General features: G+C 42.5%; 74 protein-coding genes, 1 tRNA gene and 4 pseudogenes. 22 read left to right on the forward strand and 57 right to left on the reverse strand.

All coding sequences use genetic code 11. From position 1 onward, the window contains the following. Window positions 1-67: 67 nt before the first annotated feature. Window positions 68-142 (reverse strand): annotated as a pseudogene (locus ACESZG_RS15700) (hypothetical protein); the annotation flags it as partial. A gap of 285 nt (window positions 143-427) precedes the next feature. Further along, a complete protein-coding gene (locus ACESZG_RS15705) occupies window positions 428-565 on the reverse strand; it encodes a hypothetical protein (protein ID WP_368211056.1) in 138 nt (45 codons plus the stop codon). A 240-nt stretch (window positions 566-805) separates the two neighbouring features. On the opposite strand from ACESZG_RS15705, the gene ACESZG_RS15710 reads away from it, so the two are divergent. Continuing rightward, the gene (locus tag ACESZG_RS15710) at window positions 806-1072 is read left to right on the forward strand and encodes a hypothetical protein (RefSeq protein WP_368211057.1); all 267 of its coding nucleotides are present in this window, start codon (window positions 806-808) and stop codon (window positions 1070-1072) included. 213 nt (window positions 1073-1285) lie between these two features. Here ACESZG_RS15710 and ACESZG_RS15715 read toward each other — a convergent pair whose 3' ends face one another. The 3 genes and pseudogenes from ACESZG_RS15715 to ACESZG_RS15725 all read right to left on the reverse strand — a co-directional run. Then, complete coding sequence (locus ACESZG_RS15715) at window positions 1286-2797, reverse strand: RNA-binding domain-containing protein (RefSeq protein ID WP_243097933.1); 1512 nt, start codon at window positions 2795-2797, stop codon at window positions 1286-1288. 93 nt (window positions 2798-2890) lie between these two features. Continuing rightward, window positions 2891-3541 (reverse strand): hypothetical protein, encoded by a 651-nt coding sequence (locus ACESZG_RS15720; RefSeq protein WP_368211058.1) that lies wholly within the window; start codon window positions 3539-3541, stop codon window positions 2891-2893. A gap of 54 nt (window positions 3542-3595) precedes the next feature. After that, window positions 3596-4075: pseudogene (locus tag ACESZG_RS15725) on the reverse strand (type I restriction enzyme endonuclease domain-containing protein); the annotation flags it as partial. Here ACESZG_RS15725 and ACESZG_RS15730 point away from each other — a divergent pair. Further along, window positions 4073-4486, forward strand: a pseudogene (locus tag ACESZG_RS15730) (tyrosine-type recombinase/integrase); the annotation flags it as partial. The pseudogenes ACESZG_RS15725 and ACESZG_RS15730 sit on opposite strands and share 3 nt — an antisense overlap. Window positions 4487-4636: 150 nt before the next feature. On the opposite strand, the gene guaA reads toward ACESZG_RS15730, so the two are convergent. From guaA to trmB, 5 genes are all read right to left on the reverse strand, one after another. Beyond that, complete coding sequence (gene guaA, locus ACESZG_RS15735; RefSeq protein ID WP_008705330.1) at window positions 4637-6214, reverse strand: glutamine-hydrolyzing GMP synthase; 1578 nt, start codon at window positions 6212-6214, stop codon at window positions 4637-4639. 915 nt (window positions 6215-7129) lie between these two features. After that, window positions 7130-9523: a glycoside hydrolase family 31 protein gene (locus tag ACESZG_RS15740; protein ID WP_195280100.1), complete on the reverse strand. Its 2394-nt coding sequence runs from the start codon at window positions 9521-9523 to the stop codon at window positions 7130-7132. Window positions 9524-9743: 220 nt separating this feature from the next. Next, a complete protein-coding gene (locus ACESZG_RS15745) occupies window positions 9744-11144 on the reverse strand; it encodes a phosphatidylserine/phosphatidylglycerophosphate/cardiolipin synthase family protein (protein WP_195280099.1) in 1401 nt (466 codons plus the stop codon). A 455-nt stretch (window positions 11145-11599) separates the two neighbouring features. Next, a tRNA-Lys gene (locus ACESZG_RS15750) sits at window positions 11600-11672 on the reverse strand. A 424-nt stretch (window positions 11673-12096) separates the two neighbouring features. Further along, complete coding sequence (trmB, locus tag ACESZG_RS15755; RefSeq protein ID WP_055054321.1) at window positions 12097-12762, reverse strand: tRNA (guanosine(46)-N7)-methyltransferase TrmB; 666 nt, start codon at window positions 12760-12762, stop codon at window positions 12097-12099. A gap of 306 nt (window positions 12763-13068) precedes the next feature. Between trmB and ACESZG_RS15760 the strand changes: the two genes are divergently transcribed. From ACESZG_RS15760 to ACESZG_RS15800, 9 genes are all read left to right on the forward strand, one after another. Then, entirely contained in the window at window positions 13069-13380 is a 312-nt protein-coding gene (locus tag ACESZG_RS15760) for a hypothetical protein (RefSeq protein ID WP_055057780.1), read from the forward strand. A gap of 48 nt (window positions 13381-13428) precedes the next feature. Continuing rightward, window positions 13429-14472, forward strand: a complete 1044-nt coding sequence (locus ACESZG_RS15765) for a V-type ATPase subunit (RefSeq protein WP_022380359.1) — start codon at window positions 13429-13431, stop codon at window positions 14470-14472. A 67-nt stretch (window positions 14473-14539) separates the two neighbouring features. Next, complete coding sequence (locus tag ACESZG_RS15770) at window positions 14540-16480, forward strand: V-type ATP synthase subunit I (RefSeq protein WP_173679201.1); 1941 nt, start codon at window positions 14540-14542, stop codon at window positions 16478-16480. A 144-nt stretch (window positions 16481-16624) separates the two neighbouring features. Then, the gene (locus ACESZG_RS15775; RefSeq protein ID WP_008705339.1) at window positions 16625-17056 is read left to right on the forward strand and encodes an ATP synthase subunit C; all 432 of its coding nucleotides are present in this window, start codon (window positions 16625-16627) and stop codon (window positions 17054-17056) included. 1 nt (window position 17057) lies between these two features. Beyond that, complete coding sequence (locus ACESZG_RS15780) at window positions 17058-17366, forward strand: V-type ATP synthase subunit F (RefSeq protein WP_008705340.1); 309 nt, start codon at window positions 17058-17060, stop codon at window positions 17364-17366. A gap of 162 nt (window positions 17367-17528) precedes the next feature. Further along, entirely contained in the window at window positions 17529-18116 is a 588-nt protein-coding gene (locus tag ACESZG_RS15785; RefSeq protein WP_025578303.1) for a V-type ATP synthase subunit E, read from the forward strand. Continuing rightward, on the forward strand, window positions 18109-19881 hold the full coding sequence (locus ACESZG_RS15790) for a V-type ATP synthase subunit A (RefSeq protein ID WP_008705342.1): 1773 nt from the start codon (window positions 18109-18111) through the stop codon (window positions 19879-19881). The genes ACESZG_RS15785 and ACESZG_RS15790 overlap by 8 nt, the downstream gene beginning before the upstream one ends. A 62-nt stretch (window positions 19882-19943) precedes the next feature. After that, window positions 19944-21326 carry a V-type ATP synthase subunit B gene (locus ACESZG_RS15795; protein ID WP_008705343.1) on the forward strand — a complete coding sequence of 461 codons (1383 nt, stop codon included), beginning with the start codon at window positions 19944-19946 and terminating at the stop codon, window positions 21324-21326. An 18-nt stretch (window positions 21327-21344) separates the two neighbouring features. Further along, a complete protein-coding gene (locus ACESZG_RS15800) occupies window positions 21345-21962 on the forward strand; it encodes a V-type ATP synthase subunit D (protein WP_008705345.1) in 618 nt (205 codons plus the stop codon). Between the two features lie 688 nt (window positions 21963-22650). On the opposite strand, the gene ACESZG_RS15805 is transcribed toward ACESZG_RS15800, so the two are convergent. Beyond that, entirely contained in the window at window positions 22651-23364 is a 714-nt protein-coding gene (locus tag ACESZG_RS15805) for a C40 family peptidase (RefSeq protein WP_022380527.1), read from the reverse strand. Window positions 23365-23644: 280 nt separating this feature from the next. Here ACESZG_RS15805 and ACESZG_RS15810 point away from each other — a divergent pair, with 280 nt between their 5' ends. Beyond that, window positions 23645-25405 (forward strand): DUF885 domain-containing protein, encoded by a 1761-nt coding sequence (locus ACESZG_RS15810; RefSeq protein WP_373218715.1) that lies wholly within the window; start codon window positions 23645-23647, stop codon window positions 25403-25405. Window positions 25406-25414: 9 nt separating this feature from the next. Then, window positions 25415-25540 (forward strand): annotated as a pseudogene (locus ACESZG_RS15815) (AIM24 family protein); the annotation flags it as partial. Between the two features lie 53 nt (window positions 25541-25593). Here the strand turns inward: ACESZG_RS15815 and ACESZG_RS15820 are convergent. The 7 genes from ACESZG_RS15820 to ACESZG_RS15850 all read right to left on the reverse strand — a co-directional run bounded on the left by ACESZG_RS15820 (window position 25594) and on the right by ACESZG_RS15850 (window position 34558). Then, entirely contained in the window at window positions 25594-26379 is a 786-nt protein-coding gene (locus ACESZG_RS15820) for an HAD hydrolase family protein (RefSeq protein ID WP_118593211.1), read from the reverse strand. A gap of 77 nt (window positions 26380-26456) precedes the next feature. Next, on the reverse strand, window positions 26457-29093 hold the full coding sequence (locus tag ACESZG_RS15825; protein ID WP_055200185.1) for a cation-transporting P-type ATPase: 2637 nt from the start codon (window positions 29091-29093) through the stop codon (window positions 26457-26459). A gap of 104 nt (window positions 29094-29197) precedes the next feature. Next, window positions 29198-29806, reverse strand: a complete 609-nt coding sequence (locus ACESZG_RS15830) for a TerD family protein (protein WP_008705352.1) — start codon at window positions 29804-29806, stop codon at window positions 29198-29200. Between the two features lie 27 nt (window positions 29807-29833). Continuing rightward, the gene (locus ACESZG_RS15835; protein ID WP_008705353.1) at window positions 29834-30415 is read right to left on the reverse strand and encodes a TerD family protein; all 582 of its coding nucleotides are present in this window, start codon (window positions 30413-30415) and stop codon (window positions 29834-29836) included. Window positions 30416-30512: 97 nt separating this feature from the next. Beyond that, a complete protein-coding gene (locus ACESZG_RS15840) occupies window positions 30513-31094 on the reverse strand; it encodes a TerD family protein (RefSeq protein WP_118521505.1) in 582 nt (193 codons plus the stop codon). Between the two features lie 29 nt (window positions 31095-31123). Beyond that, window positions 31124-32278: a toxic anion resistance protein gene (locus ACESZG_RS15845; protein WP_020993224.1), complete on the reverse strand. Its 1155-nt coding sequence runs from the start codon at window positions 32276-32278 to the stop codon at window positions 31124-31126. Between the two features lie 6 nt (window positions 32279-32284). Beyond that, the gene (locus tag ACESZG_RS15850) at window positions 32285-34558 is read right to left on the reverse strand and encodes a YceG family protein (protein ID WP_368210503.1); all 2274 of its coding nucleotides are present in this window, start codon (window positions 34556-34558) and stop codon (window positions 32285-32287) included. Window positions 34559-34879: 321 nt separating this feature from the next. On the opposite strand from ACESZG_RS15850, the gene ACESZG_RS15855 reads away from it, so the two are divergent. Then, on the forward strand, window positions 34880-35842 hold the full coding sequence (locus ACESZG_RS15855; RefSeq protein ID WP_368210500.1) for an HpcH/HpaI aldolase/citrate lyase family protein: 963 nt from the start codon (window positions 34880-34882) through the stop codon (window positions 35840-35842). A 12-nt stretch (window positions 35843-35854) separates the two neighbouring features. Here the strand turns inward: ACESZG_RS15855 and ACESZG_RS15860 are convergent, their stop codons facing one another. Genes ACESZG_RS15860 through ACESZG_RS15870 form a run of 3 tightly spaced genes read right to left on the reverse strand, consistent with a single transcriptional unit; the run spans window position 35855 to window position 38464 of the window. Then, window positions 35855-36907 (reverse strand): cysteine protease StiP family protein, encoded by a 1053-nt coding sequence (locus tag ACESZG_RS15860; protein ID WP_368210497.1) that lies wholly within the window; start codon window positions 36905-36907, stop codon window positions 35855-35857. Between the two features lies 1 nt (window position 36908). After that, window positions 36909-38015, reverse strand: coding sequence for a phosphoribosyltransferase domain-containing protein (locus ACESZG_RS15865; protein ID WP_173744753.1), 1107 nt, complete (start codon window positions 38013-38015; stop codon window positions 36909-36911). 11 nt (window positions 38016-38026) lie between these two features. Beyond that, the gene (locus ACESZG_RS15870) at window positions 38027-38464 is read right to left on the reverse strand and encodes a MarR family winged helix-turn-helix transcriptional regulator (RefSeq protein WP_173744754.1); all 438 of its coding nucleotides are present in this window, start codon (window positions 38462-38464) and stop codon (window positions 38027-38029) included. 343 nt (window positions 38465-38807) lie between these two features. Here ACESZG_RS15870 and ACESZG_RS15875 point away from each other — a divergent pair, with 343 nt between their 5' ends. Continuing rightward, entirely contained in the window at window positions 38808-40211 is a 1404-nt protein-coding gene (locus ACESZG_RS15875; RefSeq protein ID WP_368210493.1) for a CapA family protein, read from the forward strand. A 100-nt stretch (window positions 40212-40311) separates the two neighbouring features. Here the strand turns inward: ACESZG_RS15875 and ACESZG_RS15880 are convergent, their stop codons facing one another. From ACESZG_RS15880 to metG, 5 genes are all read right to left on the reverse strand, one after another. Beyond that, window positions 40312-41085 carry a TatD family hydrolase gene (locus ACESZG_RS15880; protein ID WP_173706434.1) on the reverse strand — a complete coding sequence of 258 codons (774 nt, stop codon included), beginning with the start codon at window positions 41083-41085 and terminating at the stop codon, window positions 40312-40314. 149 nt (window positions 41086-41234) lie between these two features. Further along, window positions 41235-41663 (reverse strand): MOSC domain-containing protein, encoded by a 429-nt coding sequence (locus ACESZG_RS15885; RefSeq protein WP_008705366.1) that lies wholly within the window; start codon window positions 41661-41663, stop codon window positions 41235-41237. A 166-nt stretch (window positions 41664-41829) separates the two neighbouring features. Beyond that, window positions 41830-42318, reverse strand: coding sequence for a molybdenum cofactor biosynthesis protein B (locus ACESZG_RS15890; protein ID WP_022379966.1), 489 nt, complete (start codon window positions 42316-42318; stop codon window positions 41830-41832). A gap of 125 nt (window positions 42319-42443) precedes the next feature. Beyond that, complete coding sequence (moaC, locus tag ACESZG_RS15895; RefSeq protein WP_020993229.1) at window positions 42444-42920, reverse strand: cyclic pyranopterin monophosphate synthase MoaC; 477 nt, start codon at window positions 42918-42920, stop codon at window positions 42444-42446. A 262-nt stretch (window positions 42921-43182) separates the two neighbouring features. Next, complete coding sequence (gene metG / locus ACESZG_RS15900; RefSeq protein ID WP_330597520.1) at window positions 43183-45249, reverse strand: methionine--tRNA ligase; 2067 nt, start codon at window positions 45247-45249, stop codon at window positions 43183-43185. A 903-nt stretch (window positions 45250-46152) separates the two neighbouring features. On the opposite strand from metG, the gene ACESZG_RS15905 reads away from it, so the two are divergent. Together ACESZG_RS15905 and ACESZG_RS15910 are read left to right on the forward strand one after the other, a co-directional pair. Further along, complete coding sequence (locus tag ACESZG_RS15905; protein ID WP_008705371.1) at window positions 46153-46566, forward strand: transcriptional repressor; 414 nt, start codon at window positions 46153-46155, stop codon at window positions 46564-46566. A gap of 260 nt (window positions 46567-46826) precedes the next feature. Further along, the gene (locus ACESZG_RS15910; protein ID WP_008705373.1) at window positions 46827-47372 is read left to right on the forward strand and encodes an NADH peroxidase; all 546 of its coding nucleotides are present in this window, start codon (window positions 46827-46829) and stop codon (window positions 47370-47372) included. A gap of 93 nt (window positions 47373-47465) precedes the next feature. Here the strand turns inward: ACESZG_RS15910 and ACESZG_RS15915 are convergent, their stop codons facing one another. The 17 genes from ACESZG_RS15915 to ACESZG_RS15995 all read right to left on the reverse strand — a co-directional run bounded on the left by ACESZG_RS15915 (window position 47466) and on the right by ACESZG_RS15995 (window position 65960). Continuing rightward, window positions 47466-47810, reverse strand: coding sequence for a hypothetical protein (locus tag ACESZG_RS15915; protein WP_227194455.1), 345 nt, complete (start codon window positions 47808-47810; stop codon window positions 47466-47468). A gap of 241 nt (window positions 47811-48051) precedes the next feature. Beyond that, window positions 48052-48117, reverse strand: coding sequence for a DUF6783 domain-containing protein (locus ACESZG_RS15920; RefSeq protein ID WP_349826297.1), 66 nt, complete (start codon window positions 48115-48117; stop codon window positions 48052-48054). Continuing rightward, window positions 48114-49109 (reverse strand): D-alanyl-D-alanine carboxypeptidase family protein, encoded by a 996-nt coding sequence (locus ACESZG_RS15925; RefSeq protein WP_373218723.1) that lies wholly within the window; start codon window positions 49107-49109, stop codon window positions 48114-48116. The genes ACESZG_RS15920 and ACESZG_RS15925 overlap by 4 nt, the downstream gene beginning before the upstream one ends. A 472-nt stretch (window positions 49110-49581) precedes the next feature. Further along, window positions 49582-50274 carry a 50S ribosomal protein L1 gene (rplA, locus tag ACESZG_RS15930; RefSeq protein ID WP_055200248.1) on the reverse strand — a complete coding sequence of 231 codons (693 nt, stop codon included), beginning with the start codon at window positions 50272-50274 and terminating at the stop codon, window positions 49582-49584. Window positions 50275-50335: 61 nt separating this feature from the next. Further along, window positions 50336-50761: a 50S ribosomal protein L11 gene (gene rplK / locus ACESZG_RS15935; RefSeq protein WP_008705378.1), complete on the reverse strand. Its 426-nt coding sequence runs from the start codon at window positions 50759-50761 to the stop codon at window positions 50336-50338. Between the two features lie 70 nt (window positions 50762-50831). Beyond that, the gene (nusG, locus tag ACESZG_RS15940; protein WP_008705379.1) at window positions 50832-51347 is read right to left on the reverse strand and encodes a transcription termination/antitermination protein NusG; all 516 of its coding nucleotides are present in this window, start codon (window positions 51345-51347) and stop codon (window positions 50832-50834) included. A 15-nt stretch (window positions 51348-51362) separates the two neighbouring features. Then, window positions 51363-51572, reverse strand: a complete 210-nt coding sequence (gene secE / locus ACESZG_RS15945; RefSeq protein WP_008705380.1) for a preprotein translocase subunit SecE — start codon at window positions 51570-51572, stop codon at window positions 51363-51365. Window positions 51573-51624: 52 nt separating this feature from the next. Further along, on the reverse strand, window positions 51625-51774 hold the full coding sequence (rpmG, locus tag ACESZG_RS15950) for a 50S ribosomal protein L33 (RefSeq protein WP_025578252.1): 150 nt from the start codon (window positions 51772-51774) through the stop codon (window positions 51625-51627). A 358-nt stretch (window positions 51775-52132) separates the two neighbouring features. Then, on the reverse strand, window positions 52133-54013 hold the full coding sequence (locus ACESZG_RS15955) for a diguanylate cyclase (protein ID WP_368210488.1): 1881 nt from the start codon (window positions 54011-54013) through the stop codon (window positions 52133-52135). Between the two features lie 301 nt (window positions 54014-54314). Then, window positions 54315-55052, reverse strand: a complete 738-nt coding sequence (locus ACESZG_RS15960; RefSeq protein ID WP_055200253.1) for an SDR family NAD(P)-dependent oxidoreductase — start codon at window positions 55050-55052, stop codon at window positions 54315-54317. A gap of 148 nt (window positions 55053-55200) precedes the next feature. Next, window positions 55201-56943, reverse strand: coding sequence for a thiamine pyrophosphate-binding protein (locus ACESZG_RS15965; protein WP_195980957.1), 1743 nt, complete (start codon window positions 56941-56943; stop codon window positions 55201-55203). Between the two features lie 11 nt (window positions 56944-56954). Then, window positions 56955-58115, reverse strand: a complete 1161-nt coding sequence (locus tag ACESZG_RS15970) for a LicD family protein (protein ID WP_008705386.1) — start codon at window positions 58113-58115, stop codon at window positions 56955-56957. A gap of 24 nt (window positions 58116-58139) precedes the next feature. Next, window positions 58140-60566: a LicD family protein gene (locus ACESZG_RS15975; protein WP_227219266.1), complete on the reverse strand. Its 2427-nt coding sequence runs from the start codon at window positions 60564-60566 to the stop codon at window positions 58140-58142. Next, a complete protein-coding gene (locus tag ACESZG_RS15980; RefSeq protein ID WP_008705390.1) occupies window positions 60563-61870 on the reverse strand; it encodes an adenylyltransferase/cytidyltransferase family protein in 1308 nt (435 codons plus the stop codon). The genes ACESZG_RS15975 and ACESZG_RS15980 overlap by 4 nt, the downstream gene beginning before the upstream one ends. Before the next feature lie 235 nt (window positions 61871-62105). Continuing rightward, on the reverse strand, window positions 62106-63464 hold the full coding sequence (locus ACESZG_RS15985) for an acyltransferase family protein (protein ID WP_055060165.1): 1359 nt from the start codon (window positions 63462-63464) through the stop codon (window positions 62106-62108). Between the two features lie 328 nt (window positions 63465-63792). Then, a complete protein-coding gene (locus ACESZG_RS15990; RefSeq protein ID WP_020993233.1) occupies window positions 63793-64557 on the reverse strand; it encodes a glycosyltransferase family 2 protein in 765 nt (254 codons plus the stop codon). Between the two features lie 2 nt (window positions 64558-64559). Further along, window positions 64560-65960, reverse strand: a complete 1401-nt coding sequence (locus tag ACESZG_RS15995) for an exopolysaccharide biosynthesis polyprenyl glycosylphosphotransferase (RefSeq protein WP_008705394.1) — start codon at window positions 65958-65960, stop codon at window positions 64560-64562. A 442-nt stretch (window positions 65961-66402) separates the two neighbouring features. On the opposite strand from ACESZG_RS15995, the gene ACESZG_RS16000 reads away from it, so the two are divergent. From ACESZG_RS16000 to ACESZG_RS16010, 3 genes are all read left to right on the forward strand, one after another. Further along, window positions 66403-67542: a glucose-1-phosphate adenylyltransferase gene (locus tag ACESZG_RS16000; protein ID WP_008705396.1), complete on the forward strand. Its 1140-nt coding sequence runs from the start codon at window positions 66403-66405 to the stop codon at window positions 67540-67542. A 1-nt stretch (window position 67543) separates the two neighbouring features. Next, entirely contained in the window at window positions 67544-68659 is a 1116-nt protein-coding gene (glgD, locus tag ACESZG_RS16005; protein WP_173704665.1) for a glucose-1-phosphate adenylyltransferase subunit GlgD, read from the forward strand. Between the two features lie 267 nt (window positions 68660-68926). Then, a complete protein-coding gene (locus ACESZG_RS16010; protein WP_008705400.1) occupies window positions 68927-69523 on the forward strand; it encodes a 50S ribosomal protein L25 in 597 nt (198 codons plus the stop codon). A gap of 120 nt (window positions 69524-69643) precedes the next feature. Here the strand turns inward: ACESZG_RS16010 and ACESZG_RS16015 are convergent, their stop codons facing one another. The 8 genes from ACESZG_RS16015 to ACESZG_RS16050 all read right to left on the reverse strand — a co-directional run bounded on the left by ACESZG_RS16015 (window position 69644) and on the right by ACESZG_RS16050 (window position 80742). Beyond that, the gene (locus tag ACESZG_RS16015; protein WP_022380245.1) at window positions 69644-71194 is read right to left on the reverse strand and encodes a CdaR family transcriptional regulator; all 1551 of its coding nucleotides are present in this window, start codon (window positions 71192-71194) and stop codon (window positions 69644-69646) included. A gap of 107 nt (window positions 71195-71301) precedes the next feature. Further along, window positions 71302-71937 carry a B12-binding domain-containing protein gene (locus ACESZG_RS16020; protein ID WP_008705404.1) on the reverse strand — a complete coding sequence of 212 codons (636 nt, stop codon included), beginning with the start codon at window positions 71935-71937 and terminating at the stop codon, window positions 71302-71304. A gap of 311 nt (window positions 71938-72248) precedes the next feature. Continuing rightward, complete coding sequence (locus ACESZG_RS16025) at window positions 72249-72785, reverse strand: DUF2284 domain-containing protein (protein ID WP_062808264.1); 537 nt, start codon at window positions 72783-72785, stop codon at window positions 72249-72251. A 56-nt stretch (window positions 72786-72841) separates the two neighbouring features. Further along, window positions 72842-74575, reverse strand: coding sequence for an ASKHA domain-containing protein (locus ACESZG_RS16030; RefSeq protein WP_373218731.1), 1734 nt, complete (start codon window positions 74573-74575; stop codon window positions 72842-72844). Between the two features lie 140 nt (window positions 74576-74715). After that, window positions 74716-75351 carry a corrinoid protein gene (locus ACESZG_RS16035; protein ID WP_173683214.1) on the reverse strand — a complete coding sequence of 212 codons (636 nt, stop codon included), beginning with the start codon at window positions 75349-75351 and terminating at the stop codon, window positions 74716-74718. Window positions 75352-75427: 76 nt separating this feature from the next. Beyond that, a complete protein-coding gene (locus ACESZG_RS16040; RefSeq protein ID WP_173683215.1) occupies window positions 75428-76246 on the reverse strand; it encodes a methyltetrahydrofolate cobalamin methyltransferase in 819 nt (272 codons plus the stop codon). A gap of 126 nt (window positions 76247-76372) precedes the next feature. After that, complete coding sequence (locus ACESZG_RS16045; protein WP_256280460.1) at window positions 76373-77407, reverse strand: uroporphyrinogen decarboxylase family protein; 1035 nt, start codon at window positions 77405-77407, stop codon at window positions 76373-76375. A 365-nt stretch (window positions 77408-77772) separates the two neighbouring features. Continuing rightward, window positions 77773-80742, reverse strand: a complete 2970-nt coding sequence (locus ACESZG_RS16050; RefSeq protein WP_256280461.1) for a hypothetical protein — start codon at window positions 80740-80742, stop codon at window positions 77773-77775. 258 nt (window positions 80743-81000) lie between these two features. Here ACESZG_RS16050 and ACESZG_RS16055 point away from each other — a divergent pair, with 258 nt between their 5' ends. Further along, entirely contained in the window at window positions 81001-81444 is a 444-nt protein-coding gene (locus ACESZG_RS16055) for a phosphate-starvation-inducible PsiE family protein (RefSeq protein WP_256280462.1), read from the forward strand. Window positions 81445-81732: 288 nt separating this feature from the next. Here ACESZG_RS16055 and ACESZG_RS16060 read toward each other — a convergent pair whose 3' ends face one another. Further along, window positions 81733-82863, reverse strand: a complete 1131-nt coding sequence (locus ACESZG_RS16060) for an Ldh family oxidoreductase (protein ID WP_173683218.1) — start codon at window positions 82861-82863, stop codon at window positions 81733-81735. A gap of 286 nt (window positions 82864-83149) precedes the next feature. Between ACESZG_RS16060 and nudC the strand changes: the two genes are divergently transcribed. Further along, complete coding sequence (gene nudC, locus ACESZG_RS16065; protein WP_256280463.1) at window positions 83150-83998, forward strand: NAD(+) diphosphatase; 849 nt, start codon at window positions 83150-83152, stop codon at window positions 83996-83998. Window positions 83999-84147: 149 nt separating this feature from the next. Here the strand turns inward: nudC and ACESZG_RS16070 are convergent, their stop codons facing one another. The 5 genes from ACESZG_RS16070 to ACESZG_RS16090 form a co-directional block, all read right to left on the reverse strand. After that, window positions 84148-85299: a DnaJ C-terminal domain-containing protein gene (locus ACESZG_RS16070; RefSeq protein WP_242859558.1), complete on the reverse strand. Its 1152-nt coding sequence runs from the start codon at window positions 85297-85299 to the stop codon at window positions 84148-84150. Window positions 85300-85424: 125 nt separating this feature from the next. Further along, on the reverse strand, window positions 85425-85892 hold the full coding sequence (locus ACESZG_RS16075; RefSeq protein WP_019160363.1) for an Hsp20/alpha crystallin family protein: 468 nt from the start codon (window positions 85890-85892) through the stop codon (window positions 85425-85427). Window positions 85893-86078: 186 nt separating this feature from the next. Then, window positions 86079-86546, reverse strand: coding sequence for an Hsp20/alpha crystallin family protein (locus tag ACESZG_RS16080; RefSeq protein ID WP_008705428.1), 468 nt, complete (start codon window positions 86544-86546; stop codon window positions 86079-86081). Between the two features lie 317 nt (window positions 86547-86863). Next, window positions 86864-88084, reverse strand: a complete 1221-nt coding sequence (locus ACESZG_RS16085) for a tyrosine-type recombinase/integrase (protein ID WP_055168668.1) — start codon at window positions 88082-88084, stop codon at window positions 86864-86866. Between the two features lie 104 nt (window positions 88085-88188). Next, window positions 88189-88383, reverse strand: a complete 195-nt coding sequence (locus ACESZG_RS16090) for a hypothetical protein (RefSeq protein ID WP_055168632.1) — start codon at window positions 88381-88383, stop codon at window positions 88189-88191. Window positions 88384-88802 lie beyond the last annotated feature (419 nt).

The raw sequence follows: 88802 nt of genomic DNA on the forward strand, positions 1-88802 counted from the left end.
AGGCCCTCCTAATGATATTTATTGTATCATAGAAGAACCTTATAAACATTATTTTACAGAAAAAGTTTCATACTCTCTGAAATCTCGGTTTCGGAAGTCCATACTCTTCTGCTGCATTAAGAATTCTTTTAATTCCGCTTCCCCATGCTTCTTATTGCAAATATCCAAGACAACCGCTTATAACCATTATTATACCGATTATCAGATTGATAAACCACCTTTTTTTCATCTTCTCGCTCCTTTATACCCCTGTATTATAATACAAGTGTATGACAGCACAGCTTATTTTTCAATACAGGAGAAACATCAAAAGAATAATCGCAAAATTAACGGTTTCCAGCTTTGCATTATTTTCGGTGAAATTTTCACCAAGAAGTTTTTTTAACAGTTTGCGAATCATTATATTAGCCTCCGTCTATAAACCGGTTCAACCATTTTCTTCAAGGGTTTTCAGCCGCTTTATAATATTTTGAAAATGAACATCGTCTTTTAACGGTTCAAAAGTCTTGCAGTTTATAATAGATTCTACCGCGCTTTTCTTAATCGTCATCTCATTTCTCGGCATATCGCTCCCCATTGTGAGCGTGTTTTCCAGCCAGCTATCTAAAAGGTCAAAGTATTCATCGCCATGTAAGCTCAACTATAAGTTTTAGAATCAGTGATGCTGAATGCTGTGAGCACCCAACTTTGAACACTCTTCCTACAAGCAATGAAATCAAAGAACTACTGACCGACTATAACAATATGCTTACAGCCATCATTAATCTGCTTGATGGTGCTAAGTATCTGTGGAAAGGAGAACACCATGAAACAAAATAACCCTTGTTACCTGTTTAGCATGTATGAACCTGATACTAATTCCATTATCATTAATGCTATCAATGATACATATACCGACACACCTATTATTATTAGTTGTGAGAAATGTAATTCAGCCGTCTTGCTCGATACACCTGATGATATTGTGTATCTGTACCGACTGGTACAGGAGAATCCTCTGCTGTATGCTGTAGTAGCTTGTAAACCTAATGGACTACAGAAATATGTGGATGCTATGAATGAATTTAATTAATATTAGTTATTTTATCATTATCACAAGCTGATCTAGTAATGTTTTGCTCGAACTAATAAAAACTTTTCGTCGCTTTTCGAATGAAAAAAGCGACGAATTATTTTAATCTATACAACTTGCCTTTTTCTTTTCCAAAACTTCTCTATTATCCCTGCCATAAAACAATGTCTATCATATACTCGTTATCATTAGTAATAATGAGACTGGATATATTTAATCCACAGGCTTAATATATCTTCTTCTTTTAGTTGTTCCAATACAAGCCAATAACTCCTTATTCACTAATTCATTTAATAATTGTCTTGTCCTTGGACCTTTTAAACCTATCTTTTCTGCCACCTGTTCCGTACTATATTCAATACCAGCCTCCATAATGGCTAAAATCTGCTGATGTCTTTCTGATAACGCCATTCCTTCCCTGTTTTTTAAATCTGCTGATTTTTCTGCTGATTTTTCTGCTGATTTATCATCAGATTCCTTTTCCATCTTCATCACAAGTGTCACCTGATCAAGATTTGTATCTTCTATCAATTGTGGTTTTATCCATCCTTCTGACTTCCACACATCAAGAATTGTCGGGAATCCAGAGCCAGCATTATCGCCAAATCCAACCAATCTAAGCATAGTCTGCATATGAGGATTTCTTGACTTTGAATTGCCTCCACGATAAATATCCTCTAACGGAAGTTTCAAAATTCCCGGATTTGTAAATTCGAACGAATCAGACCTCTTAATTACTTTCAATACTCCTGCATCCATTAAGTAATCCGCGTGAATAATCATATTTACAAAGCCTTCACGAACTGCTTTGTGAACCGGAGTATCATCTATACGCTGAACGCCACCTTCCAATTTAAATGGCTTTTTTAAATCCTCAGTTAATTTAGGTGTTACTTTTGTAAAGAAATTAAACAGGTTATTTTCCCATGTACCATCATAAGTAATTCTGTCATTCCAGCGGATATCTGCTGTCACTTGACTCTCATTACGATAATCCATAAAAACATTATCAAATCGTTCTCTGATAGCCTGTCCTGTACCAAACATCAAAAGTCCAGCTAATGTCAAGCCTTCTACTCCAGTTTTTCTATCTTTCCTATAGCCACCCAGCTTTTCAAGAAAAGATTTGTCATTCAAAGCATTCCATACATGTCCATCATTTCTGATTTCAAAAATCTGACGATATTTTCTTAATGTTTCTTTATCAATATCATCCATTGTATAATACTCAATTATCTGATTATCATTGCCCTCTGGATTTTGATCTCTTATCATTCCTCTAATCTCATGCTCTGTCGCATGATAATCGCCTTCATGATTTCTTTTATATGTTCCCTTATAGGGATTTTCTCCAACATATACCGGACGCATATTAAAATCAGCTCTAGGCACATGAATCACAATTAATCTTATACTGCCATCTTCAACAATCCCTACATCATCATCTGTTAATAAATTTATATTCACCTTATTTCCATTAATTGTATTCCAAAAATCTTCTTTCTGCTTAGGTGCATCCTCTATTCCTTGTATTATAAATCTATCCTTGGGATCAGTCTTTGTTTTATCTTCTCTTACTCCAAGTATGATATATCCACCTTTTGTATTGGCAAATGCAGAATATGACTCATACGCAGATTTTGGTACGTTTTTTTCTGCTTTTTTGCACTCTATATCAACTTTTTCGCCTTGGTAAATGAGTTCCTTTAACTCCTGCATATTCATGTGTCGCACCTGCTTTCTTTATTAAAATATATAGCTTTTTTACTATCTTCATTTTCACCATACCTATTATTACTGCCAATAACTATGTAATATCTAATATTTTAACAGCAATAAATCTTTTAAGTCTTTTATCATAAGTTCATATTTCCTTTTCAATGTATCAAAAAAAGTATATGAATAAATCCAAATTCCAGCTGTTGCAACAAAAACAAGCAAAAATGTAGCTACGTATAACCAATTAGTAAAATCTATGCCAATAACTCCCATATTTTCAAATGAAATGGTTAAAGCCCCTGCAAATACAGAAAAAATGGTCAAGATAATACTATTTCTCTTTTTTTCTTTGCTAGTTTCTTTATCTATATATTCTTGATAAATATTCATCAGTTCTTCTATTTTTTCTTTATTATTTATTTGAAATTTACTTTCTAATACTTCGTCTAAAACCTCAATTTTTTTCTTATGTGAATCTACATATTTGTCCATATGATTCCTTTGATCTTTATTATCTACACTTATAAGTATTACCATTGCAATTAATAAAATTATTATACCAATACAGTACCATAATTGTTTAGGAAGTAATAACATTGTAAAAATAATCTCAGCACACGATGTAAACATTGCAACAAGACATGCAATAACTATCTTTTTTATTTTAGGTTCAAATCTATCAAATCCTTGATCTACATCTGAACACCTATTTTTAGCTTCTTGATAACATTTTAAAATATAATATTCCATAATTTTTTTCCTGGATGATGCACAAAAAGTTAATTTTTATGCATATCCTTCCTTTTATTTCTTTGCTCCATATGTTGCTGTACTTTCAGCAACCATCATGGCTGCATAGTTTGATTCAGCATATGATATTGATTTGTCTCAAAAGTTAACAACCTTTTCCTCGCCCATATCATTATTATCTGTCCAAAGTTCGCACTGTGTCATAACAGTCTGAACTGCATCCTCCATACCTTCAGGTGGATACTTATGCTTTTTCAGCAGTTTCTTTATAAGCATACGCATTTTTGCTCTTGCTGATTCTCGTTTCTGCCAGTCAATTGTTTTGTTTCTTCGGAGAGTGTCTGCAAGTTCTTTTGTAATTGCTATCAGTTCTTCATTTTCATAGAAATCCTTTATTGCCTGTGGCTTCGTTAATGCATCATAGAAGGCTAGCTCATCAGCAGTAAGCCCAAGCTGGTCACCTTCCTTTTGGGCTACTACAATCTGTCTTGCAAGATTAAGCATTTCCTCAATAACTTCTTCATTTGTTAACATGAGATGATAAGAGGCTGTAAAAACACAGGTGTAAAGAAGATACGAATTCATGATATCAGGCATTCGCACGCCAGCTTACTTATCAATCAAGGCTGTGATGCATTAATGTTAGCAGACAGGCTTGGACACGAAAAGGTCTCCACAACACTTAACACATACTCCCATCTGTTTCCACATAAACAACAGGAGCTTGTGCATAGTCTGGAATCATTGCAGGCAACAGATTCGCCAACACCTGAGCCACCATCTGATAACCCTTTGCTTGAAGCCGCAGGTATCACCTGTGAAGTATCTCAGACTCAGGACAACGGCTCAGATGTAACCATCCGATCTCAGTTTGGACCTGCGTTAGTACCGCCAAATACCGCATCAGGGAAAATCATCCAGATGTCACAAAGAAAAATCATTTAAAAGAAATCCAGCAGTCATCAGGGTTTCTTGCTATTAAAGTTAATGACAACCAACTGAAAACGATAAAAAAGAGTAGTTGCTATTAGTAGCAGAGCAAAAAGAAAAAGTCTCGGAAGCCGCTTGTTTAGCGGATTCCAAGACTTGTGGCTCTTATTCAAACTCAATCGTACCCGGCGGCTTGCTGGTCAGGTCATAGAATACGCGGTTAACGCCCTTAACTTCGTTAATAATGCGGTTCATAACCTTATTCAGTACTGCATACGGAATCTCAGCAGATTCGGCTGTCATGAAGTCGATAGTCTTCACTGCGCGGAGCGCTACAGCGTAATCATAAGTTCTGAAGTCACCCATAACGCCTACACTTCGCATATTTGTCAGTGCTGCGAAGTACTGGTTCGGCATCCATGAAGGATCTTCACCGTGTTCTTTCTTATACTCAGCTGCAGCATTGTCTACCTCTTCACGATAAATGAAGTCTGCATCCTGTACAATACGAACCTTCTCTGCAGTAACTTCACCGATAATACGGATTCCAAGTCCCGGTCCCGGGAATGGCTGACGGAATACTAGTCTCTCCGGAATTCCAAGCTCCAGACCTGCTTTACGAACCTCATCCTTGAAAAGGTCGCGGAGCGGTTCGATGATTTCCTTGAAATCAACGAAATCCGGAAGTCCGCCTACATTGTGGTGAGATTTGATCACTGCGGACTCTCCGCCCAGACCACTCTCTACAACGTCTGGATAAATAGTTCCCTGTGCCAGGAAATCTACCGCACCAATCTTCTTGGCCTCTTCTTCAAAAATACGGATAAATTCTTCACCGATGATCTTACGTTTTGCTTCAGGCTCTGTAACACCTGCCAGCTTGTCATAGTATCTCTGCTGTGCATTAACGCGGATAAAGTTCAGGTCAAACTGACCGTTTGGTCCGAATACACCCTCAACCTCATCTCCCTCATCTTTACGAAGAAGACCATGGTCTACAAATACACAGGTAAGCTGCTTTCCGATTGCTCTGGAAAGAAGTCCTGCTGCAACGGAAGAGTCAACACCACCTGACAGGGCAAGAAGAACTTTTCCATCCCCGACCTTCTCGCGGATTTCTCTGATAGTGTGCTCAACAAAGGCATCCATTTTCCAGTCTCCGGCACATCCGCAGACACCAAGTACAAAGTTGGAAAGCATCTTCTTTCCTTCTACTGTATGAAGCACTTCCGGATGGAACTGGATCGCATATAGCTTCTTCTCCTCATTCTGTGCAGTTGCTACCGGACAGTCTGCTGTGTGAGCAGCAATCTCAAATCCTGGTGCAACCTGGGAAATGTAATCTGTGTGGCTCATCCAGCAGATTGTTTTGTCAGATACGTCTTTGAAGATTTTGGAATCTGTCTTATCTACCAGAACCTCTGTCTTTCCATATTCGCTCACATCTGCTTTCTCAACTTTTCCGCCCAGAACATGCATCATAAGCTGTGCGCCATAGCAAAGTCCCAAAACAGGAATACCAAGCTCAAATAATTCTTTATTGCATGTAGGTGAATCTGCCTCATAGCAGCTGTTCGGACCACCGGTAAGGATGATTCCCTTAGGATTCATTGCCTTGATTTTCTCAAGATCGGTCTTGTATGAATAGATTTCGCAGTATACGTTACATTCTCTCACACGTCTGGCAACCAGCTGATTGTACTGACCGCCGAAATCCAGTACGACGACTGTTTCTCTTTTCATGTTTTCCTCCTTGTTTCTCATTATTTGTAACTGTAAAGATATTGAACCGTTACCATTGAATTTTATTATAAATTACAGTTCGGATTTTTACAATGCTTATTTTCAGTTTTCCACCTTGTGTTTTCTTCCTACGTTATTGTTCACTCCGTTCACAGTAACGTAGCCAAAATTCATTCCAGATTGCCTGCGGCAATGGAATTTTGGCTTGTATGTCTCGGGATTTTGGCATATTCATGCCAAAACACCTCGCGGGATAGTGGTGTGTGAACAGTAATCTTACTTCCAATTTATAAGTTTTTTAGAATTTAATCACGTTTTTTTCAACAGTCCATCACATTTTGCTCACAAATTCCCTGTATATTAATAAGCAAATAAAGCAAATGCTTTACAGACAGGTTGCAAATGCTTTTTCACATAGATTTTTAACTTTTTTCTTTTTCATACTTATGCCGGACCGTAAGGTCCGGCCCTCCTTCTTTTTACAGACCTTTTCAGGTCTTTTTCTTTTTTTTATAAGTTTTTTAGAATTTAATCACAATTTCTTCAACAGTCCATCACATTTTGCACACATTTTCCCTGTATATTAATAAGCAAATAAAGCAAACGCTTTATTTATAATAAAACTTTTTCTTTTTCATACTTGCCGGATCGCAAGATCCGGCACTCCTTCTTTTAAAATGTGAAATCCCGCTCACAGTAAGACACAACTGTGAGCGGGATTTTTATGTTACCGCAGAGAACTAGTGTGCCGACAAGTTGATTCTTGAAACAATCTTGCAGGATAAATTTTCTTATTTCAAGGCGGAGGAAGGAGGCGTAGCGGTGGCTACGGCGACCGACGACAACGCGGAAATAAGAAATTTAGACGCAAGATTGTTCGAGAAATCAACTTGTTGGCACACTTACTTGATTCGGTTAAATTCCCATTGTAAGAATCTCCATCAGTACCCCAAGCAATGACGGATTCAAATTCATGGATACCAGAACTGGCACTGCCTCTGTGCCCAGCTCTTTCACTACTTTATAAACCTCTGTCTTCTGTGCATAGGTAATCTGTGCTTTTTCCAGAATCTCATAGACCTCTTCTGCATAATCTCTCTGATAAACAGCTGCATCTGCCGCAAAAGTAACCTTCACCTGTGCATCTGCCGGCACATCCTTGAGGATCACTATTGTTCCATGAAGCTTCTTATCCTCTGCGAACTCTGCATCCTTATATACCTGTCCGTTTACAGTAACCTCCTGCGGTTTGTCCTGAATGTTGCAGAAGCGGATCTTCCAGGAACGTTTCTGCGGGATCACTGCTGTATTTCCCTGTGCAGCTTCTACAATAAATACTGTTCCATTCTCATCTGCAGTCTTCGTCATTCTGGTGGATACCCAATTCTCATCCAGGTCTTCCGGTGTGTCCCCACCGTCTTCCCAAAGTACAAATTCTCCTGATTCTCCAGGATATACAAGTACTTCCAGTTTCTCAGGATTCTCAATGGAATTATCATATCCTTCCATGTCCTTCAGTGGAATGATGCTGCCTTCACGCACAAGTACCGGCATCTCATAAATATCTCTCCAGAGATCCACTTTTCTGCCGCCCTTATATGCTCTTCCGTTAAAGAAATCATACCAGATTCCCTGCGGAATCCATGTCTTTGCGCCTGCAAGTCCTGTTACCGGATCCAGCTTATCTGTGATTGGAGATACCATCATCTCTGTGCCGAAATAATAGTTGTTCGGTACTTCATAGGTTTCCTCACGCTCCGGCTCCAGATAATACATCGGCTGTACCAGCGGCAGTCCCGCTCTGCTTGCACGACGGTTCATGGTGTAAAGATACGGAACTAGCTTATGACGCAGTTTCAGGAAATTCTTCATTACTGTTTCTACAATCTGGTTGTATTTCCACGGTTCTTTTCCATTAAACGGGTTATCTGTGCTGTGCAGACGATTCATTGGTGAAAAGACTCCAAGCTGTACCCACCTTGCAGTGAGCTCGTCGTCTCTGTATCCAAACATATGTCCACCGATATCATGACTCCACCATCCAAAACCGATGTTGCTGGCATTTGCTGTGAAATATGGCTGGAATTTCAGACTCTCCCAGGTAATGAACGTATCACCGGAAAAACCAACCGGGTATCTGTGGCTTCCTGGACCTGCATATCTTGAGAAAGTCAGCGCACGTTTTCCTTTCCACTTGCTGTCCAGATAGTGATAGTGGTTCAGCATCCAGAGCGGATCCAGTCCCGGAACCTTGGTTACAGTTCCCTGCTGCCAGTCAAGCCACCAGAAGTCTACTCCCTCTTCTTCCATCGGATGATGCAGTTCCTCAAAATATGTCTCAATGAATTTCGGATCTGTCATATCAAAAAGTACCGGTTCCTTACTTGCAGGATCAATTCCCATCTTCTCTGCAACTCTCGGATAGGCTTCTTCATAAGCACGCACTCCATCTGCCGGATGTACGTTCAGTGTGATCTTATATCCATGTTTGTGCAGCCAGTCCATAAATTCAGGCGGATTTGGGAAAAACTTCTTATTCCAGGTATATCCTGTCCATCCGCTTCCATATACAGGAGGTACATCCTCTACCAGATGCCAGTCCATATCTACAACTGCAACAGAAAACGGCACTTCTTCTTTCTCAAAACGCTCTACCAGTTCTTTGTACTCTGTCTCTGTGTATTTGTGATATCTGCTCCACCAGTTTCCGAACGTATATCTTGGAAGCAGAGGTGTTTTTCCACATAATCTGTAAAAATCCTGCAGACATTCCACATATCTGTGACCATATCCAAAGAAATAAAAGTCTGCTCTGTTTCCCTGACGTGGCTCTACCATTCCATCTTCGCCCATAGCCATTGTGTGGGAATCATCCAGCACTGAAAAACCGTTTCTGGACATAATTCCATGACTCAGCGGAATCTCACCGTCTGCTTCATCCAGGGTTCTGGCTGTTCCCAGCAGATCTTTTGGTTCATCACCATAATGCCACACGCGCTCGCTGGCTTTTCCACCCGCTACACGTATCATCAGACCGCTTGGAGAAAATTTCTGCCTGTCATAGTGGATTTCCAGGTCTTTGGTGTAAATATGTAATTCCTCACCGCCATCGCTCACCCTGAATTCCGGCACCGGGAAATCACGATTGCATACCATCTGTGTTGCTCTGTCCTCAAATCCTCCGTCTTCGCTGTACTCAAAACGAATCAGGGCAGTTGTCAACATTGTAATCCTGAAATGATCGCCCACGATCACAGCTTCCTTTCTGCATACAGGATTACCTTCCAGCATAAATTTCTTTAAGTCCATAAAAGCTTTTCCTCCTTTACATCAACAACAGTTGTAACAGCTGCTTTTATGTCTATTTTAATCTTCTGTAGTCTGATTGACAACGCTTTTTTTCAGCTACTGAACATTTATATGACATATACTTGTGATATTATTTTCTAGAACGTGTCTGAAAAATGCTTTACGCAAGATGTGCGTCACAATTTGCAGGAGATTTTGGGAATGATTTTCCAAACACACTCTAAAGCAGCTGCCGAAGAGGACGAATGATAATCCTGAGCACGCCGTAGTATAACTTCTTTTTCCGATTCAACACTTTCCCCTGGTACTTTGCGCCTTCGGTTTCCTGACCGTTTGCAAGTACCTCTTTGCTTTTTTCCATATAATCTGATTCTGTTTCGTGAATCTGCTGACTCAGTTTTTCGCTGTCAATTACCAGCATCAGTTCCGTATCCAGATAAGTACTTCGCATATCCAGATTATAGGAACCTACTACTGACAGACGGTCATTTATCAGCACAGCTTTTGTATGAACCGGATAATCATTCATCAGTTCATACACATCTGCCCCTGTTTCCAGAATTTTCTTTTTCTGATTAAGATAATCTGTACAGCCCCATGGATTAGAGCCTTTTTCCACTGCATTCAGCACAATCTGAAGCTTTGCATGATCTGAAATCCCCTGCAATACATCATACATGTAACCATTACAGATCACATAAGGAGTCTGTATTATTACATGATCTGCATTTTCAGTAAGATACTGAATTGTCTGGAGAACCTGCGGTGTTTTTCGTCCCGCCTCAATTCCATTATTGATCAGAGTGATCTTGTTTGCTTCTATCGTATCCTTTTCCCATGCACTGTAGGTTTCTATATCATTGTACCTTTTCAGCAGAGATATGTAAATTTCTTCCATGTTCCGGTATGCATCCGTATATCTGGAAGATTGTTTGCCTTTTTTAATGCTCACACAGCTTTCCTTCCATATTTTATGGAAATAATCCTCAAGCTGGTTCAGAGACTCTCCCTGTCCTTCTGATGTATCATACACCAGGATATCTCTGTCTTCATTAATGCCTTTTGTCTGATCCCCCAGAAAGATATCATTGCTGTTGCGTCCGCCCAGCAGATACATTTTCTCATCCACGATCAGATATTTATCATGCATGCGATAATTCACCTTAAACAGATTGACCGGTGTCACCGGATTGTAAACTCCCACTTCCACATTCTCATATGATGCCAGAGCCTGGAAATCGCTGCTTCCAGCCAGAAACAGTTGCTGATAAATTCCATCGATCAATAACTGAATCTTCACACCTCTTGCCGCAGCGCAATTCAATGTGGCAAGAATTTTAGTGCCATTATCATCCGCGCGTAAGTCAAAGGTAGACAGTACAATGCTCTCCTTCGCAGTGCCAATCATACGAAGCCTCCACAAAAGTGCCTCTTCATTATCGTCAATGCAGCAAATCCTTTCTACGCCTGCTGTCTCTGATGTAAATTCTGTCTTTCTCAGACTTTCCACATATGTTTCGTCCGGTTTTCTGCAAAAAAGAGGTGAAAGTACATTCACTAGCACCACGATCAGCAAAAAAAGGCAAAATATTTTTCCTGTTCTTTTTAGTATTTTTTTCATTCGATACCACAACCTCCCTTGACCAGACCGGAACCCATATATTTGACTTATTCCTCTTCTTTCGACAATACACTGAGTATAGAGTATAACATAATCAGAAGCCATAGTGCATCTTTTGATACGAAAAGCGTTAAAATCTTTTCACAAACCCTTTTCTTTTTCTTGCAATGTCTTATATGTTTCCGATTTATAAAAATTCAATGTCATCAACTCTTTCCAACAGGGAGGGATTTCAATGTTATCAGGATGGTTTGTATAAAGTGTGATGACTGGTTATAAAGAGAGTTTATCTGCATCTTGCACAGCAGTCTTCTCTCCTGCATGAAGATATTTACCAGCTTGACCCTGTGTTCTTTAAGCGGTATCAGTAGCATAAAATATTTTTTCGCTTTCCGTAAAACACAAAAACACCGTCCCCGCGGCAATCGCATTGTCCGCAAAAACAGTGTTCTTAGTGCGCCTTCAGGGGTTCGAACCCTGGACACCCTGATTAAGAGTCAGGTGCTCTACCAACTGAGCTAAAAGCGCATATTCTTTTGTTTTTCTTTGTGTTGAAGTTTTGCATCACCCTCAACGCAAGTGATATTATATATAATAGTCGTTTAAATGTCAATAGGTTTTTTCAAAAAAAATCAGATTTTTTTCTATTTCATTTATTTTTCCTTTTTTTCGTCGTTTTGGGACATTTTGTTAAGTGTTTTATTGACCTCTTCTGCGGATTTCCGCAGGCGGCTGAAGATATTATCAAAGTTTTTGTGTTCATAACGGAATTGTAGCATCTTATTATGGAAAGAACTTTTTCGTTTCACTGGCTGACTCCTTCGGGGCGCTTCGCGCCCCGAAATTTTCTTATACTATAATATGCACTGCCAGCCACAATAGATAATCAAATGAATAATCGCAATCCACTTCACTACGGAATTGCTATAAACCAGATGATTGCTCTGCTTTTTTATCTGTGACACCCTCTGGAAATCACCATCTTACAGATTGGATTTCCCATAGAAGAAAATTTCTCTTCATATTCTGTCATAACATTTCCCTGTACCATCTCTTCATTATGATGCAGATCAAAGGTAGAAGCCTCCAGATTCCATCCGGCTTCCTCCACTTCTTCCAGGGAAAATTCAAACAGTTCCTTATTATCTGTCTTAAATTCCACTTTTCCATCCTGAACCAGAATCTGGTCGTAACGTGCCAGGAATTCTCTGGATGTCAGGCGACGTTTTGCATGGCGGGCTTTTGGCCATGGATCGGAAAAGTTCAGATAAATCTTATCTACTTCACCTTTCTCAAAGATTTCCGGCAGAAGTCTGGCATCCACTCTCATAAAAAATAAATTAGAATAAACCTCTCCATTCTCCTCCAGTTCTTCTCTCTTCTGCAATGCGCGAAGAAGAACGCTGTCATACATCTCGATTCCTATATAATTGATATCCGGATGCAGCCGGGCCAGATCCATAAGAAATCTTCCTTTTCCCATCCCTACTTCAATATGAAGAGGCTGCTTTTTCACAAAAACCTCCCCCCAGTGTCCTTTCTTTGTCTGTGGTTCCTGCACCACATAAGGGCTCTCCAGAATTGCATCCTGAGCTCCCGGAATATTTCTTAATCTCATAAAAATCTCCTGTTCCTTTTCTTATATCTCCAGAGCGTGTTTGAAAAATGCTTTACGCAAGATGTGCGTGCAATTTCCTGCCACCAATAAACTACCATACCATACTCCTAACGTCAATTACATCCCGGACAGATATTCGCAGGAGATTTCTTTAACTTGTCTAAAAAATAACAATTTTTTTATTTCTGAAAAAAATTTAGATGGTTTTTTTAAACAAAAGGGTGTATGATATCTAACAGATATTACTATTTTGTGCATAGTAAATCTGGTTTTTTTGTAAAATTTTGACAACTAAGGAGGTTGAAGATGGAGCAGATACTTAACAAATTATCTGAAATCGAGCTTACAGCCCAACGCATCATGGAAGACTGCGACCGGCAAAAGCAACAGCTTTCTGAAGAGGCAGAACAGAAATGTAAAAATTATGACGAGCAGCTGGAGTCCCGGACAACAGAGCAGATTCAACGGATCCGTCAGCAACTGGAAGAAGAAAAAGATTCCCGCCTGGCACAGTTACGTGCAGATACAGACGCTACCTTTTCTTCACTGGATGCTCATTACGAACAGCAGCACTCACAACTTTCCAGAGAATTGTTTGAGAAAATACTGGCTATGTAAAGATCTGTCTCAAACGCTAAATGACATCAGGAAAGGAAGTGAAAAACAATGGGAGGCGTACTCTCCTACAGCGGACTTTCCACGAAAATCCGCGCAATGCAGAGCAGGCTTACTACCATGGATCAGTTCGAGGAAATCCTCCAACTCTCCGATGTCACGCAGGTAGCCGCCTATCTGAAGCGAATGCCGGAATACTCTTCCAGGTGGGATGCACTGGATGAAAATACCCTGCACCGTGGCCAGATTGAGAAGCTTCTGAAGAAATCCATATTCCAGAATTTCTCCAGAATTTATCACTTTGCCAACCCGGAGCAGCGTAAATTTCTGGATCTGTATTCCAAGCGATATGAAATCCGTGTACTGAAGGAAGTCATGACAAATATCTTCGATCACCGCGACACGGATCCTGTAGATGTTTCTCCGTACCGTGAATTTTTCCGTCTGCATTCCAATATTGATGTAGACCGGATCACTACCTGTTCCACCATGGAGGAACTGATCTCCTGCCTCAAAGGAAACGAATTTTATATCCCGCTTTCGAAGATCCAGGAGCATGAAACAGCACTTCTCTTCGACTATGGTATGGCACTGGATCTGTACTATTTTACCCAGATCTGGAACATCCGTAAGAAGCTGTTTAAAGGTAAAGATCTGGAAGAGATTACCTGCACTTACGGCGAGAAATTTGATATGCTGAATCTGCAGTTTATCCAGCGTTCCAAAAGGTATTACAACATGGATCCGGCAAGTATTTATGCCCTGCTGATCCCTGTAAATTATAAGTTAAAGAAAGAAGAGATCACAGCTTTGGTGGAAGCACCTTCATACGAAGAAGGTCGAAGAATTTTCCAGAAAACATGGTACGGCAACAAATATGAACAGCTTACCGTAGCCAATCTGGAAGAATTCTACAACCACATCCACCGCTCGATCCTTGAGAAGGAATCCCACAGAAATCCATATTCTGTAGCAGTGATCTATTCTTATCTGTATAACAAGGAACACGAAGTAAACCGCCTGACTATCGCCATTGAATGCGTACGTTACGGTGTGCAGCATGATGAAGCCATGCGTTATATTTGCAACAGTTGATTTCTATATGACGCATAACTGAATAACTGCTTCGCAGTTTAAAGAACATTAACCAGGAGGTGAATTTATGATTGAGAAAATGAAGTTCCTGAGCATTACCGGTCCTAAGGCCGATATTGACAGAGTGGTAAACACCTATCTTTCCAAGTACGAAATTCATCTGGAAAATGCCCTTTCCGAGCTGACCGCAGTAGAGAGTCTTTCTCCGTTTATGGAGATCAATCCATATAAGGAAGCACTCTCTACTGCCAACAGTTTCTATGATGAACTGGCAGATCCGGAGAAGATTTCTGCCAAACCTATGGATACTGAACAGGCTTTAAATACAATCCGCCGGATTCAGTCTGATTATCGGGAACTAAGCAATAAACGTGCTGATCTGGAGAGTCAGCTTGCAGCTCTGGATGAATCTCTGCGAGTGATCCGCCCGTTCAGAAATATTAATTACAATATTTCCTCAATCCTGAAATTCCAGTTCATCCACTTCCGTTTCGGAAGGATTGAGAAGGAATATTACCAGAAATTTGAAAAGTATATTTACGAAAATCTGGACACAATTTTCATTAAATGTGATGAAGATGACCAGTATGTCTGGGGTCTGTATTTTGTCCCGGAGCACGAAGCCCAGAAAGTAAAAGCCGTCTATTCTTCCATGCACTTCGAGCGTATTTATATGCCGGATACTTATGAGGGAACAGCAAAAGAAGCTTTCGAACAACTGACTGAAACACGCAACAGAGCTGCTGCTGATCTGGCATCTGCCGATCAGAAAAAAGCAGATTTTCTTCTTAGAAATCAGAAGGATATCGTTGCATCACGCAATGCTATCGCACAGCTTTCCGGTAACTTTGATGTGCGCAGACTTGCAGCATGTACACATGGGGATAAGGACGTTTTCTATATCTTATGTGGATGGATGACAGAGAAAGATGCCCATTCTTTCCAGAATGATATCAAAGACGACAGCCGCATTTTCTGCATTATTGACGGTGAAGAGGACGAACATCTGAAGCCAGGCATCCACCAGCAGCCACCTACCAAACTGAAGAACCCGAAACTGTTTAAACCATTTGAAATGTACATTAAGATGTATGGTCTTCCGGCCTATAACGAGATGGATCCAACATGGTTTGTGGCACTGACTTATTCCTTTATTTTCGGTGCAATGTTCGGTGATGTGGGGCAGGGATTGCTGCTCTTTATCGGTGGTTTCCTGCTTTATAAATTCAAACATATCACACTGGCAGGCATTATCAGTTGTGCAGGTGTGTTCTCCACAATCTTCGGATTTATGTTCGGAAGTATCTTCGGATTCGAAGATGTGATACCAGCCCTGTGGCTTCGCCCGATGAACAATATGATGTCAGTTCCGTTTATCGGAAAGCTGAATACAGTATTTATTGTTGCCATTGGTTTTGGTATGTGCCTGATCCTTTTATGTATGGTATTTAACATCCTGAATGCCTGGAAAGCCGGAGATGTAGAACACATCTGGTTTGATACAAACTCAGTAGCTGGTCTGGTATTCTACGGCTCTGCAGTTGTCTCCATCGCACTTATACTGAATGGCAAAACACTTCCCGGCGGAATCGTACTGTTTATCATGTTCGGCGTACCATTGATCCTGATCTTCCTGAAAGAGCCACTTACAGCCCTCATTGAGAAGAAATCAGAAGTTATGCCAAAAGAGAAGGGAATGTTCGTTGTACAGGGACTTTTTGAAATGTTTGAAGTCCTGTTAAGCTACTTCTCCAATACCCTTTCTTTCGTCCGTATCGGAGCTTTCGCAGTCAGCCATGCAGCGATGATGGAAGTCGTTCTCATGCTTGCAGGCGCAGAAAGCGGAAACCTGAACTGGATAGTAGTAGTTCTGGGAAACCTTTTTGTATGTGGTATGGAGGGCCTGATCGTCGGTATCCAGGTGCTTCGTCTGGAATATTATGAAATGTTCAGCCGCTTCTACAAAGGTACAGGACGTAAATTTGAGCCGTTCCGCTCTGTAAAATAGACAGAAAGATCATCAGAAATTATACTATTTTCATTTATATATCATCCTCGGGAAACCCATATCTGTCGGTCAGCCAGATATTCAAAGCCGAATAAATATGATATATATGAACAGCAAAATCAAGAACTAAGAGGAGATTTAATTATGACAACAATCGCACAGATCATTTTAGCAATCGCACTGGTACTCAGCATCATTCTTCCATTTGGCTACTATCTCATCGGTGAAAAAAACCGCGGACGTTACAAAACAGCTCTCGGTGTAAACGCATTCTTCTTCTTTGGAACCATGCTTATCGCCATTGCAGTTATGTTCACAGGTGCTTCTTCCGTACAGGCCGCTGCAGGCTCTGAAGGCACACTTGCAACAGGTATGGGTTATATCGCAGCAGCTCTTGTAACAGGTCTTTCCTGTATCGGTGGTGGTATTGCCGTTGCCAGTGCGGCAAGCGCAGCCTTAGGCGCTATCAGCGAGGATCAGAGTATCCTTGGTAAATCCCTTATTTTCGTAGGTCTTGCAGAAGGTGTTGCCCTTTATGGACTGATCATCTCCTTCATGATCCTGGGACAGTTATAAGATGCAGATGTTTTTGATCAGCGACAATATCGATACCTACACAGGGATGAGACTGGCAGGTGTGGAGGGCGTGGTCGTACACACACATGATGAATTAAAAGATGCTTTGCAGAAAGCTATCTCCAATAAAGAAATCGGAATCATACTCCTGACCGAGAAATTCGGCCGGGAGTTTCCCGAAATTATAGATGATGTAAAGCTTCATCACAAAACCCCTCTGATCATTGAAATTCCCGACAGGCACGGTACTGGCCGCAAACCGGATTTTATCACTTCATATGTGAATGAAGCTATTGGTTTAAAGCTGTAAAACAGTTACCAATAGTAAATCTAATGTTACTGTTCACACACCACTATCTCGAGACATACAAGCCAAAATCCCATTGCCGCAGGCAATCTGGAATGAATTTTGGCTACGTTACTGTGAACGGAGTGAACAGTTACAATCTAAATATTACAGGCAGGTGTTAACATGACAATTGATGAAAAACTCAGCCATTTTTATGATATCACTGTAGAGGAAGCCCACGAAAAAGCTGCCGCCATTCTTGATGAGCATAAAGCGGCTCTGGAGAAAATGGCAGAAGAACACAAAACTCTCAGTGAAGAAAACGCCCAGACACAGATCAAAGCGGAAACTGCCAGCGCCCGACGTGAAATAAACAAGGCTCTCTCCGCAGAACAGCTCACGATCAAGCGTGACTGGACCAGAAAACAAAACGAATTAAAAGAGAAAATTTTCTCCGAAGTAAAAGGACTTCTGGAATCCTTTACCAAAACTCCGGAGTATGAGAACTATTTAACTGCTAAGATCAAAGAAGCTCTGGATTTCGCAGGAAATGATGAGATTACCATCTATCTCTCTCCGGAGGACAGATCTCTTGCAGAGAAGCTTCAGCATACAACAGGTACTGCTATCCAGCTTGCAAAGGACTCTTTTCTTGGCGGTATCCGCGCTACGATTCCTCAGAAAAACATCCTGATCGATCACTCTTTTGCAGGAAATTTTGAGGCAGCATACAAAGAATTCAAGTTTGACGGAGGACCAGAACATGAGTAATACAGGTATTATCTACGGTGTCAACGGCCCCGTCATTTATCTGAAGGGCGACAGCGGATTTAAGATTTCCGAGATGGTCTATGTAGGTCCGGAACATCTGGTAGGTGAGATCATCGGCCTGAAGAAAGGCATGACCACCGTACAGGTTTTCGAGGAGACTACAGGACTGAAACCGGGCGATACAGTTACAGGAACCGGAGATGCCATTTCTGTACTTCTGGGACCTGGAATCATCCACAATATTTTTGATGGTATCCAGCGCCCTCTGGAAGAGATTGCCAAAGCCTCAGGCAAATATATTTCACGAGGTGTCAGCGTTGATTCTCTTGACACAGAAAAGAAATGGAACACTCACATCATAGTAAAAGAAGGAGATGTTGTAGGTCCCGGCTCTGTTATCGCAGAAACTCAGGAAACAGACTCCATTCTCCATAAATCCATGGTTCCTCCGAATCTTACAGAAGCCACAGTTATCCACGCGGCATCTGACGGAGCATACACCATTCTGGAACCGATCGTAACCATTCAGTTCGCAGACGGAACCACCAAAGATCTGGCACTTGCACAGAAATGGCCGATCCGTATCCCGAGACCAACCCACAAACGTTTCCCCGCAAGCGTCCCGCTTGTCACAGGCCAGCGTATCCTGGACACTCTTTTCCCTATCGCAAAGGGCGGTACAGCCGCTGTTCCGGGAGGTTTCGGTACAGGTAAGACCATGACTCAGCATCAGATTGCAAAATGGTCTGACGCAGACATTATCATCTACATTGGATGCGGAGAACGTGGAAACGAGATGACTCAGGTTCTGGAAGATTTCAGTAAACTGATCGACCCGAAATCCGGAAACCTGATGATGGACAGAACCACATTGATCGCCAATACTTCCAACATGCCGGTTGCGGCGCGTGAAGCTTCTATTTATACAGGTGTAACTCTTGCGGAATATTACCGGGACATGGGTTACGACGTAGCTATCATGGCAGACTCCACTTCCCGTTGGGCAGAAGCTCTTCGAGAACTGTCCGGCCGTCTGGAGGAAATGCCTGCAGAGGAAGGTTTCCCTGCATATCTGGCATCCAAGCTGTCCGCATTCTATGAACGTGCAGGAATGATGCAGAACTTAAACGGAACCGAAGGCTCTGTCTCCATTATCGGAGCAGTTTCTCCACAGGGTGGTGATTTCTCAGAGCCTGTCACACAGAATACCAAGCGCTTCGTCCGCTGTTTCTGGGGACTGGACAAATCCCTTGCCTATGCCCGTCACTTCCCGGCAATCCACTGGCTCACCAGCTACAGTGAATATCTGGAAGACCTGACTCCATGGTACAGAGAACATGTTTCCCCGAAATTTGTAGCAGACAGGAATCAGCTCATGGCAATCCTGAATCAGGAGAGCTCCCTGATGGAGATCGTCAAGCTGATCGGAAGCGACGTTCTTCCGGATGACCAGAAACTGACGCTGGAAATTGCCAGAGTCATCCGTCTGGGCTTCCTCCAGCAGAACGCTTTTCACGCAGAAGACACCTGCGTACCAATGGAAAAACAGTTTAAAATGATGGAAACGATCCTCTATCTTTATGAAAAATGCCGTGCACTCATCAACCGTGGAATGCCGGTTTCCGTACTGAAAGAGGGGAACAACATTTTTGAAAAAATTATTTCCATTAAATATGATGTGGCAAATAATCAGCTTGATAAATTCGACCAATACAAGCAGGACATTGATACTTTCTATGATAACATAATGGAAAAAAACGGCTGATGCCGGAACAGTTACATTCATAGCCATAACCGGCTATGAGTCGTAACAGAGAGGAGAAGTTTATGGCAATTGAATATTTAGGCTTAAGCGAAATAAACGGACCTCTGGTGGTCCTGGAAGGCGTCAAGAATGCCTCCTATGAGGAAATCGTTGAATTTCACATGGATGACGGGACTCGCAAGATCGGCCGTATTATTGAGATTTATGAGGACAAGGCTGTTATCCAGGTTTTTGAAGGAACAGACGGTATGTCCTTAGGCAACACCCATACCCGGCTGACCGGACGTCCCATGGAGATCGGGCTTTCCCCGGAAATCCTCGGACGAACCTTTAACGGTATCGGACAGCCCATCGACGGTCTGGGGGACATCACCCCGGATGTAAAATTAAACATCAATGGTCTGCCGCTGAACCCGGTAGCACGTGAATATCCCCGAAACTATATCAACACCGGTATTTCCGCAATCGACGGACTGACCACCCTGATCCGAGGACAGAAGCTTCCGATCTTTTCCGGAAATGGTCTTCCACACGACAAGCTGGCTGCACAGATCGTACAGCAGGCTTCTCTGGGAGAGGACTCTGATGAAGATTTTGCCATTGTTTTCGCGGCAATGGGTGTCAAATATGACGTAGCGGAATTTTTCCGCCGTACCTTCGAGGAAAGCGGTGCTGCAGACCATGTAGTTATGTTCCTGAATCTTGCAAATGATCCGGTTGTTGAACGTCTTCTTACACCGAAGATCGCCCTCACTGCCGCAGAGTATCTTGCTTTTGAAAAAGGAATGCACATCCTGGTCATCCTGACAGACATCACATCCTTCTGCGAGGCCATGCGAGAGGTTTCCTCCTCCAAAGGTGAGATTCCGTCCCGTAAAGGTTATCCGGGTTATCTGTACAGTGAGCTTGCAACCCTGTACGAACGTGCAGGTATCGTAAAAGGCAAACCGGGTTCCGTAACCCAGATCCCGATCCTGACCATGCCAAACGATGATATCACTCACCCGATCCCTGACCTTACCGGTTATATCACCGAAGGTCAGATTGTTCTGGACAGACAGCTTCATGGACAGGCAATCTATCCGCCTATTAACGTACTGCCATCTCTTTCCCGTCTGATGAAGGACGGTATCGGTGAAGGCTATACAAGAGCAGACCATCAGGACGTGGCAAATCAGCTTTTCTCCTGCTATGCAAAGGTTGGAGATGCCAGAGCCCTTGCTTCCGTTATCGGTGAGGATGAGCTTTCCCCGCTGGATAAACGCTATCTGGTATTTGGTAAAGCCTTTGAGAGTGAATTTGTCGGCCAGTCCGAAACCGAGAACCGAAGCATCACCGAAACCCTGGATAAGGGCTGGGAGCTTCTGGGACTTCTTCCGAAAGAAGAGCTCGACCGAATTGATACGAAGATCCTCGACAAGTACTATCACGAAACAGTACGCTAAAAGAAGCGAGGTGATTACATGGATCCGAATACCTTTCCCACCAAGGGAAACCTGATACTTGCAAAGAACTCACTAAAGCTTTCCCGTCAGGGCTATGAACTGATGGACAAAAAGCGTAACATCCTGATTCGTGAAATGATGGAGCTGATCGATCAGGCAAAGGATATCCAGACACAGATTGATGTGACTTTCCGCACTGCCTATACAGCACTGCAGAAAGCCAATATGGAGATTGGTATCGCCTTTGTCCAGCAGATCGCGTGTACGGTTCCTGTCGAGAACTCTATACGCATTAAAACCCGAAGTGTTATGGGTACGGAAATTCCTCTGGTGGAATATGACAAAACCACTAACACTCCCACCTATGCCTACTACAGCACAAAGATGTCTCTGGACGAAGCCAAGGCTGCCTTTGAAAAGGTAAAAGAGCTGTCCATCCGCCTGTCCATGGTGGAAAATGCAGCCATCCGCCTTGCAGCCAATATCAAGAAAACTCAGAAACGTGCCAATGCTCTGAAAAATATCACTATTCCGAAGTACGAGGCACTGACCAAAGATATCCAGAATGCACTGGAGGAGAAAGAACGTGAGGAATTTACCCGTCTGAAAGTCATCAAACGGATGAAACAAAAATAGTATATATCAGAAATCAGCCGGATGAATATTTACTATTCATCCGGCTGATTTTATCTGACGTATGATAAAGATATCTATAGCAATCCTCGTAAATAATACATTTAAGACAGTTCAGCAGAGTGCGAAAGACAAGGAAGATATCTGCAGGCGTGCTGACGCACGGCAAAGATATCTGACACAGGACTTCATGTTATGTGGATAATATCTGTGAAAAGTTATCCCCACCCGAATTCATTTTGTGCATTTCTCATCCACATCTGTCTCTCCTATGTGGAAATTTCCTGTTTCTGTCAAATGTATTCTTTTTTTCATTGTTGTTGTATTTTTTAGTAGAATATCTTTTTAAATATTCTGATTATTTATATATATATTATTATATTTTGTCTTTTTTGTACAATATTATATGTTTTTTAGAATATAAAAAAGTCAATAGATTTGTGGATTTTTTCGTCCAAAAATGTCGATTTATCATTTTACACAAAACATTTGTTTCTTTTTTCCTTATGTAAATCGAGTATTCCACATACATAAAATGTGGATAATGTGGATAACTTTGTGTATAACTTTAATTTACGGGATTTTTCAATAACCGGGTATGTGGATAGAGTGTGTATGACTTTATCCACTTTTCCCACCTCTCGACATTCTTTGTGCAATTTGTCGAATCATATAATTTTAGGCGTTACAGCTATTCCATGAACGTACCTACAGCTGCCGGCTTCTCATAATCATAATCGGAAATCTTGATTCCTGTAGCAGCATTGCTGGCATGGATAATCTTTCCATCTCCGATATAAAGTGCCACATGATCAATATATCCGCTTCCGTAGAATACCAGATCTCCCGGCTCAAGCTGGCTGATATCTTTCTTTGTGGAGGCCTCACACTGCGCTGCAGCCACACGTGGAAGACTGTAACCGAAATTGGCAAATACAGACATTACAAATCCTGAGCAGTCTGCACCGTTTGTAAGACTTGTTCCGCCATAAACATAAGGATTTCCTTCAAACTGCAGCGCAAAGTTTACCACTTCCTGTCTCTTTGCCAGACGTTTCGCTTCTGCTTCTTCGGCAATTTTTTTCTTTGTATCCTCAACTGTCTGCTGAATACTCTCCAGCGCGGCTGTTTTTTCCTGCTCTGCCTTCTCAGAAGCCTTTTCCGCTTTCTCTACTCTTCGTTCTTCACGAATCTGAGCTGCTTCCTCTTCTTTCGCAACAAACTCCTGTGTCTGTTCCTCTGTCTGCTTCGCCAGTGTACTTGCCAGAGCACTTACACTTCCTGTTCCATCAGAAAACGCTGATGCGCCATCATCAAACTGTGCTGCGCTTACACATACCCCCTGTGTCAGAACCACAGAGCTCATAATTGCTGCCATCAAAATTGTCTTTATTTTATTATTCATTTTACTAATCAACTCCTGTTATACATCGCTGTAAAATTATTACATTTTTATTACGTTTTGTTACGCATTTGTGTATGTTAACATAACATCCCAATTTTGTCAAATGAAAAAAGTGTGACAAGCATTTGGAATGAATTTTGGCTTGTATGTCTCGGGATTTTGGCATATTTATGCCAAAACACCTCGCGGGATAATGGTGTGTGAACAGTAATGATGTTACCGAAAGCATACTTCATGCCTTCCTTCAATAAGATAGTAAAAAGCAGATTCCGAGGTGGATATGCGTATTTATAAAAATATCCCTAAAAGAATCCTCAGCCTGTGTCTGGTCTTTGCCATTGGCATCAGCATGGGTGTTCTCTCCGACCACTTTGTTTCTGAAAACTCCCGTTTTCAGACCTTTACGGAAAAATTATTCCGGTCCGAAGTATGCAGCAATACCCTCACCCTTCACTACACTCTTGCACACCCTGAAAAAAAAGGTATCAGAAAGCCCGAGGCAACTCTTGGAACTGCACTTTCTGACCCGGCTAAGACCACCAGTCTCTGTCTGGAATATGAGAAAGAGCTGAAATCCTTTGCCTATTCCAGGCTCTCCGAAGAAAACCGGCTTACCTGTGATATGCTTCTTCTCTATTTTCACACCAGAGCCTCCCTTGGAAAAAACAGCGCCCTGGATGAGCCGCTGGGACCAGGCCTGGGTGTGCAGGCACAACTTCCCATTCTTCTGGCGGAATATACTTTCCGGACAAAAGAAGATATCTCTGATTATCTGAAACTTCTGAGTACCGTCAGGCCATATTTTCAAAGTATTATAAAACTGGAAAAGCAGAAATCCCAGTCAGGGCTTTTCATGAGCGACACAACTCTGGACCGTATCCTGAAACAATGTCATTCTTTTGTCGCAAATCCTGATTCCAACTACATGGATGATATTTTCGCACAGAAACTGAAAGCTTTCTCCAACCCTGCATTTAGCAGCGAAGATCAGAAAAAACTCTGTACATATCATCATAAACTGATCTTAACCGAAGTGATCCCTGCTTATCAGGAACTGGCAGACAGTCTGGAAAGTCTTCGCGGTACAGGCAAAAGCAGCCGGGGCCTGGCATTTTTTGAGGGTGGGCGTGAATATTACCTCTACCTGCTGCAAAGCCAGACAGGAACCTATGTACCTGTCGGACAAATTGAAAAAAGGCTGTCAGCTCAGCTTTTGTCCGACTATCGGGAGATATCTTCCCTTCTGAAACAGAATTCCTCCCTGATCGACAGGCTGAATCAATGTTCCAGTGAACTTACGCTGACACCGACTCAGATGCTTGAGAAGCTTCCGGAATTGATGAAAAAAGATTTCCCGGAACTGAAAGATGCCTCTTACGAACTCCGCACCGTTCATCCTTCCATGAAAAAATTCTTAAGTCCTGCTTTTTACCTCACGCCGCCTGTGGATACCCGAAGTCCCAACGTAATCTATATCAACGATTCCGGACGTACCTCTTCTCTGGAACTTTTCGGCACACTGGCACATGAAGGATTTCCCGGCCATCTTTACCAGACAGTTTCTTTTGCCGAAAACAATCCCTCTGACATCAGATATCTGGTCACCTCCTCTGGTTACGTGGAAGGCTGGGCAACCTACGTGGAATCCTACGGCTATGAATATGCCGCCTCCCTCATGAAGGATCCGGATTCTGCCAAAAATGCCGTCCGGCTTGCCTGGTTAAACAGGAGTATGAATCTGTGCATTTACTCCCTGATCGATATCGGCATTCATTACAGGGGCTGGGATGCAGCCCGCACTGCTGTCTTTCTGAAAGCATTTGGCATCAACAATGCTTCTACTGCTGCCGAAATCTATCAGTATATTGTGGAAACTCCCGGTAACTATCTGAAATACTATTGGGGATATCTGAATTTCCTTGACTTGAAAACAGTCTGTCAGAAAAGACTTGGAGATGATTTCGACCTGAAAGAATTTCACCGCCGGATTCTGGACATCGGACCTGTACAGTTTCCGGTTCTGGAAAAATACATAAAATAAACGAATTACTGGAAAACTTTCATCGGCCAGACTTCCGGAGAGTCTTATCAGTTTGAGTGGCATGGTGGAGATAATGTTACGGTTATCATTCAGCCATCTGAACGTCAGAGCGGAATCCGCGTCAGTATGGATTAACAGCCTGATATAACAAAGTGCCGGACTGACTGCAATATTTTATAGAATTGCAGTCAGTCCGGCTCTTTAAAATATAAAACCAAACATTTCTCAAGTAATGTTTCCGAAAACAGTCTTCCTGCCTCCATTTCCATCACTGTCTCTTTGAATCTGTCGCTACCATTACCGTAAATCTTTTTAAATCCGGCCGGAACTAATCCCAGGTCGCTTTCTTCCACCATGGAAACATCGAATTCGCTGTCTCCGGCTGCTATGATATATGCAGGCTGCAGTCTCTTTCGAAGTCTTCTCACAGCCATTCCCTTACTCAGATTTACAGGAACAACATATACCTTCTCTCCATTATGAAATACGTCCACCAGCTTCGTAGTCAGTTTTGCCTGCAGATCTTCAACCACTTCCTCTGGCTTTTCACATTTTGTAAAAATAAAAAGCTCATCTAGAAATCTCAGCTCAAACTTTCGTCTGGAATCCCCGGCAAGAATCTGCTGCGCTTTTTCCATTTCCGGTCTGCTGTTCCGGATCATTTGCAGCGACTCCAGATACCACTCTCTGTCGCGCTTACCATTTACCAGCAGTACTCCTCCATTACAGACAAGGGCATAGGGTACGATTCCTATATCCAGATCAATACGTTTATACTGTTCTTCCGTCCTTGTGGATGTTGGTATGATAGTCATCTTCTCACTTACTTTTTTCAACAGATCATGCGTTTTTTCAGAAATAAACGAGATTTCTCTTCCATTATATAACTCAACATTTAATTTATTTTCACCGATATTGCGCTTATACGAATATATTATGGTATTGTCCATGTCCGCGCATAAAATGCCATTCATTCGCTTCCTCCAAAAATGGGACTGCCGCACTGTTATTACCTGCGACAGCCCCATAATTATTATTTCATACGTATTGTTTACCTGCTCATGATTGCTTTTCTGATAAGATCCACCGGTATAATAAGTACTGCAAGTACCATGGATACCAGTAATGCCTTTGGCTCAAGCAGAGTTGTGTTAAATACTTTTCCGCCGATTTCAATGATAATGGTCTGAAGAACAAAGATTGCTCCCATTACCAGTACGAAGTTCTTATTCTCCCCGATATGCTCAAACAGATTAAACTTCTCAGATCTGGTATTCAGACTGTTAAAGATAATCGCATAAATGAAGAACGCAAACATAAATGTTTTCTCATAAAGCTCCGGATCTGCACATCCCGCAGGGATTACCCAACTGGTAATGCCGCCGATATTCTCAAGTATCAGGATAGAACCAAGGGTAATAAATATTGCACTTACTCCGATCGCTGACTTGATATACGGAGTCAGAATATTATCTGTTCTCTTTGCCGGCTGATCTTTCATATATCTGTCAAGAATAGGTTCTCCACCAAACGCCATGGCAGCCAGTGTATCCATGATCAGGTTGATCCAAAGGATCTGGACAATGGAAAACGGCTCTGTCCATCCCAGGATCGGTGCAATGATATTCATTAACAGAGTACTGATATTTACAGTAAGCTGGAAAATGAGGAATTTTCCCACAGATTTCGCCATAGTCCTGCTGTTAAGCACACAGTCTTTAATGGAAGTCAGACTGTTATTAAGGATAACAACATCTCCTGCCTCCTGTGCAACTGCTGTACCATCTCCCATTGCAAAACCAATGTCTGCCTGTTTTAATGCGGGAGCATCGTTCACACCGTCACCGGTCATACCACAGACATTATCAATCTGCTGTGAAAGAGATACCAGTCTTTTCTTATCAAGCGGTTTCGCGCGGCTTACCACTCTCAGGTTCGGGAGAACTTTCTTCAGCTCTTCATCTGATAATTTCTCCATTTCTTCATGGGTAAGAACCACATCCTTCTTCTCATCTGCAAGAATACCTGCCTCTTTTGCAATGGCTACTGCAGTTTCCTCTGCATCACCGGTAACCATAACTACCTGGATTCCTGCATCATTGAGAATCTGAACAGTCTCAACCGCATCTGTTCTGACATTATCACGCAGACACAGAACTGCCATAAGAACAGTCTTTCCATCGCTGATTTTCGCTACGGAGAGAAGCTTCATGGTTCTCTTTGCCTGTGCATGCATCTGTTCTTCTACTTTATCTTTATCTGCCTTTGTAAACTCTCTTTCTTCCCCGTCCGGAAGCATGTAATGTGTTACTTTATCAATGATATTCTCTGTAGCACCCTTCCAGTAAACAAGTCCGTTTTTCAGTTTTACAGTGGCACATTTCTTCTCGGAATCAAATCCGCTGATCTCTTCTACCTTCTCCGGATCATTGTCATAATCATTATAACCATGATCAATGGCATAAGAGAGCAGTGCTCTGTCCATGTTGTTACTTCCGATTGCCTTTCCTTCTGAGGAAATCTTTGCAAGGTTATTCAGAGTGATAGCTTCTATAAACTCCCTGCTCTGGATGGAATCCACAATCTCACCGTTACCTGTGATAAATTCTACCAGTGACAGGTTACCCTGTGTGATCGTTCCGGTTTTATCACTGAACAGCACGTTCATGTAAGCAGAATCTGAAAATGCCGCCTTGTGGCTGACAAGGATATTCTTTTTATACATGGACTCTGTATTCATTGACTGAACCAGACTGTTCATCATCGGGAGTCCCTCCGGAACTGCCATGATCACGATAGAAGCCATAAGCATAACTGCTTCCGCTATTACAAGGAGAACGGAAACAACAGTGATTGCCTGATCTGCCCTGATCAGAGTCAGGACAACATGAAGGATACCTGCGATCGCTGCAGCTGACACACCCAGTTTACCGATACCTGCTGCCACACCCTCCAGCTTCAGGCTGGAAGTATCTTTTCGCTCTTCTTCCTCGGAGGTATCTGTCAGAGCTTTGTTTATCTTTCCTAATTCAGAACTGTCTCCGATAACAGTTGCGATCATGTAACCTTCGCCTGAAGTCACAACAGAACCCATAAAGACTTTTCCCTGTGAGGAGTAATCCGTAGATTCTGCCTCGTCCATATTGGTGACTGCTGCTTTATTCTCATCTCTTGATTCACCGTTTAATGCCGCCTGAGATACTTTGATCTTACCTTCAAATAACAGACCATCTGCCGGAACCTTATCTCCTGCCTGGATAAGGATCGTATCACCTTTAACGATTTCACTGGTAAGAATATTGACCAGCTTTCCGTCTCTTACAACTTTGGCATAAGTCTTGCTGTATTCTTCCTGAAGCGCCTCACTTCTTGAAGTATTTCTGTACTCTGACAGGGTACTGAAACCGGTAGCAAGTGCGATTGCGATCACAATACTGATGATCTCCACAACATCATTTCCGCCGGATAATGCAGGGACAAAGATTCCCAGCACAGCCAGGATAACTTTAAGTGCCAGAGCCGCACATAATACCTTGATCCAGATGTCATCAAATGCACCGATAAACATGGACCAGAGTGATTCTGTCTCTTTCTTCGCCAGCTCATTGGTGCCGTACTTCGCCTTGCTCTCGCTGACCTGCTGTCCGGACAGGCCCTGCATTCGCTCCTCTTTGTTTATTTCATTCATAATAATTAACCTCCTCTTTCGGGTTTTGCAACTGTTCAATCATGGACAGACAGTTACCGGATTTTATATAAAAAGAGGAACCATAACAGCTCCTCTTTTTATTTTCACACAAATCTCTGGCAGAGTTCCCCAAGTCCGGGATCTGTTGTGCCATTTCCTACGGCGTTGAATTTCCATTCACCGTTATACCTGTATATTTCCCCAAAAATCATCGCAGTCATACCTGAATAATTCTCAGTTAAATTATATTTGCACATTTCTTTATTGTTTCTGGCATCAACCAGACGGATAAATGCATTCTGGATCATTCCAAAATGCTGTTTTCTCTTTACTGCCTGATAGATATTGACAACAATGACAATCTTATCATATTCAGCCGGAACTCTTGACAGATCAATAACGATCTGCTCATCATCTCCCTCGCCTGCTCCTGTAAGATTGTCTCCCATATGATTGACTGTCCCGGATTTATGTTTCAGGTTGCCGAAATATACTAGGTCTGTTTTATCTGTAAATTTACCATTTTTCAACATGATTGCAGAAGCGTCGCAGTCGATTGCCTGATGTGATGAAGAACCAAATAATGCACCAAACAATCCACCACCGCCGGATGGCTTTGCCTCATCCCAGCCAAGTCCCACGATCACCTTTGCTAATCCTGCATGCTCCTTTGACAGATTTACCTTCTGTCCTTTCTGTAAGCTTACTGACATTTTCGTCCCTCCTGTTGCCCTCCGGCACTATTCTACGTCTACACCATAACTGTTGCACAAAGCAGCCAGACCACCCTGATAACCGCTTCCAATGGCATTAAATTTCCATTCGTCACCATTCTTGTACAGTTCACCAAATACAACTGCTGTTTCAATAGAGAAATCTTCTCCAAGATCATATCTGAGGATTTCTTCTCCTGTCACTTCATTGAAGATCCTCACAAAGGCATTGGAAACCTGTCCGAAATTCTGGCGTCTTGCCTCTGCATCATAGATGGTAACTGTAAATGCAATCTTTGTGATATTGGCAGGAATCTTTGACAGATCGATCTTAATCTGCTCATCATCTCCGTCTCCGGCACCTGTAAGGTTGTCTCCCATATGCTGGACTGCTCCGGACGGATGTACAAGATTTCCATAGAATACAAAATCGTTCGAATCAGAAACCCTTCCGGAATCTGTCAGACAGAACGCTGCTGCATCCAGATCGAAATCTCCGCCTGTGTCAAAAGCATTGATATCCCATCCGATACCTACAACTACATTCTTAAGTCCCGGGTTACCTTTTGTAAGACTGACCTTCTGTCCTTTTTTTAAACTAACTGGCATATATTTTTCCTCCCATATTGTCTTATCCGCTTCGCTATACAGCTCCATACCTGATAACTGTTTAGTATTTTTACCAAACAGCCGACTGTCTCTTACATTACGCTACTTCAATACCATAATGACCGCAGAGTGCTGCAAGTCCACCTTGGAATCCGCTTCCGATGGCATTAAACTTCCACTCTCCGTTATGTCTGTAAAGTTCTCCTACAACTACTGCTGTTTCAATGGAGAAGTCCTCCCCAAGATCATAATGGATCAGTTCCATCTCATTGGATTCATCTACCAGACGGATGTAAGAGTTTGAAACCTGTCCGAAGTTCTGACGTCTTGCTTCTGCATCATAAATGGTAACTGTAAACGCAATTCTCTCAATATTCGCCGGAACCTTTGACAGATCGATCATAATCTGCTCATCATCACCTTCACCCTCACCGGTAAGGTTATCTCCCATGTGGATGACTGATTCACTGGCATGCTTCAGATTGCCATAGAAAATGAATTCTTTCTCTGTAGGGCATTTTCCGTTGGCACCAAGCATAAATGCTGCTGCATCCAGGTCAAAATCCGAACCTGAATCAAAAGCGTTTACATCCCATCCAAGTCCTACCATGATCTTCTTAAGTCCCGGATTCTTCTTTGTTAAATCTACCTTCTGTCCTTTTGATAAATTAATAGGCATATCATTCATCCTCCCTTTTTTCTGTGTTTTTATTTTCTTACCGGTGGCACATTGTATTGTTTGTTAAAATCCTGTTTGATTGCCTCCAGACGAACCTGATCCTCCTGGCGTTTCTTTCTGGCATCTTCCTGGATCCTTCTTGTCTCTTCGATTCCATTTGTAATGGTTGCCCATGTCTTCTCAAGAGTCTCAATCTGAATGGAACTTCCGGATGCCATTTTAGCTGTCATCTTCGATACATCTACTGTATTCTGGGCATTCTTAAGAAGCATCTCATTTGTTTTCTTATCCAGTTCTGCAATAGATTCTGCCTGTATCTTCTGCCTTTTCAGAAGAATTGCCTGCGCAAGTGCCTGCTTAAATACAGGAAGCGTAACGATAAACGCAGAATTGATCTTTCTCACCAGATTGTAATTGCTGAACTCCATAGTCTTTATCATGGGAATGGACTGCATTGCCACATTCTCTGCTGTTCTCAGATCCTGTGTCCTCTGTTCCAACATCATCAGTGCCTGATTCAGACTGGTAAGTTCAAACTGAATAGACTGATCTCCCGTATTCTCCATATCCTGCTGTCTCTGGGCAATGTAGGCTTCAATCTCTTTACATGCCTGTTCTCCTGCAAGGATATATTTCACCAGTTCATGATAATAATCCACATTGGTCTTAAACATGGTATCCAGCTTTTTATTGGACTGTTTGATTTCAGACTCATATCCTTTAAGCTGAACATAAATCTTATCAACTTCTTCGCCCATTGTGTGATACTTGGCCAGTATCTTATCCAGCTGTTTTCTGAAATTTCCGAAAAGCTTTCCGAAAAGTCCCGGATTATCCTTAATTTCATTAATATCAAACTGATCCATGATCTTTGCCAGCGATTTAAGCATCTCGCTTGTCTCATTAAGCTGCGACATATTCATGCTGTTGAGGACCACATCAGATGCCTTGGAAATCTCCTCTGCTGCTTTCGCACCAAAAGATACAATGGTATCCATATTGTAAACTTCGATCGTGCTGACAATATCGTCCACTTCTTTTGAATTGACCAGCTCAGCATTCATCTGCTGCCTGTCAGCGACAATATCATATTTCTCCACAACTTCAATCTCATTTTTCTCCTGAAGACCATTACCGGCCTGAGCAGGATTTCCCATAGATGATTTACCGAAATCAAGTCCCATAATCTACTAACCTCTCCTGAAAAGTTTTCTCCGCCATGAGGGGCGGGTACTGTTTGTCGAAATGTTATTCAGATCCGGAACCTGCATATCGTATTTATATTCCCCGATCTGGTGCTCTTCCATCAGTTTTTCTGCAAAGTAGTTCTCCACACTCTGATAGCCTGTAGGGACAAAAAACAGAATGTCAAATCCTGCCAGGTTCAGGAATGTTACAAGAATCGAATCCTGAAGTGAAATCATCGTCTCCCCTGTATTAATATATATCAGTTTCGGATTCTTTTTTGTAAAATCAAATTTCTGGATCAGACGCAGAATCTCCTTCGGCAGATCCAGAATCTGCGCGATCACTGTATATTCTGTACCATTTTCCCCAATACCCTTTATCAGTTTCCGCTCGATCAGAAGCTGCAGCTTGTCAAGTATAAATTCCTGCATTTCCTCCCGAAGAAGATGATAAGGATATCTGGGATGATTCTTTATTTTATTCCGCAGAAGCTTTCCGTTTTTATAAAATTCTACGGCAAAGGCTTTCATTGGACCGGAGGCAGTTGGTTCAATGTACGGAGCACTTTTCACAACAACAGTATCCTCTGTGATCAGTGCTGCTATGGATTCCCAGTACTGAGAAACACTTCCATCCTTCACTCCTGAGATTTTTGAAAAAATAACCGGAATATTTACCACACCGTTAACTGTGCTGAAATTAGGTCTGTATTTCAATTCCTGATCCCACAGTAGTTTTATCTCTTCATACATGGTCTGCAGATTGATAACATTCGCCTTCACATACTGCTGATTTCTGTATATCCCACTGTCCTGATACATCAGAGTATCAAGTTCTCTTTCCGCATGATAAGCGGCTGTTCCAATCTTTACCTGAGAACTCTCTTCCGGATATTCTGTGATCGCCAGACTCTCCAGATAGTTGACCTCATACAGAAGTTTATCTTCCAGACAGCACTTAATGTTCAGATCAGGACATAAGATCAGCACATCCAGTGGCAGCCGCCCAAGGAAACTCATAAACAGAGCTTCGTTTTCATTCCGGCAGCCCCCCAGATAAATAAAGCATCCAATCTCCGGTGATTTCCAGTTTATGAACAGCTTCGGCAGATATCTTCTCATCCAGCACAGCAGATACACTGCCCTGTTTGTCAATCTGTTAAGATTTTCCCCTTCCTTCTGAGATTCAGCCAGCATAACATCCACAAATGTTTTATGCAGGATCCGCTGAAGCTCCGGATTGGCTCCATACTGTATATTACACGCAAGTCCCAGGAGCATCTGATCTCCGGATGTATAGTTTGACCTCTTTATCTCTGAAATTTCCTGCGGCGTTGGTCTTGGAATCTCTTTACTTACGACCACCGTATTTCTCTTTGAATTTCTCAGTTCCTGCTGCAATCTGAATAACTCATTTGCATAAGTAAGCTTATCTTCTGCCCCGTTAATCCTGCAGAAACAGTTATAAAAAAAACGGCTGTCATTTCCCCTTAACAGAATGCTCTCGCGGATATCATCCAGGCCGTTTCCCTTTATCCATGCATTTGTACAATTTGTAAGCGAAGGTCTGATTCCATACAGTCTCTCATTGTTGAGTTCATTCTGAATCTCATCTCTGACCTTTTTCACACAATATCCCTGCGGAAATGGCTGCAAACCTTCCATCTGCAAACTGTCTGAGAGAACGGAACCCGGATCTGTTTTCAGATATCCCTGATCCCCTGCATACTGAAGCAGTACTACATCACAGCCTGCATTGGAAAGAATCGATATGAGCATTAACTCATAATTGCTTATCTGCCCTTCATATAATATTTTAGGGATATGGTTCTCTCCAAGCTGATTTACAATGCGTTCAAATTTATAATACAGCCAGCACATGAACTTGATATATGCGTTCCTGAGCATATTCTCGGTTTTCCCGGCTTTTCGCAGGGAATCCAGAGAGTCATAAATGGAGGCTGCCACATTCTGTCTCTGAAACTCATTCATCCTTGGCAGCCATTTTCTCAGACTGACATGGATAAAATCCATACTCATCTGAAAATCCATTCCCATTATTTCATTATAATATGCAAGATTCCCCTCATCGGGATTAGGTATCTTCCCTTCGATAACCACTCCGGTTCTTCTTGCTGTATCATAATATTTCTTTATAAATTCGCCGACTTCTTCAGAATATCCGTTGATACGGTAGAAATAAACACCTTTCTCCCGCCTGCTGTTCAGTTCGACAAAATAATCACTGAGGTTTTGAATTTTTTTGTGTTCCAACATATAAGTATCTCACCTTCAATATCTGCTTATCTTATTTCTGTTCATGATAAGTTCTACAGCAATTTCATAAAATAATGCGGAACCATAATTTTCTCCAAATTTTCGTATAAATTCTACCTCAAAATTGTATCATATTGCTATTTATATTTCAAGAAAATTCCCCTGTTCTTTCTATGGCTTATTCCCCTGAAATGTGCTATGATGTAGCTGCTGACTCGGTCCTTCACACTGTGATGGACCGGATTACCTGCAGTATTTTATTGAATTTCTATAAGGTACCCTATTTACGGGAATTTTTGTAGATATGTCAGAAGGAGTGTTATGAAAAATAATGTTTTATATTACAGTGTAGGTCCATTACTCTATTGTCCTGCCAACAGAATATCCATCACTGATTCTCTGATAAATGAAAGATTCGGGAACAGATTTTCTCTTGCTCTCTGTCTTGAAGATACCATAAACGACGATCATGTTGAAGAAGCCGAGCAGATACTGATTTCTTCTCTCAGCCAGATATTCATGCAGCATGAACAAAAGCCATTCTATCTGCCCAAAATATTTATCCGGGTTCGGAATCCACAGCAGATTCAGAGATTAACAAAAGCTCTTGGGAAATCCATTAAGATTGTTACCGGTTTCATCGTCCCTAAATTCAGCCCGGATAACGCACAAAGTTATATTGAGCAGATGATCCTCGTCAATGAACTTGTCGCAAAAAAGCTTTACATGATGCCTATTTACGAAAGTCCTTCCATTATAGATTTGCGAAACAGAATTGATATTCTCTATTTGTTAAGGGATTCTTTAGCCAGAATTGAAGATCTTATACTGAATATACGTGTTGGCGGAAATGATCTGTGCCATATGTTTGGGTTTCGCAGACATGCCAATGAATCTATTCACAGCATCAGACCTGTTTCAGATATTTTCTCAGATATTATCACTGTATATGGTATGGATTATGTGATTTCCGGTCCTGTATGGGAATATTATGCCGGTGACAGCTGGAAAGAAGGAATGATTCAGGAAATCCGGGAGGACAGACTTTGCGGTTTCATCGGAAAAACCGTTATCCACCCTTCACAGATCCCTGTAGTAAACAGAGCTTATCAGGTTTCACGAAATGACTACCTTGACGCACGGGCGATTTTAAACTGGAATGCTGATTCTGCTTCCCTTGTTGCAGGAAGCAAAACCAGAGAAAGAATGAATGAATATAAAACCCATCTGAACTGGGCTGAGAAAACAGTTTATCTTTCAGAAGTTTTCGGAATAACAGAATAAGTATTACCCTTCTCACGCATCCGCAAGCTTCTTAATGATTCCACAGCATTTATAATGTGTAAGTGGATAGTATTCTACAGGTGTATGTTTCTCTTCGGCAAGTCTGACAATATGCTCCAACTGAGGATTTCCCTTATATCGCTCATCGATCAGCACCTTCCAGGGAATTCTCCTCAGTAATACTCTTGTTGTCTCTCCGATCCCCGGTTTGATCAGATTAATATCGTCAATACCGAAATTCTTTCCTATATTTATTACCTCATCAATACCCTGACTTTCCACTCTTTTTTCCAGATCAGGTGTATTCTCCATATTAAATTCCTTTTCAATGGTTTCAATAAAGTCATATGACAGATCAGAATCTGTCAGTTCTCCGTAATAGACTGCCCCATGGAAATCATCTCTGCCTATTATGTCATCTCTCAGAAAAGTACGGCTGATAAGGCCGGATACTGTACTGTTCAGGCAGGAACTTGGGATCAGGATATCTTCATGTGTTCCGCAAAGCTCCGTAACATTTGCCGGATCTGCCACTACCGCTATGTCAGCAGAAACCCCTTCATATGCAGAGATATCTTTCTTCAATTCATTCAGGATCGCACCCTTGCCAATCCATCCGTCCACAAATAAAATCTGCTGCGGTCTATACTTTTCAAGCAGATACTTCATGGCATTATCGTCAATCCCTCTTCCTCTGATAATTGAAATGGAATAATGAGGCACATTTATACCATATTTGAATTTGATGTATCGCTTCACAAGGATACCAATTGGGATTCCCGCTCTGGCAAGGGATACCAGGACAATTTTCTTTCCCTTATTCTCTATGATCTTATCTGCCAGCATTCCTACTGCATTGGCAACCGGCTTCGCATAATGTTTCAGCGCATTATGATATACCTGCATATACTGATCTGTAGGAACATATTCAACAGGCAGCATCTCGCTGTAATGTTTTCCGGACTGAATCAGTTTCTCCCGCACTTTGGCAGGCTGAGGTTCTACCATCCCGGTAATATCCTTCAATAATAAAATCACATCTTCTTCTAAATAGGAACTTCTCAAATCAGCACCACCTTACAACTGTAATATCCTTGTTCTGCATCCGGACAGCATTTATCAGCGTTTCCTGACTCTCCTTTATTTCCGGGGAATCTGTGACAATCAATACCTTGTCATATTTTCCTATATCGTAAATAAACGTTCTCCTGTCCGGATCATATAAACTTTTCAGTTCATATCTGCTGTGAAGGGGATACTCTTTTTCCAGACTCACAGCAATGGGACTTCTTGTAGTCGAATGGCACCTTACTTCGGCTCCCTCTTTTTCCATCTTTCTTCCGATATAAAGTGCAGGGAACATAAACTCCTCAGTGCCGATCACCAGTATTCTTTTGCCAGATATATTATCAGCCATGTTTCCGGTTTTCTCCCGGATTTCTCTCCACAGATTCTCACATGCTTCTTCATATTTCCCGGAATCAATCAATCTGCGGGCATCCATCCGGTCTTTAACATAAATCGTTGTATACTCTGTGGCCTTATCCGGACATTTATAATAAAATCCGTCTCCCTTAAATGTTTCTGCTCTGTCTCCGTAAGTACTGTGATCCGTTTTTACCAGATAATACAGGGAAATCCCCTGTCTCTTATAACGTTCCAGATTCTCCTCGCTCATTCCGTTTAACAGAGATGCTACTGAATATTTAAATTTTCCGTCATATTCCCTGTCAAGAATACTGATGATATTCCGAATTGTTTTTCCGGTAGTTACTTCATCCTCGATAAATATGATCCGATCCGTCTCCGCCACTGCTCTGTCAATATCATCTTTTACCAGCTTCTGCTCTGTGGCATGGCTGTGTTCCTCGGAAAAAAACAGATAATTCACGCCGGGAATAACTTCTCTGGTGGTCTGAATATAATCTGCCCCCACAGTAATCGCTACCTGAGCACCTATGGCAGTTGCTGTCTCCGCAAAGCCCACCAGCAAAAGTTTTTCATCTTTGTATTTCTCCCTGAAAGTATCTGCCAGAGCAGCAAATAAATCCAGTGCCTTTGATGGCACTACCGGAATATGCTTTCCCTGAAGCGGATCCACTACCAGATAGTTTCTCTTCGTATTATTTTCCCTTTTTGCGATCTTTACTAAATCCTTCTCAGTATATTCCATCTTTACTCCTTCTACTGATATGATCTGAAAAATCCCTGCAACTTGGTCAGAGCTTTCGTCAATGCCTCTGTCTCCTCCACATTTAGGCCTTTAAGTAAAGCCAGTACCATCTTCTCATGGAAATCTTTATGATGGTAATAAGCTTTCTTCCCCTGTTCTGTCAGGGAGATCAGCACAACCCTTCGGTCCTCCTGACTTCTCATACGCTGGATATATCCCTTCTTTACAAGATTATTCACAGCGATCGTCAATGTACCCACAGTCACATTCAGTTCTCTGGCTACTGTTGACATATTCTTCTGTTCCCGGATACCTACTGCATTAATAATGTGCATATCATTGACGGAAATATTCTTATATTCTCCCGTAATCAATGCCCGTTCTTCCAGGTCCAGAATCTCATTAAATAAATTGACCAGTACATCATTAATTGCCTCATAATGGTTCATCCGGTTACCTCCCTCTTTTTGCTTAAGCAATTCCATATAGCATTGCTGTAGCATGTTTGTACATTCATGGTTATATTGCTACCTATTATACACTAAAATACTTTGTCTCACAAAGCATTTCTGGCAGGTTTTCAAAGAATTTCTCTCTTAATTCTTTCTTTGAACCATGAAATTTGTTATAATGAATAGATAGATTACAGTTCATACGCTCCTGTCTCATTTCCGTATGCAGTCTGCAATGAATTTGAGATACGGTACTGAGGACAGCAATACAGGCTGCAGATTGCTGTAACTGTTCAGCACTCTCACTGTTAAGAACTATTTTAGTTAAAGGGAATTTTCTATGAAAAAAAATAATATGCCACTTAATTTACGGGAGAGAATCAACTCCCGGATCAGTCTTCTGTGTTCTGTTATTATTCTGGTTCTGCTTGTTCTGGTGATGCATCAGATGGATTACACCCTGATCCGTAAACCGCAGAAAGAAGCAGCAGAAGCAGCGGCTCTCAAGGAACAGCAGGATAAGATCAAAGCTGAAACACCTGTCATCTCCACTGCAAGTGTAATTGCTGTTGGAGATAATCTTTATCACAGCAAGCTGTATGAATCCGGCGAAAATGACTCCGGCATATGGAATTATGACCATATCTACACTCATGTTCTGGACCAGATCCAGGCTGCAGACGTAGCCATGATCGACCAGGAAACGGTTTTTGCTCCAAGCCACGATGCTGTCAGCACTTATCCTTCTTTTGCCACTCCCCAGGAAGTGGGAGATGCCATTATCAAAGCAGGGTTTGATGTAGTGGAATCTGCCACAAATCACGCCGATGATTATGGATATGACTATCTGAAAAGTACTCTGGATTTCTGGAGCACCAATTATCCGGATATTCCTGTACTTGGCATCCACGCCACCCAGGAAGATGCAGACACTGTCAAAGTAAAAGAAGTGAATGGTATTAAGATTGCTTTTCTTGACTATACATACGGCACCAATAATTCCGGTGCAGGCGAAGGATATGAGTACATGATCGATCTCTTTGATAAGGATAAGATCACCACAATGATCCAGAAAGCCAAAGAAATCAGCGACTGCATCATCTTTGTGGCTCACTGGGGAACAGAAGATGAAACCATGCCAAATGAATACGAGAAACAATGGGCCGCTTTTCTGATGCAGCAGGGTGTTGATGTGATCATTGGCGGTCATCCGCATGTGCTTCAGCCTTACGGACAGCTTTCTGATGACCAGGGACACAATACCACCATATTCTACTCCCTCGGAAACTTCGTTTCCACCCAGCAGGAACTCCCGGAACTTCTGGAAGGAATGGCAAGTTTTACCATACAGAAATCAACTCTGAACGGCAAATCAACCATCCAGATCCTTTCTCCGGAAGTGAAACCTATGGTCATGCATTATAATCACGATAACGGAGAATACGGACCATATATGCTGGATGATTATACAGAAGAACTTGCTTCTTCCCACAGTGTAAGAAATGTGATCGGTGATGAGTTTACTCTCGATAACCTGAAAGCTAAATTTAAGGAAATCATGTCCATGAATGTGAAGCCTTCCACAAATACAAACCTGCTGAACGTCAAGTTTGACTGGGAGGGCAACATGATCGACAAAACTACCGGAAATGTAGTGGAAGATACAGAATCCATCCACTCCTGGGAATATCAGGCAGACACATCAGACGGAACCGAAGACTCTTCCGACGACAGTGGTTATTGATGAATTCCCGATTTGTATACAAAAAAGATGCTGACTGTAATTAGTCGGCATCTTTTTTAATTACGCAGATATTCGCAATCCGCTTCGCTACCTGATCCGGTTAAACTCCCAGCAGTTTCTCTGCATTCTGTCTGGTTACATCAATGACCTCTTCTGCTGTAATTCCCTTCAGTTCTGCGATTGCCTGTGCTACATAAGGCAGATTTAATGACGAATTTCTCTTACCTCTGTTTGGCTCCGGAGACATATAGGGACAGTCTGTTTCCAGAACAAGCTGAGACAGGGGTGCATACTGAACCGTCTCTTTCAGTTTCTTTGCGTTCTTAAAAGTGACAACTCCGCCGATTCCCAGATACAGTCCCATTTTCAGATATTCTGCCGCAATCTCCCTGCTGTATGAAAAACAATGAATGATACCGCCATACATACCACCCTGCATATATTCTCTGACGATATTCAGAGTATCCTCGGCAGCTTCTCTGCTGTGGATCATAAACGGAAGCTTCTCTTCTCTGGCAATGTCAAGCTGGGCGCGAAACATTTTCTTCTGGATCTGATGTTCCTCTTCTTCCTTATGCCAGTAATAGTCCAGCCCGATCTCACCGATTGCCACCATCTTGTCCATATGGGATAATCTGCGAATCTCATCCAGAGTCTCCTGTGTCATCTTATCTGCATCATCCGGATGGATTCCCACTGCTCCATATACAAAAGGATATTTCTCCATCAGCTTCACAGTATCCTGAAAACCGCCTACAGATGCACAGACATTCACAATCTTCTCAATCCCTCCATCGTACATAGACATAAGAAGCGCTTCCCTGTCTGTGTCAAAGGCCTCGTCATCATAGTGCGCATGTGTATCAATAATCATTTTTTCCAATCTCCTCATGTAATCTTAATTTATAGCACTCCCTGTAAACAACACACGTCAAGGATATCTGACGCAGGATTTCGCGCTCTGATAAGCCGGATCAATATACATTATTTATGAGGATTGCTATAATCCGGTTAAAAGATCTGTTACAAAATTACCAGCTCATCCCCCGGGTGGATCACACCTCCGTGGAGAACCTTCGTAAAAACTCCCTGTTTCGGCATAATGCACTCGCCCATTTTCTTAAAGATCGCACATCCGCTGTGGCATTCTTTTCCAATCTGTGTCAGCTCCAGGACTACATCATTGCACTGGAATTTCGTACCGATCGGAAGTGTGGCAAAGTCGATTCCCTGAACCACCAGGTTCTCTCCGAATGCCCCGTCTTCTACCTCTGCACCTCTGGCGCGAAAATCTTCAATCTTGTCAAAAGAGAGCAGACTTACCTGACGGTGCCATTTGCCGGCATGGGCATCACCCTCGATTCCCCAGTCCTCAATTACTTTAATCTCCGGAACACTTGTCTTCTGTATTCCCTTTCTTTCACTTGTACAAACCGCAATTACTTTTCCCATAAGATTGTCCCTTTTACCTTCCTGTTTTCGTTTCAGATACTGTTTTCGTACCTGCTCTTCCGTTTATTGCCGTCAGCTTATCTTCTCTGCTTTGGCTCACCGATTTCTCTTTTCGTCAGTACATTCTGACGCTACTCTGCTTTCTTATCCCTGTTATCGCCATCAGTTATCTTGCGCAGTTCCCTGCTTCCCCTGTCATGATCTCAATGCCATGTCCAAGCGCATCAATAATATACTCCAGGCTCTCTTTTACAGCTTTCGGACTTCCCGGAAGATTGATGATCAGTGTTTTTTTTCGGATACCTGCCGTAGAACGGCTGAGCATGGCGCGTTTCGTGATAGTCATGCTGTACGCACGCATTGCCTCCGGAATCCCCGGTACACGTCTGTCAATAATATCCTCCGTTGCCTCCGGTGTAATATCTCTGGGTGAAAAACCGGTTCCGCCTGTTGTCAGGATCAGTTCCGCTGTGCCGCTGTCTGCAATTTCCGCCATTCTCTCTGACAACATCTTTCTGTCATCCGGCAGAACATCTTCAGACACAACCTCATATCCATTCTTCTCAACAATCTCTCGGATCGCAGGTCCGCTTAAATCCTCACGTTCTCCGCGATATCCCGTATCACTGGATGTAATGATCGCTACTCTTTTCATTTTAGAAAAACCTCCCTGTCGGGCAGATAATTTTTTCGTTATCTGCCATTCTGTATTTCCATTATACACATTTCTTTCATTTTACCCAACAAATATTTTGCAAATCGCAGAGTAATTCGTGGATATCAAAAATGAAAATCTCCACTCTTACCACCCGTCTTTTCAACCAGATGAATATTGGACATTACCATATGCTTGTCAATTGCCTTACACATATCATAAATCGTCAGAAGCGTCACCTGAACCCCTGTCAGTGCCTCCATTTCCACACCGGTCTTGCCTTCTGTTTTCACTGTACAGAAAGCGCGGATAATTCCGTTTGTCTCATCCAGTTCATAGTCTACGGAACATTTCTGGATCGGAAGCGGATGGCACATGGGAATCAACTCAGAAGTCCTTTTCACTCCCATAATCCCCGCTACACGTGCTACTCCAAGCACATCTCCCTTTTTCACAGAACCCTCTTTCACAGCCTCCATGATTGCTTCTCCTACATGAATCTCGCCTGTGGCAACTGCTGTTCTGTAAGTGATATTTTTCCCGGAAACGTCTACCATAACTGCGTTTCCGTTCTCATCAAAATGATTAAAACCCTGTGACATGATCAAAATCCCCCTGTTTAAGTTTTTACAAAAAGCGAGGCTCTTATTGTACGGGAACATACAATAAAAGCCTCGCCTGTTCATCACGATACGGTTGGAGTCTTTACCCACCGAAATTGACGACACCATGAATACTCATGAGTCAGTCACTCCCCTTTATCTAAATATTAATATAGCTTTTGAGAGTGTATTTGTCAAGATAATATTCGTAAGTTTTCACACATTTTCGCTACCATTCGCTTTGTTCTCAGTAATACAAAGATCAGCAGATTTCTGCACCTGCAGGCATTTCCTTTTCCGGTACCATCAGGGAAAGGTTTCCGTCTGCATCTTCTGCGCAGAGGATCATTCCTTCACTGAGTACACCGGCAAGTTTGGCTGGTTTCAGGTTTGTGACTACCATAACCCTCTTACCTACCATTTCTTCTGCACTGTAGTGTGCTTTGATTCCGGATACGATCTGGCGCACCTGGCTGCCGATCTGTACCTGTGAGCAGAGCAGTTTCTTTGATTTTTTTACTTCTTCACATTTGATGATCTTACCAACCTGGAACTGAAGCTTGCCGAAATCTTCAAATGTAATCTCAGGTTTTGCTTCAATATCAATTACGTCTTCTTTTTCTTCTTTTGCAGGTTCTTCTGCTTTCGGCGGATGAAGCTCTGCCACCTTTGCAAGTACCTCTTTCAGGTCAAGGCGGGCGAAAAGAATCTCCGGTTTTTCAGTTACTTTATTTTCTGACGGATAGAGGCCAAAGGTCTTAAGGTCTTCCAGTTCTCTGTCCTGTGCATTTAACTGGGCAAGGATTCTCTCTGTTGTTTCCGGCATAAAGGATTTCAGCAGAACCGCACCAATGCAGATTCCCTCAACCAGATTGTAGAGAACTGTTGCAAGACGGTCTTTTTTCTCTTCATCCTTAGCAAGAGCCCATGGCATTGTTTCGTCGATGTATTTGTTGCAGCGTTTGAAGATTGTGAATACTTCTGTCATTGCATCTGCCACGCGGAGTTTATCCATTTTTTCGTTTACCTTGGCAGGTACGGAGAGAATGAAGTTCTTCAGATCATCATCTACAGGTTCTGTAACGCCTTTGTTTTCTACCACACCGCCGAAATATTTGTTTGACATGGAAATGGTACGGTTTACAAGGTTTCCAAGGGTGTTAGCGAGTTCAGAATTGAGACGCTCTACCATCAGTTCCCATGTGATCACACCATCATTCTCGAATGGCATTTCATGAAGTACGAAGTAGCGGACTGCATCTACACCGAAGAAGTCTACCAGTTCATCTGCATAGATTACGTTTCCTTTGGATTTACTCATCTTACCATCACCCTGGAGAAGCCATGGATGTCCGAATACCTGTTTCGGAAGCGGCAGATCCAGTGACATCAGGAAAATCGGCCAGTAAATTGTATGGAAACGGATGATGTCTTTACCGATCAGATGCAGGTCTGCAGGCCAGAGCTTATTGAACTGGTCTGTGCTTTCGCCATCACAGTCGTAGCCGATTCCTGTAATATAGTTTGTAAGGGCATCAAGCCATACATATACTACGTGTTTCGGATCAAAGTCTACCGGGATTCCCCATTTGAAGGAAGTTCTGGATACGCAAAGATCCTGAAGTCCCGGGAGAAGGAAGTTGTTCATCATCTCGTTTTTACGGGATTCCGGCTGGATGAAGTCCGGGTGTGTATTGATGTAGTCAATGAGTTTGTCGGCATATTTGCTCATTTTGAAGAAATATGCTTCTTCTTTTGCAGGTACACATGGGCGGCCGCAGTCCGGACATTTGCCGTCTACAAGCTGAGATTCTGTAAAGAAAGATTCGCATGGTGTACAATACATTCCTTCGTAGTGTCCTTTGTAGATGTCGCCTTTTGCGTACATTTTTTTGAAGATTTTTTTGACCTGTTTTTCGTGGTCTTCATCTGTGGTACGGATGAATTTGTCGTAGGATGTGTTCATCAGATCCCAGATTCTTTTGATCTCACCGGATACGTTGTCTACGAATTCTTTTGGGGTGATTCCGGCTTCTTCGGCTTTTAATTCGATTTTCTGACCATGTTCATCGGTTCCTGTCTGGAAGAATACGTCGTAGCCCTGCTGACGTTTGTAGCGGGCAATGGCGTCGGCTAAAACTACTTCATAGGTGTTGCCGATGTGCGGTTTGCCAGATGTATAGGCAATGGCGGTAGTGATGTAGTATTTCTGTTTTTCCATGGTTTGTTGTCTCCTTTTTTGAATGTGGACGCTCCGGAAAATATAATTGTTTTCTGTGCGGTTTCGGGAGCTAGGAACTCTAAGTGTCTGAAAATCAGCTAAAACCATTCGAAAAAATCTCAAACTCGCTTCGCTCAGACAGTGAGATTTTTTCGAATAACGCAGATTTCCAGGCACTAAGAGTTGCTACACTCCCTGCAAATGCACAGAAAACAATTATATTTTCCGAAGCTGGTGTTTAAAAATGGTAACAACTGCTCCTTATTTATGGAAGAAAAACATAAATTCTTCATGGTAGGAAGGAACTGGTGTTGGGGGAAATAATTCCTCTCTGTCGCAGTGTGATCCTGCCCGGAGGGCTTTTTTATGTTATAGGAACATTACAGAGTAATTTCCTATAACATAAAAAACGTCTCCTCAGATTATCTGAGAAGACGAGTATTACCCGTGTTACCACTTCTGTTCGTTTCCGGGCTCGCGCGGGGAAACCTTGGGAGGTACGTTGTGATACCTCTACGCTGTAACAGGCGTGCCTGTCGCTGCCTAAAGCTGTTGGCCCTCAGCAGTGCCTCTCGGAAGCCATCTTCAACCTGCTCCTTGCATATCCCTCTCAGCCTTTGAATCTGTGATATGTGATCCATGGGGATTTCTCTGTAATACGGTCTGCGGATCTACTCTCTTCTTCAATGAGTTTGTGTTATTTCGTGACAGCACTCCGCTCTGTGATCGTGGAACGCTGTTAGCTATAGGAAATAGTTATTTCCTGTTATAGGGAAAATATAGCACATTTTGGTGGATTTGTAAACCCACATCGTTATTGTTCACTCCGTTCTCAGTAACCAAACTATAACAATTCTATAAAATAATAATTTTATATCTTGACAATTTCAATCCAATATTGTATAGTATCAATATCAGTAATGATTATCGTTATTGAACAGATTATAACTGCAACTATCCTGAACAGTTATGATAAATCATTTGCGAGTAAACAGGGAAGGGAGGAATACCATGGCGACACTGAAATACAGCCGTCAGAGGGAATCGATCAAAGAGTTTCTAAGAACCAGAACAGATCATCCTACTGCCGATGTGGTATATGAGAATATGAAGCTCATCTATCCAAATATCAGCCTCGGTACGGTATATCGCAACTTATCTCTGCTGGCTGATCTGGGAGAGATTAAGAAGCTTTCCTCTTTCGCCGGAGCGGATCACTTTGACGGGCGGACCGAGAGGCACTGCCACTTCATGTGTATCAGATGTGAGCGGATCATCGACCTTGAGAGCGAGGGAATTCACCACATTATGGATCTTGCAGGTGAGAACTTCAAAGGAAAGATTACTGATTACAGTGCCAGATTCTTCGGCCTGTGTGAGGACTGCCTGAAAGAGACAGAAGGCAACTCTGATAGTTCAAAGTAGTTTTTGCTTACATCATTAGTGGCTAAATTGGGAATAACAACTAATGATAAAAAGTTGCAAAAAAGCTAAAATTAAACTTGACTTTTTCAATCAAGTATGGTAATCTTAAATCACAGAAAACAGTAATAATTACTATTATTAAAAAATTACTTTTTCTACCGCACAGACGGAAAGCAGTAAGAACTAAACGATGCTGAGATAATCAATTTATTTTCTGGCATCCCTAATAAATTCATTAAAAAGAAAAGGAGATTTTAATTATGACAAAATGGGTATGTAGTGTATGTGGTTATGTTTATGAAGGTGAGAAAGCTCCGGAAGCCTGTCCTGTATGTAAGGCACCGGCTGATAAATTCGTAAAGCAGGATGGCGAAATGTCATGGGCTGCTGAACACGTTGTAGGTGTTGCTCAGGGATCCAGCGAAGACATCATGGCTGATTTAAGAGCAAACTTCCAGGGTGAATGCTCTGAAGTTGGTATGTATCTTGCAATGGCAAGAGTTGCTCACAGAGAAGGATATCCGGAAATCGGTTTATACTATGAAAAAGCAGCTTATGAAGAAGCAGAACATGCTGCTAAATTCGCTGAATTATTAGGTGAAGTTGTAACAGACAGCACAAAGAAAAACCTTCAGATGCGTGTAGAAGCCGAGAACGGTGCTACAGCTGGTAAAACAGACCTTGCTAAACGTGCAAAAGCTGCTAACCTTGACGCTATCCATGATACAGTTCATGAAATGGCAAGAGATGAAGCAAGACACGGAAAAGCATTCGCAGGTCTTCTTAAGAGATACTTCGGAGAATAATTCTATCGGAAAATCGCATAAAATAAACCTTTTAAAGGGAGAACCATTGAGGTTCTCCCTTTTTTATCCGTTCGTATTTTCATCATTGGAAGCTTAACTGGATTTCGCCTGAAGTCTGGCAACCTGATCTGTCAGAGCATTCATCCTAACCTCATTAATCATAATCCTGTTCATCCAGGTAGCCGATACATCCATCTTATTAATAAGATTCAGATGATTCTCTGCAAGGATAGAAATATTCTTATCCGTTATGTTCTCCAAATGCAGTTTGATATCTGCAAAGTTATTTCTGGTCTCTTCCTCAAAACGCTTCTGACTTTCTTCCATTCGGTTCATCTGGCTTTCGAATTTATCCATTCGACTTTCGAATTTATCCATTCGCGTCCCAAATCCTCTGACCTCTGTCAAAACAGCTTCCAGTATTTGTCTGTCTGTCACCACTTTCACCTCCTCTGTAGCCCGTATCGTTCTTTTGTATGTGATTGATTATATCACATACATAAAAATATGTCTATAAAAATCTATAAACATTAGAGTGTATTTGGAAAATGCGTTACTGTTCACTCCGTTCGCAGTAACACACTTCGCGATGCACAGAATTTATGCTGATCGCATAAATTCGCGCGGTATGTCTCGGGTTTTCTGTGATCTTTGCTCACAAAAAACACCTCGCGGGATATTACCAGTGAACAGTAACGAAAATGCTCCCCACAAGATGTGCGTCACAATTTGTGGGAGATTTTATTTATTATTATCATTCATCTTCGCCTCAATCGCCGCACCAACCCTGTTATAAACAGTCACAGCATCCTGAATATGCGGAATCGTATTTCCATCTGCTCCTGAAGCACCTGCGGAAACAAAGATATATTCCCTGCCCTCAATCTCCGCAAAACTCACCAGACAGTGCCCTGCCTCACTGGTATAGCCGGTCTTGCCACCGAGGATTTTTCCACCTGTGACTGTCGGATCAGACAGATTTTTAAACATTGTACTGTAGTAAGTAATTCCATCCGGGTGGATATTTGTAACTCCGGTAGAATGTCTGGAGGTCTCCACAATCTCACGAAACGTATCATTCTTAATGCAATACTTCATCAAAACAGCAATATCCTTAACCGTACTGTAATGATCCGGGTTATGCAGTCCTGTAGAGTCACAGAAATGGGTATTCTCCATTCCAAGCTTCCTTGCTTTCTTATTCATCAGCTCCGCAAAATCCGCCTCTGAACCACTGATTGTATCTGCCAGCGCAATACAGCACTCTGCCCCCGAAGGCAGCATCGCACCATAGAGAAGATCAATCACCCGAACCTCTTCCCCCGGCTGAAAACCTGCCTGTGTAGCATCCTGCTCATACAATCCGGAGAACATCTCATCCGTCAGAGTAATCTTCTCATCCAGATCATCAAAATTCTCAATCCCCAGTATCACAGTCATAATCTTCGTCATAGAAGCCGGATAAATCTGAGCCTCCCCGTTAATCTCACCCAGAATCTTACCTCCCCTGGCCTGCATCAGGATTGCATTCGGACTGTTGATACCACTGATATCCACTTCCTTCAGAACCGGCTGCTCAAACTGCTCAAACCACTCCTTCACGCCCTTATTCCATCCGATCATGATAACCAGCGCACAGATAATGATCACCTCAACAAACACACAAGCCACAATCCTGCCCCGGTATCTCCACGCATAACTTCTTCCACCGCTCTTTTTCTGTCTCCTGCCAGCCACAATAACGCCTCCTGTCTGCCTCTATAACATTACTCAGAAAAAATATATCTAACAAATCTCTAATTCATCCCCCTACTATAACACACCCTTACCAAATCCTGTAATCTTCCATTCCTGCACACCCATATATTGCATCTTTCTCCCTATATCCAATACCTTTCCGTTTTCCCCCGCCTGCGAAACCATTGTACAGCGCAGGAAAATATCTGTTTTCTGATACATCTACAGGAGGTGTAGCAATACTTAGCTTCCGGGAATTTGCGTTATGCTGGAAAAATTCACTGTCTGAGCGAAGCGAGTTTGAATTTTTCCGGCATGGTTTTAGCAAATTTCCGGAAGCTTAGTATTCCTGCCTCCGCAGCCGTATCAGAAAACAAATATTTTCCTGTGCGTCCCCATACCCGCCACCCCCAAAAAGAAACGCAAAAAGACCCCCGGAGCATCTCCGAGAGTCTTAAATTGCTAAAATCTATTATGCTAATTTCATCGGGTTGATCTTCACACCAGGTCCCATTGTCGGAGTAATAACAACGCTCTTTAAATACTGACCTTTCAGTGTGCTTGGTCTAGCCTTAACGATAGCATCGATCAGCGTCTGGAAGTTGTCGCTTAACTGTTCCTCTGTAAAGGATGCTTTACCAACCGGAACATGAATGATGTTGGTTTTATCAAGACGGTACTCAATCTTACCTGCTTTGATATCGTGAACTGCTTTAGTAACGTCCATTGTTACTGTACCAGCTTTCGGGTTTGGCATTAAACCTTTCGGTCCAAGTACACGACCAAGACGACCTACAACGCCCATCATATCTGGAGTTGCAACAACAACGTCAAAGTCTAACCATCCTTCGTTCTGGATCTTCGGAATAAGATCCTCAGCTCCTACGAATTCAGCACCTGCTGCTTTTGCTTCTTCAGCTTTAGCATCTTTAGCGAATACTAAAACACGAACTTTTTTACCAGTACCATGTGGCAGAACTACTGCACCACGGATCTGCTGGTCTGCATGACGTCCATCGCAGCCTGTACGGATATGAACTTCGATAGTTTCGTCAAATTTAGCAACTGCAGCTTTTTTAACTAAGCTGATAGCTTCTGCGGTATCATATAATGTAGCGCGGTCTACTGCTTTAGCAGCTTCCACGTATTTCTTTCCTCGTTTCATTTCTATAACCTCCTGTGGTATTTGCGGGGAACGCCCTCCCACTTACTATTTAATATTAAAATTAATCAACTACTTCGATTCCCATACTTCTTGCAGTACCAGCAATCATGCTCATAGCTGCTTCGAGGGATGCTGCATTTAAGTCTTTCATCTTAAGTTCAGCGATTTCCTGAACCTGAGCTTTAGTAACCTTAGCAACTTTTGTCTTGTTCGGTACGCCGGAACCTGATTTGATCTTAGCAGCTTTCTTAAGAAGAACTGCAGCCGGCGGAGTTTTGGTTATGAAGCTGAAACTTCTGTCTGCATAAACAGTGATAACTACAGGAATGATTAAGTCTCCCTGATCTGCTGTTCTTGCATTGAACTCTTTTGTGAACTGAACGATATTTACACCGTGCTGTCCAAGAGCTGGACCTACAGGTGGTGCTGGAGTTGCTTTACCAGCCGGAATCTGTAATTTGATATATCCTGTTACTTTCTTTGCCATTTTTCGGCACCTCCTATGTGGTATTGGCGGGGGTTTATGGTCCCTCCCACGATATTGTTACCTTTGCTTGTTACATCTGTTTGATTTCTGCGAAACTAATTTCTACCGGCGTTTCGCGGCCGAAAAGTTCAACATTGATCGTTGCTGTCTGTTTCTGCACATTAAGGGCAGTGATAACACCAACGGTATCTTTCCAGGCACCGCCTGTGACAACAACTGTATCACCCTCTGCGAAATCGACCTGAATTTCCTCTTTCTTGATACCAAGAGGAAGCATCTCTTCCTCGGTCAACGGTACCGGCTTGGACCCTGGTCCAACGAAGCCTGTCACACCTCTGGTGTTACGGACAACATACCATGTATCGTCATTCATAACCATGTTGAGAAGTACATAGCCAGGAAACATTTTCTTCTGAACCTGTTTCAGAGCCCCGTTTTTCAGCTCAGCCACTTCCTGCAGCGGAACACGAACTTCAAGGATCTGGTCTTCCAGGTGTCTGTTTTCGATGGTTTTTTCAATATCGACTTTTACTTTGTTCTCATACCCGGAATAAGTATGAACAACATACCATTTCGCTTCTGACATACAATCACCTTATCCTTATTTCATTAAAAGATTAATGCCTTCGAGAATAAATGAATCCATGACGCTGATCAGTACGCAAAGCACGATCGACACGCAAACTACCACGATAGTCTGCTTAATCAGTTCATTGCGGTCTGTCCAGACAATCTTCCTGAATTCTGACTGAAGTCCCTGAAACCAACTCTTCTTCTGGCTCTTGCCAGCAGATTTTTCATTTCCTTGCATAGCCTGACCTCACAATTCTCTGTGAGTAACTGTTTCGTCCAGTTACCTTGGATTACTTTGTTTCCTTATGCAGAGTGTGTTTGCGGCAGAACTTACAATATTTCTGAGTTTCCATTCTCTCAGGATGGTTCTTTTTCTCCTTAGTCATATTGTAGTTACGCTGCTTGCACTCGGTACATGCTAATGTAATCTTAACGCGCACAACTTCCACCTCCAGTGTTTTCATTTGCATGGTCATTTTCCTCATGCCTGACGATGTATCCGTCATCTTTTCGGGCATAAAAAAAAGACCTAACTTCCATGTCGCTTGTCAAGTTTATCACACATAGCATGCCTAAGTCAAGTCTTTTCTTATTATTTATGCCTATATTTCATCGCATATTTTTTACAGGAACTTCCCTAGTACATCGTTTTCGAAATAACTATACCACTCACTTGTCTGCGAATCCGATTGCACAGGTCTAAAAGCCTCAGCGTAGCCCGCTACGCCTGCGTTTTTATACCAGCACACTCGAATCCGCATCCTACGCGATTGGTATAGTTATTTACGAAACGCTGTACTAGTCTGCCTTTACCCGGTCGGCTTTGTCTGAAATATGATAGGAACCCTTGAAGGTACGTTTCACCTGATACAGACATCCGTCTGCCTCCTCATACAGTTCCTGGAAAGTGATATCTCTTCCATCTGAGAAAACAATCCCCATAGATGCGGAGATCATTACCTCCAGGTTTTCTTTCACATAATCAATATGCAGCTTCGCAGAAAGTACACGCAGACTCTCCTCCGCCACTTCCCTGGTCATATCCGGCAGAAATACCACAAACTCATCACCGCCCAGACGACAGACGATGTCCTGAGCCCTGCAATGCTTCTTCATGATCAGGACAACCTCGCAGAGAGCCCTGTCTCCCCACATATGTCCCATGACATCATTGAGCGTTTTGAAATTATCCAGATCCACAATAGCAAAAGTATTTACACATCCCGGATGAAGTTCCTGCACAAGCATCCGGTTTATGGCAGATGTGCCCGCTGCCCTGTTCATGGCACCTGTCAGAAGATCCGTCCTTGCCTCCTTCTGAAGCTTGAGCATATCATTCTCCATATCCGTAACATCCTCGATACTGCCGACCATACGGGACACTTTTCCCGATTCATCGTACAGATTCGTAGTCTTGACCTGCAGATACCGCATACGTCCTCCTGCCCACACCTTCACCTTCTGTGAATGCAAAGCTTCAGCAGAATCTGCCCTGGCGAATATATCCCTGATTACAGAACAGGTTTCCGGATTAATCTCCCTGATTTTCCGAAGCAGAACCGGTACGCTGAGTTCCGACTGATCCAGTCCCAGATTCTGATATTTGTCATTCAGAAACTGTATCTGCTCTGTTTCCACATCATAAGTAAAAACACACAGGTCACTCTCCCTTGCTGTGATGCGGTAAGTTTCCTCATTCAGCATAAGCTGACGGTTCAGATTGCGGATAGCGATTCTGTCCTCACGCCGGAAATACAGATAAACTCCAGTAACTGCTATAAGACTCAGGATGATCACCAGAGTAATCACAAATACCCATATCCGGTATCTGAGTCCTGCCTGATGAATATACCTGTTATCAGCCATTGTTACCGCAAACAGCTTCGTACCGTCCACAGGTGCCGCAGTCACCATATAATCTCCATCTTCATCTGAAATCGCAAAGTAATATTGGAATCCACTGTCCATCTGGGACTTAATATCGGAAATCGGCAGACTCAGTTCACGCCCCTCCAGCCAGGTCAGGAAATCATTACCAAAAGTGTCATTGCCGCCATCAGACACAATATATTTTCCATGATTATCCATCACAAAAAGCCCTGCATATCCTTTTCTACGGTCTGCCTTTCCATATACGTCCAGACTGCTGCACGGAAGCGTCCCACAGAGCACTCCCTTAATCTGCTGTGCCTCATTTTTGACAGGTACTGACAATATCACTCCATCTGCATAGGAATATCCATTTTCTGCCAGACCCCTGTTACCTAACATAGCCATCAGGAAGTATTCTTTCAGGGAATAAGCCTGTCCGTCCTGCACGCAGCGGCCATCCTCACTGATAATCTTCAGCGAATCAAACTCCTCTGTGTGACGGTGAAATTTCTCCCTCAGCATCTCCTCTGGCTGTACTTCATCTAAAGGCATATCACTGATATAATCTGCCGCACACTCCAGAAGATCATAGTACATATCAATCCGGCTTCCGACAAGTGCTGCATTCTGCTCTGTCCATTCCAGAAGAGAATCTCTGGCTCTGGAATTCTCTGTTTTCATCACAAAACTATTAAAATAAAATAAGGCAGCTGTAATGATAATCACTGCGATCAGTCCTGCCATAAACAGAACCCGCTTTCGCTTCTTTTTATCATCTGTGCCGTTCTTATCATCAAATCTTTTCATACGCAGCTCTCCCCCGCTCTCGCTCTGCTTATGGTAAAGTCATATACTGCCAGTCCTTTCTACAGGCTGGCAGTTATGTCTTGTATTTCATTATATGGACCTGTGGAGAGATTGTCAAACAGAAGAAATACTCTTCTTTTGTCAAAAGCAAATGTAATGTTGGGAAAAATGACTATAAATCTGAATCTCAGGTGGCAGATGATGATAAGATTGTTACATTTACAAACTGAAAAACAACCGAAACACCAGAAACCGAAGTTTCTGCCAGAAAAATCTGTCGGGGATTCTTTTTTTAACTTTATCAGAAGTAATCATACCCACCATGAATGTCCACAATACTTCCATTCATGTAGTTATTGGTAAGTATACTGTACGCCATATCTGCCACGTCTTTGATCTCACCGAATCTGTGCAGTGCAATCTTTCGGTTGATGCGTTCGTAGCTTTCCGGTGTGCGGTTCTCATGCCAGGGCGTCTGGATGAAACCGGGGGCAATGGCATTGACTGTGATGCCTTTTGGCTCAAATTCCTTTACCAGCGATTTGGTAAGGAAGTGGATGGCAGCCTTGGTCACGCCGTATACCAAAGAGGAGGAGTATGCCTGCTGCCCTGCATAGGAACCCATGAAGAGTACTCTTCCGCCTTCTGTCATAACAGGCATAAATTCTTTGATCATAAATACAGGTACAGACAGGTTGGTATTTACGATCTTATTCCATTCCTCGAAAGTGTAATCCTGAAATTTATCGTAAGTGCTGATTCCCGCATTGCTGATCAGCCAGTCTACATGTCCTGCTTTCTCTTTTACTTCTCCGACGAAATTCATCATATCGTCATAGGAAGACATGTCCGCTTTCAGAATAATAAGCTTCTCCTGGTCTTCCGGTTTCAGGCTGTCCCAGAATTCATTGGCTTTATATGCATTGTGAGCGTAAGTGGCAAAGATCAGATCATCTTCTGCTGAGTTTGCCAGTATCTTCTCCACAATACCGCGTCCGATTCCGGAGGTGCCGCCTGTGATCACTGTTACCTTGCTCATTTTGTATTCCCTCTTTTTATTCATCTATAATACAGACAGATCTGTTCTCTGTCATGCGGGAGTCTCCCCACTTCCATAAAACAGACTGCCTGCAAAAAAATTCCTTCTATATTATATATTCCACATTACCGAAATATATTCTTCACTCCTACAATTCCATCAGTCTGTCATAAACTTCCTTCGGTGCATATGGCTGCTGATTATGGATCGGTTCACCCAGACAGGTCTTGGGATATGCAAAAGTTCCATGCTCCAGCATAACTTCCAGAAGTTTCGGGCCTTCCCCTTCCAGAAATTCCGGTGCTTCTTCTCTGACTGCATCGCAGAGCATTCTCAGTGCGGGAATGCCGTAAGCCTTTGCCACCTCTGCGAAATTACAGGAAGCAAAACCGCAGCCGTCTGTGGTTCCTGCGAACAAGCAGTCAAAATAATCTCTCTGCAGGTGACGGATCATGCCAAGTGCTTCATTATTCATAACCATGATCTTAACAGGAAGATTCTCTCTCTTCACCCACTCCAGTTCCTGGATATTCATCTGGAGTGCACCATCTCCACAAATACAGGCAGTTGGTTTTCCTGTTGCATAATAGGCTCCTATTGCAGCCGGAAGTCCATAGCCCATAGCGCCATGACCGCCGGAGAAAAGAAGCTTCTGTCCTTCATGATTCTTGAATGACTGGTAACTCCATACCATATGCTGTCCTACATCCACTGCGATCGCGGAGGTATCCTCCAGCATATCACTGAGGTCTGCGATCATACGGTTCGGATATCTTTCTGGTGTGGCATCATCAACTGCCTGAAGATTTTCTTTAATCTCTGTGCAGACATTCAACCAGTCACTTACACCCTCTATATCAGGATCATCCACTTTTGCAAGACAATCAATCACTGCTCCTGTCTCTGCCTGAAGCTTTACCTCATTCTCACCATTCTCATGGATATCTCTCTGAAGATTGTATGGATCAATATCTATACGTATGATCTTTGCACCTCTGGCAAATTCATGTACTTTGGTTCCGATCTGTCTGGTACACAAAGAAATGCCAAAACAGAGAAGCAGATCGCTTTTTGCATTGGCGATCATATTTGCATAACGGTGTCCATAGGCACCGCCGATACACCCGAAATTCAGCGGATGGTCGTATCCCAGAACTGATTTCGCCAGAACGCTGGTGATGATCGGAATCTGTCTCTTCTGTGCAAAGCGGATCAGTTTCTGCTGGCTGAAGCTGCTGTCCACGCCATGGCCCAGCATGATCACCGGACGTTTTGCCTGTTCCAGTGCTTCCAGAATCGTATCTGCCGCCTGCTGTGCTGCAGCTGCATCTGTATGTTTGTCCTCAAAAGTCATGTCATAGACCGGATTCTCCACTTCACTTCTCTGGATATTCATGGGAAGATCGATGAGCACCGGTCCTCTGCGTCCTGTGGTTGCAATATGGTATGCTTTATTTAATTCCTCCACAATGTCCTCAGGGTTTCGTATCTGGACAGCATATTTGGTGATCGGTTTCGCCATTGCCACAATATCTGTCTCCTGAAATCCCTGCTGACGCAGCCCCTTAATCCCTGAATACTCATAAGTGTTCAGCTGTCCTGTGAGAAAGATCACAGGCAGGGAATCATAATAGGCATCTGCCACACCACTCAGAAGGTTGATGGCTCCCGGTCCGCTGGTAGCATAGGCGCAGGCACATTCTTCCTTCGCCTGTGCGTATCCGCAGGCTGCGAAAGCTGCCCCCTGTTCATTGTAACCGGAATGATTCTCTGTCTCCGGATTTCTCTCAATGGAGTCTACCAGATGTGCGATCATGGTTCCCTGATAGCCGAAGAAATGGCGGATTCCTTTTTTCTGCAAAAACGTAACAATATAATCTGAAAGTTTCATGTTCCCTCCCGTCAGATCAGCGTGCCGATCTTACTTCTCTGTACTGTCTTTCCTGTTTTCTCCAGTACGTCTACATAAATGTCAAAAATCTCTTCGTCCTCTGCAAAGAGTTCATTCTTCTGCAGACTCTTCTGCATCATCTTGAAATAGGGACGAAATACCCTCTCAAGTGTCATATAATCTTCATTCTTATACAAGTTCTTAATGTAGTCTTTCTGCTTCTCATAGGAAACACTCAGATTCATGCGCTCCCCACAGAACTCTACATAATCCCAGCATTCATTGAAGTAGTCTTTGTGCCGCCTGCTTCTGGCAAGTTTGCGGGCATTTTTCATTCGCTCTTTACAGTATTTCTCAAAGTTTCCGGATTCTTTCCAGAACTGTGTATAGCTTACTCTCGCACTGACCACCAACGCAATGGGTGTCACATAGCGGGGTTCCTTTGCATCTTTATAATTCTTTCCATAGCTTATGGTAAGATACTCTGCGGTTTTTGCCGGAACCTGGAGTTCTGCACCTTCTAGAGTGACACGTTTACTCTGCGCAAAAATTTCTGCAGGGAAAACGGTAGTCTGTTTTCTTCTTTTGAGGATATATTTATTTGCTCCGGGCTGCTGGCAGGATCTGACAAGTCTGTCATACAAATGTGCAGCCTGTCCCTGGCGCCCGGTTATCATGCACTGCAGCCGCATAATTGTACGGTTCACCCTGCTCCTGAAATTTCTATCTGCATAGTTGATATGACAGAGCTCTGTCCATGCATTCTCATCTCTGGATAATCTGCGTTCTGCTTTTACAGAAGCTGCCGGCGTTCTGAGCGGAAAAATATTGACTCCTATTCCCGGGAATGCGTAGTCTCTGGTGTTGTCCAGATTCAGGCACAGAGTATCTGTATTGGTGTATCTCAGATAAAATCCTGAGAACCATTTGTGGCTCTTCATGGATTCCAGCGCTCTCTTTTCCCTTGGATCTTCATCCACAGCCAGACGGAACCGTTCCATATCCGCTGTTTTCATCAGCACAACTCCAAACATGGGATTCTGTGGGAAAGGATGCCCTTCCACTGCGCAGAGTGTCAGTCGTGGAGAGAGGTAATATTCTATTTTATTCCGGCGGCATATTTCATCGATTTCCTGTAATAATGATAAAATCACCTTTTGTTTTTTGTTCAACTCTTTACTCCATTTCTATTGATGTCACTTAACAGTTACAGTCTGCACGATCTTCTTAATATCTTCAATACTTTCATATTTATCAAGCCATTTATCAAGCACAACTGTAATATCCGTCTTCTTTCCAAAGCTTTTCGCCTGTCTGCTGCCATCGTTCAGATCATTGATAAAAATACGGTACAGCTCTGTTCTTACATAAGAAGGCATCTCATATTCCAGTGCTTTCCTATAATTTGCAAAAGCCTCCCTGGTCTGTCCCTGTTTCATCCTGACATCACCCACCAGCTTATAAGCGCAGGCTTTCTCTTCTCTGCGGAACTGACGGTTTCGTACCTGTTCTGCAAGCCACTCCAGTTCGCTCTCCTCACCTGTACAGATGATCTGGGTGCGCAGTTCTGCAAGCTCATCGGAATACCCCAGCCGCTTCCATGCTCTTGTAAGAGCTTTCCTGTACATCTTATGTTCTTCTGAAACTTTAACCTGTATATCCGCCGGCGCTTTAACTTCTTCAGTTTCTGCTGACGGATCTGATACTTTTTTATTCACATCATCAGCCGATGTTTCATCTGATGTTCTATCTGATTTTATCTGTTTTCTGCTTTTTCCCGGATTTTTCTCCACACTGACTGGCGTGATCATCTGTGTGCCGATCACAGCCCGGATTTCACCGATTTCTTTCTCTATCTCGCTCTGCGTACGTGCACACACTGTTTTTGCCAGATATAATGCTCCCTGGATATCATCATCCTCAGGTATCAGACGACTCCACAGCTCCATCAATGCGAGAGCCTCCTTCTTGTTGTGGTTTGCAATAAGCTCTTCACAGCTTTTCAGGATTTCAGATTTGTATCCTCTGAAGAATCTGTCCATCTCCATCCATACAATTCCGTTAGTTGTCTTATTCTTTACCTGAAGATAAAGCTCTGCCGCTTTCTGCATCTCGCCATCCATCCAGAGGATATCTGCCTTATATTTCAGGAAATAACCATCCTCAGGAAACATTTTAAGAGCCTTATCAAGAAAACGTTCTGCTTCGATCCGGTTCTCTCCCGCATCCTCCATCAGGAACCTGCACTTAAATTTCATAAATCCCGGATGTCCCGGATATTTCTTCAGAAGCTCATTGACGATCTGTTCTGCCTCCTTTATCCGATGGAATTCATAATGATCCGCAGCTTTCCTGAAAAACTCAATATCTTCTTTCAGTCCCTCCATCTCAGGACTCAGATGGTCAAGCTGCTGACGGACCTGCATCATCCGATATGCCTTTGACACACGTTCTGTATAAAACAGAGTAAGCATTGCCGCATAGAATACATCGTCAGGTATCTCCACAAGTGTTGGATGATAAAAAGCATAAATGTTGGTATAGTCTTCTCTTCCGATAAAGTCAGCACTAAGCTGATTCTTATAATAAGAGCCAAAAAGTGCACTCAGCTTACGGAAAGATCTGCTTTCCACCAGCTCACTGATCTTAAGTCCTGATTCATCGATTGCTCTCTGCAGGTCCAGTGCAACAGCGCGGGCTTTCATTGCAAGCCCATCCTGGCGGACCTTATGGCTTTTTTTCGCAATGCACATATTATAGAACTTTCGGAACACACTGTCCCAGCGCAATCTTTCCTTATTGATCTTCGGCATGTATTCTTCACGTAGCTCCTGATAAGGAAGATCATCTACACACACTGCTACATGACCCTCCCTCTTATCATGAGGAGGCATATATGACCACTCGTCTCCATAATGCCAGATCAGATAGTCACTGCACTTATTTGGGATCATTGCCTTTTTTCCCTCAAAGATGCCATCCTTTACAGGGAACATCATATCCTTATCAAAAAGAAATGGGCAGCCGCCCCAACGCATGGCATAACGGTCACATTCCTCTTCTTTATAAGAGAACATGATCTTCTCAAGCTTTGCCAGTGTTCTTTTTTTACCAAGAAAAATATAAGAAAGAAGATACTTCAGATACATGGATGCAGGTATCTCCCAGCGGTCACTGTAACCTACGGAAATATTGATAAGATCTGAGTAGATCATCATGTGTGTTCTATATTTCTCGTATTCTTTGTCGTCAGCCGGAACAGGATCCAGTGTAAGAATGTCTATGATTTCTCCGCCACAGTCCTTCCCGATAATCTGGCTCTTATGGATGGCACAGGTATTGGTGGATGCGTAGCGCGGAAATGAATTTGTATAGTTTCTGTCCACCTCCGAACACTGTATCTCTCTGTCAGGCGGGAGTTCTGTTTTGCATATCTCTATGAATTTCTCCCAGTCCGGACGTGGCATATAAAGGTCTACATCATCATCCCAGGGAACAAATCCCTCATGTCTGAGAGCTCCGATCAGGGAGCCTCCTGCCAGCACGTATCTGAGGTTATGTTCTCTGCAGATTTCATCAACCTCCCTGAAAAGCTTCAGGAGGTATTTCTGTTTCTCCGTCATGAATTGTCCTTTCTGTTGATTGTTTCCAAAATTTCTATTATTCTTACCGACTCATCATAGAAAAGCCGGGTACATTCTGTCCGTTTGTCTCTGATCATAATCATCAGCTCCTGCAGCAGATAGCGGAAACCATTTCCCTCGAAGTTAAAGCTGTACCTTTTCAGAAATTCTTTTCCTGAAATATTGGCTTCAAAGTATCCGGTGTTCCACCAGTCATTAGGGATAGTTACCCTGCCGTTGCTTCCGATGATCACAAGTTCATTCTCAATGTCAACCGTTGTTCCGATCTCAATAGTCGCCAGTGCACCGGCGTATTTCATGGAAATCATATCATATACAAAACGGCCTTCCTGATTGCGGACCGCATTGGTGTTGATATCCTGGCATTTTTTTCCCAGCAGTTTCAGTACTGCGCAGATAGCTGTGCAGACCGTCTCATTAAAAGTCCTGCCGCCCTCGAAATCATCCTGGGAGATTGCACATTTGACACTTACCAGATCTCCCACCAGGTTACTGTGTACCAGCCATACCAGCTGATTAAACGCCCGTAGGTAGACCAGTGTGGTCCGTTCAATGAGAACCACATTGTTCTCCCTTGCCACCTGAAACAGGTAGCGCAGTTTCTCTGAGGAAAGTGTCATGGGCGAATCACTGATCACATATTTTCCTTTTTTCAGCGCTCGCTCAATATATTCTGCTCTCCGGTTCAGCGATGTCTTGATATAAACAATATCTACATCTGCCAGAAATTCATCATAGCTGCTCCAGCAGGAACCTAACTCATATTTATCACAGAATCTCTGTGCAGTCTCGTGATCCTCGCTGAATACACGTTCCACATGAACTCCGCTGACATATTTGGATTCCTCCACAAAATCATTATCCCGGATGTCATCCGTCACGATTCCCATATTAAAGATAACACCTTCACTGCGAAGCTTTGTACTGGAAATATTCTTGGTCCTTTCCAGATAAACTACATCACAGTAGTTCTTAAGGTAATCGAATTTCCCTCTCCAGTCAGATCCTACCACCAGGACATCAATATCATACTTAATGATGTCATTGACCTTCTGTCCCTGATATTCTTCAATGATGATCTCATCTGCCAGCCCCGTCCTTCGCACATTCTCGATTCTCTTAATGAGGCTGTCCCGCACATTGAGTTTGCCCCGCTCAATGTCAAAGCTCTCACTTGTGACACCTACGATCAGATAATCACCAAGTGCTTTTGCTCTTTTGATAATATTGTAGTGGCCTTTATGAAAAAGATCAAAAGTGCCATATGTGATTACTCTCTTCATTCTTTCGTCATAACTCCCCTGAAAAAAATATTCTTATTTTGCCGAACAGTTTTCCTGCTCCATACGTTACTGTTCACTCCGTTCACAGTAACCTCCATACGATAGATACTTTGATTATATCATACTTCCCAACTTCCGTCACCTGTCCGTTACAAAAATGTTAAATTCGCATTAACTTTACAAAAAGAAGAGTTTTGAAATACTGTTTTTGTATCTCAAAACTCTTCCTTTGTGTTTATGGTTCTTTATTGTCGTCCATCGTTCTGGTAGTAGCTTCCAGTTCCTGGATCAGGTCTTCCAGCGAAAGCTCCTCTTCCCCTTTGATCAGTTCATCAGGGATATCATCCAGATTATCTTCTTCAATCTCCAGCTCCATGCCGGCCACATTGCTGAAGCCTTCATGACTGTCGGAAGAAGTATGATCCGGTGTATCCTCGTCCATATTTACTTTCTCCACATGTTCGTCCTGCTCACTCTCTGAATCAAGCGTTGCCGCAAGCTCTGCGATGGCTTTCTTTCTTCTGAGAAGTTCATATTCATCATATTCGCTGTCATACTCTTCTTCCAGACCTTCATCTCTGACTGTCTTATCCTTCTTGATCAGGATAAATGCGATCAGATTCAGAACACCCGTATAGAGCAGATCCACAGGCAGACTTCCCAGTACAAGTACAAATACCAGTGATACTCCCAGAAGCACCCATACATTGTTCATTGCCGGAAGCATCAGGATATATAAACCATTCATAATGATCATGATCGGATAATGGAAGAAATAAATTCCCATTGTATGTCGTCCCACATAGGTGAGTGGCAGTTTGATGTCCGGCACTAACGCAAGCATCGTATAGACAACTACGAAAGATACCAGATACATCAGCAGTCTGAGGATCACTCCCTGAGGATCCGTCAGGCCACAGAGCTGATATCCATGATTACCTCGGAAAATAGCAATTCCCATTTCATTTGGGATCATATAATTCGGTATCGCCCACAAAAGGACTCCGGAGATTGCCACCAGGATCCATTTTCCCTTAAATTTACGGATTGCTGTGATATATTCACTCTTCCAGAGATACCCCGCAACAAAGAACGGGAAAAATACCACGATTCTTGATGATGACAGGAATGTGGTAAATTCCGGTCTGGTTCCTGCCCATAATGCGAACAGGATACTGAGCGGAACAATAAATCTGATCTTACCCAGGGCCTCAATGGTAAGGCGGTAAATAAACAGTGCCAGTATATACCACATGACACTTCCGGTAGGACGCAGTATCTCATAATCTACGGATCTGCCCAGCCATATCTGTGAATACCAGGTTAAGGTATATCCCAGAACATAAGGGATCAGCAGGTTCTTAAAATTCTTCAGCACATTCTGAGGTTTCTTTGACAGATATCCTGAAATAAAAACAAATGCAGGCATGTGAAAAATCGTAATCGCATACCACACATATCTCACTACAGTGTCTACCTTTACAAGGTTAAATGCAATAATATGGTTAAATACTACCAGAAAGATAAGCAAAACTTTAATGTTATCGATCAGGCAGGAGTACGGCACCGCCGCTCTCTCTTTTTTTATTTTCATGTTTAAGTACTATCCTCTAATCATATTTCTGACTTCTGCTGTGTGAACATACAACCCCATTCTGCCAGATTCTTCAGATGACCGGCAGACAAAAAACGCACAGCAATGTAACGGGCAATTAACCGCAAAGTCATATTTACTGCAACAAGCATAACATATTTTTACGATTTATGGAATAGAAACTTAACATTTCGGTCAATGGAAATATTTTGTTACTGTTCACACACCACTATCCCGCGAGGTGTTTTGGCATGAATATGCCAAAATCCCGAGACATACAAGCTAAAATTCCATTGCCGCAGGCAATCTGGAATGAATTTTGGCTACGTTACTGTGAACGAAGTGAACAGTAGCAATATTTCCATATTCCATGTACAGCATAAGAACAGAAAAAAATACAGCTTCTGATCCTGCCGTAACCGGCGTATCTGTAGACATTGTAAGTCATGGCTGCTGATTTCAGTTTGTTTCTGGATTTGCCGCCTTCGCTGAGACGATATTTCAGATAGGGTTTGTTGATTCCGGCAGCACAGCCGTATTTTCTCAGGATTTTCAGCCAGGTGATATAATCCTCATGGCTGTCGTCATGCTCCATGGGAAATTCACGCGCCACATCCCTTCTGAGTATTACCGAAGAACAGTTGATGCTGTTATGTTTCAGAAGTTCTCTGTAGGTGATCTTCTCTTTTACAGGGATTGTCCGTCCTGTACTGCTTCCGTCCGCTTTCATCAGTTCCCGCCCTGTAGAACACAGCACGTATCCTGTCTCTTCCAGACGTTTCAGCTGTTCTTTCAGCTTGCCTGACTCCCACCAGTCATCTGCATCCAGAAAAGCAATGTAGGTTCCCTGTGCCAGCCCGACTCCTCTGTTTCTGGAGCCTGCAGCTCCCATATTCTGTTCATTCTTAATATACCGAAAGTCCTCTCTGCCCTCATAGGCAGACAGGACTTCCTCTGTATGGTCTGTAGAACCGTCATCGATCACCAGAAGTTCCAGCGAAACTCCCTGTTCATAGACGGATTCCACAGCCTTTCTAATATATTTTTCTCCGTTGTAAACCGGCATGATCACAGATACCAGCGGTTTATTCATTGTCATTCCTCCGTTTTATTCTCTGACACTCCGGCGTTTTTCCCGGAATACTTCAACGCATTTACCTGTCTGTCATCTACTCCCTCAGATACTTCTTTCTGGAAAAAGATTTTAACTGTCATAAAGATCAGCTTGATATCCAGCAGGAAGGAATAATTCTCAATATAAAACAGATCCAGCTTTAATTTGTCATAAGGAGTTGTATTATACTTACCGTAGACCTGCGCATATCCGGTAAGACCTGCTTTAACTTTCAGACGATAATAGAATTCCGGAAGCTCTTTCTCATACTCAAGCATGATACTTTCACGTTCCGGACGCGGACCTACCAGAGACATATCTCCCTTAAATACATTGAAAAGCTGAGGAAGCTCGTCCAGATGAAGATTTCTCAGCACATGACCTACCGGTGTGATACGGGAATCATGCTTGGATGCCAGTCTTGCACCGTTTTTCTCCGAATCTACGCACATACTGCGGAATTTACAGATCTTAAAGGGCTTTCCACCCAATGTCAGACGGTCCTGAAAATAAAACACCGGACCTCTGTCGTATGCTTTTACCGCAATCGCTATGATCAGCATGATCGGTGAAGTGATTATAATGCCGATCCCTGAGATCAGAATATCCATAACTCTCTTTGCAGCACGCTGGTCTACTGCCAGTCCCATATTTCTGGATACCAGAAGCGGTGTGTCAAAAAGATGGATGCGTTCACTTCCCATAAGAATGATGTCCGAAATCTTCGGACTCACATAGCATCGGACAGAATGTGCAAAACAGTATTTCAGATAACGGTTTCTCTCTGTTGAATGCAGATCCCAGATGATCACGCCGTCATAATCCTGCATCATCTGATGGATTTTTTCTTCTCCCACACTGATGTGTACCTTGCCGCTGATGTCATATTTATCCTTTCGGGAATTCATCTTATGGATCAGGTCGTCCCCCGGATCCCGGTCACCGTAAATGACCAGAAGCCGGCGTGCGCGGTAAAGTCCGGAATAGATATACCTTGAACCAAATATCCAGATAATGATCAGCACCAGCTGTATTCCTGTCATCTCGATCATAGGCCATACGCTCAGGAACCATCTGTTGATCAGGGTGATCTCCAGATATTCCACCACATTGGTACACAAAAGTGCCAGTGTCAGCGAATAAAATACATCAATCCTCTTAAGATATCCAACCTTAAGTCCTCCGTACAATTTGGCAAACAGGGCAAACATCAGACCGTAGATTGCGATCAGTACCCAGTTACCTTTGCGCCAGAAAGGCTCGTCAATCTGTCCTCTGTAAACGGAATACCACACCCATGCAAAGACCGCCGCCTGTGCCAGAACCACCAGACTCGCCAGACAAAATACGATAAATCGTTTATAATCTTCTCTTTTACTCACGTGATAACCTCTGTTTCTCTGTAACTGTTCAGTATTTTCACAGTTACGCGTTTCTTCTATAAATTCCTACCTATTATAACGTAAGAACTATTATACGTCCACCCGTTTCACTTAAATTTGTGAACAAATGTTACTGTTCACACAGCATTATTCCGCGAGGTGTTTTGGCATGAATATGCCAAAATCCCGAGACATACAGGCCAAAATTCCATTGCCGCAGGCAATCTGGAATGAATTTTGGTACGTTATAAGCATAATTTACAAATATCTTTAATCCCCCGTCATGCGATTCGTCTCGATATTTGTATATAATGTATAATTTTTCGTCGATTTTACTTAGTTTGTAGCAAAGTTTTTACATATTTTTTTCAGAAACCTATGGAAAAATGTCAGGAGAAAATGTATAATAATACATAACAAATGAAAGCGAGGGTTCACTATTATGAAACAAAATAGTATGTTGGCCATGATCCTGGCCGGCGGTCGTGGCAGCCGTCTGCATGATCTTACCAATAAAGTGGCAAAGCCGGCCGTTTCATACGGCGGTAAATATCGTATCGTAGACTTTCCTTTAAGCAACTGCGCCAACAGTGGCGTTGATGTTGTAGGTGTACTTACACAGTATGAATCTATCCAGCTGAACAGTTATGTGGCAGCCGGCGGTCGCTGGGGTCTTGATGCTAAAAACAGCGGTGTTTACGTTCTTCCTCCACGTGAGAAAGCAGATGAGAATCTGAATGTATATCGCGGAACTGCAGATGCAATCTCCCAGAATATTGATTTCATTGATAAATTTGATCCTGAATACGTTCTTGTTCTTTCCGGTGACCATATTTATAAAATGAACTATGACAAGATGCTTGCAGCCCACAAAGAAGCAAAGGCAGATGCAACCATCGCAGTTATCGGAGTTCCGATGAAAGAGGCAAGCCGTTTTGGTATCATGAATACTGATGAATCCGGACGTATCGTAGAATTCGAAGAGAAACCTGAGCATCCGAAGAGCAACCTTGCATCCATGGGTATCTATATCTTCACCTGGAAACTCCTCCGCAAGATGCTGATGGCTGATATCAAGAATCCGGATTCCAGCCATGACTTCGGTAAGGATATCATCCCTACTATGCTTAACGATAACAGAACTCTTTATGCATATAAATTTGAAGGATACTGGAAAGATGTTGGTACCATCGACTCTCTCTGGGAAGCAAACATGGATCTGTTAAGTTCCAAGAATGAACTGGATCTGGGTGATCCGTCATGGAAGATTTATACAGAAGATGTTACCGCACTTCCACAGTACATCAGCGCAGAAGCAGATGTTAAAGATGCATATATCACACAGGGCTGTGTTGTTCAGGGCGAAGTTAAGCATTCCGTTCTCTTTACAGGTGTTAAGATTGGTGCAGGTGCCAGAATTATCGACAGTGTACTGATGCCGGGTGTTGTTGTAGAAGAAGGTGCCGTTGTTCAGCGTGCACTTGTAGCTGACGGTGTCCGCATCGGTAAAGGTGCAGTTGTCGGTACTGCAGACAGTGAGCATATTGAGCTTGTAGCGAAACGCGTAAAGGGGGCAGAATAATATGTATAAGGCATTTGGAATCGTAAGCTCTTCCGGGAGAAATATTTATGTAGATGGTATGCAGGATTATCGCCCAATCGGTGCGTTTTCTTTCCTTGGCAGATACAGAGTCATTGACTTCCCTATCTCCAATATGACCAACAGCGACATTGACCGTATTCAGGTCTATATCAATAATAAACCCCGTTCTGTTGTAGAACATCTTGGAACAGGACGTCATTACAATATCAACTCCAAGAGCGGCAAACTTCAGCTTCTCTTCTCAGAGCACAATAATGACAATGATATTTACAATACTGATATCTCCTGCTATCTGGACAACATGGAATCCCTCAGCAGAATGAATCATCCGTATGTTGTCATTGCCCCGAGCTATATGGTTTATTCAATTGATTTTAACCAGTTTTTACATACACACGTTGAGTCCGGTGCAGATGTTACTCTCCTTTATCACGCTGTTGATAATGCAAAAGAGGCTTATCTTACCTGTAATGTTCTGGGACTGAACCGCCAGAAAGGTGTGGAATCCATCGAACCGAATCATGGTAATAAAAAGAATCAGTATGTTTATATGGATACCTGTGTTATGAAAACAGAGCTTTTCATCAGCCTGATCAAAGAAGCCAAGAATCTTTCTTCCATGTATACACTGGCAGACATCCTGAATGATAAATGCGAAACTCTGGACATCCGCGGCGTTGCACACAAGGGATTCTTTGCAAGCATTACAGACTTCCCAAGTTACTATGCTGCAAACATGGCTCTCCTTAATTACAAGTCAGCTCAGGAACTTTTCCATGATAACTGGCCAATCTATACACGTACCAATGATTCCTGCCCGACTCAGTATTTCAATACTGCAGATGTGAAGAATTCCGTAATCTCCAACGGCTGCCAGATTGAAGGTACTGTTGAGAATTCCGTAATCGGTCGTGGATGCGTCATTAAAAAAGGTGCTGTTGTAAGAAACAGTGTTGTTCTCGCTGAAGCTACTGTAGGTGAGGGTGTTCACGTAGAGAATGAAGTAGTCGACAAATGGGCGAAACTCGTTCATAAAAAAGAAATCGTTTCCCCGACTGAACAGCCTGGTTATATCAGAAGAAATGATACTCTGTAATTAATGATTAATTAGATTAAATGCAAAGCCCCCCGGAAGCGGTCACTTCCGGAGGGCTTTGTTTGTGTTTACTTAAATTTCACAAACTCTTCACATTTTCCTCTTGCATTTCATTTTTAGCGTGTTATAATACAGCTGTAACAAAGATAAAGAACAAACAACTGAATACTCAAAAATACTTAACACCACCTGGAGCATTTCGGATGCTCATAAATTAAAGATAGTGTCAAGCGTGTCACCTCAGCTGTAAAATGGAGGAAAAGTCAAATGAATACTTTAAAAGCTGAAAAAAGAACAATGGACACAAAGGCCAAAAGATTAAGAAGAGAAGGCTACGTTACAGGTAACGTATTTGGCAGAGAAATGGAAGGTTCTCTTCCTGTTAAAATCGAGAAATCTGCTGTCGAGAAACTTCTCAAGACAAATAACAAAGGAAGCCAGATTATGCTGGATGTAGATGGTCAGTCATATGACGTACTGATCAAAGAGATCCAGTTCAATCCGTTAAAAGGACAGGTGGATGAAATAGATTTCCAGGCACTGGTAAGCAACGAGAAAGTACATTCCGTAGCAGAGATCGTACTTGTAAACCACGACAAGCTGGAAGCCGGTGTATTACAGCAGCATCTGGAAGAAATCTCCTTCAGAGCTCTCCCATCAGCACTGGTAGACAAAATTATGGTAGATGTCGGTGACATGAAAGTCGGCGACGTAATCAAAGTCAAAGACCTCGCCATCGCCCAGGACAAAGATGTAGACTTAAAGACAGACCTTGAAGCTGCAGTTGTATCCGTAGCCGCCGTTCACGTAGACCCGGCTCTGGAAGCTGAAGAAGAGGCTGCTGCCGAAGAAGAAGCTAAATAACATAATATCTCTTTTAACATTTATTCAGGTACGCTCAAGCGTACCTGAATTTTTTTATCAAAACATCTCCCTCCACAAATAATTGACCTTTCCAGATATCTGCACTATTCTGTTCCCGTACTATTCTTTCTCTTGCTCCTGCTCCAGCAGCCTGAATGACAATTCCAGATAAAAAATCTCCTCCGGATCATCCAGCTCAGACTGCAGGATTTCCTTAATCCTGTCCAGCCTGTAAAGAAACGTACTGCGGTGGATAAACAATTCCCTTGCCGCCTGGGTTGCACTGAGATGCTGCTCCAGATACACTCTCAATGTCTCCATGTACTGAGTCTGATTCTCCTCATCATGCTTCTTCAATTCCAGCAGCCCTTCATGACAGATCATTGTTCCCGGCAGTCTTCTTGTTGCCTGTTCCAGAATATAAGTCAATGCCACCTGACCGAAATAATGAATCCACAGATAAGGCTTCTTACGGCTTCCTACATCCAAAGCCGTCTTCGCCTGCACATACTGCCGTCTCAGATTCATATGTCCTGTCATCACCCTGCTGTATCCGGCTTTCAGATAAGTATCCCTGATAAAATAAACCAGTTTTCCGGCCACTTCCTCCTGGCTTTTTCCAAGTCTGGTAAGGTCAAAAAATGCCACAATTTCATCCTGATAAAGAAAACTCACAGAATCCTCAAATTTCTTCTTAATATATCGGCAGATTGCCTTTGTGGAAAGATTCTGCTGATTCAGATAGGTAATCTGCAGGATCAGGCACATATATTCATGATTTCCACTCCATCCCAGTTCACTCAGTTCTCTGCTCACCTGCATATAATCCGCAGTTCTGTCCGACAAAATCCTGACAAAAATCTGCTCCATATCCCTGTCCGGATCTTCTTCCTCCGCTTCATGCGCAAGCAAATACTCCAGTTTCTCCACCAGAATATCCAGTACACAGATAACTCTCAGTGTAATCTCTGATCTGCACTCAGTCAAAACCAGCCTGTGAGTTGCTTTCCCATCCACAAACAGATTTCTGTTCATCGAACGACATCCACTGATGTAAGCCGGAAACATCACATATTCATGCGTATCTGCCATATCTCGATAAGTCTCATTCTGCAAAAGTGCATTTACATATTCCATATTCAACCCGTCATCTGTATACAGCCGCGCCCTCGGCGGCAGATACTCGCTTCCCGCTTCCGCCACAAAGGTAAAATCCAGTCCTGTTACAGTCATCGGATTCTGCAGAAATTCCGATGTCACCTGCAAAAGCCTGTCCATTCCGGCATGTTCTAACATCAGATCATGAATCTTCCGTTCCCATTCATCAGCCGCATCAAAAATCTCCTGCACATCATTCATAAATTCTGCTATTTCTTTCAGACTATCAAGTGCAATATGAATATACGGAATCTGCTGAAACTCTTCTGATGCAGCATCAATTTTCTCTCTCCCACAAAATACCCAGAGTATATTTTCAGCAGTCAGAACTGCCGATTCCCACTCTTTGTCATATCTCTGTACCACATAAACATGCCCATGTCGAAATGTTTCTTTTTTTTCATAACACAAAAAGGGGCGCAGATATCCGTCTGAACCGGATAAAGTTCCCCTTTCCGTAATTTCATATTTCTCTTTTATTTTTTCATATAAATAAACTGATGACAGCTGCAAGTCTACAATCCTCCTGTCACATAATTGAAGCACCTATTTTACCAGTCAATTCTATAGCAATTTAACTCACACTATGTCTTTCTCATACGCACCTGTCAGCCCGGTTCTCACACAATAAACGTCTTCGCAACTTCCACAGCCTCAATACAGTTCTCTGTATAGGCATCTGCTCCCATATTCTTCGCCAGCTGCTCCGTTACTGCACCTCCACCAACCATAATCTTAAATTTATGCTTATTGCTGCTTCGTTTCAGAGACTTCACCACCTGCTCCATCTCCGGGATTGAAGTACTCAGAAGCGAGGAGATACACACGATCGACACATCAGGATTCTGCTTCACTGCACGCAGAAACTGCTTCTCAGAAATATCCACTCCCAGATCGATCACCTTAAATCCGGCACTACGAAACATGATCGCAACCAGATTCTTACCTACATCATGCAGATCACCTTCCACCGTTCCAAGGATTACAGTTCCGATATTCCTCCTGCCAAACTGCGAGTCCTGTTCCTCCAACAATTCAAAACCCTTGCGCACACTTCGGGCTGCTGCCAGAATTTTAATAATATCCGCACCATTGGATTTGTAATTCTCCCCCACTGTTCGCATAGCCGGAGTCATGGCCTCTTCCACAATCCGCCCTGCAGGAATATGCTGCTTCAATGCCTCCCTCACCAGCTTCTCTGTCTCCCCCGGATGTCCGTCTTCAATTGTTTTTCTTAACTGTTCCAGTACTGTCATATCCTCAAGCCACCCTTAATACCTTCTGCCAAAAATCCCCCGCCCTGCGGCGAAGGATTTTTTGTTTTTTCAAACACGCTCTGCGCTTTCAATATCTGTATTTTATCATAGCTCACTGTTATTTACAACGAAAACTGACTTACCTGATTCGGCTAAAATGTTATTCCGTTATTGTTCACACACCTCTGTCCCGCGAGGTATTTTGGCATGAATATGCCAAAATACCGAGACATACAAGCCAAAATTCCATTGCCGCAGGCAATCTGGAATGAATTTTGGCTACGTTACTGTGAACGGAGTGAACAGTAACGTTATTCCAGAAGGTAACAGCTCGTATAAGCAATCGTACAATCCCCATAATAATACTGTAGCTCATTGGCCTGGCAGACCTGTGTTACCAGCATCCCGTAAGCCTCCATCGATGAGAAAGCCTGTTTCGGAAACCTGCATGGAGCATCCGGATAAGTACAGACCTTACATTTCGTACAGCATCCCGCACCAATCGCCAGCATATCCGGATAAATCTCCCGAAGTTTCTTCTCAAATTCCACAAAATACTCCTTATGTCTGGCTTCCGTTTCCATCATTCCCTCGCCATCAAAAGCATCCTCCAATTCACCAACTGTCTGAACAATAATCCCATACTTATACTGCCGGACTTTCGCTTCACATTCCTCAAGAGAGCCACATCCCGGAGGACAGCTCCAGCACTTATCATACTTATGACAGGTATCTGCTGCACACATCTGTCGAACCTCCGGCTTCAGCTCAATCGTATCACAATCCAGCAACACCACATGCGAAAACCCCTGCTCCATTCCCATTTGCTCTATTTTTTTTATATCCATAATCTAACCCCTTACTCTCTTGTATAATCTATAGCAACCTCATCAGGCAGATAAAATCATTCACCTGTCTCAAATCCCAGTTCATCAATAAAATGATCCTGAAAATCAGCCGAAGCAGCCAGCTCAACGAATTCAATCTTTCTCACCAGCTCATCCATCTCCAGCATTTCCTTCTCATTCACAAGTGCGATCTTCGCACCCTCACCAGCAGCGTTTCCCACTGGTTTCACTTTCTTCACAAGCGTCGCCGGAAACAAGCCAATCTTCCCGGCACTGACCGGATCCATATAGTTGCCAAAAGCACCTGCAATATATACCGAACAGATATCATCTTCTGTAATCCCAAGCCGCTCCATAAGCATCTGAATTCCCGCTGCAATCGCAGCTTTCGCAAGCTGAACCTCTCCGAGATCCTTCTGCGTCAGATAAACCCCTCTCTCATTACCGCCCCGCTCTGGCAGTACCAGAATAAACACACCTTGCTTCTCCTGTCCGCTTCTCAGCACACCATTCTCATCCAGCATTCCAGCATCCAGAAGACCCGCCACCAGATCGATCAATCCCGAACCACACAAACCAACCGCCGGCTTATTCCCAACAGTTGTATAGTTCCACTTCCCATCCTCATACTTCACATGATCCACAGCCCCGGCCGCGCCACGCATTCCACACTCAATCTTCGCACCCTCAAAAGCAGGCCCGGCCGCAGTAGAACAGGTCACCATCCGCTCCCTGTTTCCCAGAACCATCTCACCATTCGTTCCAATATCGATCATCAGAGAAATCTCTTCCTGCTGATCCTGCCTGATAGCCAGCAGACATCCACAGGTATCCGCTCCCACATATCCTGCAATATCCGAAAGCATAATCAACTCTGCACGCTCCTGCACAGCCAGACCATAATCCCCCGCATTCAGCACCAGCCTCTCACTCACAGCCGGAGTATAGGGCGCATGTACCAGCGAAGCCGGAGAAATCCCCAGAAACAGATGATGCATACAGGTATTTCCCACAACACACACCTGAAAAACATCCTCTCTCCTTATCCCTGCATCCTCTGCCAGACTTCCCAACATCTCATTAACCGCTTTCCGAACACACATACTTAACGCTTCTGTTCCATGCTCCAGCGCATAATTCGCCCGCATGATCACATCCGCACCATACTGCGCCTGCGGATTCATCCTGCTCTCAACTGCCAGAGTCCTCCCATCCCCACCATCCAGCAAATACCCCGCAATGGTAGTCGTCCCAATATCAAACGCTGCCAGACACCTCCGACCAGCTTCCTTCCTCATTTCCAGAATCCGCCGTCTACTGTAAATCACATACCATTCATCAGAATCCCTGCGCATCCCATACAATTCACCCGCCAGCTTCAGATCCACCTCCATCTGCCCCGGCTCAACCTCACCATCTGTCTCCGCCAGCGTATCCAGCAGCCTCTGCCAGTCCGACCGCTTTTCCCCTGTTTTCGCCTTCTCCAGCTCAACCTGCGCCATCCGTAGTCCCGGTTCAAGCACAACTTCTCTGTTAAATCCATTCGTCAAAATCTTCTCATTACCAGCCCTGTCCAATGTCTCCACTACACAAGTCTCACCTTCACCAATCCGCACCTGACACGCTTTAACCACTTCACCATTAATCTTAACCAGACACTTCCCACATTTCCCCAAACCGCCACAAGGCGCATCCGGTCTCAGTCCCGCCTGAATCTCCGCCTCTAACACAGACCTCCCGGCATTCACTTCTATCTCAATCCCTTCACGCACAAACTTAACCCAAGCCATAAAAACCTCCCACATTTCCAATCCAAGCATCACAACAACCAACAATATTATACCACTCCATAACACAAAGGGACCACTCCACAGAGCAGTCCCCTCATAATATTTTCATTTTATACTAATACCTGCATAAACCAATCAGATCAGGCCGCCAACTTCTTAGCCAGAGAAGCCGCACTGGCCGCATCATCTGAATAACCATCAGCCCCAATCTCCTCAGCAAACTCCTCAGTAATTGGCGCTCCGCCAACCATAACCTTAATATTACCTCTGAAATCCGCCGCATTCAACGCCTCAACAGTCTCCTTCAGAGCCGGCATAGTAGTAGTCAGCAGTGCAGAAAGCGCAATGATCTTAACATCCGGATTCTCTTTATAGCACTCAATAATCTTAGCCGCCGGAACATCAACCCCAAGATCGATCACCTCAAATCCGGCACTCTCAATCATCATGGCAACCAGGTTCTTACCAATATCATGAAGGTCACCGGAAACCGTAGCAATGATAACCTTACCAAGTGCACCTGTAGAACCAGATGCCAGATGCGGTTTCAGAACCTCAACACCTTTCTTCATTGCACGAGCTGCAACCAACATCTCCGGAACAAAAATCTCACCATTTTTGAATTTCTCGCCAACTACAGACATCGCACTGATCATACCATCATTGAGAATCGCAACCGGATCATCACCCTCATCAATAGCTTCCTGTACAGCCGGTCCTACTAATTTCGCTTTCCCTTTTTCAACTAATTCCGCAACTTCATTTATCTTAGACATAATCAAATCCTCCTGTTATTTCTTAATTTCAGATTCTAACCACTTAATTCATTTACACAGCTTCTTCAGATTCAGCTTATTTCTTCTTCGCTGTACCAATCAGGCCTTCCCTGTAAGCCCCGATATATTCCATACAATAATCATCCAGACCAAGCAGTGCCTCCGTTGCATAGACAAGGCCAAGCATATCCTTATTTGTTGGATCCATAATTCCGCTGTCCAGTCCTGCATTCATTGCCAGTACCAGGAACCCGTAATTAATCAGCTTACGAACCGGCAGATTAAAGGAAATATTACTGATCGCTGCCGTAATATGAATGGTCGGATATTGCTCACGTACACTTGTGATCGTCTCAATATTCGTTGCAATACCATCCTCAGAAGTACAAAGCATCTCAACCAGCGGATCAATGTGAATCCTGTTCGGAGCAATTCCGTACTCTTTCGCTTTCGCCATGATCTTGTCAAAAACTTTCAAACGGTCTGCTGCACATTTCGGAATACCTGTATTGTCACTCAGCAGCGCAATTACCTGCCATCCCTCATTTCCCGGCTCTGCCATAATCGGGAAAATCGTATCAATCTTATGTCCCTCTCCTGATACAGAATTAAAAATTCCAGGTTTCTTACAAAACTTATAAGCCTGTGCCAGAACATCCGGGCTTGGACTGTCGATAGAAATCGGAAGATCTGTAACCTCCTGAATACAATCGATCATCCATTTCAGGGTTTCCACTTCCTCTGCCTCCGGAACAGAAGCACAACAGTCAATATATGTAGCTCCACTATCCGCCTGAAGTTTTGCTCTCGCTTTGATAAACTCTGCGTCTCTTTTCGCGATTGCTTCTGCTACTGACGGAATAGAACCATTAATTTTCTCACCAATAATAATCATTTTGCAAACACCTCCAGCTGTCTCTTTCAACTCTTGCCAGACTAAAAATCAGTCCATTTATTTAATAGTCCCCACCCGCTGCTTATTGCACCTCGCAATTGAAGCAGGGGGACTTGCTTGATTCAGTTAAAACATAATCTGCCATGGAAGTCTTGTAGACTCAGAAGCCTTAATACCAAACTTCTCTTCATTCAGCTTATCAATAGAATCACAAAGGGATTTGTAAACTCCCGGATAAACAGAACCAGGACCACCCTGCGCAATACAAGGAATAAAGTATTTATTACCGCATTCCTCACATACACGACGTACAACTGCATCACAATTCTCATCTGTCCAGCTTTCGAAGTCTACTGCGCGATTCTCAATACCACCCATGAAACTGATCTTGCCACCATATTTCTTAATCAGTTCCGGAAGATTATTTGTCCCCATACATCCCTGCCATACATCGATTCCCATCTCGATCATAGACGGAACCAGTGTTGCAGCATAGCTGTCAGAATGATGGATAACCAGTTCAACTCCATGGCTGTGATAATATCCATAAATCTCTTTATATGGCTCAAGTAAAAATTCATCAAACATTGCCGGACTCATAAATGTGCTGTCCAATCCGCCCCAGTCATCATGATGGAAAATTGCATCTGGATGAAGATTAGAACAGATACCTTCTGCCAGCTCCAGCTCCCATTCTGTCAGATACTTGATCAGATCATGCATTTCATCAGGATTGGTAATATAGTAAACCAGCGCATTGCTGATCTCACAGAGATGATGCGTCTGCTCAAATAATCCCGGTGCTACGAAAGCTGCTTTAAAAGCCTGCTCACCATCAACTGCATCATACTGGGCTTTCACCATATCCCACTGATCCTGAGTAAATTTCAGAGACGGTGCATGAACATAATCTTGCCAGTCTTCGATATCTTTTACTACGATCTTATCAGGAGTATGTACAGGGAAAGAACCCGGAACTCCTTTCGGGAAAGTATTTGTTACGCCCCATGCATTTACCACATTTTCCTGTCCCGGCTCAAGAAGCGGGTTAGCAAACATAAATGGATGAAACAGAAGCTGCACTGCTTCATACTGATTGACAAATCTGTCAGGATTACCGCCTTTTATTACTTCAAGCATATTCTGTTTTGGTGTTAACATACGATCTACCTCCTCATATGATTCAGGAAACGCCCCCACATTTCCATATTTATTTAGTTAAATTGTCGCTCTTTATCTTGTTTTCGATGATTTTATTGTATCATTTGTATACTCCAAAATATATAAGCAGATATGTGGAATTTTTCCATCCGGATTCCTACAATTTGTATGAACTATCATTGAAACTTACTACTCTATAAACTCTGTTTTCATATATCACATTTCAGTACTGCTCAGTAAATGACCACTAAACATTCAAAGATATAAAAAGAGACTGTAGTTTCAACATTATCCATAAATAATAGATATCATTGAAACGCTACAGTCTCATTCATTATAGTTACAATTTTTAATTATAATACAAACTATTTCTTCTTAGTTTTGACAGTCTCTGACCATTGGCTAAATACCTTGGTCTCATCTTCTGATGTACGATTCCATGCATGTAAGCCAATATAGTAAGTACCTGCTTTTACATTTGTAAAGGTTACAGTTACCTTGTTTCCCTTCACCTTCTTTACATACTTACCGTAATCAGTTGGACGCTTTTCACCATTTGCTTTCATGTATTTTGTTCCAAGCACAACATCATATCCCTCTGCATCTTCACATGCAGTATAAGTTACTGTTATCTTAGAACCTTTTGTGACTACTTTCTCAATCTTCGGTATCTCTGGTGTAATAGCTGTTACTTCTAACTTCTGAACCTCAGACCACTGACCAAATACTTTCTTTCCATCAGCATCTCGAGTCCATGCATGGCATGCTACATACCAGGTACCCTTATCTGTATATCGGAATGATGCTTCTGCTGAAGACTGATTTTTTATAACCTTTTCATATTCCCTTGTCTGAAGCAGATCAGCAGATTTTCCAATAACATAATCATAACCTTGTGCTCCCTTGCACTCTGTCATTTTGACTTTTGCGGTATTTCCGGAATCCTGTGTTTCATTTACAACTGCTTTTGCAGGTTTTGTATAGGTTCCTTCACTGGTTCTGACACTGCCATCAACATCATATACATTGCCTTCTGTATCAGTTGCAATACCCTCTTTGGTTACTTTCCAGCCGGCTCCGGCTTCAACATCTTCAAGGCCAGGTCTGCTGATCACACTGCCTTCTGCTGTGATAACAGCACCTTCACTCTGTATATACTGTGGTCTGACGCCATCCTTGCCTGTAGTAACAGCAATATTATCGGTTGAATCATTTAAACCTGCACCCGGAAGCGTAATATTTCCATTTACATCTACAGTTGTTCCATTTGTATCTGTGACAGTTCCTTCCTTATCAATAGAAGGCTTCTTACCCTGATCATCAGCCTTGAGTACACTACCATCCGGAAGAGTGATGCTTCCGTCATTCTTAATAACTGTACCATTCGGAGTTGTAAAGTTTCCGTTCACATCAGATTTTGTTCCGTCTGGATATCCCTCTGGTACTGGTGCCGGAGTAGGCTGGGATGGAGTGTCTGGTTCTGGATTCGGGCTCGGTGTTACTGTTGGTTCCGGATCCGGGCTCGGTGTTACTGTTGGTTCTGGATCTGGGCTCGGTGTTACTGTTGGTTCTGGATCCGGACTTGGTGTTACTATTGGTTCTGAAGACTTCTGTAATGCTTCTATAGCTTCATTCAAATCTACAATCGCCTTTGCCATCTGATTTTCTGAAATATCCGTTTGTGCTAAAAGTTCTTGGGCATTTTTTAACTGTGCTTCTAACTGCGCCCAGCTTTCTCCCGTATAATCAGACTTGTTAAGCTTTGCACATTTCTCACATAATTTTTCTAATTCTTCTTTGCTTACCTTTGTAACTGTAAAACTTTTCGCATTTTTAGCCCATACAAGCAATGGTCCTGGTGAAAATTTTCTTACATTATATGTAAGCTTCATCACGCCACCCATATCATTATATGAATGCTCTCCCCATTGGCAAGCCTTAAATTCATTCTCTCTTATATTTACTGTATCTTTATAATTAATCTGCACTACATAGGTTCCTGCTGTCTTAATTGTAGCACCGACACACATAGAATCACTATATGGTTTTCCCTTATCGAATTCCACTGTAAGGCTATTATTTTCTTCTCCTACCGGGTTTTCATTTCCTTTGTAGTAATTATGATAGCTTACCAGTTTCAGTTTATTATCTACATCAAACACTTGTCCTGGCAGAGAACCAAAACTACATGTTAATGAGTATTCTCCTTCTGGTAAATCCCATATTGTTCCTGTAGTAGCACCTTTTATTGTATAGTTTATTCCACCAAGCTGTGAAACATTATTTCCTACAAAGTAATCAGTTTTTCCATCAATCTCAGCTTCTACACGCACAATTACATTATGGAAATTATTAAATAAATACTTTCCATCTTCATCACCAAGATCCTTAAACATTTGTGAAGTTAATAACCGTACACTCTTAATAACCAGATTCTTCTCTTTAATATTAACTTCATCAGCTAAACCACTATATTCAACATATGCTTTACCACCTGCTTCCAGTTCAACTAAAAAGGGCTCTGCACTGGTTACGCTTTGCATACGTTCCGCTCTATTTCCATCTATAGAAACCAATGCACTATCAATGACATATTGGCTGTTAAATTTAATCTGAAAAGTCTTTTTCGTATCAGATGTATTTTCGAAATAAAATCTCTTAATATTTAATCCATCCGCAACTGATTTTATAGGAATAAATGCATCATCGGACTGAACAGATACCTTATAATCCTCAGGCATATTTTTTACATCCTGAACAGAATAATTATAATCTGTATCATATTTTCCTGCACCAATCTTTAAGCTCAGAGGATGAGAACCTTCCGGATAATTTCTATAGTCATCGTATGGATTATCAATAGAAACTGTTCCATATCCTTCTACTTCGCCCAAACCTGTTACTGTTTTACTTTCACCATTTGACAGGTTAATATTAAACGTGGTATTTTTTACTGCATTTTTCAAATCCAGTTCACCGGTATCTCCAAATGACTGATCCAGAAACTGTTTGTAAAAAACGCTCGGAATACTTTCCGGATTGCTTACAGTTACACCGGTAATTGTAGTTTCTTCGTCTCCATCTGCCAACGCACTTACAGACTCCCCTGAAGAGAATGTCACTGTATCTTCATTTTCTGTAACATTTTCTCCTGCTTCATTTACCAGACTGCTAATTTCTTCGGAAGAATCCGAAAACTCCGCTGTCTCGCCTGCATCAATACGTTCCACAGAAATCATACCATCCTCTGCAGCCCATACAACGCTTCCAGAATTAATTGCCATCGCTGCAGTCAGCATCCATGCCAGTGCTGCTGATGTCTTTCTCTTTGCCATATTTTCCTCCTTTTGACCACCCGATAAAACTCTACCAGAAATACTTGGTCAACTATTTTAATTCAATTTTCATAATATCCCCCCCGGGTAGTCTGTCAATATATTTTTTGTTTGTGCTTCTACTTGTCATGCCTTATAAAACACGGTATAATTTTGTCAATCTTTCAAGAATATGCACAAACCAGGCGGATATTGTCAATCCGCTTTCGCTATTTGTTTGATTCGGTTAAATTAATTATAGAAAGGACTCCATTAAGTATGAATCCTAAAAGACAGGTAAACCACAACATTCGTAAACATTTTAACGGTATTATCTACAACATTTCCCGCTACACAGAAATCATGTTATCCATCATTATCCTTGTAGTGATCGCATTGGCCGGAATCCGTCTGATCATGGAAGTCGCAGGCACCGCTGTTCCTGATATGGATACAGAATTCTTCACCAGCTTCCTGTCCCAGGCATTGTCCCTGGTAGTCGGTGTAGAGTTTGTAAAAATGCTCTGCCAGCATTCCGCACAGACTGTTGTCGAAGTCCTGATGTTCGCCACTGCACGTCAGATGGTCGTTGAACATCTTGGTCCAAATGAGACACTTCTCGGCGTGATCAGTATTGCGATTCTTTTCGGCATCCGCAAATATCTCATGACCGACAACGATGACATGAACTCACATAAAAATAAAGACGCAGAAACGCACTAAAGTTTACTGTATATTTAGCCATGTACTCCATAAGACATTACCAGTAAACATTATAGAACACGAAGTGAACAGAAACACACTTCGTTGGATGACTGCATGCGGATTGACGTAAACAGCAACAAAAAGACTGCATACCCGGTACTATCTGTAATTTTTATAAATAGCACCAAACTATGCAGTCTTTTTTATTTCCACATACTGATAAACAGTTGTCTCAAAAAAAGGTATATTTAAAATATTTTATAGTTAATATTATCAGTAAGATGGTTTCTGTTTAATAATTTATGTTTAATAATTTCCGCTGAAAAACTTACTGTCTTTTGGCAGCTCATAATCTTTAAAATAAGCTCCAAAATCTATCTTCAGATAATTGCAGAGATTAGCCAGTTCAACCATAGTATTGTCATTTACTGGAATGCCATTTTCCCTGCGTTCTTTTTCTGCCATAATTTCTTTCTCACCATGAGTATAAATCTGCTCTGCACCCTCGGCCTTCGGACTCTGACGAAGAGTTTCCAGATATTCTGAAAAATGCGCCTTGATATCATCTGCATTTCCGAAGATTGCAGGATCGATTGCTGCAAATCCATGGCAGATACCTGTCTTGTCTTTAAATGTGCAGCATTTATCAGAAGTAACACCCATAGAAAGAATAGAACTGAAAATCTCACAGAGCATTCCATATCCATAACCTTTATGGCTTCCGTTTACCTCTTTGTTGCCGCCAAGTGGCATAATTCCGCCGCCTTTCTTGCCGACAATGTTTGCAAGTACAGCCGGTGCATCCGTACTTTCATGTCCGTCTGCTCCGAGAGCCCAGCCCTCAGGAAGCTGTTTGCCTGATTTATTATACATTTCCAGTTTTCCCCTGGTTACAACTGTTGTAGAGCAGTCAAAAAGGAAAGGATAAGGTTCTGCAGGCATTGCTACTGCGATCGGGTTGGAGCCTAACATTGCCTTACGTCCAAAGGTAGGTACCATAATCGCTTCTGAGTTAGTACATGCCATTCCAAGCAGTCCCTGTTTAGAAGCCATTTCCGCATAATATCCTGCAATACCAAAATGATTGGAATTTCTTACTGAAACAAAACCAACACCTGTTGTTTTCGCTTTCTCAATTGCTTTCTCCATTGCAAAATGACTGATCAGCTGTCCCATTCCATCATGTCCGTCGATCACTGCTGATACAGGCGTCTCAAATACAACCTCCGGTTCCGCATCCGGATGAATTGTACCTTTCTCAATTCCTTTATCATATCTTACCATTCTCTGCATTCCGTGACTCTCAATCCCGTACAAGTCTGCGGTAAGCAAAACATCTTTAATAATATTGGTCTGTTCCTCATTGAAACCAAACTTCCGAAATACGTCGTGGCAAAAAGTATTTAATGTGTCATAACTCCATTTCACGTAACCCATAACTGTAAAAGCCCTCCTTGAAGTATTACTCGTTTTCTTTTTGGTATTACCAATTTTTTAAGTTGATTATACCACTTGCTTTTTCAAAGTGCAATACGCTATTTTATTTTTTTCAGAGCTTACTGTTTTGGAAAATATCTTTTTATAATCAGATATTTTTGTCTCTTGCTTTTATAAAAGCTCAGGAATATACTATGAGCAGATAATAAACCGACCGTTAAACAGTCTGTACCTTTCAGGTATTCTCATTATCTCCTCATATTTTTCAGAAAAGGACTATTACATTATGATTCAAGACATCGCACCACATATTTACCATAACGAATACAAACCCTCTGCCCCGGATAAAGACAGCTTCATCCTCACCTATGAAAATGGCAGAATTCTTCTTCCCCAGCAGGATCGTGAAGAGGCGATTACATTTCCACGTTTCCAGGAATTAGAGGGAAGGCTCGATAATCTTTATGTGAACTATATCTACCTCTTCTCCATCGATGACCAGCGCTTTTATCTGATCCCACATCTGGATACTGCACTTCTTCCTGACTATGAATTTCAGGATGTACGTGTCCTGCGTACTGCACATCCGCAACATCTGGCATTTGCAGGGATTACAGGACATCAATTGTTCCAGTGGTACAGCAATCGTCAGCATTGTGGCTGTTGCGGAAAACCAATGATTCACAGCCAGAAAGAACGTATGATGGAATGCCCTTCCTGCGACAATCACGAATATCCGGTTCTGTGCCCTGCTGTTATTGTGGGGATTACAAATGGAGATAAGATCATCCTCTCCAAATATGAGGGACGCAGCTTCAAACGCTATGCTTTGATTGCAGGTTTCGCAGAAATCGGGGAAACCATCGAAGAAACCGTACACCGTGAAGTAATGGAAGAAGTAGGTCTGAAAGTCAAAAATCTCCGCTACTACAAGAGCCAGCCATGGTCCTTCAGCAGCTCTCTGCTGTTTGGATTCTTCTGTGATGTAGACGGTGATGATACCCTGACTGTTGACCATGAAGAACTCTCCATGGCACAGTGGGTAGAACGTGACAAAATCCCGGATCAGGGCAATAATATCAGCCTGACCAAGGAAATGATGATGCTCTTCCGTGATGGAAAAGAACCCAGATAAACAATATTCTATATCAGAAAAAGCTCATAGAATATTTTTCCCTATTATGCTAAAAGGATACATACACGGTAATGTTACTGTGCATGTATCCTTTTCGTTTCTCTGTAAAATTGCTTCACTATATTCTCAAAAATATTTCTGATTACTCTTCACGCCGCACTCCCGCTGCCAAATCCACGGCTTCTGCGGCTTCCATTACATTCCTGCTCAAATTCTTTCAGTTTCCGTCTTGCTTCCGGTGTCAGATTTGTCGGAACTTCAATCTGTACAGTTGCATATTCATCACCGTGTACAGACGGATTGTTCATGGCAACGATACCCTTACCTCTCAGACGTATCTTCGTTCCGGACTGAGTACCTGGTTTTATGTTACAGAGAACATCACCGTAAATAGTGTGAACCTTCGCCTCACCGCCAAATACTGCTGTTGTAAATGGGATATTTACAGTTGTGTAAACATCTCTGCCTTCCCGTTTATATCCGGGTTTATCCTGAACGTTTACTTTCAGAAGCAGGTCACCGGCTTCACCTCCGCCGACTCCCGGATATCCTTTTCCTTTAAGTCTGATAGATTTACCGGATTCAATACCTGCCGGAATATTGACTTCGTAATTCTGGACGCCACCGTTGCTGCTCTGCAGACGGATAACCTTCTTGCCACCAAAAGCAGCTTCATCAAAGCTGACAGTAACCTCTGCATGAAGATCCTCACCTTTGCTGCTGTAAGAACCACCAAAGCCCTGACTGCGGAAATTACTTCCACCTGTGCCAAAGCCACTGCCGAATCCATCCGTTCCGTTACTTCCGAAACCGCCAAAACCACTTCCGTGAAAGCCACTGCCTCCAAATCCGCTGCTTCCAAAACCACCGGATGCTTTACTCTTCTTAAATCCACCACCAAAGATGTTCTTCAGGATATCATCCATATCTTCGCCATTCTCAAAATGATATTCATGATAACCATTGCCATCACTGTACGAGCCATGGAAACCGCCGCCAAAAGGATTGCCCTGTGCTCCGCCAAAGCCACTGCCAAAAGGACTTCCCTGTGCGTTTCCATAATTACCGGCACCTTCTTCAAAAGCAGCGTGGCCAAACTGATCATACAGTTTACGTTTCTTCTCATCACTCAGAACATCATAGGCTTCATTTACTTCCTTAAAATGCTCTGCTGCCGAAGCATTTCCCTCATTACTGTCCGGATGATATTTCTTTGCCAGTTTTCTGTATGCTTTCTTAATCGTTGCTGCATCTGCGTTTTTGTTCAAGCCAAGAACTTCATAGTAATCTCTTTTCAATATCATCACCTTCCCTCATAAACACATTCTAACGCAATCATTCCTGACTTCATATTTCTGCAATCCTCATTATGCAAACAACGGGAAGCCAAAAGATTTGACCTCCCGTTGCTGTAACTTAACATCTATTATCCTTCAATGGAGATGCTGTGCTTCTGTTCCACTGCTGGCTTTGCTTCTTTCTTCGGAACAAATAATGTCAGGATACCATGTTTGAATTCTGCTTTGATGTCGTCCTGATGTACTTCTTTACCTACATAAAAGCTACGACTGCAGGCACCTGCATAACGTTCTCTGCGGATATAACGTCCTGTCTCTTTTTCCTTCTCGTCTTTATCCAAGCCTTTCTCTGCACTGATGGTCAGATAACCATTTTCAAGTGCTGCATGAACTTCATCTTTCTTAAATCCCGGAAGATCTACAACCAGTTCGTATCCATTATTCATTTCCTTGATATCAGTTTTCATTACATGATTTGCTTTATGTCCATAAAGTTTCTTCTCTGCATCTTTCATTGCTCTGTCATCATAATAGAATGGGAAATCTCCAAAAAAGTCATCAAATAAATTTTCTCCAAAAATACTAGGCATTAACATAAGTCATATCTCCTTTTCTAATATATTTTATATATGTCAAATCTGTTCACCAGATTTACTTTCCAAATCTATCGCTACAGGTTTTTTCAACCTTTTATCTTCAATCTTTTAGTGTAAGCTTTTATTTTTTATATCTGTTCTTAATCTCTGGCTGACCCTTAACGGGTCAGTCAGAATATTTATTCATCAGCCTTCAATGGCAATTGTTTTCTTCTGTTCTACTGCTGGTTTTGCTTCTTTCTTTGGTACAAATAATGTGAGGATACCATGTTTGAATTCTGCTTTAATGTCTTCTTTCTCAACTTCTTTACCTACATAGAAGCTACGGCTGCAGGCACCTGCGTAACGTTCCTTACGGATATAACGTCCTGTCTCTTTTTCCTGCTCATCTTTGTCCAGGCCTTTCTCAGCGCTGATAGTCAGATAACCATTCTCCAGGTCAGCCTTTACTTCATCTTTGGTAAATCCCGGAAGATCTACGACCAGTTCATAGCCTTTATCAGTTTCCTTGATATCGGTTTTCATTATATGACTGGCTCTGCGTCCGTAAAGTTTCTTCTCTGTATCTTTCATTGCTCTGTCATCATAATAAAATGGAAAATCTCCAAAAAAGTCATCAAATAAATTTTCTCCAAAAATACTAGGCATCAACATAAGTCATCTCTCCTTTTCTATACCGTCCATCTGTATATGATGGACTCTCAGTTATGCATCTTTACCTTGTTTCTTTGGAACTTAGGTTATCAGGAATCTCATAGAACTTATTTCTTTGTTCTCTTTTTGTTCCCCTTCCTTTGTTCTAGCTGTAATATAACACTTATTATTAGCACTGTCAAGAGGTGAGTGCTAATTATTTGAGATTTTTTTTGCAAACCCTTTAAAATCAATGGTTTGCAGTATCTTATTTCTTTTGAAATTGTGATTTTTTCTGTTTTGACACCAATTTGACACCAATTTCTCTTTTTGTGGTGTCAAGCATTTAACACCATACTATCTAGTCTTGCAATCTCATTTTCAATCCTTGTCAGCTCTCCAATATGGTTATACACTTCCATTGTTACATCTATATGAGCGTGTCCCATAATATATTGAAGAACTTTTACGTCCATACGGCACTCTGCCATTCTGGTACAAGCTGTGTGACGCATTACATGAGCTGAAAACTTTGGTAACAGCTCTGCTTTCCTATGCTCTTTTTTTGCTCTCTCTACTTCGGTTTTGTTATATGCGTCTACAATGTTGTATAAAACACTATTTACGCCATTCGGCATAAGCGGTCTGCCCGATTTTGCTGTAAAGACAAACCCCGAACACCCGTCCACCTCAATGCTCTTATCCTTTGCAAGCATAAAATTGATTTTTCTTTGTTCCTCAAAGGCTTTTGCAACTTCTTGTGTCATAGGTATAATACGAATACCCGACGACGTTTTTGGTGTTGAGATATGGAACTTGCAACCGTCGCCTAAATTCTTATAAATGAGCTGGTGGTCTACATTAACCGTTTTTGCCTTGATGTTTATATCTTTCCATGTAAGACCAATAAGCTCCCCACATCTTAACCCCGTACCAATCATTATGGTAAACATAGGATAATATGTGTTATAGACATTGCTCTGTTTTACAAACTCCATAAACTTTTCTTGTTGAGAAACTGTTAAGGCTTCTTTTTCCTCTGCTGGTTTTCCATAATCACTAATGGAACTTTTTGCAGGGTTCTTTCGGATAATATCATCATCAACAGCCATTTCTAATGCAGGATAAAGCAGGTTGTGAATATACTTGATTGTAGAATAAGCATATCCAGCTTTGGAAAGTTTCGCATAATACGCTTTAATATGTGAGGGTAAAAGCTGAACAACTTTAATATTTCCAATCTCGTCTTTTACTCTGTTTTCCCAAGCACGAACATAACTAACTCTTGTAGTATCAGCCAGCTCACGAGTTGCCATATAACGCTCAAACAACGTGTTAAGCGTCATTTTTTTGATTGCTCCGTCTGTCAATATATTATCTTCCATATCTTTTGCAATCTGCTTCTCTTTTTCTCGAAGCTCTGGTAAATCTTGTGCATAGACTGTCAATCTCTTGCCTGTTCTTACATCTGTATAACGATAACTGTATCTTCCATCATTACGCCAGTTTTCGCCCTCTCTTAATTTTCTTCCTTTTGGGTCTTTTCTACTAATTGCCATGAGAACCATTCCTTTCTGAAAAAGCCTCTTTTCTTGTTCTCACAGCGTGCTTTGTCCTTTCTTATTATACTACACACGCCAGAGAACATAAATAGAAAATCGCTCTATTCTTCCAAATATAACAAGTATTTCTTGACTTTTTCTATGGAATAAAGAACCCTGCGACCTATCACAATTTTTGCTCCTGCCTGCTCGCCAATCTTTCTTGCAGTAGCACGACCACAAGATAACCTAGCAGACAGTCCCTCTATATCAACAGCAATCGGCTGTTCCGTTGCTCTTATCTTCGTTTTATTCATATTCCAACACCTTACCTCGCTGGAACATCACATCATTTAACACATCAGTATTTAACATAATGTAACACCCCCTTTACTGTGTGTCTATTTATAAGTTACATAAGCAGACAGACGGCTTTGGAAAGCTCCATTAGTATCTCAACTATTCCCATTCTTGTGGGCAGAACCGCACCATGCGGACGTATCATTATTCTGTGAGGATAGGTCATGGCAAAACGACTTTTCCAACAGTCGCTCTCGGATCACTGCGTGAGTCGCTCGCTTTCTTTTGGAAAGGTCGTGGCGTACAGTCCCCGTGGCTCGCTATCTCACAAACGTATCTGTCTGCTTTATTCAGTTGTCAACGAATCATGAAAGCTTATCTCAGCCTATAATGAAAATAGGATACTGACTCCACTACTTTTTTCACTTCTCTTTTT

This window comes from Blautia sp. Marseille-P2398, from assembly GCF_964240315.1.
GTDB lineage: Bacteria > Bacillota > Clostridia > Lachnospirales > Lachnospiraceae > Blautia_A > Blautia_A wexlerae.

Bases quoted from the DNA above. Each gene is read 5' to 3' on its own strand.
- glgD (WP_173704665.1), top strand. From the start codon at position 67,544: ATGTATAAGGCATTTGGAATCGTAAGCTCTTCCGGGAGAAATATTTAT.
- ACESZG_RS15765 (WP_022380359.1), top strand. From the start codon at position 13,429: ATGGGAGGCGTACTCTCCTACAGCGGACTTTCCACGAAAATCCGCGCA.
- ACESZG_RS15830 (WP_008705352.1), bottom strand. From the start codon at position 29,806: ATGTCAGTAAGCTTACAGAAAGGACAGAAGGTAAATCTGTCAAAGGAG.
- ACESZG_RS15985 (WP_055060165.1), bottom strand. From the start codon at position 63,464: ATGAAAATAAAAAAAGAGAGAGCGGCGGTGCCGTACTCCTGCCTGATC.
- moaC (WP_020993229.1), bottom strand. From the start codon at position 42,920: ATGTCACAGGGTTTTAATCATTTTGATGAGAACGGAAACGCAGTTATG.
- ACESZG_RS15835 (WP_008705353.1), bottom strand. From the start codon at position 30,415: ATGCCAGTTAGTTTAAAAAAAGGACAGAAGGTCAGTCTTACAAAAGGT.
- ACESZG_RS15905 (WP_008705371.1), top strand. From the start codon at position 46,153: ATGGCGACACTGAAATACAGCCGTCAGAGGGAATCGATCAAAGAGTTT.
- ACESZG_RS16000 (WP_008705396.1), top strand. From the start codon at position 66,403: ATGAAACAAAATAGTATGTTGGCCATGATCCTGGCCGGCGGTCGTGGC.
- ACESZG_RS15715 (WP_243097933.1), bottom strand. From the start codon at position 2,797: ATGAATATGCAGGAGTTAAAGGAACTCATTTACCAAGGCGAAAAAGTT.
- ACESZG_RS15865 (WP_173744753.1), bottom strand. From the start codon at position 38,015: ATGGAATATACTGAGAAGGATTTAGTAAAGATCGCAAAAAGGGAAAAT.
- ACESZG_RS15890 (WP_022379966.1), bottom strand. From the start codon at position 42,318: ATGAAAAGAGTAGCGATCATTACATCCAGTGATACGGGATATCGCGGA.
- ACESZG_RS15710 (WP_368211057.1), top strand. From the start codon at position 806: ATGAAACAAAATAACCCTTGTTACCTGTTTAGCATGTATGAACCTGAT.
- ACESZG_RS15775 (WP_008705339.1), top strand. From the start codon at position 16,625: ATGACAACAATCGCACAGATCATTTTAGCAATCGCACTGGTACTCAGC.
- ACESZG_RS15705 (WP_368211056.1), bottom strand. From the start codon at position 565: ATGCCGAGAAATGAGATGACGATTAAGAAAAGCGCGGTAGAATCTATT.
- ACESZG_RS15820 (WP_118593211.1), bottom strand. From the start codon at position 26,379: ATGAATGGCATTTTATGCGCGGACATGGACAATACCATAATATATTCG.
- ACESZG_RS16040 (WP_173683215.1), bottom strand. From the start codon at position 76,246: ATGATTATTATTGGTGAGAAAATTAATGGTTCTATTCCGTCAGTAGCA.
- ACESZG_RS15790 (WP_008705342.1), top strand. From the start codon at position 18,109: ATGAGTAATACAGGTATTATCTACGGTGTCAACGGCCCCGTCATTTAT.
- ACESZG_RS15740 (WP_195280100.1), bottom strand. From the start codon at position 9,523: ATGGACTTAAAGAAATTTATGCTGGAAGGTAATCCTGTATGCAGAAAG.
- rplK (WP_008705378.1), bottom strand. From the start codon at position 50,761: ATGGCAAAGAAAGTAACAGGATATATCAAATTACAGATTCCGGCTGGT.
- ACESZG_RS15850 (WP_368210503.1), bottom strand. From the start codon at position 34,558: ATGTTGGAACACAAAAAAATTCAAAACCTCAGTGATTATTTTGTCGAA.
- ACESZG_RS15885 (WP_008705366.1), bottom strand. From the start codon at position 41,663: ATGGGAAAAGTAATTGCGGTTTGTACAAGTGAAAGAAAGGGAATACAG.
- ACESZG_RS15720 (WP_368211058.1), bottom strand. From the start codon at position 3,541: ATGGAATATTATATTTTAAAATGTTATCAAGAAGCTAAAAATAGGTGT.
- ACESZG_RS15870 (WP_173744754.1), bottom strand. From the start codon at position 38,464: ATGAACCATTATGAGGCAATTAATGATGTACTGGTCAATTTATTTAAT.
- ACESZG_RS16030 (WP_373218731.1), bottom strand. From the start codon at position 74,575: ATGGCTTGGGTTAAGTTTGTGCGTGAAGGGATTGAGATAGAAGTGAAT.
- ACESZG_RS15810 (WP_373218715.1), top strand. From the start codon at position 23,645: ATGCGTATTTATAAAAATATCCCTAAAAGAATCCTCAGCCTGTGTCTG.
- ACESZG_RS15825 (WP_055200185.1), bottom strand. From the start codon at position 29,093: ATGAATGAAATAAACAAAGAGGAGCGAATGCAGGGCCTGTCCGGACAG.
- rplA (WP_055200248.1), bottom strand. From the start codon at position 50,274: ATGAAACGAGGAAAGAAATACGTGGAAGCTGCTAAAGCAGTAGACCGC.
- secE (WP_008705380.1), bottom strand. From the start codon at position 51,572: ATGCAAGGAAATGAAAAATCTGCTGGCAAGAGCCAGAAGAAGAGTTGG.
- ACESZG_RS16075 (WP_019160363.1), bottom strand. From the start codon at position 85,892: ATGTTAATGCCTAGTATTTTTGGAGAAAATTTATTTGATGACTTTTTT.
- ACESZG_RS15760 (WP_055057780.1), top strand. From the start codon at position 13,069: ATGGAGCAGATACTTAACAAATTATCTGAAATCGAGCTTACAGCCCAA.
- ACESZG_RS15975 (WP_227219266.1), bottom strand. From the start codon at position 60,566: ATGACGGAGAAACAGAAATACCTCCTGAAGCTTTTCAGGGAGGTTGAT.
- ACESZG_RS16090 (WP_055168632.1), bottom strand. From the start codon at position 88,383: ATGAATAAAACGAAGATAAGAGCAACGGAACAGCCGATTGCTGTTGAT.
- ACESZG_RS15845 (WP_020993224.1), bottom strand. From the start codon at position 32,278: ATGGGACTTGATTTCGGTAAATCATCTATGGGAAATCCTGCTCAGGCC.
- ACESZG_RS16025 (WP_062808264.1), bottom strand. From the start codon at position 72,785: ATGGATATAAAAAAAATAGAGCAAATGGGAATGGAGCAGGGGTTTTCG.
- ACESZG_RS15880 (WP_173706434.1), bottom strand. From the start codon at position 41,085: ATGATTATTGATACACATGCGCACTATGATGACGAGGCCTTTGACACA.
- ACESZG_RS15960 (WP_055200253.1), bottom strand. From the start codon at position 55,052: ATGAGCAAGGTAACAGTGATCACAGGCGGCACCTCCGGAATCGGACGC.
- ACESZG_RS16060 (WP_173683218.1), bottom strand. From the start codon at position 82,863: ATGGGTTACGTGAAATGGAGTTATGACACATTAAATACTTTTTGCCAC.
- ACESZG_RS15800 (WP_008705345.1), top strand. From the start codon at position 21,345: ATGGATCCGAATACCTTTCCCACCAAGGGAAACCTGATACTTGCAAAG.
- nusG (WP_008705379.1), bottom strand. From the start codon at position 51,347: ATGTCAGAAGCGAAATGGTATGTTGTTCATACTTATTCCGGGTATGAG.
- ACESZG_RS16045 (WP_256280460.1), bottom strand. From the start codon at position 77,407: ATGTTAACACCAAAACAGAATATGCTTGAAGTAATAAAAGGCGGTAAT.
- ACESZG_RS15875 (WP_368210493.1), top strand. From the start codon at position 38,808: ATGAAAAAAAATAATATGCCACTTAATTTACGGGAGAGAATCAACTCC.
- ACESZG_RS15980 (WP_008705390.1), bottom strand. From the start codon at position 61,870: ATGAAGAGAGTAATCACATATGGCACTTTTGATCTTTTTCATAAAGGC.
- ACESZG_RS16055 (WP_256280462.1), top strand. From the start codon at position 81,001: ATGAATCCTAAAAGACAGGTAAACCACAACATTCGTAAACATTTTAAC.
- ACESZG_RS15780 (WP_008705340.1), top strand. From the start codon at position 17,058: ATGCAGATGTTTTTGATCAGCGACAATATCGATACCTACACAGGGATG.
- ACESZG_RS16050 (WP_256280461.1), bottom strand. From the start codon at position 80,742: ATGGCAAAGAGAAAGACATCAGCAGCACTGGCATGGATGCTGACTGCA.
- ACESZG_RS16035 (WP_173683214.1), bottom strand. From the start codon at position 75,351: ATGTCTAAGATAAATGAAGTTGCGGAATTAGTTGAAAAAGGGAAAGCG.
- ACESZG_RS15910 (WP_008705373.1), top strand. From the start codon at position 46,827: ATGACAAAATGGGTATGTAGTGTATGTGGTTATGTTTATGAAGGTGAG.
- ACESZG_RS15770 (WP_173679201.1), top strand. From the start codon at position 14,540: ATGATTGAGAAAATGAAGTTCCTGAGCATTACCGGTCCTAAGGCCGAT.
- ACESZG_RS16020 (WP_008705404.1), bottom strand. From the start codon at position 71,937: ATGACAGTACTGGAACAGTTAAGAAAAACAATTGAAGACGGACATCCG.
- ACESZG_RS16010 (WP_008705400.1), top strand. From the start codon at position 68,927: ATGAATACTTTAAAAGCTGAAAAAAGAACAATGGACACAAAGGCCAAA.
- ACESZG_RS15795 (WP_008705343.1), top strand. From the start codon at position 19,944: ATGGCAATTGAATATTTAGGCTTAAGCGAAATAAACGGACCTCTGGTG.
- ACESZG_RS15840 (WP_118521505.1), bottom strand. From the start codon at position 31,094: ATGCCTATTAATTTATCAAAAGGACAGAAGGTAGATTTAACAAAGAAG.
- ACESZG_RS16085 (WP_055168668.1), bottom strand. From the start codon at position 88,084: ATGGCAATTAGTAGAAAAGACCCAAAAGGAAGAAAATTAAGAGAGGGC.
- ACESZG_RS15805 (WP_022380527.1), bottom strand. From the start codon at position 23,364: ATGAATAATAAAATAAAGACAATTTTGATGGCAGCAATTATGAGCTCT.
- nudC (WP_256280463.1), top strand. From the start codon at position 83,150: ATGATTCAAGACATCGCACCACATATTTACCATAACGAATACAAACCC.
- ACESZG_RS15785 (WP_025578303.1), top strand. From the start codon at position 17,529: ATGACAATTGATGAAAAACTCAGCCATTTTTATGATATCACTGTAGAG.
- ACESZG_RS15855 (WP_368210500.1), top strand. From the start codon at position 34,880: ATGAAAAATAATGTTTTATATTACAGTGTAGGTCCATTACTCTATTGT.
- metG (WP_330597520.1), bottom strand. From the start codon at position 45,249: ATGGTTTTAGCTGATTTTCAGACACTTAGAGTTCCTAGCTCCCGAAAC.
- ACESZG_RS15990 (WP_020993233.1), bottom strand. From the start codon at position 64,557: ATGAATAAACCGCTGGTATCTGTGATCATGCCGGTTTACAACGGAGAA.
- guaA (WP_008705330.1), bottom strand. From the start codon at position 6,214: ATGAAAAGAGAAACAGTCGTCGTACTGGATTTCGGCGGTCAGTACAAT.
- ACESZG_RS15955 (WP_368210488.1), bottom strand. From the start codon at position 54,013: ATGAAAAGATTTGATGATAAGAACGGCACAGATGATAAAAAGAAGCGA.
- trmB (WP_055054321.1), bottom strand. From the start codon at position 12,762: ATGAGATTAAGAAATATTCCGGGAGCTCAGGATGCAATTCTGGAGAGC.
- ACESZG_RS16080 (WP_008705428.1), bottom strand. From the start codon at position 86,546: ATGTTGATGCCTAGTATTTTTGGAGAAAATTTATTTGATGACTTTTTT.
- ACESZG_RS15965 (WP_195980957.1), bottom strand. From the start codon at position 56,943: ATGAAACTTTCAGATTATATTGTTACGTTTTTGCAGAAAAAAGGAATC.
- ACESZG_RS15745 (WP_195280099.1), bottom strand. From the start codon at position 11,144: ATGAAAAAAATACTAAAAAGAACAGGAAAAATATTTTGCCTTTTTTTG.